Below are 100136 nucleotides of genomic sequence, written 5' to 3' on the forward strand. Positions count from 1 at the left end.
TTGGAACGGTAGGAGCTGGGTTCGTGCCCGATGATCTCGAGCGCCTCTTGGAAGGTCTCATGCGTAGCTGGGTCAAGCCCGAGATCATATTCGAGATAACGTGTGATCCGGCGCAGCGTGGCAGGATGGTCGCCGCAGGTCGCGGCTACCTGCAGCTTCGGATCGAGCGCTTTCGATTGATCGTTATTGGCCTCGGGATCCGTCACGTGTGTTTGTATGAGTTGCACGCACGCCATGACCTTATTCTCGTCGCCTATTTCGACACGGTTGGTTTTCGTCTCGATCTCGACGCGGGGCAAGAGACGGCGCACGGCGATAATTGGGGCGATCTGATCGTGAATACGACCAGCGGGCAGATCCCCGGCAAAGCGGGGCGCAGTGGAGCGCGGCAGTGGCTCGTATATGCAAGCGTCGTTCGTTTCGAGCCTGAGCGCGCGGTTTTCGTCGGCCGTATGCAACGCTAGCCGCATTCCCCGTTTGAACAGTCGCCAATCGAAGGTGTCGAGATAGACGAAGTGGTCATCCGAGGCTTGCTCGAGGCGGCTCGGAAACATCGACGCCAACGCGTTGAGCACATGCTCTCCTTCGGCTTGGGGCGCCAAGTTATAGCCGATGGGGCCGTGCGTGCTGTTAGGTGATCGTATTGCCAATGTCAATCCACTCGCACGGGGAACACGCCAAATTATTATTATGCAGCCGCGGCAGGTCTTTAAGTGCCCGCTGCCTTACTTACTCAGAGCCATGCCCGTGCCGGATGCAGGTGGCGACTCTCTCTGCAATCTAAAGCTTTATATTCTAATGAGTTGCGGGCGCGATTATTTTGGTGCGGAGAAGGTGTCGGCGGGAAATGCCAGCAACACGAGAAAATGCTCAGTCGATGTTGTCGGTTAGGTGCGTCTTTAGGCGATTTTGAGTGCCATTCCGGCCGCCTGGAGGTAAGTGTCCTCACGGGCAAGATCAGCTTCTGTTAGGGGGTGCCCGGCCAGCCAACCGCTGGGGAAAGAGAGGGAGAGCGTGTTAGGGCTGGCTGCCACCTCTAAACCGGCCAGGTCCATATCGTATCGACCCCGATGCAGGACAACGGCGAGGCGTAGCAGCACGGCCAGTCGATACAGGTGAGTGTGCCGGCCGCGCGGTAGGGTATCGAAGACCTGGGTGGCGAATTTGCGACGGTGCACGCGCACGAGCGCCGCGATTTCTGCTTGCTCCTGATTGGAAAACCCCGATAGATCGGCATTTTGCAGGATGTAGGCGCCGTGCTTGTGGTGCTGGCTGTGTGCGATATCCAAGCCGATCTCATGCAGCCGCGCGGCCCATTGTAGAAGCTGGGCGTGGCGCTTGCCGTTCAGATCCCAGGAGTCAGTGACCCGATCGAGGAGAAAGCCCGCTGTTTCGGCGACCCGCCGTGCTTGTTCCTGATCCACTCGGTAGCGTTGGCACAAATCATCGATGGTCGCGCCGCGAACATCCTTGTAATCCAACCGGCCGATGAGATCGTATAAGAGCCCTTCGCGTAACGCGCCGTCCGCGCAGGTCATGCGACGCAGCTTTAGACTCTCGAACACAGCCACGAGAATAGCGACGCCGCCGGCGAATACAGGAGCGCGCTCGGGCTGCAAGCCGCGCAATTTCAACTTATCGGCTCGTCCCGTCTCGATCAGGGCATCGCGCAGCTTACCGAGTCCCTTGACCGTGATCCCTTTCTGGCTCCAACCTTCATTTTGTATGACCTGCCAGACGTTTTGGATGGTGCCGGAAGAACCGATGACGGTATTCCAGCCGATGCGGCGATAGGGTTCTTCGATGTATTCGAGCTCTTGTCTGGCCGCGAGCACCGCCCGGCGCATGCCCCTCGCGTCGATTGCGCCATCGGCAAAGAACTCTCGACTCATAGCCACGCAGCCCATGTAGAGGCTTTCCATGCTGAGTGGTTCGAACCGTCGGCCGATGATCAGCTCGGTGCTGCCGCCGCCGATGTCGACCACCAGCTTCTTGCCCGGGCTCTGAGCCGTGCTTCGGGCGACGCCCAGATAGATGAGCCGTGCTTCCTCGCGCCCCGCGATGATTTCGATGGGATGACCTAGGGCGGTCTCGGATTCGCTCAGAAAGGTCGTGGCGCGATGCGCGCGGCGGAATGTATTCGTCCCGACCGCACGCACGTTATGGGACGGCACGTCGCGTAGCCGTTGCCCGAAGCGCTCCAGCGCGCCGAGCGCGCGCTCACGAGCCGCTTGGTCGAGCTCGTTGTGCTCGTTCAACCCGGCGGCGAGGCGCACGGGCTCGCGCATTCGGTCGATCATGGTGAGCTGGTTGCCCACGACCCGCGCCACCTTCATGTGAAAGCTGTTGGAGCCGAGGTCGACCGCTGCGATCACCTTGGTGGCATCGTCACTGACCGGGCCTCCAGGCCCGGCGGTTTCAAGGCGGTCCGTCTCGGCAACCATAAATGCTTGCAATAACCAAGATCCTGCGGAAGCTGTGGCAGCACATCCTCGATTGTAGTGCGATTCCGCTTTTCATTCCTGGAAAAACAATGCACCGGCAAATCCCTGCGATGGCTCGGCTATATTGTGCAGCGTCCGGAAAGCCACACAATCCACCACGGGCAATCCACCACGGGCGCGGCCTGCACCGCTACAATTACGCTGACATGCCGGTCTTCGACATGGTCTTCGGAACGTTTCGCAACCCGCAGGGCTATGAGATGGAGATCGGCTTTTACCATGGCGCCTCGGCACGGGTCATCGACATGCTGACCTTTAGAGACGTGGCAACGCCGGATGGTGCCGAATCAGCCCCGCTCAAGGAGGTCGCGTAAATGGCCGCTGCCGCGAGAACGCCGACCGAGAACCCGCATCGGCACCCGTTTCGGCATCCATATCGTGCAGCAACGCCTGCGGATGCCGAAGCCATGGCGGAACTGGTCAACTTCGCCGGCGAGGGATTGCCGCTGTATCTTTGGGCGAAAATGGCGGAGCCGGAGCAATTGCCCTGGGACGTTGGACGGCGGCGCGCGAGCCGGGACAGCGGAGCCTTTTCTTACCGCAATACCGTCGTCAGGGAAGACGGCGGCCGTGTGGTTGCGGCCCTGATCGGCTATCCGCTAGCGGATGAGCCGGACCCGTCCGTTTACGATGGCCTGCCGCCCATGTTCGTGCCTTTGCAACAGCTCGAAGACCTCGCGGCCGGAACCTGGTATGTCAATGTGCTGGCTGCGTATCCGGAGCACCGTGGTAAGGGGTACGGAGCCGAGTTGCTCCGGATCGCGGAGCGGCTAGCGGAATGCTCGCAGCGGAACGGGCTCAGCATCATCGTCTCGGACGCGAATACCGGCGCCCGCCGGCTGTACGAACGATGCGGTTATACGGAGCGTGCGAGGCGCGGCATGGTCAAGGATTCCTGGGACAATCCGGGTAAGAAATGGATCCTGCTTATGAAGCCTAGACATCATGCCTAGCACTGCAAGCGGATATTCCCCCCACATAGAGAGATCCATCTCGGCAACCATAAGCACTTGCAATGACCAAGATCCTGCGGGAGGCTAGCGGCGTACCCTCGATTCTCGTGCGATGCTGCTTGGAATCGAAACCGCCATGTCACGCGAGTTGCTTATACTTCGCCACGGCAAATCGGACTGGGACGGCAAGGTGGCCGGCGACTTCGATCGTCCGCTGGCCAAGCGCGGGCGCAAAGCCGTCAAGCGCATGGGCTGCTGGTTGTGCGAGCAGAAACTCTTGCCGGATCGCATTCTCAGCTCACCGGCGCTGCGTGCCGAGCAGACGGCTTTGGGTTTGTGTCGCAAAGCAGGGCTTTCTGAAGAGCTCATCTTTTGGCGAGAGGCCATTTACCAAGCCGATGTGGGCACTCTACTCAAAGTGCTTGCCGAGAGCGATCCCGGTGCTACGCGGGTGATGATCGTCGGTCACAATCCGGGCTGCGAAGAGTTGGTCGTGCACCTGACGGGACAACTCATCCCCGTTGAGCCGCAAGCCCCCGCCTTGCCAACCGCTGCGCTCGCGCATCTTGCGATGCCCGACGATTGGGCCCGCCTCGAGCGCGGTTGCGCAAGGTTGCTCACCCTCGTTCGCCCGCGTGAGCTTGAATAGCTCCGAGCCGGCTCGCTCCATTCCTTATCTTACCCACACGCCAGCGCGCCGGACTCTCTTAGGGGGGCCTCGAAAAACAGGCTCTTGTGACATGGTTTGAGCCAGTAAGGGATGACTGCAGCCAACAAAACCTTTTCAATACAAATGCCTAGGCAAATAAAGAAGAGGTCTGCACATGGCCGCAGTCACCCCTTCCTGGCTCACATCAGTGCAGAAGAGCCGCTGATTATTCGTCACGCATACTGTTTAGCCTCATTTCGGGTTGCCTTTCGAGCGCAGAGCAGCCGGGTCCGTTCACCCTCACGAAGGATGTGCCCTATAGTGAACGGGATAAGCCGCTATGATGCCCTCCGGGGCGCTTGTGCCGTCACCCGAGTTGAACGGCGAGCATCGAAATGGAGCCGCCGTCGAAGCCCTCTACCGGAAAGCTGACTGGCTCGTGCTCGTGGTGTTGGGCGAGCACGTAAAGCAGTGGCAGGTAGTGTTCCGGTGTCGGCGCGGACAGCATCGCATCCCGCCCCAGCGTTTCATAAGCCACCAGTGGCGCGAAATCCCTGACGAGGAGCAACTCGCGCGCCCTTGTTTCGAAGCGAACGGCCCAGTCGTAGGGCTCGACCCCGCGTCGGCCCCAGGCATAGGTGTGAAGATTATGGACGAGATTGCCGCTGCCGATGATGAGTATTCCTTCATCACGCAGCGCCGCGAGCTGTCGGGCGCTTCGATGGTGCCAATTCGCGTCCTTGGTCTCATCGATGCTCAGTTGAATTACCGGGATGTCGGCGTTGGGGTACATGTGCACGAGAATCGACCAGGTTCCATGATCTAATCCCCAGCCATGCTCGAGTTCCACCGGCACAGGGGCCAACAATTGTGCGACGCGCGCAGCCAATTCGGGTGCTCCCGGCGCGGGATATTGCATTTCGTGGAGCTCTCGCGGAAATCCGCCGAAGTCGTGGATGGTGCGTGGCTGCGCGTTGGCCGTGACCGCGGTTGCGGGCACGTACCAGTGCGCGGATATGGATAGCACCGCCCTGGGTTGCGGGAGCGCGGCGCCGAGCGCCGCCCAGCGGCGAGTGTAGGCGTTGTCACGAAGCGCATTCATTGGATTGCCGTGACCGAGAAAGATCGCAGGCATCCGAGTATCGTGTGGCATACGGTCAACCTCCTAGGCGGAGCAAAATTTGGCGTGCCAGCACAGGCTGGCCGTCCGACACAGTAGCAAATACCGGTCGCCAGCGACCGAGCGCCCATTACTCATCCAAGCGGTGTCGGCCGGGTCCGTCGGCGCGTTGCTTGGCTGGACCACGGGCACAGGCGAGGTTGTTGGCGGTATTAATGAGTGCGATGTGGGAAAAGGCCTGCGGAAAGTTGCCGAGCTGGCGGCCGATGCGCGGGTCGTACTCTTCGGCCAGCAGGCCGAGGTCGTTGCGCAGGCTGAGCAGGCGTTCGAATAAGGCGACCGCATCACCGTAGCGGCCCAACATGACGTAAGCATCGGCCAGCCAAAAGCTGCAGGCGAGGAAAACACCTTCGTCACCCGGCAGCCCGTCGGGGCTATCCTCGGCGCGGTAACGAAGTACCAAGCCATCGACGATGAGCTCTCGCTCGATGGCCTCGACGGTCGTCCGGAAGCGCTCGTCCTGGGGCGGCAAGAAGCCGACCTCAGCCATCAGCAGTATGGACGCATCCAGTGCCTCGCCGCCGTAATATTGGACGAAGGCGCGTTTGTCGGCGTTCCAGCCGTTGCGGCAGATATCAGTATGGATTTCCTCACGCACCGCACGCCAGCGCTCGACCGGGCCGGACAGGCCGAAATTTTCCACCGCCTTGACCGCGCGATCGAAGGCAGTCCAGCACATCAGTCGGGAGTGGGTGAAGTGGCGCTGGCCACCGCGCACTTCCCAAATTCCCTCGTCGGGTTGGTTCCAGTCCTGCTCCAGCTGCCGCAATATCGTTTTTTGCAGTCGCCAGCTGTGTTCGCTGTGCTCGAACTGGAGCTTGCGCCCGGCGTGTAGAACGTCCATCAACTCGCCGGGCACATCAAGCTGACGCTGCTTGAAGGCGGCATTGCCGATGCGCACGGGCCGGCTGTGCTCGTAGCCCGGCAGCCAGGGCAGCTCGACTTCGGTCAACCGGCGCTCGCCGCTCAGACCGTACATGATCTGCAATTGTTTGGGGTCACCGGCGGCCGCGCGCAGCAGCCACTCCCGCCACGCATAGGCCTCTTGGCGATAACCCGAGCTGACCAGAGCATAGAGTGTCAAGGTCGCATCCCGAATCCAGCAGAAACGGTAGTCCCAGTTGCGTGTGCCCCCCAAATGCTCGGGCAATGACGTGGTGGGTGCGGCGACGATGCCGCCGGTGGGGCTGAAAGTAAGAGTTTTGAGCGTGATCAGCGAGCGGGTGACCGCCTCATACCAAGGATGCTCTTCGGCACAGTCGAATTGGCACCGTCCGATCCAAGTGTGCCAGCGCGCGGTGGTTTCCTCGAGCCGGGTTTGGGCGTTCGCCGCGGGGCGTGCCGAGCGGTGCGAGAGATGATATGCCAACGTGAACGGAATAACGGCCTCGCCGCCGACGCTGAATTCCGCGACGGTGGTGAAGTTCTGGCCTTTGAGTTCGACCGGGGTGTGCAGTTGCAGGGCATCCGGTCCGGCGACGGCGCTCAGACCGTATTCCTGGCTGCGCACCCAAGGTACCACCTGGCCATAGCCAAGCCGTAGGCAGAGCTCCATGCGCATGCGCACGTGGCCTGCATCCCCGCGCACCAGGCGTATCACGTCGACGTAGTGCTCGTCGTCGGTGAACGGCATGAAGTCGATCAACGTGACTTTGCCCTCGGCGGTTTCAAAGCATGTTTCGAGAATCGCGGTCTGGGGCCGGTAACGGCGGGTGACGCATTTGAGAGCGTCGGCCGGCGCAATGCGCCAATAACCATGCTCGGGCCCGCCCAGCAGCGCTGCGCAGCAGGCATCGCTGTCAAAGCGCGGCAAGCACAGCCAATCGATGGCGCCGTCGCGCGCCACCAGCGCGCCGCTCACGGTATTGCCGATGAAGCCGTAGTCCTCGATTGCTTTGCTCATGCCTGATTTGCCCTCTCGTTCTTCATAGGCCAACGTAAGCGCGAAATAGCTGTACCTCTAAGTCGAATGGCATTCGAGTGTGGTTGTTTCTGGACAAGATCGGCGAAAGGTGTCGCCGGCTTCCCGAAGTATTTCAGAACTCCAACCGCGCGCCAGCGGTGAATGCGTAATACCGGGTATCCGAGCGGCCTTCAAACCACTCCGTGAAAAGGAACGCGGAGAGCCCGTGCGGAAAAACGGCGCTCGCGCCAAATCCGAGATTGAAGTAGTTGCGGTCCGGCTCGTCGGTGCGTACGGAAAAGTGTTGGCCCGTGGGGTCGTTGAGAAAGCGCGCGTCGATGAAGCGCTGATCGTTTAGAAACTCATGCGCCCAACCCACCCGAAAGGTCGGGGAGATCACACCGGTGCCCGTCGAGATGGCGTAGGTGAGCTGTGTCGCGAGCTCGGTAACCAGCGAGTCGATCGTCTGATTGCCGATCCGGAGCAGCGTGCCGGAACCAGGCGCCCCGGAATCCGAGGCCTTCTCTTTGTAGCCGTCGATGCCGGTGTTGAGGTAGGTTATCCGCCCTTGCAGCGCCACTGTCAGCGCCTGATAGGTGAGATCGTATCCGCCGTTGAGGTTTGCTCCGAACTGGTTGCCGTTGGTATCTCCGCGGGCGAGCTGGCGCGCGGCCCCGAGCGTTACATCGCGGGTGGAGTCGTACTGATTGTGGCTGTAGGTCAGCGCGCCGCTGACGTAATAGCGCTCGGGGAAATAGTATTTGCCATAGAGCGTCGTCGTGAGCGCTGTGGCATCAGATTCGCCGGCATTGCCATTCACATCGGCGGCGCTGTCGGCATAGCCCAATGCCCCGCCGAGCACGAGGTTATCCCAGAAGCGGTAGTCGGCACCGACGGTGATATCCCAAGCGTTCGACTCAAAACCTTGCTCGTTGCCGGTCCCGTCACGCTCAAGGATACTGAAATTGCCGGTGACAAAGGCGCTGAACCGGCCCAGGTCCAGGATATCGCCGGCGCCACCGCCAAGAAGGCGCTCGGCGGCCTGCTGCAGTACGCTGCCGGGCAGGTTCTGGCCGGCTACAGTGAGATTGATTCCGGAGATATCGACACCGCCGCCGTCACGCGGAAGCATGGTCAGGCGTCGGTAGATGCTTGTCTGGTGCTGATGAAGCAATCCGAGTGCCGTGCGGCCCTGTATTGCCACCTCCTCGGGGGCGAGCTGATCGAGGGCGGCACCGGGGTTGTCCGAGTTCTGTACGCTCGTACAGGAGGCGAGCAGATCTTCTTGTCCGGCCGACCGGCCATCTTCCGGGGTCGCTGCGATAGCTTCGCACGCCCCCTGCAGGGCGTTAGCGACGCTTGCCTGGTTGGGGTTGAGCCCTGAAATACCGGTTAGGTCGAGTTCAGTGCCTATTGTGACGGACACGGTGGACGCGTTGCCCCGTGCGTCCTCCAGGGTGATCTCGCCAGTAAAAGTCTCTCCGGTCTGCGCGTCGGCGGGTACGGTAAAGCGGAAGGTTACCTCGCCGCTTGAGGCGTTGACGGTTGTGGGGGCCACCTCGCCGATGTCGGTCGAGACCGTGATCGGGGGGCTGTCGTCTGTCACCGTAAAGGTACTCTCTACGGTCTGGGCCGGCTGTCCCTGCAGGGAGATGTCCGACGCCGTGGGTTCCGTCGTGTCGTCGTCATCGTCGATGGAAAGGGTCACCGCGTCACCGGCATCGAAGGTTCCGGGGCAGAAGCTGCTGGTATCGTCGTTAATCGTGCTTGCGGGCCCGGTATTCAGGTTTGTGAGCTCGAGCGTGATCTCCTCTGTCGGCTCGATCTCGGTGTCATCGTTGACGGTAATGGTCAGGGCCTGCGTAGCCGTGGCGCCACCGCTACTCTCACTCTGAGCGCTTGGGACGTCGATCGAGATGCTGGTCGGGCTGATGGAATAGTCGGTGCCTTGAGTGGCCGTCCCGCTTGTTGCGATATCCGCGGTAAACCGACAGTTGCTGGTGTTTTCCGTAAGCGTCAACTCCGCCGTAAGCTCGGTTGTGCCCGACCCTTCGGCTAGCGTCGTATTGCTCGGCGGGATGATGCGGAGGGTGGCCGCGGGCAGCACGCCCGGCAGCAGCAGCGCCATAAGGCCAATGGTTGCAATCAGTCGGAGGAAATGCGGGTGTGGGAGTGGGGATGGACGCAGGGTCCGGCAGACACGCCAATCCCAATCTGATCGGCTGCGAAGTGCAGGGGCCATTGTGGTCCCTACTACTAATACTAAACGCACTGCATCTGCTGAGCAGAAACCTTTCATTTTTTTGTTTCCCCCCGGTGGTTCCCTGGCGCAGGCTCTGTGCGGCACGGCGCAATACCGGCAAGGTGTCCCGGATTCTTATATTTAGTAGTCGAGTCGACCGGCTGTACTCCCCTCCTTGATGTGAGCATAGCAAAGAGGTCGAAAATGACAGCTGTCAGGAGAAAACAAGCTGATTTTGCGTGTTTTTTCCGTGCTGAACGAGCCGCGCCACAAGGCAGGTTGCTAGTGCGTGCAGACATGGGCTGGAACTTGCGCTAATCCCCCACTAGACTTCAACAGGGTTGTTAACCCAAGTTGAATACCCAAATTCGAACTATCCCTGTTATCAATAAATTATCATTTTTAAAAACGGCGAGTGGTGCTAGAACACCGCTGTTTTTATGTTTTTCGGAGCCGGCAAGGGGGCCTTGTGGAGATCCGCTACAGACAGAGTCAGCGACGCTAGCCGAGTCTGGCTTGCGGCGCAACCCCTAAACATAGCACCCCCCGATTATGGCGCGACATTCACCAGGCGGGGCCTTGCATTCGTTCAATCAAATGTTTACGGCTGGATCCACCCCGAAATCGGGTCAAAATCGGGGAGGGAGTGTTAAACTTGAGCTAAAGTGGCGGAGCAGGGGATTCCGCTGACATGTAGGGCTGAAAAGGGTGAACGGAGTGGCTCAGTCGGCCAGGGTTGTTTTGCAGGGTCGTCCGTGCTCGTGGACTTCCGGGCGGTGTTGCGGCCGGACCGGGGACGGATGACGGATTATGAGTATAACAGAAAGAATATTCTTCCAAGTCCAGCGCGAGATTTCGCTGGCGACGCCGTTGGGCGAGGATGTACTGGGTTTACGCCGGCTGGAGGCAAGCGAGGAACTGGGCCGCCCGTTCAGCTACGATCTCGACTTGCTTAGCCCGGATCCGGAGATCCGTCATCAGGATCTACTGGGCGAGAACGTAACCATCCGCCTGAAGCGCTCCGATGGCGGCAAGCGGTTCTTCAATGGCCATATCGCCCAGTTCATACTACTCGGCTACGAAGGTCAGTTCGCACACTATCGGGCAACCGTGGTTCCATGGCTTTGGTTCCTTGGCCGCGCATCCGACTGCCGGATTTTCCAAGAGAAGAGCATCCCCCAAATCGTCACCTCTGTATTCCGAGAGCATGGATTTACCGATTTCGAAGAGCCACTGACCGAGTCGTATGAGCCGCTCGATTACGTCGTTCAGTACCGCGAAACTGATTTGAACTTTGTCAGCCGCCTCTTGGAGCAAGAGGGGATCTACTATTTTTTCCGCCACGAGGACGGTAAACACACACTAGTACTATGCGACTCTTACAGCTGCCACGAGGCCAGCGCCGGCTACGAGCAGATCCCCTTCTATCCGCGTGGCGAGGGCGTAGTGCGTGAGCAGGAGAGCCTCTGGGACTGGCGGGTCTCACAAGAGGTTCAGCCAGGTGCCTGCGCATTGAATGATTTCGACTTCAAAGCCCCGCGGAAGAGCCTGCGCGCGGTGTGCAGCAAGCCGCAAGGGCACAACCTGGCCGATTTTGAGGTTTACGACTACCCGGGGGGCTATCTCGAGGCCGGAAATGGGGAGCGCTACGCGCGCATCCGCACGGAAGAGCGGCAGGCTGGATATGAGCTGATACGGGGCGAGGGCAACGTCCGCGGATTGAACGTGGGCGCACTTTTCGAGCTTGCCAACTACCCAAGAGCGGACCAGAACCGGGAATATCTGGTCGTCTCGGCAAGCTACGAGGTGGAATCGACCCCATTCGAGAGCGGGGCGGGCGTCAGTGCACCCGTGTATTGTTGCCGCTTCACCGCCACTGATGCCGGAACACCCTTCCGTCCACGTCGTGTCACCCCCAAACCCGTCGTGCAAGGGCCGCAGACGGCTATGGTCGTCGGCCAGGCAGGCGAAGAGATCTGGACCGATAAGCACGGCCGGGTAAAACTCCAGTTTCACTGGGATCGCTACGGCAAGGCGGACGAGAACAGCTCCTGCTGGGTGCGGGTGAGTCAACCTTGGGCCGGGAAAAACTGGGGAGCGGTTAACATTCCACGGATCGGCCAGGAGGTTATCGTCGAGTGCTTGGAAGGCGATCCGGACCGGCCGATCGTCACCGGGCGCGTCTATAACGGCGGTGCGATGGCGCCCTACGATTTACCGGGTCAGGCCATGGTCAGCGGCGTGAAGTCGAACTCCACGCCTGGCGGTGGGGGCTCGAACGAGCTCTCGATGGACGATTCCAAAGGCAAGGAGCGAGTGTATCTGCATGCGCAGAAGGACCAGGCCATCGCCGTGGAAAACGACGAGAGCCACACCGTTGGCCATGATCGCAGCAAGAACGTATCCAACGATGAGCAGACCTTTATCGGGAACGACCGGAGCGAAACGGTTGGCAGTAATGAGAACATCATAATTGGCGCTAACCGCACCGAGTCCGTAGGGGGCGATGAAACCGTGAATATTGCCGGCAGTCGGACGCGCATGGTCAGTCGTAACGAGACGGTGACGGTCGCGCTCGCGCGCACCCACTCCGTCGGCGTGAACGAGATGATCAACGTCGGTGGGGCGCAGGAGACCAACGTCGGCGGTGGGCGAACGGTGATCGTGGGCGGCGCTCAGAGCACCAACATCGGCGCCCACAGGGATGAGCGCGTTTTCGGCAACCACAGCGAGAGCGTGGGCGGTAGCCGCAGCAGCTCCGTCGGCGAGGATGACTCGCTCGCGGTGGACAAGGATCAGTCGATATCGGTGGGAAAGAATCTAACGATCGAGGCGGGTGAGCAGGTCGTCATCAAGACCGGCAAGGCCAGCATCACCATGCAAAAAGACGGCACGATAACCATTCAAGGCAAGGACATCACCGTTAAGGGATCCGGCGAGATCAACATCAAGGCCGGCAAGAACGTTGTCATCAAAGGCCAGAAGGTTTTACAGAACTAAACAAACAAAGACCTTGGGAGGCACGGCATGGGCGACGAAGGTCTCGAAGTCGTTGGCGAGCGCCAGGTGTCGGGGCAGAGCCGGCGGATCGACGGCGTGGTGATTGGTATGCTCGTCAGTTTTAGCGCCGACGGCGAGCCTGTGGTGGCCTTTCCGGGCAATGCGGCCGAGACCGGTGTTGGGGCGCGTACGGCGGTCAAGCTCAGCAACGACGATATCGGATGCGAGCTCGCGCTCATGTTTGAGCGTGGCGATCCGGCACGTCCGCTGGTCATGGGCCGGCTGTACCGTCCCGATGCGCTGTCGCAAGAGCTGCCCCGGATCACCGCGGAGGCCGACGGCGAGCGCCTGGAGCTGCGTGCGGGCCGGGAGATCGTGCTGCGTTGCGGCCGTGCCAGCATCACGCTGACGCGCGCCGGCAAGATCTTGCTTCGCGGCGCCTATCTGCTGAGCCGTTCTTCGGGTGTGAATCGCATCAAGGGCGGCTCGGTGCAGATCAACTGAGCCCGTTGCCGTGGAGCTGATCAACGCCACAAAGATGCAGGCCGGCTACACGCTCGGCATGGAGCCAAGCGGTCGGGAGCATCTGGTCGTGGTGGTCAAGGGGACGTTCGAATTGCCGCGCCGCAACGAGGCGCCGCGCCTGGCCGAAGATCAACTGGCGCTGGTCGATGCGGATACGTTCACCGGCGAGCCCGGTTTCTCGGCGCCGGTGCTCGAGGCCGACTATGCACCCTGGAAGCCGCGCTGCGACGTGTTGCTCACCGGCAGCGCCTATGCGCCGGGCGGGCGGCCCGTGACCCACGTTCCGGTGGGGTTGCAGGTCGGTAGTACGCAAAAGGCGTTCAATGTGGTCGGCGACCGCGTCTGGGAGGCTGGGTTGGTGGCCATCAGCCCGGGTCCGCCTCGGGAGTTCACCGTGATGCCGGTTAGTTATGACCGCGCCTTCGGCGGCTTGGACAACTTCCATCCGGATGAGAGCAAGCACTCGGCCTACATGGCCAACCCGGTCGGCCGGGGCTATCACCGCAAGCTCAAGGGCTCGCTCATCGACGGCACGCCCATGCCGAACACCGAGGAGTCGGGGCGCCGGGTGAAGATGCCGAACCTCGCCTACCGTCCCATGGCCTTCGGCCCGCTAGGGCGTGGTTGGGAGTCGCGGCTCGGCTACGCCGGCACCTACGACCAGCACTGGCTCGACAATATTTTTCCCTTCCTGCCTTCCGATTTCCGGGACGAATACTACCAGGCCGCGCCTGCCGATCAGCAGATCCCTTACCCGCAGGGCGGCGAGTCGGTGGCCCTGCTCAACCTGACCCCGGAAGGACGCACCGCCTTCCACCTGCCCGCGATCGAGGTGCCGGTGGTGTTCTTTCGCAAGCAGGGCGATCGGCACGAGACTCATGCGGTCGTCGACACTATCGCACTCGCCCCCGATGCCGGGCTTTTCACCATGACCTGGCGCGCCAGCATTCCCCTGCGGCGCAACATCTTCGAAGTCCCCCAAGTGTTGGCCGGCAAGATGTCCCGCGCCTGGTGGCGCGCACGTGAACTGGGCAAGACGTATTACCCGTCCTTAGCCGCATGGGTGCACGCCAAGCGATCGGGGGAAGAGGGTGACGAGTCATGAGCGTGCCGCCGCTGGCGATCCTCACCACGGGGATGGTCACCGGCGTGGGGCTGAGCGCGCCCGCATCCTGCGCGGCCATTCGCTGCGCCATCGACAATTTCCAGGAGACCCGCTTCATGGACTCGGGCGGCGAGTGGATTCTCGGCTGCGAGATCCCCCTGGAGCAGCCGTGGCGCGGCCGCACCAAGCTCGTGAAGATGCTTAGTCTGGCGTTGCAGGAATGCCTGGACAGTGTCCCACGCCTGCTGGACCCCGCCTCGATACCACTGATCCTCGGAGTCGCCGAATCGATGCGCCCAGGGCGCATCGAGGGGTTGGACGATGCCCTGCTGCTCGAGGTGGAAGCGGAGCTCGGCGTACGCTTTCACCAGAGCTCGGCCGTCATCGCCGGCGGGCGGGTATCCGCTGTGCACGGACTCAAGCGGGCGCGCGAGCTGCTCACGGCCCGCGAATCAGACAAGGTGATCGTGGCCGGGGTGGATGGGCTTTTGACGGCCCCCGCCTTAGCGGTCCTGGAAGCCAGGGACCGCCTTCTGACCAGCCAGAACTCGGACGGCTTCATCCCCGGTGAAGCGGCGGCGGCAGCGGTTGTCGAGCTGGCGCGGCCGAGCCAGGATCCGCAGCTGCTCTGTGTGGGCCTGGGCTTCGGGAACGAGCCGGCCAGCGTGGAGGCCGAAGACCAGCCCCTGCGGGCGGACGGTCTGGTGCAGGCCATCCGCGGCGCGCTGGCCGAGGTCGGGACCACCCTTGCTGCCACGGACTTCCGCATCACGGACGTCTCCGGCGAGCAGTACGGCTTCAAGGAGGCCGCGCTGTCGCTGAGCCGGATCTTGCGCGAGCGCAAGGAGGAATATGACCTTTGGCACCCGGCGGATTGCATTGGCGAGGTAGGTGCCGCCATTGGTCCGGCGATCCTGGGGGTCACTCACACCGCCACGGCGAAGGCCTATGCTCCGGGCAACAACGTGCTGACCCACTTCGGCAACGACGACGGCCGCCGGGCCGCTGCCATCCTGACCTACCAGCCGGTGAAGGCCGCGTAATGGCTAACGATGTATTTGCCAATGGCCGCGAGATTTCCTGCAAGGCGGCGGATGGCAAGTCGATTTGCGCGTTTCCGGATGTCTGCATGACACCGCCGGAGAATCCCGCAACACCACCTGGGGTGCCAGTGCCGTACCCGAACACCGGTATGGCAACGGACACGACTAGCGGCAGCAAAAACGTCAAGATTTCCCAAAAGGAATTGATGCTGAAGAACAAATCATACTTCAAAAAAAGCACGGGGGATGAGGCGGGGAGTGCAGCCAAGAAAGGTGTTGTTACCAGCGTGAATCGCGGGAAGGTGTACTTCACCAGTTGGTCGATGGATGTGAAGGTTGAAGGAGAGAATGTCGTCCGGCATCTGGACCTGACGACCCACAATCACGCGTCGTTCCCATCCAATACCACACCTTGGCCATATGCGGACTCGTTGGCGTTTACGTCAGGGCCCTGTGCTGGGCTGAGTGACAAGTTCAAGCTGGTTCCGTACAAAGAAGACTCCGAAACCTATTCTTGTCCGGGCGGTACAGGTCACCATCTGATTCCCGGGCGCTGCATGCGCACGCGTACCACAAGCCTGAGTGGCGAGTCCTTGGCGAATCCGGCTTATCCCGAAGGCTGCTCTCACGACAAGGCTCCTTGTGTGTGCGTCGACAACGAGAATCAATACAGCGGTACGCATCGGGACTGTCATGCTATTTTCGACCCAGTGGAGTTTGAATGCGCGGAATCCGGCAAGCCTTTCACGTACGGTAAGGCTCGGGATACTGCTGCGAAGTCAGCTGCCGGAATCAACAATGGAAAGGAGCCTTCCGAGAATCAGTTGGATTGTCTGAAGCTTCAATTGGATAACTACTACAAAAATTGCTTGAAGAACAAGGACGGCAGCGTCCGTAAGTCAGCAAATCTCAATGCACAGGAGAGTCGTGCTGGTCTTGTGCTCGACAAGCTCAATTCCACCGGCGGGCTGGGTTAACGACAAAGGAGAGCGTGTCAGATGGTGAGCACGCGTAAGAAGCCGGGCACCCTGTATTTCACCGATGTTGCGCGATTGAGCGTGGGCGCAGTGGTTCTCACGGGAAACTACTACAGCCTGGAAGACAATAGCGAAGAACGGATTGCGCTGCTGTCGCTAACCAGCGGTCGCTGGGGCGGTATGGACCTCTCTGGCATAGCCCACGCTGTACGGTGCCGGGGTAAGTTGGACGATTGCCAGCGAGAATACCTGATCCTGGAGCGCAACCGCGGGCTCTACACTGTTACGCCGCCGTCGAACGTTCAGTTCGAGCGAATCGACACACATCGCCGAGGGTTCCTGATGGACCTAAGGTACATTGGCGGCGCTTGGTATGCCGTGGGAGGAAACCACCAGATCTACCGTCAGGACGGCAGCGGCTGGCGGCCCTTTGACTACGGCGTCTACATTCCCGGCTCGGACGGCGAGGCCAAGATCCTGCTGAGCGTGGATGGCACCGCCAGTGACGACATCTACGCTGTGGGTATGAACGGTGTGGTGCTGCACTACGATGGCATTTCCTGGAAGCGTATCGACGCCCCGACGAACTGCGGACTGCAGCGGGTCCTTTGCGTCGACCGGAACGAAATCTACGTATGTGGTTATGGAAACTGCGTCTACCGTGTCGAGGGCGGGATCTGGCATAACCTCATCAATGAGCCGAGCGAGACCGTGTATTGGGACATGGCGCTCTTCCGGGGCAACATTTTCGTGTGCACCAAGGATACGTTGTTTCGCGTTCGGGGCGACGCACTGGAAGAGGTCAACATTCCGGTCGAGGGCCGGTTGAACTTCTATCGAATGGCGAGCGATGGCAACGAGCTTTGGACCTGTGGAGGTGAGTGCCTGCTACGATTCGATGGCAGCCAGTGGGAGCGATACCAGTTTCCGGACAATCTATAGTCACGCAACGCTAGGATGAAACGATATCGAGTGGTTGACGAGTAACTAAGAGATGGATCGCCCTGTTATTTGGCACATCGTCGAGCAGCACGGTGAGGAAGCGGCGTTTCTGTGGCTGCTGCGGGATGCTGCGGTGGGTGCTCCTCACTACTCCCTCGTTGAGCTCGCTAGCCTCGACAATCGAATCGAAGCCCATTTCGACGGGCTGCGCATTGCCGGCGAAGCGGGTTGGAAGACTTGCGCGGCTGCACTGGCGCAGGAGGAGCCGGGTGAGGTTTTCTGTGCGGCGGTGTTGGCGTTGGAGGGCGGGGATAGAGACAAGATTCAGTCTGTCTACAATACGGTCGAGCTGGCCCCAGAAACCAGCAGGGGGCTAGTGGCGGCGTTCGGCTGGGTCAACCGCGCCTGGTGGCGGGGGGAGGTGCGGGATCTCTTGCATTCTGATGAGCTTCACTGGCGCCGCATCGGCCTTGCGGCCGCGGCGACGCATCGAGTGGATCCCGGGGCCGTGCTCATAGAGTCCTTACAGGTGCAGGACGTGGAGCTGCGCGCGATGGCGCTGCGTGTGGCCGGAGTGCTGGGCCGCGTGGACTTCCTGCCCGCCATTGCGGCACAGGTACAAAGCACGGATCCCGAGGTGCGCTTTCAGGCTGCCTGCTCGGCGGCGTTGCTCGGGGATCGCGGTGCGGCTCCGCGTGAGGCGTTGACATTTGTCGGCATGCAGCAGCCACGCCTTGCGGACAGGGCGCTCAAGGTGGCGCTGCGTGCGTTGCCGCTCAATGCGGCGTTGCCATGGGTTAATCAGCTTGTCCGACAGCCCGAGGATCTGCGCCACGCGGTCTTGGCCTGTGGAATCATCGGTGAGCCTGGCTGCGTCCCATGGTTGCTCGAGCAGATGAGCGTACCGGAACTCGCCCGTGTGGCCGGCGAGTCTTTCGCCATGATCACGGGTGTTGATCTCGCCTATGAGGATCTCGAAGGGGAGTGGCCCAAGGGTTTCGAGGGAGGCCCGACAGAGGACGCCGAGGATGAGAACGTGACGCTGGATGCGGACGAGGATCTGCCGTGGCCGGAGCCGAGGCTCATTGCCGATTGGTGGTCCCGCAGCCACGGTAGCTTTCGTTCAGGCCAGCGGTATCTGGTGGGTAAGCCGATCGGCGTCGAGCATTTGGAATGGGTGCTGCGTTACGGAATGCAGCGCCAACGCGAGGCGGCGGCACTGGAGCTGAAGCTGTTGCACCCCGCTGAGCCGCTGTTCGAGACGCGTGCGCCGGGGTTCCGTCAGCAACAAATGCTGGGGTGATCCAGTGAGTGCCGGTTGGTAGTCGCTGCACGGCATCGTATTATTCGGAACCATTGTCTATACTCCAAACTTGAATTCGCCTTCATAGAAAGCAAGAATTTGCAAAGAAAGCTTCCGCTCCAAGCGGAGGGGGGATGGTGGGGCTGGAGCGTTTTCTCGGGGATCTACCCGGAAACTCCCCCGGCGGGGTGGATCTGGCGGAGTCCGGCGAGCTGTTGCAGCTCGACCAGCTCTCCCGATGGTCCAATCCGCTCGATTCGGAAGGTAACCCTGCATCTGTAGACTGGGTGGCGGTGCGCCAAATGGCCACCGACTCGCTGGAGCGGAGTCGTGACTTGCGCGCTGCCGTCTATCTTGCCGGTGCGTTGCTGAAGACCGAAGGCATCGTTGCCTTTTGCGAGGCCATCGGGCTGCTTGGCGCTCTGGTAGAGTCTCACTGGGACGAAGTCTTCCCCGCGCTTGATGGGAACGACGCCACCGAACGCGCCAATGCGCTGTTCAACCTCACGAACTTCCACAGAATCATTCAGCCGTTGCGGTATGCACCTCTGCTGGCAGACCCCGTAGCCGGGTCTTTCTCGCTACTCGATATCGAAATCACCGAGGGTAAGGCAGAGCTCCCTGCCGACTATCCGGGAGATCCTCCCACAAAAGCGGTTTTGTTGGGAGCGTTTCAGGCAATGGATCGGGCGAAGCTGCAAGCGCTCGATCAGGCGGTTGCGAGTGCGGTTGAAGACCTGGAGGGGATCGAGGGCTGCTTTCGTGAGCGGGTGGGCGTGACGGAGGCTCCCGACCTGACCCGCGTAAGACAGCCATTACAACAGATACAGGTCTTTGTCAGCGCGAGACTGCGCGCTGCTGACGATAACAGTGGCGCTGAGCAGGTACAATCAATCGAGGCCGAGGGGGGGGTGGAGTCCAGTATGCCATCGGTGACGACCGGTGCGTTCAACGGTGCAGTGCAATCTCGGCAGGACGCCGTTCGGGCGCTCGATGCAGTAATACGGTATTTCCGCACGCATGAGCCCTCGAGTCCAGTGCCGTTGTTGCTCGAACGTGCGAAACGCTTGGTCGACATGGATTTCGTGGCGATTCTCGAGGATATGGCGCCGGACGCACTCAATCAGGTGAGAACCATCAGCGGGCGCAGCGGCGAGACCGGCGATGAGTAGACAGTGCAGCGGTTCTCTGCGGTCTGCGGGCTGGATAATCTAGCGGGAGGTCAACCGTGGTAAAGCCAAGTTCACAAAAGTTCATCGGGAAAAATCGGGCGCCTCGGGTGCAGATCGAATATGACACCGAGCTTTACGGGTCGATGAAGAAGATCCAGCTACCCTTTGTTATGGGGGTTTTATCGGACCTTGCGGGGGACAACGATGAGTCCCTGCCCGCGGTGGGAGAGCGCAAGCTGCTCGAGATCGACGTAGACAACTTCGATGAACGCATGCAGGCCTTGCAGCCGAAGCTTCACTACGCCGTGGAAAACAAGCTGACCGGAGAGGGGAGGCTTGAAGTGGATGTGAGCTTAGAGAGTATGGACGACTTCTCGCCCGCCGCCGTGGCGCGCAAGGTCGAGCCCCTGCGCCGGTTGTTGGAGGCGCGCCAGCAGCTGGCCAATCTGGTTACCTATATGGATGGCAAGGCCGGAGCCGAGGAACTAATCGCCAAGGTGCTCAACGACTCGGCCCTCCTCAAGTCGTTGGCGGCCAAGCCCAACGATGAAGCGGAAGAGAAGAGCAGGGAAAACGCGCAAGAGAAGAGTGAGGACTAAGGCCGTGGCCGATACAGAAGAGCAGACCCAGCAGCAGCCGACGGCGCAGGAGGAGGCCTTCTCTGCTGATGACTTCACGCAACTGTTGCACAAGGAGTTCCGGCCAAGGTCGGACCGTGCCCGTGAAGAGGTTGAGACGGCGGTCAAGACGCTGGCCGAGCAGGCGTTACGCGAAACCACTGTTATCTCCGATGACGCGAGCAGCACGATTAACGCGATCATTGCCGAAATCGATCATAAGCTGACGGAACAGATCAACGAGATCATTCATCATGACAAGTTCCAGCAACTCGAAGGAGCATGGCGTGGACTCCATTATCTGGTGAGCAACACCGAGTCCGACGAGATGCTCAAGATCCGCTTCATGTCCATCTCCAAGAAGGAGCTGCATAAGACGCTGCGTAAGTTCAAGGGAACGGCTTGGGATCAGAGTCCTCTGTTCAAGCGTATCTACGAGGAGGAGTACGGACAGTTTGGCGGCGAGCCGCTCGGTTGTCTGGCCGGTGATTACCATTTCGATCATGGTCCACAGGACGTAGAGCTGCTCTCCAACATGGCCCAAATCGCGGCCGCGGCGCATGCGCCGTTTATCGCCGGTGCGGCACCGTCGTTAATGCAGATGGAGTCCTGGCAGGAGCTGGCCAATCCGCGGGATCTGACGAAGATCTTCTCTACACCGGAGTACGCAGCCTGGCGTTCGCTGCGTGAGGCCGAAGACTCCAGATATATCGGCCTTGCGATGCCGCGGTTTCTGGCCCGATTGCCGTACGGTGCCAAAACGGAGCCGGTAGAGGAGTTCGATTTCGAGGAGGATGTCACCGGTGCGGATCACAATAAATACACATGGGCCAATTCCGTCTACAGCATGGCCGTCAACATCAACCGATCCTTCAAGGAGTACGGCTGGTGTTCACGCATTCGCGGCGTGGAATCCGGCGGTGCGGTCGAAGGGCTGCCTGTGCACACCTTCCCGAGCACTGACGGCGGTGTGGACATGAAGTGCCCGACCGAGATCGCGATCAGCGACCGCCGCGAAGCGGAGCTTGCAAAGAGCGGCCTGATGCCCCTCCTGCATCGGAAGAATACGGATATCGCTGCGTTTATCGGTGCTCAATCACTGCACAAGCCAGCCGAGTACGACGACCCGGATGCCACGGCCAACGCCAAGCTTGGCGCGCGGCTACCGTATCTGTTTGCTACATGTCGGTTCGCTCACTATCTCAAGTGCATTGTCCGCGACAAAATCGGCTCCTTTAAGGAACGTGATGACATGCAGCGCTTCCTGCAGGACTGGATTATGCAATACGTCACGGGGGATCCGCAGAATGCGGGCGAGGAGACCAAGGCCAGGAAGCCGTTGGCCGCGGCGGAGGTGCGTGTAGAGGAGGATGAGGCCAATCCGGGCTACTACCGGTCGGTCTTCTATTTCAGACCGCACTATCAGCTCGAAGGGTTGAAGGTATCGTTGCGGCTGGTTTCCAAGCTACCCTCTGTAAAGGGTCAATAAGCTATCGGGCTCCATGGCCATGATCGCCGAGGCACCGCTGCGGTGTCGCAGAGGCCGGCTATGGTGGTAGCCAATGAGGCATCAAAATAAGGAGAACTCTGATGTTAGACTGCTTCCTGGTAATAGATGAGATCAAAGGCGAGTCCAAGGATTCCAAATATCCCGACGCGGTAGAGGTATTGGCCTGGTCATGGGGCGCGAGCCAGCAGGGTACCATGCACTTCGGTGGCGGTGGCGGCGCCGGTAAGGCGAGTTTTCAGGATATCTCCCTGACCAAGTACATCGACAAGTCTTCCACCGCCCTATGGAAGTTTCTGACCAACGGTAAGCACTTCGAGAAAGGCAAACTCGTCATACGCAAGGCTGGCGGTGAACAGCTCGAGTACCTCGTCCTCGAGATGTCGAAAATACTCGTCAGCAGCATCTCTACCGGCGGTAGCGGGGGCGAGGACCGGCTGACGGAAAATGTAAGCCTCAATTTTGCGGAATTCAAGATAACCTACACGCCCCAGAAGGACGATGGTGGCCCCGATGCGGCCACCGATTTCGGCTGGAGCATTGAGAAGAACGCCGCGAAGTAAGCGTTTTTTGCCGTATGGCGGAATTGATCACACAAGAGAGATTGCAGCCCGCCTTGCTCGACCGACTGACGGATGCAGCGCCCTTCAAGGAGCGCGTAGAGGTGACAATAGAAGCATCCGCCCTGAGACGGACCGGAATCGAGCGCGACGAACTGCGTCGGGTGTTTGAGTCGCATCACCTGCGCCTGATAGAGAAGCGCCCGGATGAGGCTGGTGAGCATGATGCCTCCGGTCTGATCGAGGTCTATGAGAGCGAGCACGGGAGTAACGGGCTGCAACGTCTTTTGGAGCATGAACTCGGTTCCGGCGGCGGATACCGAGCTTCCGTGGCGAGTGTGGTGAATATCGTCGATCGCAAGCGGCTGCCGAATACGGTCGAGTCTCGCCGCGGGCGGGTTATCTCCAACAAGCAGTTGAAGGAGTGCGTGCTGCGCGATCTGGCGTGGCTGCTCAACACCGCTAATCTCATGTCGGTTCAGGAGTTGCAGGCTTATCCGCATGCTCGAAGCTCGGTGCTCAATTACGGCGTACCCGATCTTACCGGCTCGACGGCCTCGGGTGCCGATGTCGAAGCAATCGCTGCGGGCATCCGGCGGGCGATTGAGGTCTTCGAGCCGCGTCTGCGGCGGGTGATGGTCACCCCAGCCCCGGCGGAGGACACTGCTGGTGGCGGCAATGTGCTGGCGTTTCGAATCGAGGCGGAGCTCTGGGGACAGCCGGCACCCGAACAGCTTTTGTTGCACACCGAGCTCGATTTGGAATCGGCCGACGCTACGATATACAGCGGTGAGCCGCGAGGCGGTTGATGGATACGCGCCTGCTTCGGTTCTACGAGGAAGAACTGCGGTTCATTCGGGAGATGGGCGGTGAGTTTGCCCGCGAGTATCCGAAGATTGCTGGCCGGTTGGGGCTTGACAGCTTTGAGTGCGCCGATCCGTACGTGGAACGTTTGCTCGAGGGTGTGGCCTTTTTGACCGCGCGCATCCAGCTTAAGCTGGATGCAGAGTTTCCGGATTTTACCCGCCATCTGCTGGAGATCGTCCACCCGCACCTCGTTTGCCCTGTACCGTCCATGGCGGTAGTAGAGTTCGAGCCGGACTTGGACGAGGGGGGGCTCTCGGAAGGGGTGCCGGTACCGCGCGGCAGCGTGCTGCGCAGCGTGCTGGCCAAGGGAGAGAAAACGGCATGCGAGTATCGTACGGCGCACCCGGTGATGCTTTGGCCGTTGCGGATTGTCGATGCGAAATATTTGTCCAACGCCGGCGCCATTGCCGCCGCCGGACTGCCGGTGAAGCGCAACGCCTGCGCCGCACTGCAGATATCCCTGGAGGTCACCGCGGGCCTGAGGCTGGCCGATCTGGCGCTGGGGTGTTTGCCTGTTTTCCTTCGGGGCAGCGACGAGACGCCGATGCGGCTCTACGAACAGATCCATGGCAACTGCATCGGTGTGTCACTGCGCTGCGAGGAGGGGGTACAGAAAGGCCCGATCTGCCTCCCACCCGGCACGGTACGGCAACCGGGGTTCGAGGTGGACGAGGCCTTGCTGCCGCCGACTCGGCGTTCCTTCGAGGGCTATCGGCTGTTGCAGGAATACTTCGCAATACCGCAGCGCTTCATGTTCTTCGAACTCGCCGGGCTTGCGCCTTATGTACCGAGACTCAGCGGGCAGTGCCTGGAGGTCACGCTGTTTTTCGACCGCGTCGACAACCGGCTGGAGCACACGGTGCAGTCGGATCGGTTTGCACTGTTTGCGACCCCGGCCATCAACCTGTTCCCCCTGACGGCGGACCGCATACACGTGAAGGGTAGTGATACCGAGTTTCACGTGGTTGCTGACCGCAACCGGCCGATGGACTTCGAGATCTATCGCATCGAAGGCGTGACCGGCTTCGGCAAAAACGGGGACGACAGGTTGGCGTTCCACCCTTTCTACCACCTTACCCATCACGACAACGGGCGCATCGGAGAGGGGGCGTTTTTCACCATCCAGCGGCGTCCGCGGGAGCGTCCGTCACGGCAGAGGTGGCAGGGGGCACGATCCAGCTATCTGGGCAGCGAGTGCTTCCTTAGTATCGTGGATGCCGAACACGCGCCGTTCGCGCCCGAGCTTAGGCAGCTCGAGGTGATCTGTCTATGCAGTAACCGTGATTTGCCATTGCAGATGGCTGTGGGTAAGGGCGTGACGGATTTTACACTGGATGCAGGCGCTCCGGTGCAGAGCATCCGCATTATCGCCGGACCCACCCCGCCGCGCGGCGCGTTCTACGCGGGCGACAACGTGTGGCGATTTATCAGTCAGCTCTCGCTGAACTACCTCTCGCTGGTGGAAGGACAGGACGGCGCGGGTGTGACGGCATTGCGCGAGTTGCTGGCACTCTATGTGGATGGCAGGGACGCGCTGGCGCGGCACGTGGAAGGTGTGCTTTCGGTGGAGTCCTGGCCGACGGTTCGGCGAATGCCCGTGCCCGGGCCGATCTGCTTCGGTAATGGTCTCGAAATTCACCTCGAGCTGCGCGAGGCGGCGTTCATTGGAACGGGAGCCTTCCTGCTCGGTGCTGTACTCGAGAGATTCTTTGCTAGGTATGTGTCGATCAACTCGTTTACCCAGACGATCGTGGAAACCGACGAACGCGGCGAGATCATGCGATGGCCGGTAAGAGCAGGCCGAAGACAAGTATTGTGAGCGCGACCGCGGAGCTGGAGCGAGCACCTTACCGGTTCAGTCTGTTCGCGGCGCTTCGCCTGCTGGAGGCAAAGCACCGCGATAGTCCGCGCCTGGGTGAGTCGCGCCGACCGGCCGATGATCCGGTTCGGGTTGCCCAGCGTCCCTCCTTGCGTTTTGCGCCCGGCGATGTGGCCGGGTTCGAACCCGGCACGCCAAACCGCTTGAGTTGCGACTCCTTCGGCCTGTTCGGTCCCGACGGAGCGCTGCCGGTGCACCTCACCGAATACGCCGACGAGCGGCAGCGCCAGCACCAGGACCCGACCTTCGCCGCATTCGTGAATATGCTGCAACACCGACTCGCGTGTCTGTTCTACCGCGCCTGGGCCAACGCCCAGCCGGCTGTGCAGCATGATCGCCCCGAGGCGGACCGCTTCGCCGTGTACATCGGTGCGCTGGTGGGAATCGGCTCGCCTGCGTTTCGTAATCGTGACCGGGTCGGGGATTCCGCGCGTCTTTGCCGGGCGGGCCGGTATGCGCCGGCGGCAAAGTCTGCCGAGGGTCTGGAGGACATTCTGGCGGATTTTTTCGGATCGCCATGCCGGGTTATACCGTTTCAGCCGAACTGGCTCGAGATGCCTGCGGACGAGCGTCTCGCGCTTGGCCGCGCCAGGGGCGGCGGGCTTGGCCGGGCCGCCAATCTGGGGCGCCGCTCCTGGCAGTGCCAGTCCAACTTTGCAATTGAGCTCGGGCCGCTGTGCCGATCAACGTTCGAGGCTTTCTTACCGGGCGGGCGGAGGTTGGGCGAGCTGAGGGATCTGGTGCGCGCTTATATAGGGGACGAGCTGCGCTGGGAGTTGATCCTGAGTTTGCGGCAGAAAGAGGCTCCGCCGCTGCGGCTGGCACGCGGGGCGCGGCTAGGCCGAACGAGCTGGGTCGGGCGGGTGGCTGGGGATGCCCGTGGCGTTCGGGTGCGGGGAAATCCGCTCGAAGCGCAGCCTGGGCCGGATATCCAGAAGATGGGCAGGCGGTATCGCGCGCCCGGGGGAGAGTGCCGTGACGGAAATCAGCCGTACCGCCTTGTTCGGGAAGCTCGGTAGCCTTGGCTATAAAGCGATCGAAAGCGCCACGGTGTTTTGCAAGATGCGGGGTAACCCGTATGTGGAGCTTGCACACTGGCTACACCAGATCCTGCAGCAGCAGGACTCGGACTTGCATCGCATCATCAATCATTTCGGGCTCGATCACGCGCGGTTAGCCGCAGATTTGACCCGCCGCCTAGATGAGTTGCCGCACGGCGCGAGCAGTATCTCCGATCTCTCTTCCCAGGTCGAAGAAGCCGTAGAGCGTGGTTGGGTGTGGTCGACACTGCGTTTCGGCGAGCCGCAGGTACGCACTGGCCATCTCGTGGTGGGGCTGATGAAAACCACAAACCTGCGCAATGCCCTACCGAGCGTATCGGGCGAATTCGCCAAAGTTCGGGTGGACCGTCTCATCGATGAGTGGGACGACATCACCGGGGGTTCGCCGGAGGTGAGGCTTGCCGCTAGCGCCGGCTCTCGCCTCGGCGAGTCGGCCGCGGCGCAGCAAGGCGATGCAGCTATACCCCTATCCCCGGCGGCGATGGGTAAGCAGGAGGCCTTGCAGCGCTTTACGGTCGATATGACCGAGTTGGCCCGCCAAGGCAGGATCGATCCGGTCGTCGGGCGGGACGAGGAAATCCGCCAGATGGTGGACATCCTAATGCGCCGGCGCCAAAACAATCCGATCCTGACCGGTGAGGCGGGCGTGGGTAAGACTGCCGTGGTGGAGGGGTTCGCTCAGCGTATCATCAGCGGTGATGTGCCGCCGCCGCTGAAAAATGTGGTGCTCCGCTCGCTCGATGTGGGTTTGCTTCAGGCAGGCGCGAGCATGAAGGGCGAGTTCGAGAGCCGATTGCGGCAGGTAATCGAGGAAGTGCAGGCCTCGGAGCGCCCCATCGTGTTGTTCATCGACGAGGCCCACACCCTCATCGGCGCCGGTGGCGCCGCGGGAACGGGCGATGCGGCCAATCTGCTCAAGCCGGCCCTGGCTCGGGGGGCGTTGCGAACCATCGGTGCCACGACCTGGGGTGAGTACAAAAAACACATCGAAAAGGATCCTGCGCTCACTCGGCGTTTCCAGCCGATTCAGGTCGGCGAGCCCAGTGAGGAGCGTGCTCTCGAGATGGTGCGGACCATGGCCGCTCCACTCGAGAAGCACCACCGAGTGCAGTTGCGCGACGAGGCCCTGAGCGCGGCTGTTCGGCTTTCGCACCGCTACATTCCGGCTCGGCAACTGCCGGACAAGGCAGTGACTCTGCTGGACACCGCCTGTGCGCGGGTTGCAATCAGCCAGCACGGCGTTCCGGCCGAGGTGGAGCATAACCGGCGCCGCCTCGAGGCGCTGGCAATGGAGTTGGAGATCATCGCTCGGGAGAAGGCGGTTGGTTTGCCGGTAGCGCAGCGGGAGAGCGAGATCCGTGCGGCTATGGAAACCGAAAGCGAGCGCCTAGCGGAGGTTGAGCGGGCTTGGCAGGATGAGAAACGGCTGGTGGAAGAGCTCCTGGAACTGCGCGCCGCGCTGCGCGCCCAGGCCGGCACGGGCGAGGCCGCACGTCCAGTTTCCGACCTGGAAGCGGCCGATAACAGCCGCGATGGCAGTTCCGATGCGGGCATTACGGCCGAGCGGGCATCGCGTGAGGACCTCTTGAGTCGTCTCGCGAAGATCCAGCAGCGGCTCGAGGAAATGCAAGGCGAGCAGCCGTTGATTCTGCCCAGTGTCGACGCCCAGGCTATTGCTTCGGTCGTTGCCGACTGGACCGGGATTCCAGTAGGGCGGATGGTTCGGGACGAGATCGAAGCCGTGCTGCACCTGGCCACTCGGCTCGCCGAACGGGTCAAAGGCCAGGATCATGCCCTGGAGATGATCGCGCGCCGCGTGCAGACGGCTCGGGCGAGTCTGGACAACCCGGGCAAGCCGATGGGCGTGTTCATGCTAGCTGGTCCGTCCGGTGTCGGTAAGACCGAAACTGCCCTTGCATTGGCGGAGACGCTCTACGGGGGCGAGCAAAACATGATTACCATCAACATGAGCGAATTCCAGGAGGCGCATACTGTGTCCACGCTCAAGGGCGCGCCGCCTGGGTACGTGGGATACGGGGAGGGCGGAGTCCTGACCGAAGCGGTTCGCCGCCGGCCGTACAGTGTAGTGTTGCTGGACGAGGTGGAAAAGGCCCACTCGGACGTGCACGAGATCTTCTTCCAGGTGTTCGACAAGGGCATGATGGAGGACGGTGAGGGACGGCTGATCGATTTCAAGAACACCTTGGTCATATTGACCACCAATGTAGGCACCGATTTGATCATGCAGGCGTGCAAGGAAGGCGCGGAAAGGCCGGCTGCCGCTGCCTTGACGCAGAAACTGCGCAGCCCGCTGCTGCAAGTGTTTCCCCCGGCGCTGCTAGGACGGCTGGTCACGATTCCATACTACCCGCTGAGCGACGCTATGCTCCGAAGCATCATCCATCTGCAACTCGGGCGCATCGAGCAGCGCATCCAGCGCAACCACCAGGTGTCGTTTACCTACGACGATGCCGTGGTAGACCTTGTTCTCGAGCGTTGCATCGAGCTTGAAAGCGGTGGCCGCATGGTGGATGCCATTCTTACGAATACGTTGCTGCCGGAGCTCAGTCGCGGCTTCCTGACCCGGCTGATGGAAGGTAAGGCCATCGGCGGGGTGCACGTGACCGTGCGAAACTCAGAGTTCACCTATGATTTCGCCTAACGGTCGCTGTCATTTGGCTGCACGGCCATTCCGAGCGGGTGGCAAGGGCTATCGGTTTGACGCTCGAGGGCGACTGAGCGAATCTTACTCAAAGCGTGAATACACATTCGTCATGCCGGAAGTGAGGTATCCTGTTAACGATATGGCGCGTGCCCGTATGGTCGAGGTGGACTACTACAGCTTTCGGCAGCTTTTCCGGGAGGCGGTGGCGTGCGGCGGCCGTGTCGAAAAACGTGATACGCAGCGCTGGAATGCGTACGTGAAACAGCACAAAATTAACGAAGTGGGTGCGACGACGATAGCGCGTACCCGGTTCGACGCGCCGACACCGGTGATCATCGATCTGGGGCGCGAGCGGGATGGCCTTTACTTCTACTCCGACTTGGAAGAGGGTTGTCTTCGGCTCGTTTTCGAGGATTAGTGAGGGGGCGTTGTTCGTAGTTCCGTGCTTCCGGCATGGCTGGAGGCGAGCAGCCGCCTATAGTTGTCTGCGACGGCGGAGCGCTGAAGGTCGGCCTATAGAACAACGCCGGAGCGCATCGACTATGGATGAGCTCCTCTATTTCGGAGTTCGAATGCATCGGCTGGCGCGATCGGGCTTGCTTCAAGGTTCTTGCGGGGCGGTCGGCGGTATCCCAGGTATCGAGAGCCCTATCACCGTCCACTTACCCACTGAAGCTCCGAGGGTTCATCGGCCGCTTACCAATGCCCGCTACGTCAGTGTACCGTTGTGGCGCCTGTTCCCATGGGTTCGGGAACAGGTTTTCTGGTGCCTCACTCCGGCTTCTCTTAGCCCGGTCGTCGCACCCGGTTTCCGCCATGAAAATCCGAGAGACTGCTATGCAATTGTCGTTGACGGTGATCGGTCCCGAGGCCGAGCGCCTGGGGCAGGACGCCACTAAGTCTTGGGTCGACGCCGGCGGTACCATCGGTCGGTCCGAGAACAACGATTGGATGCTTCCGGATCCTAAACAAGAGATATCGCGCTGTCATGCCCGGATCCGCTTTAGCGGAACCGTTTTCTACTTGGAGGACGCCAGCGCCAATGGTGTATTCCTGAACAATCGCGGCAACCGGCTTGATCCTTTCAGCGCGCACCGGCTTGAGGATGGCGAGCAGATATTCATTGGCGATTATCGGATTGCCGTGGCCATTCGCGATGAGTCGGCCGCCGTCGCGATGCCGGCTTTGGTGCGCACGGCGATTGACGATTCGGATGCGGCGCCGGACCCACTGGAACTGCTCGGCGGTGCCGTGCAGGGGGAGGGCTGCGACGGTGAGTATGCGGAGCCGGTATGCCGGGGTGACTCCTTCCTGCAAGATCATTTTGCACCGCCGGAAGTGCGTTGGGATGAGCTGTCGGCGCCCGAGCCACTTCCCTCCCAGGGCCAAGCGCCGGCGGTAGGACAGGACGCAGCGGGTATTCCGCCGGATTGGTGGAAACAACTGCCGGGCCAGGAGGAAGAAAGATTGCCCCCTGAAAGCGGGCGTGCATCGGCCCTTGGAGCAGCCCCTCCTCCAGAGTCCACTGAGCGGCCGATAGCACCCAGTACAGGCGAGGAGGTCGGCCGGTGTGAACACAACCGCAAAAGCGCACTGAATGCGCCCCCCCAGCCGCCGTATTCCGGGGCGATGCCGCCATCGCAACCGCTCGAGGCGGAGGAGGAAGACGCGCTGAAGGCGCTTCTTGCCGGTGCAGGCGTGGATTCGTCGCATATCACGCCGGAACTTGCCGAAACCCTTGGTCAGCTTCTCCGAATCACGGTTCATGGGTTGATGGATCTCCTGCGCGCACGGATGGAGATCAAGAACCAGTTTCGGATGCCCATGACTTTGATCGAGGCGCACGAGAACAACCCGTTGAAGTTCTCCACCAACGCCGAGGATGCCTTACACAATCTTCTGGTCAAGAAGAACCCCGATTATCTGGGTCCGGTGGCTGCGTTCCGGGCCAGCTTCGAAGATCTGCGTCACCATCAGATGGCCTTGCTTGCCGGTATGCGCAAGGCGTTTTTTGTCATGCTGGACCACTTCGATCCCGAGGAGTTGGAGCGCTTGTTCGACGAGAAACGAGACGGCCGCCCCATCATCGGTAAGATCATGCAGCGGCGAAACTGGGAACTGTACCGCGACCTGTTCGAGGACATCCATAAGGATACGGAGCGTTATTTCAATCGTTTGTTCGGCGACGCCTTCGTGACCGCCTACGAGAAACAGATGGAGGATCTCAAGATGGCTGCGCGTGGTAAGGCGCCGCACCGTCACGATTGAATCAACCACAATGAGAACAAGGCAGGAATAATCCGATGAAGTTGCGGTGCTCTCCCCAGGCGCTGGCGGGCATTTTCTTGGCCGCGGCGATGCTGGGTTGTGCCTCGCAGCCGGTGAGCGAGGCGGAGACCGACGAGGTCGATGGCCGGATTGTGGTTGGCCCGGATTTGAACCCTAATGCCGAGGGACGTCCGTCACCCGTCTTCATGCGAATCTATCAGCTCAGTGATAAAACGGGTTTTGTCGGCGCATCCTTCGCGGAGCTTGCCGACCGCGATCAAGAGGTGTTGGGGGCTGCGCTGCTCAGCCGGGATGAGCTCGAGCTCTGCCCAGTGGAGGCAGCAGAGCGACCGCGCTCGGGGCAAGCCAGTCGCTGCCAGGGGCCGGAGACCGGGATTACACTGAATATACGCGCAGATGCCCGCTACCTGGCTGTGTTGGCCGAGTTCTATCACCTGCACGATCCGTCGGGAAACTGGCGCTCCGTCGCTGAGATACCGGAGGAGGGTTTGCTGAGTTTTTTCGGATCCCGGGAGTTCGTCATTTCCCTGGAGGGATCCACCGTATCGGTCAGCTTCCGAGATTAGTCCATATAAGGATGCCCTATGTCGCGCAACAGTCGGATACTCTGGAGTGAGGGCCTGTTTCTCGAGCCGCAGCACTTCCAGCAGCACGACCGGTTTTTCGAGCGGTATGTCGAGGGCCGAGTGGCAGCGCTCATGCCGCACGCGTGGGGATTCCAGTCGCTGGAACTCGATGCAGATCTGCTCAGCATCGGCAAGCTGGGGCTGCGCTCGGCCCGCGGTGTATTCCCCGATGGGACTCCCTTTGCGGTCCCCGACGATGATCCGCTTCCCCCGCCTCTGGAGCTGGACGAGTCGATCCATGACCGGACAGTCTACCTGGTATTGCCGCTGCGCGCGGACGGCGCGGTGGAGGTTCAGCGCGGTACCGGCGGCAACGGGCTGTACCGCTACCGGGCCGAGGACGTGGAGGTTCGAGACAATGTCTTGGACAGCACCGCGTCCACTCTCGTCGAGGTAGGTTGGCTCAACACCCGTCTAGCCCTGGAAGGCGAAGCGCTCGACGAGTATGTGCGCATACCGCTGGCGCGAGTTATCGAGTGTCGAGCGGACAGGCAAGTGATTCTCGATGATGCGTTCATCCCCACCGTGACCCGGGCGGGTGCCGCGCGTCGCCTGCAGGGTTTCGTTACCGAGCTCCGAGGGTTGCTGTATCAACGTGCGGACTTCCTGGCGGAGCGGGTGACGGTGAGTGGTCATGGTGGAGCCGGGGAGATCACGGATTTCCTGATGCTCCAGGTGGTGAACCGTTATGCACCTGTCGTTAGTCACTTGGCGGAATTCCTTCACGTGCACCCGGAGCAGCTGTTCACCTTGATGCTGGCGATTGCCGGAGAGTTGGCCACTCTGACCACCGAATCCCGCCGGCCGCCTGAGTTCAAGGTCTACCGCCATGAGAACCTGGCCCACTCCTTCGAGCCCGTGTTCGATACGTTACGGGCGGAGTTTCGAACTGTGCGCGAGTCACCGGCCGTCTCCATTCCGCTCGAGGCTACCGGTCGGCACGGCATCTGCGTGGCCCGTGTCGAGGATCTTGCACTGTTCGAGTCAGCGAACTTCGTGCTTGCCGTCGGCGCGAGCGTGCCGACTGAGGAGCTGAGATCGCGTTTCCCGCTGCAGGTCAAGGCCGGACCGGTGGAGCGGATTGCCGAGCTGGTCAACAATAACTTGCCCGGTATCGAGCTCTTGCCGGTTCCAGTGGCGCCGAGGCAAATCCCCTTCTATACGAACTGTATCTACTTCGAGTTCAGCCGCCGCGGACCCCTGTGGCAGCAGCTGGCAACGTCTGGTGGCCTTGCAGTCCACGTTGCCGGGCAGTTCGCCGACCTCAAGATGGATCTGTGGGCAATCCGAGGTCAGAAGCGATGAGTGGCGATGGCCATCCGCCGAGCGGCGATCGCACCGTCATCCGCCCGAATCCAGGTGGCCGGCGGTTAGCACCTCGGCATCAGGAGCCATCGGCGCCGCCTTCCGCGGTTTCATCCGTTGGCGCGGAAGAGCTGGGGAGATTCGCCCAACTCGGGCTCAATCCGCTGGCGGAGGCGGCCACGCCGCTGCTTGTACTGGCGGCGAACTTGCGCGGCAGTGCACGGCATGCTGATGTAGCCAACCTACATACTCAAGTGACTCGCCAGCTCAACGAGTTCGAGAAGCAGGCGGAACAGGGGGGGATGCCGTTAGAGCAAGTATTGGCGGCGCGTTATGCGCTGTGCACGTTCATCGACGAAGCCGTGATGAACACTCCGTGGGGCAGCCAGAGCCTCTGGGCCGGCAAGCCTTTGCTGCTGTTGTTCCACAAAGACACGGGCGGCGGTGAGAAATTCTTCCAGATGGTAGAGCGCGTGCTCGTCGATCGTGAGCCGAAACGCGATCTCATCGAGCTCTTTTACGTCTGCCTGGCGTTGGGCTTCGAGGGCAAGTATCGCATATCCGATGGGGGACGGACTGCGCTGGCCGAGACTCGTGAACGCTTGTACGCGCGGATCCGTACCTGGCGCGAGACGCCCGCGTGTGAGCTCTCCCCTAGGTGGCGCGGCATTGAAGATAGGCGCTACCGTCTGGTACGGACGCTGCCGGCGTGGGTTTTCCTGTCGGTGGCCGGCGCCGTCTCGATTGGCGCGTTCCTCACCTTCCATACGCTGCTCAACGATGCCTCGGCGCCGATCATGGCGCAGCTCAACGAGATCAAGCAGGCTACGTTCGAATCGCCTATAGGGCCGAGCGTGGTTGGCGGACCGCAATTACCCGAGCTGCTTGCGGGCGCGTTTCCGGGAAGGCTTCAAGTGGAAACAAAGGAGGATGGAACCACTCAACTCACATTGCTAGGGGAGGTGTTCCGCTCCGGCAGCGCTGAGCTCAGCGCCGCTTACGCTCCGGTGCTGGATAAGGTGGCCGGCGCGTTGAAGCAGGTACCCGGCCGCGTACTGGTGGTCGGGCATACCGACGACGTGCCGATACGCTCATTGCGGTTCAAAGACAACTATGAACTCTCTCGGCAACGGGCTCTCAACGCCGCTGAGCGACTGAAGGAGCGGCTCGATGATCCGGGGCGGGTAAGTTACCTTGGGGTCGGACCCGATCAACCACGGTATCGGCCCGTGGATACGCCCGAAAACCGCGCCCGTAACCGCCGCATAGAGATCATCCACCGATCGGAGGAGGCACGGCCGTGAGGCGAGTGCTCGCAGTGTTCAGACAGGCTTGGTTGCTGAGCGTGATCGGGCTGATCGTGCTGTCTCTGCTGATCTGGTTTTTTGGTCCCTATCTTGCCTTTGCCGAACTCAGGCCGCTCGCCGGAGTGGTAGGTCGCAGCGTCGCCATCGTTCTCGTATTCGCGATCTGGGGATCGTTTACATTGCTCCGCTATCGGCGTGCCCGCCGGGCGAGCGCGAGCCTGCGCGCCGAGCTCGTAGGGCAGGCTGACTTCGACATGGATGCTGCTGCCGAAGAGCTGCGAAGGCGATTCGAGGAGGCGATCGCCTTTCTGCGCCGGTCCAAGGGTGCCGGAGACCTCTATCGGCTGCCTTGGTATGTGATCATAGGACCGCCGGGTTCCGGGAAAACCACTGCACTGGTCAACTCCGGCCTTAACTTTCCACTCGCTCAGAAGTTAGGCAAGGAGGCACTGCGTGGGGTGGGCGGTACCCGGAACTGCGACTGGTGGTTCACCGATGAGGCCGTGCTGCTGGATACGGCCGGCCGCTATGTGACTCAGGATACGGAACCGTCCGCAGACAACGCCGAGTGGAGCCAGTTTCTGCAGCTGCTTGCGCGCTACCGCAAGCGCCGACCCATCAACGGCGTGTTGGTAACGTTGAGCGCAACGGATCTGCTGCTCTTGTCGCCAGATGGACGTAAGGCACACGTCCTGGCAGTCCGCCGGCGGCTGGATGAGCTGCAGCGGCAGTTGCGGATCCGGTTCCCCGTCTACTTCGTGGTAACCAAGTGCGATCTCGTGGCGGGTTTCGTCGAGTTTTTCGATGATCTTGACTACGAGGGTCGCGCTCAGGTTTGGGGGATCACCTTTCCGGAGCCCGGCCGGAGCGCGGCCCCGGTGTCCGACCTGTTCGCCGTGGAATACGACGGGCTCGTGACTCGACTGAACGAGCGAGTATTGAGCCGCCTCGATCAGGAGCGTGAAGCGCAGCGTCGTACAGTGTTGTTCGGTTTCCCGCAGCGCATGGCCAGTTTGAAAGGGACTCTTAGCGAATTCATCGGGGAAACGTTCGAGGCTAGCGGCTTCGATCGCCCCGTCATGCTGCGTGGTGTGTATTTTACCAGTGGCACTCAGGAGGGGATCCCCATCGATCGCATGATGGGGACGCTGGCGAATACCTTTGGGATCGATGCCGCTATGGCGGTTCCGGCATCTCGCGGCCAGGGACGGAGCTACTTCTTGCAGCGTCTGCTCAAGAGCGTGATCTTTCCCGAGTCCGGACTTGCCGGCGTTAACTGGCGCTTGGAGGTCGGGCGCGCCATCGTACAGAACGTCTCCTACATCGCAGTTCTCGGTCTTGCCGCCTTACTGGTTGCCGGTTGGTTTACCAGCTACCGATACAATCGGGACTACCTCGACGACGTGCGCCAGACCTTGAAGGTGCATAAGGAGCAGGCCAGCCGACCTGTGCCGAGGAAGGCTGGCTCGGAGGACGTGCTGCTGCGGCTGGACGCGCTGAGCGAGGTGGCGGCGGAAGCGAACCGCTACCGTGATGAGCTTCCCTTGCTGATGGGCCTGGGTTTGTACCGTGGAGATACGGTGGGTGAGTCTGCGCTCGACGCCTACCATCAAGGCCTGCATGCGCTTTTGTTGCCGCGCGTGGTGCTGAATCTGAAAGAGCGCATCCGCGGTTCGACACGCAGCCCGAAACGCCTCTACGGCTATCTCAAGGCCTATCTCATGCTGGCCGACCCAGCGCACATGAATGAGCAAGAGCTCGGCGCGATTGTCCGGACGGACCTGATGCAGCTGTTCGATGACAGCCCGGCCTTGGGGGAGGCGCTGGCCGCGCATTTCGAGAGCCTGCTGGGGCAGGATGAACCCGTGCATATTGCCCAAGTGGATCAGCAGCTGGTCGCTCAGGCCCGAGCGGCGCTGAAGCAAGCCTCCATCCCGGGGTTGATGCTCGCTGTCTTAAAGACGCGCTATGGTGTGGATCACCCCAAGGCTCTGCGGTTGGATCTGAAGGCTGGTCTCGGCAGCGAGCAAATCTTTCGACGCGCCGGCGGCGTCCCCTGGTCCGACCCTGTACCCGCGCTCTATACCCATGGCGGTTTCGAAGAGATTACGGGCGGCGTAGACGAGCAGCTGGTCACGGGATTCTTGAGCGATGACTGGGTCCTCGGTGGGGGGGGGCTACCGAGCGGGCCAACAGCCCGGTTTCGCCTCGCCGCCGACTTTCTCCGCGAGTACGAGCAGGAATATATCGCCTACTGGGACTCCCTGCTCAAGGATCTGGAGATTGTGCCGCTGGTGAGCGTGCAGCAGGCCAAGGCGGTGCTGTCCACTATCAGCGGGCCGACTTCGCCTCTTAAGCAGCTGCTGCAGACCATCGATGCCCAAACCCATTTCCCGGAGCCGCAGCCGAAAAAGGCCGAGCAGGGGGGAAGGTTCAGTCGTTTGCTTGGAATGGCCGAGCAAGCCCGAGCGAGCGTGGCGCGCCCGCGTCCCGGCAAGCGAATATCACAGCACTTTCAGTCGTTGCATCGTCTAGTAGCCGTAGGTGACGGGGGCGCTCCGCCCATCGATCAGATCATTGGTGTCCTAGGCGAGCTGTATACCCAGTTGGACGCCATGGGGAGCGGTGTCGGTAATAAAGATCCGCTGGTCATACTCAGCCGTTCGGGAGGCCAGGATGCGCTGCGCCGGCTGCGAATGGAGGCGCAGCGCCAACCGGAGCCGTTGGGGCGTCTGCTCAGCCAGTTGGCGGGCAAAGGACAGCAGATGGCCCTGCATAGTCTGCGCAGCGAGCTTAATCAAGCGTACCGCAATAACGTGTTACCCGAGTGTCGTGAGCTTGTGGAGGAGCGGTATCCATTTGACGAGAGCAGTAGCGTGGATATTCCGCTCAGCGACTTCGGTCGTTTGTTTGGTCCCAGTGGTGTATTCGAGACGTTTTTTACCGAGCATCTTGCACCGTTGGTCGATACCTCCAGGCAACGGTGGCGGTGGCGCAATGGGGTCCGGCTCGGCATGCCTGACTCTGTATTAGTGCAATTCCGTCGGGCGCGCGAGATCCGCAATGTGTTCTTCGCCGCTGGCAAAGAGGCGCCTTCGCTGGGCTTCAGCCTGACACCGCAATACCTGGACGCGCGGGTACGTCGCTTCACACTGAATGTCGATGGCGCGTCGCTGGTCTACCGTCATGGTCCACCTCGCCCGCTGCGCGTTCAGTGGCCGGGTGAGAAGGAGGGCCGGGTGATCGCCGAGTTCGAGGACCGTAGCGGACATCGCCCCAGTGCGCTGTTCGAGGGGCCGTGGGCATGGTTCCGGGCCCTGCAGAGCGCGAGCGTTTCCCGGCAGTCGGATGTGAGCTATCTCGCCATGTTCGCTGCAGGGGGCTACGATGCCCGTCTGCGAGTTGAGTTCGAGAGCATGCGCAACCCGTTGCGCTTCCGGGACTGGGCGCGGTTCCACTGCCCGGGGAGTCTGTGAGGCATGGTTGGGGTAGGCGCGCTCGGTTTCTATGGCAAGCTCCCCAGCCATGGGGACTTTGTTCGTCGGCGCGTGCCGCATGAGTTCCTGACTGTGTGGGACGCTTGGTTGCAGCGGGTACTGCATGCCAGTCGCCAGCGCCTGAATGACCAATGGCTGGCAACTTACCTTACCAGTCCCATCTGGCGTTTCGCCATCGATCCTCCCGTGTGTGGCCGTTTGGCGTATACGGGCATTCTGATGCCCAGTGTCGATGCCATAGGCCGATATTTCCCCCTCTCTTTCGTAATGCCGTTACCTGTTGGGATGAGCCTGCCGAATCTGGCGGTAGAGAACGCAGACTGGTTTGCCCAGATGGAAAGACTGGCGTTGAGCGTCCTGGAGCAGGACGTCGAGTTCAGGCTCGATGACTTTGATCGGCAGGTTGCGGCGCTGGGGCGGGAGTTCATGCCGCGCACTCTCCTGCAGGACGAGTGGCAGCCGCCGCCTGGCAGAGGTGAGCCCCTGTGTTTCGATATTGGCGGTATGAGCGAGATGCCGTTCTCCATGCTCAGTGTGCTTCATGGGCAGCTGTCGCGCGAGCGCGGCGGCTACAGTCTTTGGTGGTCAGAGGGATCAGAGCGAATCGGCCCTTGCTGGTTTATCTATAGCGGTTTGCCGGATGGCGAGCGGTTCGTGGCTGCGTTGGACGGTGCGTGGGGTCAGCACGACTGGCGCAGGCAGAAAATTCGGTGGAATAACCTGGCTTCAGTACCGGAAGCAAGCCCGTCGCTGCAGCCTCTGTCCTACCGTTCCAGTGTGCGAACGCACCCAGGTAACGTGCGAACCGTCAATGAGGATGCCTTCTTGGAGCGAGCGGATTACGGAATCTGGGCGGTCGCCGACGGTGTAGGTGGTCAGGCGGCTGGAACGCAGGCCAGTCGCATGGTAGTCGATGGTCTTCGCGCCGTAGAAGGTGGCGGCGAGCTACAAGATCGGGTGAACGGAGTCCGGAAGAGCTTGCTCCGGGTCAATGAGCGCCTAGTGTATCTGGGCGAGCGACCTGTGGACTCCGTGCAGAGTGCGAGTACGGTGGCTGCACTGGTGACGGGGTTGGCCGGCTGTTGCTATGTATGGGCCGGCGATAGCCGGATTTATCGATTGCGGGGAGGTCGGCTTCTCCGCTGCACCCGCGACCATAGCTTGGTTCAGACCTTGGTGGACGAGGGCAGAGTGGCAGATGATGACGCCTTGAAGCACCCGCAGGCGAATGTGATAACGCGAGCGATCGGTGCGAGTGGCGATCTCGTGCTAGAAGTGGCGTATGCCGATCTGATGCCAGGCGACCGGTTTCTTCTCTGCTCGGATGGCGTGCATAGTAATGCCACCGACAGTGAGCTGGAGCAGTTGCTCTCGCGAGGCGACTGCGAAGGAGCCTGCGAGCGCGTTATGGCGCTGGTGTTGTCACGGGAGGCGAGGGATAACCTCACCGCCGTGGTGGTGGATGTAGATGAGGCGCTGCATGGCGGATGAGCGGAGGGCTGTGACTGATGATACGGGCGCCATCGAGGCGTTGCGCCGCGCGTTGCAGCGCTACGTTGGATGGGGCGACGGGTGGGAGGAGGTGTTCAGCTGCCTGGAAACGGCGGCGCGACGCCAGGGACGTTCGCCCGCCGCGATTCTAATCGGCTGGGATGGACCACCACGGCTCGACGAAGAGCAGCGCCGCTGGCTGCTGGAAGCGCTGTCCCGTTACGCTGCGGATGCCACTGTGGTCGAGGCGACGGCCGCACCACCGGCATCGGATACATCTGTTACCCGAATTGCGTCGAAATCCGCAGCGCATGCCGCCGCTGACCCGGACCGGACCCGCTCTTCCTCCAGCGAGATAACTTCCCGAAGCCTCCCGGTGGGCTCGACGCCCTCGCCTCCTGCACCGACCATGGGAGCGGGGACAGGTGGCGGCGAGCGCACTTGGGCCTATCCCGCAGACTGGCGGGATACGCGATCGGGCGAGCTCGGCCCGGGCTCGATGCTCAAGCAGCGCTTTGTGCTGGAGGAGCTGATCGGCCATGGTGGTATGGGTGCGGTCTATCGGGCGCGGGACCTGCGCAAGGTGGAGGCCGAGGATCGCGATCCTTTTGTGGCGCTCAAGCTGTTGAACGATGAGTTCCGGGATCATCCCGACGCTTTAGTTGCCCTGCAGCGGGAAGCCAAGAAAGCTCAAACGCTGGCGCACCCCAACATTAGCACCGTCTACGACTTTGATCGCGACGGCGCGACCGTTTTCCTCAGCATGGAATTCTTGCAGGGCGCGGCGCTGGACCGCGTTATCCGCGAACGCGCCGCGTTCGGCCTACCGCAGAAGGAGGCGCTGCGCCTGACCGACCGTATGGCACGCGGACTCGCTTACGCCCACCAGGAAGGATTCGTCCACTCGGATTTCAAGCCGGGCAATGTATTCCTCACTAAAGAGGGAAACATCAAGATCCTTGACTTTGGTATTGCTCGTGCGGCCAATGTGCCTTCGGGCGATGGGGATCAGACCCGTTTCGACCCGGCGACGATCGGTGCCATTACCCCAGCCTACGCCAGCCCGCAGATGCATGCCGGCGAGCCGCCGGAGCCGGCCGACGACGTCTATGCGCTGGCCTGTGTCGCCTATGAGCTTTTGACCGGCCGGCATCCGTTTCTGGATTCCTCCGGGCGCAAGATCTCGGCTGATGAGGCGATGCACCAAGGGCTGCAGCCGGCCCCGATCCGAGGCGTTTCCAAGCGCGTCAACCGGGCGATCGCCAGAGGGCTCGCCTTCGAGCGAGCCGCGCGCTTTGTCAATGCGGGGGCCTTTTTGGATGCCGTTAAGGAGCCGCGCAGACTTCGCCGCTTTATCGTGCCCGTTATAGGGCTGCTCGTGTTGCTGGTGGCCGTGTCGGGGTGGATCATCATCCACGAGAGCAGTGTGTTCCTATCGCTCAACGACTTGCCGCCGGCGCTTGGAGAATCTCGGGCGCTGATTCTCCAAGGCAACGAATACATGAAGCTTGGTGAGGTCGCTCAAGCGCATAAGGCCTACGCTCAGGCGTGGGATAGCGCGGATGTGCGCGACGATGTGAGTGCGCGAGCGCGCTCGCGACTCAAAGTCATCGTGGACCGTCGGGTGGACGAGGTGATCGGTTACTACCTTCAGCAGGCTCAGCGGGAGGATACAGACACGTTTACGCTTGAAGTGCTGCGTTTGGCCCTGGAGTCGCTGCAGCGTGGTGAGCTGGGCATGAGAAGGCAGGACATAGAACGCGCGCTACAGCAGATCAACGCCCGACTCGAATGAGCGCGAGGCGCAGCTCGGCCAGGATCTGCGGCCAAATTTGCTCCCAGCAGCACCGGTGATTGAACTCCGTGAAGACGCGAATCTCGGCGGCCGACTCTCTCCTAATGCCGGCCCGAGTAACCGCTGCGGGAACAATGTGATCGTGACCGCCGACTAGATGCCACTGCAGTATCGTCGATGGCAGCGGGAGCAGCGTTGTGGGGTCTAACGAGCGGGTAAGGGGAAGGTATTGGTGGTGGGCGGTCCACCGTCGATGGTCGAGGTTGGCTGCGATAGTGACCAAGGCAAGTACATCATCGCGACGCTGAGCCACGAGTCGGGCAAGGGTACCGCCGCCGCTGTAGCCGATAAGTACCAGCTTGTTTGCTCCAAGGCGGGTGCGGGCGGTGTCCAGCCCGCGGCTCATCGCCTCTACGACCTGATCGGAATAGCGGCCGTAGGTCCATAGCGCCGGATCGCATACCTCCGGCATGGTCTCGTGTCCGTAGCAAGGTCGGTTCAGTTGCAAGCTTGGCGCAGGATCGAGTGCCATCAGCCGCAAGGCCAGCGCGTGCCGTGGACTGGGATCGGCCGCCGGGTATCGGCCCTGCATCCATGGCGTTCCATCGCCGCTGAAGTAGACGTGAAGGGGTTGTTCGTCGGCATCGTGCCGGAGGGCGAGATAAACGATGAGCTTGTAACGGCCTGTATCGATGGCCGCAAGGGAAAACCCGTGAGCCTCAGCGGTCTCTGAGAGCCGAGCGCCTGGAGTGGCGCAGCCGGTTACCAGCATTATACTGAACCAAAAGAAGGCAAGATAGGATCCGCAGAGGCGGGGGTAGATCCCTGCAGGCTTGATAATGATTCGTGGCTCTGTGCGTCGCCGTCCTAGCATTTTGAACCGCTGTTGGGAGGTTCTTTTGCTAAAAAGATACTAGCTCAGCCGGAAGGAAACAGGCAGGCAGCCGTGAGACTATTTTCATTCATTTCTCCCAAGAGTCTGATTTGGCCCATGGCTCGTTCCGGAGGCTGGGGGAGTGCTCTGGCGCTGATCGTGCTGATCGGTGGTTGCGCCGCCGGTGGCCCCGATTGGAGGAGTGCTGGCGAGGCGGCACGAGAGGGATCCGCGTCGGTGGACGACCTCCAAATTGTCGACTGTCTGCTGCCGGGGCAAGTGCGTAAGCTGGGCAAGATGACCTACCTGACAGCCCGCCGGCCGGTGCGCACAACGGCGGTGGATTGCCGGATCCGTGGCGGCGAGTACGTTGCCTATGACCGAGCGGATTACCGCTCGGCGCTGAATGTTTGGCTGGAGCGTGCCGAGGCGGGCGAGGCTGAGGCGCAGAACTATGTTGGCGAGATCTTCGAAAAGGGTTTGGGACGTGAGTCTGACTACGTATCGGCGGCGCAGTGGTACCGCAAGGCGGCTGAGCAGGACTATACACGAGCCCAAATCAATTTGGGCTACCTCTATGAGAAAGGGCTTGGGGTCGAGCGAAAGATCGCCACTGCTCTGAATTGGTACCGGCGCGCCTCCGGACTCTCCGGCGACAAGCTTGTCTACAATTCAGAACTTGAGAAGGCAGTAGCGGAGCAGCGCAAGGAGCTCCAGGCAAAGATCGAAGAGGCACAACAGCAGGCAGAGGTGCTGAATAGACAGCTCCAACGCCTGACGGAGGACCGAATAGCACTGCAGCGACAAGGGGAGTCCGCAGCGGTCCAGTTGGCTGCCGCCCAGCAGCAGATTAAGACACTAAAGCAGCTCTATGCCCGTGCCCGCAGGGAGCGCCAAGACTCTGAGAAACAGCTTTCATCGTTCCCGAAGGCGCGCTCGAACGTCGTTCCCCGTCCGAGTCGGCAGCCCCGTGTGGAGCAGGATACGCGGATACTGCACGACATCAATTTCGGTCGCTACTACGCGCTGATCATTGGCAATCAGGACTATCTGTACCTTGAGGATCTGGACTCGCCCATGGCCGACGCAAGGCGTATGCAGCAGATCCTGGAGCAGCGCTACGGTTTTAGTACCTTTCTGCTGCCAAATGCGGACGAGAAGCAGATTCTCAATGCCCTCAACGACCTATACGACCAACTAGGGCCGCAGGACAATCTACTGATCTATTACGCGGGCCACGGTAATCTGAGCGAACGTGACGAAGGCCGTCGGCGCCGTGGCTACTGGCTGCCCGTAAACGCCCAACCCAACCGATTTGCGAACTGGATCAACAACTCCGTCGTCAGCGACCACCTTGATCGCATACGGGCTCGCTCGATCATCGTGGTGGCTGACTCATGCTACGCTGGGACCATGGCGTCCGAGCGCAGCCCCTTACTTCTCGGCAGTGCTCAGGCTCAGCTTTCCGAGGAGGGGATCAGGCAGGGTATAGCGCGTCGCTCCCGCATGGTGATTTCCTCCGGCGGCGTGCAACCGGTGCTCGATACTCTGGACGGGCAGCATTCCCTGTTCGCCCGGTCCTTGATCGGTGTGCTCAAGTCCAACGATCAGATTCTGCGGGACAATATGTTATTCGCTCGGGTGGCGGTCAACGTGCGGCGTCGAGCTCAGGCGAACGGCGTTGAGCAAACCCCGGAGATGCGCCCAATTCGGGCCGCCGGTCATGAAGGCGGTGACTTTTTTTTCGTTCCAGCGCGATAGCCGAGGTTACCGCCTGCTTTACTGCGTCGGTGCGCGGCTAGGCAAGATTCTTGATGCTACAGTTGCAAATAATCATCGTCGATATGTCCAAGCCCTTATTGGATTGAACCCTGCAGTTTGGCCGGTGCGTTGGCCTCAGGGGTGATCATCGGCGCATTTCTCGGCATGGAGCCAGTGTTCGCAAGGACAGCGGCTTTTCCAGTCTGGAAATAGCGCTGTTCATGGCGCTGACGCTCTCCGGCGGTTTTTTGTTGCAGTGGCCTATCGGTCTGCTCTCGGACCGCTATAGCCGGCACAGCGTGCTCCCGGTGATCGCGTTATGCGTCGCCGCGCTCAGTGTGTCCATTACCTTTATTACGGGCCGCAGCACCGGTGCGGTCATTGCATTGGCTGTGCTCTGGGGCGCGTTTTCATTCACGCTCTACCCGCTCTCGGTTGCCCTGGTCAATGATTACGTGGACTCCTCTCAGTTCGTGCAGGTCAGTGCCGGCCTACTATTGGCCAGTTCTCTGGGCATGATCGCCGGCAGCTTGGTGGCGCTTGGGCAGCTCATGGCAGTTATGGGTGCCGGCGGGCTGTTTTGGACCGTGGTTGCGACCTCTTTCGGCCTGGCTTATTTACCGGGCTACGTCGGCGTAGGCAAAGGCCAAGAGGGCCCGCTGAACCCTCGCCCTATCAGGTTCTGCCGCGCAACTCTCCCTATGCCTCGACTTTGGATCCGCGTGGCGATGCGGTGTACAACTGGAACTGGGTTTCGAAGACCCGTAAACGCCGGTGCCGAATTCCGACACGCAGGTGAGGCCGGCTCGGTCGAAAGTGGCGGCGTTGGAAAATAGAGCAAGCTCCGCGTGGTGCGCGCGGCTCGCTCGCACAGAGTGGCACACTGGGCTCGCCTGCGGGGGCTCGGCCTGGAGGCGACTTGGCGTTGGCCGGTATTCAGCTTAGGATGCCATGCACCAGAGGCCGCAAGCGGAGGAGAATCGGTGCGTGCATTGCGCTTTACGCGGTTTTGGCAGGCCACCGCATGGCTGCTGCTGGCGGCGGTGGTGCTCATGTCCTTGATTCCCGGGCCGCCTAGCCCGCCGGTTCTGACCTGGGATAAATCCCAGCACGCCTTCTCCTGGGGTTTGCTTGCCTGGTGGTTTCTGCAAGCCTGGGAGGGGCGCCGTCCTGTGGGTTGGTGCCTGTTCCTGCTCGCGGCGGCGGCATTGGTGGAGCTGCTGCAAGGGACAACCGGTTACCGAGTCGCCGACTCGCTCGATATGCTCGCCAATACCGTGGGTTTGGTGATTGGCTTGATGCTCTGGTACACGCCAATAGGCGGTACTTTTCACTGGATGGAGCACTGGGTATTCGGGCGGCCCTACCAATGAACCGGTCGCTACCTGCGGAACCGCCGCGCCTTACGGAGGCTCCATAAGCGCCAAATAGGGTGGCCCATCAAGCGGGCTCACGGTTTCGAGTCAGTCGGCTCCCTAGGAGGTGGCGGACCATAACCGCCACCCCCCGGCGTTTCGATGACCACCACGTCACCGGGGCCGACGGTTCGGCTGTCGGCCCCGGCCAGGGGCTCCAACCGACCATCGGCGTGTTCGAGCCATTGCCGGCCGCACGCACCGGGCTCGCCCCCGGCAAGTCCGGGTGGCCCCCGGCGGCGGTGATTTGCGAGCACAGCGGCCGTCATCGGCTCCAGAAAACGAATGCGGCGTACGACGCCGTCGCCGCCGGGCCAGCGCCCCTGACCGCCGGAGCCCCGTCGGATGGCGAACGCTTCGAGTCGGACCGGGAAGCGCCACTCCAGCACCTCGGGGTCGGTGAGCCGGCTGTTGGTCATGTGCGAGTGTACGGCACTGGCTCCGGCGAAGCCGGGCCCGGCGCCGGTGCCGCCGCACAAGGTCTCGTAGTATTGATAGCGCTCGTTGCCAAAGGTGAAATTGTTCATGGTGCCTTGCGAAGCCGCCTGCTGTCCCAGTGCGAGGTAGAGTGTGTTGGTGACCACTTGACTGGTCTCGACGTTACCGGCCACCACGGCGGCGGGGTAGCGTGGATTGAGCATCGAAGCCTCGGGTACGATGAGCTCGATCGGCTTTAGGCAGCCGTCGTTGAGCGGGATAACGTCATCGATCAGGGTGCGCAGCACGTAGAGCACGGCCGCGCGGGTGACCGCTTTGGGCGCGTTGAAGTTGCCCCCCTGCTCGGGACTGGTGCCGGTGAAATCGATCGTTGCGGTGCGCGCATCACGCTGTACCGTAATTTTCACGCGCACCTTGGCACCGTTATCGAGCACCTGCTCGTATTCCCCGTCGGTGAGCGTGTCGAGCACGCGGCGGACCTGTTCCTCGGCATTATCCTGCACGTGGCGCATATAGGCATGCACGACATCGAGACCGAACTGCTCGACCATGCGTCGCAGTTCCTGCACGCCCTTTTCATTGGCCGCGATCTGCGCCCTTAGATCACTTAAATTCTGCTCGAGGTTGCGCGTCGGGTAGGAGCCGGTCGTGAACAGCGCCCGGACCGCTTGCTCGCGCAACTCGCCGGCTGCCACCAGGTGGAAGTTGTCGATCAGCACCCCTTCTTGCTCGATGCGGGTGCTATGCGGCGGCATGGATCCCGGTGAGATGCCGCCCACATCGGCATGATGGGCCCGGCTGGCGATGTAAAATAGGATTTGCTCGCCGGTGGTCGCGAACACGGGGGTGACCACCGTGATATCGGGCAGGTGCGTGCCGCCGTGATACGGATCGTTGAGCATGAACACGTCGCCGCGGTGGACGGTGCCGGCCCGTCGTTCGACGATGGCGCGTACGCTCTCGCCCATGGAGCCCAAATGCACCGGCAGATGAGGGGCATTGGCGATGAGGTTCGCTGCCGGATCGAACAGTGCGCAGGAGAAATCGAGCCGCTCCTTGATGTTGGCCGAAGAGGCAGTCTTGCGCAGCATGACCCCCATCTGTTCGGCCACGGACATGAACAGATTATTGAACACCTCTAACATCACCGGGTCCACAGCCGTGGCGATGCCGGTATGGTTCGGCAGCGGAATGATGCGCTCCAGGATGAGGTGATTCTTACGAGTCACTCGGGCTTGCCAGCCTGGTTCGACCACGATGGTCGATACCGGGTCACGGATGATGGCCGCCCCGGTCAGGACGTCACCGGGACGCAGCTGCTCGCGATCGAACAGCGGGCTTTGTCGGTAGCGGCCCGCCTGCCAGAGATCAACCTCGGCAAGCGCTTGCGGCTTACTCACACTGCGCTCGGCGCGCTCCGGCTCATCACGGACGCTTTCACTGGCCGCGACGATCTCGACACTTGCGGCGGCCACGATCAGGGCCTTGTTCGGCAGCAGGAAGCCGAATTCGCGGCGGTGTTCGGCCGCGGCGCTGGCCGCGACGCACGCCGCATCGGCGAAGGGTACTTCGAGCGTAGTGTCGCTGCCTTCGTACTTGACCCGCAGCTTGCGGACCTCGCGCATGTGCATCCGCTGGCAGTCCTGGGCCTCGAGTTCACGCCGGGCGTTCTCGGCGAGTTCCTGCAGCGCTGGCTCGAGTCGGGCGATCAACTCGGCACTGAGAGCGGTATCCACCGGTTTTTCGCGTAGGCTGCTAAGGTCGGCTAGCCCCATACCGTAGGCGGAGAGCACGCCGGCCAAGGGATGGATGAGCACCCGTTCGATGCCAAGCGCATCCGCCACCAAGCAGGCGTGCTGCCCGCCTGCGCCACCGAAGCAGTTGAGTGTGTAACGCGTGACATCACGCCCGCGCTGCACCGTGATTTGCTTGATGGCATTGGCCATATTCTCCACCGCAATCTTCAGGAAGCCATCGGCCACTTCGGCGGGCGTGCGCGTATCGCCGGTGGCCTGGGTTATTTCCTCGGCGAGGGCCGTGAAGCGCGTGTGTACTACGGCGCCGTCCAGCGGCTCGTCGGCCTCGGGGCCGAACAAGTGGGGAAAGAACGCCGGCTGTAACTTGCCCAGCATCACGTTGCAATCGGTCACCGTGAGCGGGCCGTTACGGCGATAGCAGGCGGGGCCCGGGTTGGCTCCGGCCGAGTCGGGCCCCACCCGATAGCGGCTGCCGTCAAAGTGCAGGATGGAGCCTCCGCCCGCCGCCACCGTATGGATCAGCAGCATCGGCACGCGCAGGCGCACGCCGGCGATGAGGGCCTCATGGCTGCGTTCGAGCTCACCGGCGTAATGACAGACATCGGTGGAGGTGCCGCCCATGTCGAAGCCGATGATGCGCTCACAACCAGCCATCTGCCCGGTGCGGGCGCAGCCGACCACACCACCGGCGGGACCGGAGAAAATCGCGTCCTTGCCCGCGAAATGGCGGGCGCCGGTCAAGCCGCCATCGGATTTCATAAACAGCAGCTGGGCCTCGCCGAGCGCGGCGGCCATGCGTTCGGCATAACGGCGCAGGAGGGGGGAGAGGTAGGCGTCGACCACGGTGGTATCGCCGCGGCCTACCAGCTGCATCAGCGGGCTGACCCGATGCGAGATGGAGACTTGGGTGAAGCCGACCTCGCGAGCGATCTCCGCCACGTGCTGCTCGTGGTCCGGATAGCGGTAGCCGTGGACCAGACAGATCGCACAGGCGCGCAGGCCGGTCTCGAAGGCTGCGCGCAGATCCTGCCGCACGGCTTGCGGGTTCAACGTCTGCAGTACCTCGCCACTTGCCGAGAGTCGTTCGTCCACCTCGATTACCCGCTCATAGAGGGGCTGCGGTAGTTCGATGCGGCGGGCGAAGATATCGGGCCGGGTTTGATAGCCGATTTGCAAGGCATCGCGAAAGCCACGGGTGGTAACGAGCAGTGCGCGCTCGCCTTTACGCTCGAGCAGCGCATTGGTAGCCACCGTGGTGCCCATTTTGACGTGCTGCAGATGCTGAGCCGGTAGCCCCGCCTGCGGGGGCAGGCCGAGCACCACACGTATGCCCTGCAACGCGGCGTCCTGGTAGTGCTCGGGATTATCGGAGAGGAGTTTGTGCGTGACCAATGTGCCGTCGGGGCGTTGGGCGATGACATCGGTGAAGGTCCCGCCGCGGTCGATCCAAAATCGCCAGCGGCCAGGTTGCTCGTTCGTACCGTTCATTGGATGGCACCTTCTTGAGACATGTGCTCTGGGTGGGCGCTAAGCGGAGCTGAATTTCCCCTGAACCGATTGCTCGATATGATCGGCTAATATCCCGGAGCCGGCGAGGTTTGCCCAGGCTCGCCCTCGGCGTTTTCCACTCTAACGTGTCCTTGGCTGCGGCTGTGATCACGGGCGAATAGGGCATAGAAGGCCGGCAGTACGAACAGCGTGAACAGTGTCCCGATACCAAGGCCTGTGGCGACGGTCAGGCCGATGTTGAATCGGCTCACGGCGCCGGGGCCGCTTGCGGTGAGTAACGGCAGCATGGCCACCACCATGGACACGGTAGTCATGATGATGGGGCGCAAGCGGATAGCGGCCGCCTCTTCTACCGCGGCTCGCTTCGAGAGCCCTTGGGTTTGCTGCAGTTGGTTGGCGAATTCCACGATCAGAATGCCATTTTTCGATACCAAACCGATCAGAGTGATCAGTCCGACCTGAGTGTAAATGTTCACCGAGGCGAAACCCAGGGTGATAAAAATGAGCGCACCGGCGATCGACATGGGAACCGATACCAGGATAATGGCCGGGTCCCGCCAGCTCTCGAATTGGGCCGCGAGTACGAGGTAGATTATTAGCAGGGAGAGAAAGAAGGTGACGACCAGCGCGCTACCTTGCTGGGCATACTGGCGCGAGCTGCCCGTGTAATCGTAACTGAATCCCATAGGAAATTGCGTCTCGGCTTGACTCTGCAGGTAGCTCAAAGCATCACCGAGTGCCACACCCGGGGCCGTTACGCCCTCGACCGTCAGGGCATTGAGCTGCTGGAACTGAGTGCGTTTGCTCGGCTCGACGCTGCGTTGGAAGGTGACGATCGTAGAGAGGGGGACGAGATTCCCTGTGCCGGTTTGTAGATAATAGTTATCCAGCATTTGGGCATTCAGGCGGAAACGGCGCTGCACCTGCGGGATTACTTTGTAGCTGCGTCCCTCGAGGTTGAACCAATTGACATAGCCGCCGCCGAGCATGCGCGCGAGGTTTCGCCCGACATCGCTCATCGTGATGCCGAGATCTCCTGCCCGATCCCGGTCCACGGCCAACGTGATCATCGGCCGATCGAAGTCGATCGATTTGCGCAGGAACGTGAACTGGCCGCTTTGCATGGCGTTGTCGATGAGTTGATCGGCCACCCGGTCGAGCTGCTGATAGTTCGCATCCGTTGTGATGACGAATTGGATCGGTAGCCCGCCGCCGGCGCCGGGTAGGCTGGGGCGTGGGAAGATTGCGATCTGAAAGCCCGCCACGTCTTGCAATTTGCTCTGCAGCTCGGGTTGGATCTGCATCTGCGTGCGGGCGCGCTGGGGCTGGGGCGGCATTTTGAAGCCACCGAAGGTGGTATCGGACTCGCGTCCCAGGATATAGAAGCTCTCCTGGTACTCCGGAATGGTCTCGAAAATCTGTTGAATTTCATGCGAGTAGACCTCGAGATAGTCCAGCGTGGCCGTGCGGGGGGCTGTTGCCTGGAAGAATAAAATCGCTTGATCTTCGGTGGGGGCGAGTTCGTTTTGACTGGTGGTGTACATGAAGTAGATGCTCGCCAGTACCGCGAGGCCGAAAATCACGGTGATCGCTAGGGTGTCGAGCGAGCTGTGCAGCAGGCGTTGATAAGCCCGGGCGAGCCCGCCGAAGGAGCGCTCCACGGCCCGCTCGAAGCGCCCCGGCTGGCCGTGCGCCTTGAGCACCTTGGAGGAGAGCATGGGTGAGAGCGTCAATGCGACGACGCCCGAGATGAGTACGGCGCCGGCCAGGCTGAAGGCGAATTCGGTGAATAGGGTTCCTACCAGGCCGCCCATGAAGCCGATCGGAGCATAGACTGCTACCAAGGTCGTGGTCATCGCCAGGATCGGCAGCCCGAGTTCGCGAGCCCCTTCGATGGCCGCTTGAAACCGGGGTTTGCCCTGCTCGATGTGGCGGTGCACGTTTTCCACGACGATGATGGCATCGTCCACCACTAAGCCGATGGCGAGCACCATCGACAGCAACGTCAGCAAATTGAGCGAAAACCCCATCAGCAGCATCAGGAAGGCGCCGCCGATCAGCGAGAGCGGAACCGCGACTGCCGGGATCAGGGCGGCGCGTATCGAGCCCAAGGTGAGATAAATCACCAGCAGCACGATCAGCACGGCCTCGGCAATCGTGCGATAGACCTCGTTGATGGAGTCCTTGATGAAGGTGCTGGCGTCGTAGGGCAGGACTACATTGAGCCCTTCGGGCATCTGCGCGCGGATGCGCGGCAAAATGTCCTGGACGCGCTCGGCGACGCCGAGCGGGTTGGCGCCGGGCGCCTGTTCGACACCGATGAATACCGAGGGGCGGCCTTGATACCAGGTGGCGGAGTCGTAATCCTCGGCTCCGAGTTCGGTGCTGGTAACGTCGCGCAGGCGCACCAGCGTACCTTTGCCCTGGCGCACCACCAAGTTCTCGAAGCTGCGAGGCGCGCTGACATCGGTGGTCGCGGTCAGATTGATGGCGACGTATTTGCCTTTAGTCTGCCCCACTCCGGCGAGGTAGTTGTTCTCCCGCAGCACGTCGGCCACGTCCTCGGCGGTGATATCGAGAGCGGCCATACGCTGTGGGTTCAACCAGATGCGCATGGCGAAAGTCTTGTTGCCGATCAAGCGCGCCTTGGCGACCCCGGGCAGCGCCTGGAGCTGGGGCTGAGCGACCCGCAGCAGATAGTCCGTGATTTGCGGCAACGACATCGTGTCACTGTAAAAGGCGAGATACATCAGTGCCGTGGTATCGCCGGTAGTGGAGTCGATGACCGGATCCTCGGCGGCTTCCGGCAGCACATTGCGCTGGCTTGCGACCTTGGCTTGGATCTCGGCGACGGCGGCGTTGGCGTCGTAGTTTAGCTGCATATGCGCTTCGATCGTCGATTGTCCCAACGCGCTGTTGGAGAGCAGATAATCGATGCCTTGCGCCTCCGCTATGGCCTGCTGCAGTGGCTGGGTTACGAAGCCCTTGACCAGTTCGCTGCTCGCACCCGAGTAAGTGGTGGAGACGGTTACTACCGTGTTCTCGGTCTCGGGGTACTGACGCACTTCGAGCAGTCCCAGCGCGCGCAGCCCGACGATCAATATGAGCAGACTGACGACACTGGCCAATACCGGCCTATGGATGAAGAGATCGGTGAGTTTCACTCGTTGACGACCTTCCCGGCCTGGAGCGCGACGGAGTTGTCGATTCGAACCGGCTGGCCGTTGCGCAGTTTTTGTTGGCCGGCTTGGACCACCCATTGTCCTATTTTCAGGCCGTTGACGATCTCCACCCGGCCCTGTTGAATCGCGCCGGTGGTGATTTGGGTGCGATGGACGATTTGTTCACCGTTCTTGTCTTGCTGGATACGAAAGACGAAATCTCCGTATGGGTTATAGCTTACGGCGGTGCGCGGGATCGTCAGCACTTGCCGTGGCGCGCCTTGCTCGGTGGTGACCTCGGCGAACATTCCAGGTCTGAGCCGGCCATCCGGATTCTGCAGGGTGGCGCGAGTCTGAATTGAGCGCGTGGCCGGGTTTACCGCGGCGTCGACAGCCGTGATCCGGCCGACGAAGGTTTCGTTTGGATAAGCGCTCACTGTTACTTGTACCGTTTGGCCCTCTTGCAGCTGATTGAAATGCCGTTCCGGGAGCGTGTAGTCGACGAAGATGGGGGTCAGTTGCTGGATTTGGACGATTTTCGTGCCGGGTGAGAGATACTGGCCCAGGTTCACCTCGCGTATGCCCAGCAGACCGGCGAACGGCGCGCGTATGGTCTTTTTGTTGATCAACGCCTCTTGTGAGGCCACCTTGGCCTTGGCGCTCTCGTACCGTGTCTTGGTCTCATCGTAAGCCGATTGCGAGATGGCCCGCCTCGGCAGCAGCCGCGCATTGCGCTCGAGCTGCAACTGCGCCAAGCGCATATCGGCCTTGAGCCCGTCCAAATCGGCGCGATCCACGGCGGCGTCGAGCTGTACCAGAATGTTCCCCTTGGCAACCCGTTCGCCGGACTTGAACCGGATTTCTTCGACCTTGCCGGCCACTTCGGTGGTCACATCGGTGCCGTTGATGGCCACTAGGCTGCCTACGGCGCTCAGGGTCGGTTGCCAGTGCACGGCGGTCACCTCTGCAGAGGACACCGTGGTCGGCGGTGGCGGTTGGGACTGCAGCGCCTGGCTTTGCTGCCGCTGCAGGTACTTCCAGCCAAAGACCCCGCCGAACAGCAAGGCGAGCAGCAAGATGACGAGAACGAGGCGCTTGACCATGGCGGCGAGTCCTTATGATCGGACGATCGGCGAGTCGGCGGCCGGTTGATGAGCCGACTGGCCAGGAGCGGCTGCTGGTTTCGGCAGAGTGCTAAGCACGCAGTTGACCATCCTTTTCCCTACATCCCTTTTTCCCTAGGGGCCGCAATGGTCCGCTCGATTCCCTGCTCTTTCACCGACGAGGCCGGGTCGTCTCGTGGCAGTACGGCATTGCGCCGTACACAAGGGTAGGAGGTTTATAGCGAACCTCGGCGCTTCGACCGCTTGCGGCGCGAACCGTTTGGCCGCACTCGATCGTAACGTCCGCTCGCCACGAAGATAGGATAGCTATTGTTTGAGCACGGCGAGTTCCACGCGGGCCGTACGTTTTTCGTGATCGTGCAAGAGCGTGAGTTCGAGCGTGTCACCAGCATGCTTGGAGTAGACGATATTCTGCAACTGCTCGGCGCTCTCGATGGTTTTGCCGTTGACCTCGATGATGATGTCTCCGCCCACCGGCCAGCGTTGCCCACTACCGGTCACCGCGTATTGGGCCGGCTGTATGTCCGCCTTGTCCGCAGGACTGTCCTCGGCCACAGCCACCACCATGACGCCCTGATTCGGCAGATTGAGGAATTTGCGCACTTTCTCCGGATAGTCGGCCATACTCATGATTTGAATGCCGATCTGCGCTTTTTTGACCAAACCGCCGTGTTGCAGCTCGCCTAGGCGCGCCTGCACGAGATTGCTCGGGATGGCCAAGCCCACCCCGACGAAGGTACCGTTGGGGGCAAGAATCTCGTCGTTGACGCCGATGACCTCCCCCCGCGAGTTGAGCAGAGGCCCGCCGGAGTTGCCGGGGTTGATGGCGGCATCCGTTTGGATGAAGTCGATGGGGACGCCGCTGACCTGAGCGGCCTGGCGACGATTGACGGCGGAGACGATGCCCTCGGTTACCGTCGAATCCAGCGTGAACGGACTACCAATGGCGATGGCTTTCTCGCCTACCATTACTTTGTCCGAGTCGGCGAGGGGAATCGGTATGGCGTCAGCCGGGCGGTCCTTCGGGTTCTTCAACTGCAGCAGAGCGAGGTCATAGGATTGGTCGGCCCCCACCACTTTGACCGGCAGGTCCCTGTCCTGACCTCTGAAGTTGACGGTGATTCTCGCGCTCGGTTTGAGTTCCGTGGAACCGCTCTGCAGGGCCTGCGCCAAGACGTGGTAGTTGGTGACGATCTGGCCTTGGTCGTTGACCACGAAGCCGCTGCCGGCGGCACGCTCGATCACCCGCTCGGGTTGCGAGAAGGGGGTGTTTTGACCGAATTGCCGGAAAAACCGGCGCAACTCAGGCGGTAAATTCTCCAGCGGGTTGACCCGTTGCCCCTCGACCGTGACATTGATTGCTACCACGCTGGGGCTATACCGCTGCACGATATCGATCGTATTTTGCTCGTAGGCGAGGCGCTCCTGCCCACCAATAGTGGTGATAGCCGGTGCGGCCGAGGCCTTGCCGAGCGGATGAAGATCGGCCAGGCCAAAGTCGCCACCGATTGCAACGGCAACGCCAAGCAGGATCGCTGTCGACAGCGCTTGTCCTTCTCGCAACATTCCCAGCCCTCTCCAGTCATAAACGTGTTCCGAGTGTACCCCGGTGGTTGGCGGTGTGCCATGCTGTAAGCTCGCTCGGAGCGCAACCCCTTTATCCCCTGAGCGCTTGGATCACGGGAGCGGTCTGCGGTCGTATGCCCCGCCAGAGCAAGAACGATTCCGCGGCTTGCTCAACGAGCATGCCGAGTCCGTCCAGCGCGCGAGCGGCGCCCTGCTCGAGTGCCCAGCTACAAAATGCCGTGGGGGCCTTGCCATAGACCAGGTCGTATACGGTCGTACCACCGATCTTCAGACCCTTAGGCAGTGCCGGGAGTTCACCGTGCAGCTCGGCGGACGTGCCGTTTATGATCACATCGAAGTGCTCGCCGGCGAGCTCTGGAAGGCCGCAGGCCGTCACACAGCCGAGGTCGGCGAGCGAGGTGGCGATGGCATCGGCACGTGCCCGGGTCCTATTGGCGATGACGAGCTCGGTGGGCGTCTCGGCCAGCAACGCCGGCAGCACACCATGTACGGCCCCGCCCGCGCCCAGGATCAAAATGCGCCGTGCCTGTACTCTTACCCCGTGATTGCAGCACAGATCCCGAACCAGTCCGGTTCCGTCCGTGTTATCGCCCAGGCGGCCAGCGGCCGTTATGACGATGGTATTCACCGCGCTAGCACGCTCGGCACGTGCCGTGCGCCGGTCGACTTCCGCCCAGGCCTGCAACTTGAAAGGTACGGTGATATTGAGGCCGCGACCGCCACTCGCTTCGAACTCGGTTACCGCTGCGGCGAAGCCGCTGATTGGCACCAGGATGCGCTCATAAGTTACCGGCTCGCCGGTCTGGCGCGCGAACAGCGCGTGGATGCGCGGTGATTGGCTGTGGGCGATGGGATTGCCCATGACGGCGTAGCGCTCAGGCATGACTCACTCGGCTATGACTGCGGCTATCGGGCCGATCGCTTAGCTTTCGGCCCGTAGCCAACCCGCCGCCTGTTTGGCGAAGTACGTCAGGATGGCATCGGCGCCGGCGCGTTTGATGGCTATAAGCGCCTCCAGCGCGCAAGCTGGGCCGTCCAGCCAGCCCTTTTCGGCGGCGGCCTGTAACATGGCGTATTCACCGCTCACCTGATAGACGAAGGTGGGCACCCCAAACCGGCGTTTTACGCGCTGAACTACATCGAGATAAGGCAAGCCTGGTTTGACCATGACCATGTCCGCGCCTTCCTCGAGATCCAGCGCGACTTCCCGCAGGGCCTCGTCCGTGTTGGCCGGGTCCATCTGGTAGGTTTTCTTGTCGGCTTGGCCGAGGTTGGCGGCGGAGCCGAGCGCGTCGCGGAACGGCCCATAGTAGCTCGAGGCGTATTTGGCCGAATACGCCAAAATCCGCGTATGAATCGACCCTTGTGCATCCAGTGCCCGCCGTATGGCGCCGATGCGCCCATCCATCATGTCCGAGGGGGCTACAATGTCGACTCCGGCTGCTGCATGGCAGCAGGCTTGTTTGACCAAGACCTCGACCGTCTCGTCGTTGACGACATAGCCGCTGTCATCCAGCAAGCCGTCTTGGCCGTGGCTTGTGAACGGATCTAAGGCGATGTCGGTGATGACGCCAAGCTCCGGTACGGTGCGCTTGAGCGCGCGCACGGCCCGTGGCAGCAGCCCGTCGGCATTGTATGCCTCGCGGGCATCCAGACTCTTGCGCTCCGCCGGGGTGACCGGAAACAGCGCTACGCTGGGGATGCCAAGCTCGGCTATCGTCTCGATCTCGGCTAGCAGCAGATCGATCGAGAGACGCTCGATACCGGGCATCGACGGCACCGGCTCACGGCGGCGCTCGCCGTCGAGTACGAACAGCGGGAAGATAAGATCGTCGCGTGTGAGCACGGTCTCCCGCATCAGCCGCCGCGAGAAATCATCCCGGCGCATGCGACGCATGCGGGTCCCTGGAAAGCGCTCCCCGTTGTGTGAGATGTGAGTTGACAAGAGGTTTCCTCCGCTAGCCGTAGCTGGTGCGAGTAACGCGCCGGCTGCCTTCGAATTGACAAATTATGCCTGTTCCGAGATGCAAGCCCAAGGTGGTCTCGAATCCCGGTTACCCTCCGATGGGGGGAGGCTATAGAGAAGAAGCGACGCTAATCCTGCGATGCTTTAGAGGCATTCAGGCGGTGGCGGATCCAGCCGAGCACGCGGTGCACTCGGGGCGAGGTAAGGCGAAACGCCTCATCGAGCGTTACCCAGCGGTATTCATGGTGTTCGGCCCGACCAAGCTGCGGCGAGATGCCGAATGTGACTGCAGTTTCGGTGGTCTCGGCTAGATAATAGCGGGCGATTTTACCCTGAGCATAGGGACCGGTTTCGATGTAGCTGTGGCCCCAATGAAAGCGCAGCTCCGTGATGCCGGTCTCTTCCATGACCTCACGGCGAGCGGCCTGCAGCGGTTGCTCGTCGCGCTCCACTTGACCCTTTGGAAAGTCCCAATGCTGGAACGCCCGCAGCAGTAAAAAGCGCCACTGTCCGTCCACGCGCCGCAGCACCGCTACGCCGGCGGAGAATACCCGGACCTCGCGGTCTTGACGTCGGTCAGCGTAGTTTCTATCGGCCTCGTGCGCTGTCATGGATATGGTTACTAAACTCGTGTACAGCCTCGATCATGGCGGACACGTGATCCGGATCGACCTCGGGGTGAATACCATGGCCTAGGTTGAATACATGCCCTGGGTGCGGACCATAGGCTTCGAGCACGCGTTGCACCTCGCGTCGAATTACCGCCGGTGCAGCATAGAGCACACAGGGATCAAGATTGCCTTGCAGCGCCACCCGCTCGCCAACCCGTTGCCGTGCCGCTGCGATATCCACACTCCAGTCCAGGCCGATTGCATTGGCTCCGACCCCGGCTAGGGCTTCCAACCAAAGTCCGCCACCCTTGGTGAACACAATGACCGGTATCCGACCTTCCGAGGTGTTAAGACGCAGTGCTTCGAGAACGCGCCGCACCGGCTCGAGCGAGAACTCGAGATAGGCCTCGTGCGCCAGCACGCCACCCCAAGTATCGAAGATCATCAACGCCTGAGCGCCGGCTTCGACCTGGGCATTCAAATAGTCAGCGACGGCCTGCGCCACTTTTTCGAGCAGCTGATGCAGCGCCTGTGGGTGCTCATAGAGCAATGTTTTGATGCGATGGAACGTGCGGCTGCTGCCCCCTTCGACCATGTAGGTCGCAAGCGTCCAGGGACTGCCGGAGAAGCCGATCAGCGGTACCCGGCCGGCCAGCTCATGGCGGATCAGCCCGATGGCGTCCGTGACGTAGCGCAGCTCACTGGCGATGTCGGGGGAGCTCAGATCGGCGATCGCTCGCAGGCTGCGGACCGGACGCTCGAATCGGGGTCCCTCACCCTCCTCGAAATAGAGCCCGAGCCCCATGGCGTCGGGGACTGTGAGGATATCCGAGAACAGGATGGCGGCATCCAGCGGATAACGCTCCAGCGGCTGCAAGGTCACCTTGCAGGCAAGTTCCGGGTTGCGGCAGAGCGTCATGAAACTGCCGGCTTGTGCCCGCACCTGGCGGTATTCCGGTAAGTAGCGACCCGCTTGGCGCATGATCCACACGGGGGTTCTATCCACCGGCTCACGGCGTAATGCTCGCAGCAAACGGTCGTTGTGTAATTCGGTCACGATTGGTCTGCAGCCTTGCCAAGATGAATAGCCGGCAGTGTATCATGCGCCGTGCCCAGGTTTTGTAGTGTGCCGGGGCGGCGCTTGCAAGCGACCGGCAGCCCGCGCCTGCCGGTCGGGGGTCGGGCCGGAGCAGGGCGCTGGCGCCACCGGCGGCAATACGTGTGCCGATGGCGCCGGGTTTTAGATACCGAGGTAGGCCAGAATCCCTTTGGCCGCTTCGCGGCCTTCCCAGACCGCAGTGACCACCAGGTCGGAGCCGCGCACCATATCCCCGCCGGCGAATACCTTCGGATTGCCGGTTTGATAGCGCAGTGAACCGTTTTTGGCGATTACGACGCGGTCGCGTTCATCGACTCGTATTCGATGGGTTTCGAACCAATCCGCCGGGTTCGGGCGGAAGCCGAAGGCGATGAGGACGCGATCGGCGGCAATGACTTCCTCTGATCCTGGCACGGGCTCCGGACGTCGGCGGCCCCGTTCGTCCGGTGCGCCGAGGCGGGTTTGGATAACCTTGACGCCTTCCACTCGGCCATCACCGACGATTTCCACGGGCTGACGATTCCAGAGAAACTGCACGCCTTCTTCTTTAGCGTTGTAAACCTCGCGCCGGGAACCCGGCATGTTGACCTCGTCACGTCGGTAGGCACAGGTCACGCTGCGCGCCTCCTGTCGCAGAGCCGTGCGGTTGCAGTCCATGGCGGTATCGCCGCCACCCAAAACGACCACGTGTTTACCACGCATGTTAATGAACTCCGCGGCACTGCGCTCAAAGCCCATGAGGCGATTGATGTTGGCCACCAGATAGGGCAAGGCCTCGTAAACACCGGCCTTGTCCTCGCCCGGAAAGCCGCCGCGCATGGAAGTGTAAGTTCCCATGCCGAGAAAGACGGCATCGAAGTCGTTCAGCAGTGCCTCGAAGGTAATGTCGCGTCCCACGTCGATGCCGAGCTGAAAATTCACCCCCATGCCTTCCATGACGGCGCGGCGGGTGTGGATCACGCTTTTTTCCAGCTTGAAGGGGGGGATGCCGAAGGTAAGCAGTCCGCCGATCTCGGGGTAACGATCAAAAACGACCGGTTCCACGCCGTTGCGCACCAGAATGTCGGCGCAGCCGAGACCGGCCGGGCCGGCGCCGACAACAGCTACCCGTTTGCCTGATTTGACGATTCCGGACAAATCGGGCCGCCAGCCGCGTTTGAATGCCTCATCGGTGATGTATTTCTCTACCGAGCCGATAGTAACCGCGCCGAAACCATCGTTCAGCGTGCATGCGCCTTCGCAAAGACGGTCTTGTGGGCAGACGCGACCGCACACTTCGGGCAGAGAGTTGGTTTTATGGGCGAGTTCGGCGGCTTCGAATAGATTGCCTTCGGCCACCAGTTTGAGCCAGTTCGGAATATAGTTATGAACCGGACACTTCCACTCGCAGTAGGGATTGCCGCACTCCACGCAGCGATCGGCCTGGGCCGCCGCCATTTCGGGGTTGAAGGCGCGGTAGATCTCGGCAAAATTCTGGACCCGACTGGCGGCGGCCTCTTTCGGCGGATCTTGGCGCGGGACTTCAATGAACTGGAATTTGTTATTACCCATGGGGCTCCATCGTTCGATACCGGCGCAGGGTTTAGGCGGCCCGGCGCAGCGTGTCCAGGACTTCTTGGAGATCCGCTGCCTTGGGCTTCACCAGCCAAAACTTGCCGACGTAATCGCGGAAGTTCTCCAGGATCTCCCGGCCCCAAGGGCTGGCCGTCTCCTCGGTGAACTGTTCGATCAAACCGCGCAGGTAATGGCGATGAGCGTCCATCGGTTCTTGCAGGATGCGGTGGATGTCGATGAGTTCATGGTTGTAGCGATCCACGAAGCGATTATCGAGATCGAGCACGAACGCGGAGCCGCCGGTCATGCCGGCACCGAAATTTAGGCCGGTGGCACCGAGGACGCAAACGATTCCGCCCGTCATGTACTCGCAACCATGATCGCCCACGCCTTCGACCACGGCAGAGGCACCCGAGTTGCGCACGGCGAAGCGCTCCCCTGCAAGTCCGGCCGCGTACAATGTGCCGCCGGTGGCGCCATAGAGGCAAGTATTGCCGACTATAGGCGTCTCTCGACTCTGGAAAACGCTGCCCGTCGGCGGACGGATTACGAGTTTACCGCCAGCCATCCCCTTGCCTACGTAATCGTTGGCATCACCTTCCAGATACATATGCAAGCCGCCGGCGTTCCATACGCCGAAGCTTTGCCCTGCGGTGCCCGTGAGCTTCAGAATAATGGGTGTTTCCGCCATGCCGAGACTGCCGTGGTGCAGGGCGATCTCACCGGAGAGCCGGGCACCGATGGAGCGGTTGTTGTTGCGTACGGTGTAGTGGAATTCGCCCCCGGTTTTACCTTTGATGGTGGACAGCGCGTCGGCGACCATGCGCTCGGCGAGCTCGCCCTGGTCGAAAGGTCTGTTCCTGGGCAGGCTGCAATACAGCGGCTTGTCTTGCGCCACCCCGCCGTCGGATACCAGCGCGCTCAGATCCAAGCGGCGCTGGCGAGCGGTTTCCCCCGACAGAATTTCGAGCCGATCCAGCCGGCCGATGAGCTCTTCCAGGGAACGCACGCCGAGCTTTGCGAGCCACTCGCGTACTTCGGTCGCGACGAAAGTAAAATAATTGGCGATGCGCTCCGGCGTGCCGATGAAATGCTGCAGTCGTAGTACCTGCTGCTGGGTCGCCACGCCGGTCGGGCAGTTGTTGAGATGGCATATGCGCAAATATTTACAGCCCATCGCCACCATTGGCGCCGTGCCAAAGCCGAAGCTCTCAGCACCCAGGATGGCGGCTTTGACCACGTCCAGGCCGGTCTTCAGGCCGCCATCGGTCTGCAGGCGCACTCGGTCGCGCAGGTCATTGGCGCGCAAGGTTTGCTGAGCCTCCGCCAGGCCGAGCTCCCAGGGCGTGCCGGCATACTTCACCGAAGTAAGCGGGCTTGCTCCGGTTCCCCCGTCATGGCCGGCGATGGTGATCAGATCCGCATAGGCCTTCGCGACGCCGGCGGCGATCGTGCCGACACCGGGTCCGGCCACCAGCTTCACTGATACCAGTGCACGGGGGTTGACCTGCTTGAGATCGAAAATCAGCTGCGCCAGGTCTTCGATGGAGTAGATGTCGTGGTGCGGCGGCGGTGAAATCAGGGCGACCCCGGGCTTGGAGAAGCGCAGCTTGCCGATCAACTCGTTGACTTTATGGCCGGGTAGCTGACCGCCTTCCCCAGGTTTGGCGCCCTGAGCGATTTTGATTTGCAGGACCTCGGCGTTGACCAGGTAATGCGGTGTCACGCCAAAGCGCCCGGAGGCGACCTGCTTGATTTTGGACATGCGCTCGGTGCCGTAGCGGGCTGCATCCTCGCCCCCCTCGCCGGAGTTGGAGCGACCGCCCAGACGGTTCATGGCGATGGCCAGCGCCTCGTGGGCTTCCGGGGAGAGGGCCCCGAGGGACATGCCGGCGCTGTCGAAGCGCTTGAGAATCGCCGGCAGCGGCTCGACCTCGCTCAGCGGCAAAGGTTTTGCCGCCAGCTTGAGTTGCAATAGGTCGCGCAGTGCCGCCACAGGACGTTCGTTGACGGCCCGTGCGAACGCTTGATAGCGCTGATAATCGCCGGTGTAGGTGGCTTCCTGCAGAGCCCGTACCACCTCGGGGTTGAAGGCGTGATACTCGGCGGCGTGGACGTATTTCAATAATCCGCCTTGGCTTACCGGCTCGCTGATCTGCCAAGCGCGCCGGTGCAGTTCGTGGCGGTCCGCCTCCAGATCATCCAGGTTGGTGCCCTGGATGCGGCTTGCCGTGCCCGGGAAACACAAACTCACCACCTCGTCGTGCAGCCCGACGATCTCGAAGAGCTGTGCGCCGCGATAGCTGGTGATGGTGGAGATCCCCATCTTGGAGAGAATTTTATAGAGGCCCTTGTTGATGCCTTTGCGGTAAGACTCCAGCAGCTCCTGCAAGGGAGTACCCTTGATCTGGCCGGTGCGGACCATGTCCTGGATGATGTCGTAGGCCACATACGGGTACACGGCCGTAGCGCCATAGCCTATCAGCACGGCACACTCATGCGGGTTGCGCACGGTGCCGGTCGCCACGACTAGGTTGGCGTCACAGCGCAAGCCCTTGGCCACCAAATGATGATGCACAGCGCCGATGGCAAGCAATGCGTGCACGGGGACGCACTCGCGTGCCAACTCACGGTCGGAAAGGACGAGGATGGTTTTGCCGGCGAGTACCGCGCGTTCGGCTTGTTCGCAAATATCCGCCAAAGCGGTGCGCAGATCGCTGCTGAGCGGGGTGTTCAGCGAGATCAGCGCATGGGCGTAGTCTGGGTCAGTTTGGGCCAGCAGCGCCTGGAATTTCGTGTCGCAGAGCACCGGGGAGTCCACCACCAGACGCTTGGCGTGGGCCTCGGTTTCTTCGAACAGGTTCTTCTCGCGCCCAAAGCAGGTTTCCAGCGACATGACGATTTGCTCGCGCAGCGGGTCGATGGGCGGGTTGGTGACCTGCGCAAACTGTTGGCGGAAGTAATCGTAGAGGGGGCGCGTCTGTCGGGAGAGCACTGCGATGGGGGTGTCATCGCCCATGGAGCCGACGGCCTCCTGGCCGCTCTGCGCCAGGGTGCGTAAGACGATATCCCGCTCCTCAAAGCTGACATTGAACTGCTTCTGATAGACGGCCAGGCGCTGGGGATCGAGCCCCTTACGCACGCGTTCGCCGCGCTCGTCCGGACGCGCGTCCAGGGTTCGCGCATAAAGCGCCAGCCAATGTTTATAGGGCTTGCGGCGCTTGAGCCGGTTATCGATGTCTTCCGGCAACAGCAGTTCGCCCGTTTCGGTATCCGCCGCGAGCATTTCGCCGGGCTTGAGGCGTCCCTTGCGGAGTACGTCTGCGGGAGTGTAGTCGTAGACCCCGATCTCAGAGGCTAGAGTGATGTGACGATCGCGCGTAATCACCCAACGCGCCGGTCGTAGGCCATTGCGGTCCAGCGCGCAAGCCGCATAGCGCCCGTCGGTCAATACAATGCCGGCCGGACCGTCCCAGGGCTCGATGTGCTGCGAGTGGTATTCGTAGAAAGCCCGCAGGTCGGCATCCATGGTGTATACGTTCTGCCAAGCCGGCGGGAGCAGCAGCCGGAGCGCTCGGAACAGATCCAGGCCGCCGCTGATCAATACATCCACCATGTTGTCGAGGCTGCTGGAGTCCGATCCAGTGGGGTTTACCAGGGGCAAGGTCTCCCCGAGTTCCGGCAGCAATGGGGTCTGAAATCGATTGGCACGGGCAATGGCCCAGTTGCGGTTGCCCTGAATCGTGTTGATTTCACCATTGTGTGCCAGATAGCGAAAGGGCTGGGCGAGTCGCCACCGGGGCAGGGTGTTGGTGGAGAAACGTTGGTGGAAGACGCACAACGAGGTCTCCAGCCGCTCGTCCTCGAGATCCCGGTAGAATCGCCTCAGGTTGGCCGGCAACACCAGCCCTTTATAGGAAAGCGTTCGGCTAGACAGGCTGGGTATGTAAAAGTCTTCGTCGACTGGTTCCAGTTGCTTTTCAGCCTGACGCCGAGCGATAAACAAGCGCCGCTCAAAGAGCAGCCCATCGATATCCGCGGGCGCATTGACGAAGACTTGCTCGATCCTCGGCAGACTCACCAAGGCCTGCTCGCCGCAGGCTTCGGGGTTGACTGGAACCGTGCGCCAGCCTGCGCTTTGCAACCCTTGGGCTGCTAGCGTCCGCTCCAGAGTAATCCGAGCCTGTTGCGCTTTAATCGGATCACGCGCGAGAAAGACGCAACCCACCGCGAAACGCTCCGCTACCGTGATCCCGGCCTCGACGGCCACCGCGCGGAGGAAGGTGCTCGGGTGCTTCATGAGCAACCCGCAACCATCGCCGGTCTTGCCATCCGCGGCCACTGCGCCGCGGTGGGTCAAACGGGTCAGCGCGCGTACGGCAGTCTCGATTAACCAATGGCTGGCTTGGCCGTCCATATGGGCGATCAAACCGAACCCACAGTTATCCTTCTCGAGCTCTGAGAGTAAGTGTGGCTTGGGGCTGCTGGGAACACTCACGGGAGATTCGCCTCTGCGATACCTTCTTCTAGACGAGAGAATGGCGTTTTATGAAAAGCCCTGCAAACAGCGGGCCGCTCCGCTCGTGAATGCTGGGTCTGGCACTCACGATGAACGGCGCGATTGCAGCGCTCTGGCAGGCGCTCACCCCGCGCGCCGGACGAATGTTATTTTTGATGGTCGATGTTTGCGCGGGTGATCGAGAGCAACCGACCCTGCCAACGGGATGGGCAGTCCGCGGGCAGCAACGCTCGGCCGCAACGCGACTCGTTAAGCTCTGATTCCCGCTTTCCGGAATTTGAAACTCACCCTAAATTCCGGCTCTAAGGACTGATCAATATAGCGCCTAGCAAAGACAGGGTAAAGGGTTCGCCCGGCTGCGAGCCGGTTCAGCGCGGTCGGCGTGCCCGCTTGAGCCGGCGTAGGCCACGCTTGAATTCCCGCTTGAGCTGCGTGCTGCGCGTGGGGCTCAGATTTGCATCGGCGTAGGCCAGTTCACAGTAAATCCCCGTCAGGCGCTGCAACAGCGGCGCCCAGTGCGGTAACGCCTGGGCCGCGCGTTCGGCGAACGCTGCGGGTCCCTCCCCCGGATTCCGCACTACCCCCAGGCGCGATAGTCGGTCGCAGAAGGTCAGGTAGGTGTGGTCCAAGGGCGAGAGCGGATGCACCCGGCGGCGGGCCAGTAGCGAGCCTGCTACCGGCACCAGTACCAGGGCGCCACTGCCAAGCAGAATGAGCATTAATTTACTCGCATCCAATTGCCCGAACAGTTTCTGTAGCACACGGTACTGCCGTTCGCTGTTGAAGCCCACTACCCAGCTCTGCCATTGGTAGGTGAGCGCGTCGTAGCGCAGGCGCAGTGAATTGAGCCAGGAAATGCCGCGGTAGCGCAGCGGCGATAGCGGCGAGTCCGCCAGGAAACTGCCCTCCGTTGCCACCGCTTGCTCCAGCCCCAGCTCGATGCGCTCCGGCGCTACCGCAGCGGTGGGATCGACTCGCACCCAGCCGCGCCCGCGCAACCAAATTTCCGCCCAGGCGTGGGCGTCGAACTGATGCACGATCACCGTGCGATTGACCGGATTGACCTCGCCACCCTGGTACCCGGCCACCACTCGGGCCGGGACGCCGGCGGCGCGCATCATCACCACGAAGGCGTAGGCGTAGTGCTCGCAGAAACCGCGCCGGGTCTGGAATAGGAACCGGTCCATGGGATCGGTTCCCAGCCGCGGCGGCTGCAGAGTGTATACGAACGGTTGGTGGGTGAACATGGCGAGTACCGCGCCGACGAAGGCCGCGGCGCTGGCGCTGGCTGCTCGCATGTCAAGAGCCAGTTGCCGAGTGCGGGGATTGCCCCCTTTTGGGAGTTGTAACTCGGTGCGACGGCGCCAGTCCGATAGCTCTGGTTCCAGTACAGCGTCCGGCCAGCTGCGGGCATGGTAGCGGTACTGATCTTCCAGTTCCACCGGGGAGTAGAGCAGGTAGTCCGCCGTGGCCATGACCCCAGCCTGTCCGGATTCGGCGTAGCGCAGACTGTACAGCCAGTGCTGCTGGGTGGGATTGAGAATGACACTGTAACGCAGCGGCTCGCCGCCGGTCGTTACCGGCGCCGGACGGCGTTCGTTCGGCGCCACCTCATAGTTACGCAGCCGGCGCCAGGCCCCGTCCGCCAGGCGACTGAAGACCAGGCCGCGCCAGTACAACTGTGAGCGCGGCGGAATCTCGCCCTGGAACTGCGCCCGGAATGCCACTTCATCCGACTGGCTCAGGTGCGAGATATCCCCGGGTTGCATGACATCGCTGACCCCGGTCTTGGCGGTGTGACGTTTGATCGGCACGGACCACAGGGGCCCGATACGCGGAAACAGGAAGAACAATACCAGCATCAGCGGGAAGGCCTGGGCCAACATCACCGCTGCCAGGCGCAAGCTGCCATGGTTGAAACGGTGTTGGTCGGGCTGGTGCAGGGCCACCAGCGCGGTGGTGATCAGGGTGGTGTTGAGTACCGAGTACAGGACGATCAGCAGATCTTGGCTGAACAGGAATTCCGTAATGCAGATGAAATAGCCCAGGAACAACAGTACGTAGGCGTCCTTGCGCCCGGCGAGTTCGATCAATTTAAGGGCGAACGCGGTCAGCAGCAGCGCGACCGTAGGCTCCAGCCCCAGCATATTGCCGTAGCTGGCGTAGATGCCGCCGCAGGCACAGAGAATCAGCGCCAGTTTGACCAGGCGCCCGGGGAAGGACCAGCGGCCGCGGTACACCATGCTGCGCCACAATGCCGCAACCCCGTACACAGCCAGCACCCACACCGGCAGCCGGGTTACATGCGGGGCCGCCAGGGTGAACAGGCTGATGATCATCCATACCAGGGCGTTGCGCGGAATCTGCTGCTGAGCGTTCACCTTGGTGGACTCCCGTCTTGGTACAGGGCCAGCGCGGTCAACACCTGCTCCAGGTGTTGCTCCCCCGTCCCCGGTTCGATGCTCTGACCGGGCAGGCGCAAACCGTATTCGTACCGGCGCCGCTCGAAGGCCAGGACCCAGTAGCACAGGTGCGAGAGGCGCTGCTCCGTCTCCACTCCGGGGAACATGTCCCAGTCCAGCCACAGGTTGCGCTCGGCATAGGCTGTGTATTGTTTACTCTGCAGGGCTTGTCCTTTGGCCAAGCTTTTCCAGTGCAGTTGGCGCAGGGAATCGCCGGGGCGGTAGTTGCGCAGGCCGTAGAAGTCGTCATTGCCGTTGATCGGCAGCACGGCGCCGCCAGGCCGCTGCGTGGCAAGCCCTGCCAGGTCGGCCGATGGCAGTGGCTGGGGATAGACTAGGGCGTGCAGGTCCAGATCCACCCAGGTCCAGCAGCGCAACAGTCCCAACGGATAAGTGGTCTCCAGCAGCAGCCGGCCCGGGCTGTACCAGCCACGCCGGCCCACCGCCGTGAGTAGGCGGACCTCGATGCTGTCGGTCTGTACCAGGTTGACCACGCACTCGGTACTCTCGGGCCAGGCCAGGCGCAGCCCGTAGTGATCCCGCTGCCGGCTCCGTTCCAGGCGGATATCGAATTCCGATCGCTGCCCCGGAAATGTCGGCTTGGCCCGCACCGCGTGAATGGTCAGCCCCGAGAGGTTGGCGTAGGTGTGCAGTATCGCGATGACAAACAAGGTGGTCAGCAGAAACGTGAGCGCAAAGCTCATGTTGTTTTGGTAGTTGATCGCCGTAAGCAACATTACCAACAGGCAGAGAAAGAAGAGAAAACCCACCCGAGAGGGAAAGATGAAAATGCGCCGTTGATCCAAGGTCACCGAGCGCGCCGGGGGCAGGCGGCGTTTGACCCAGGCTTGGAAACGTTGCTGCAATCGGTGGCGCAGGCCGGTTTTCACATCGGATTTTTGCAGCACCTGCATCGCCGATCACTCAGGGCTTGATGACATCCACGTTGCGCTGCAGCAGGGTCACCAGGGCCTGACCGTCGCCGGCATAATCGCCATTGGGCACCAGGCGATGGGCCGCGACGGCGGGTAGCACCATCTGCAGATCTTCCGGCACCACGTGGCCGCGGCTGCCCATCACCGCCCAGGTGCGAGCGCAGTCCAGCAGCGCTAGTGCCCCGCGTGGCGATAGGCCCACCGCAAATTCCGGGGCCTGGCGCGAATAGGCCACCAGCCGCTGCAGGTAGTCCAGTAGGTTGTCCGAGGCATGCACAGTGGCGACCGCGGCGCGGATCATCTGTAATTGCTCGCGATCGATGCATTGCTGTAGCCCCAGCACCTGAGCGCTGGCGCCGGGCTGGCGTAAAAGCATCTCTCGCTCCGCCCGGGGGTGGGGGTAGCCTAGCTCCAGCCGCATCAGGAAGCGGTCCAGCTGCGACTCCGGCAACGGGTAAGTACCGGATTGGTGAATTGGGTTCTGGGTAGCGATCACGAAAAATGGTTTCGGCAGGCGACGGGTCTCGCCCTCCACCGTAACCTGGCCCTCCGCCATCGCCTCCAGTAACGCGCTCTGGGTGCGCGGGGTAGTACGGTTGATCTCGTCCGCCAGTAACACTTGGGTGAAAATTGGCCCCGGATGGAAACTGAAGCTGGCGTCGTTGCGATTGTAGACCGACACTCCGAGTATGTCCGCCGGCAGCAGGTCGCTGGTGAACTGCACCCGTTTGTAGGACAGGCCCAGCGCATCCGCCAGGGCGTGCGACAGGGTGGTCTTGCCCATGCCGGGCAGGTCTTCGATCAGCAGGTGACCACGAGCGAACAAACAGCATAGGGCCAGGCGGATCTGGGGTTCCTTACCCAGTAATACTCGGCCAACCTCGGCCACGGCATTGTCTATGACGTCCTGTAGTCTCATGCTCGCTATCCCTAGACTGGTTGGGGCTTCAGGCCGGTGCGTTCAAACTCCGTGTAAGGTAAGTCCGCTTTGCAGTCGGACCCTTTTGCAAGCCCCGCCGCGACCCGCCTCAGGCTCTCGCCGTTAGCCGCCTCGGCCGGTCCCAGTTACTCGGACGAGCGCGGACAGTGGCTGGGTACATGATGGTGCTTTGGGCGGCACCGGCCGCGACCGACAGGGGCGGAGGACTTCCGCTTCCTGCCAGTCCTGCCTAAAATTACTCTTGCAAAGAGTAACGCTCAGGAGGCTCGCGGTGCGGCGCAAACGAAGTCGATGGCAAGTACAACACGTGACATTGGCTTTTCTTGTCGTCTTTCTTGTCCCCTTGTTGATTGCACTGCTTTCTTGGGCAACCAGCCTACCGTCTTTGCCCTTGGTCATAATGCTCCTGTTGGCTCTTCTGGTGGCCGCAGCGGGCGTGTTCGGTATGCTCCGCAATTGGGGCCGGGTCGAGCGAAGGCCGCTGCGCACCCGCTGATCCCTCGGTCCGTTGCGCCTCTCCCGTCCAGATGGTTCGGTAGGGCTATTCGCGCGTCGAGAGGCGAGTGCGAGGGTTCTACTTAGCCGGCCACCTCGATTCGATTCTGGACATCGTGGACTCCCGGAATGTACCAGCAGTCCCAGCCGGCGATGCGCCGATTTTCTTCACTGTGGACCAGGCCGCGCAGGGACACCACGCGATCGTCCACGGCGACTTGTATTTGGGCGATATCGATCGCGGGTTCCTTTTCCAGCACCATTCGGATGGTGTCGGCGATCTCCTCGTCGCTGTCCCGTTCCGGTGGCTGGACGTGGAGACGGTTATCCACGTCGGCCGTTCCCGGTGTCCACCAACTCAAGACTTCGGCCAAACGCCGGTGGGACAAGCTGTCGATAACGCCTTCGAGCATGACCACGCCTTCGTGGGCGCTGACGCGAATCCAATCTTGATCCGCAGGTGGTTGCGCGTGTGTTTCTAGTACTTGCAGTTCGATAAACCCCGGTTCCTGCATCAGAGCGTGCGCCACGGCTTGGCGTAGCTCGTCATTCGGTCGTGATCGCGCAACCTCGAGCCGGAGTCGATCGTCGATGCCCGCGTTGCCCGCTATCCGGTGGGCAATCTGAATGGCGCGACGTTTGGCTTCGATGTCCGCTACTGTGCCTTCCAACCGCACGGCATCGCTTTGCTGTACGTGGATGGGGTAACGCTGCACATTGATGGCCGGGTCCTGCTTCAGGGCAGCCCGGATCTGGTTCTCGATGGAATCCCCGCTCATTTGATCTCCCCAGCCTGGTAGCCGCATCTCCTACATAATGATCATTGAGCCTTGCCCTCGGTCCGTCAAGCGTACCTGAGCTGATGGATATAGCGAGAAGGGGGTACCGCAAGCCGGTAGACGGTGGCGCAGGATCGATAGTTGGGACGTTCGGAGGGAATGTAATGTGAGGAGCTGCTATGGGCAACGCGGCTATTCGCTATTTGTTCTGGAACTAACGGGGCATTCGCTTGCCTAATAAGCGTTGTTTGCCTGACGGTGCGGCGTTTCAAGGAGCCTGCGGGCGGGGCACGGGTTGGTGCTGTGAATAGGATATAGGGTTGTAACCTGTTGAAATATATAGATTGACATTTTGCTGGGGGCGATCTAATATGTTGCATCGCAACATTTGTGAGATAAAAAATAGGGAGGCCACGAATAGCCTCCCGGATAATCATAATGCGCTCTTCTTATTGGGGTTTTGTGGTGTGTTTGAACTCTCAACGAGCTGGAGCGCTTTTTAATCAAGTCGAAGGCGTAACCACTTCGTAAACCACCCTTTCGGATGGTTCGCTACCTCCTCCTCCTCGATTCGCCCTCTCGCCAGAGAGGGCTTTTTTTAACCCTCTTTTATACGTGGAGCTGCGTGCCGGCAACTTATCGGGCATTGTAGATGGCCGAAGTTGCTTGGCAAGCATTTTCGTTGTTGCGTCGCAATATCGGCGATTTATCGCAGAACCGGCTCGCTACATTGGTGCAGCCATTCCACCAGCGTGGGGTAGAGACGGCGATGAGCGTGTCGGCTGATGAACAAGCCCAGGTGACCGCCGGGTAGTTCCGCTTCGCGGTAGGCGAGCGATCCGGTCAGATTTGCCAAGGCCTTTGCTGCCGCGGGTGGCACCAGGTGATCGGCCGTTGCATAGACGTTGAACAACGGGCCGGTAAAGCGGATCGGATTCACGTTTTCGCCGCAAAGCTGCAAGCTACCTGCGACTAAGCCATTGGCTTGGTAGAAATCACGGACAAACTGCACGAAAGCGACTCCCGCTTGGTCCGGGCTGTCGTACATCCATTGCTCGAGACGCAGGAATGCTTGTAACGCCTGGTCATCGGCGTCTAATTCTGCCAATGTCAGATAGCGCCGGCAGAGGAGCTGGAAAGGCTTGAGGCCGGTGAATAGGGCATTGAGCCCGATTGCAGGCACATTGCCCAGCGCCTGCGTCAGCCGCTCAATGTTCACGTGGCGGACGATTCGATAGAGCGTGTCTTGCGGGGTCTGGAAGTCCACTGGGGTGGCGAGGGTGATCAGGTTACGAACGCGCTCGGCGCGTAAGGCCGCGTAGCAGATAGCGAGCGTTCCGCCCTGGCAGACGCCCAGTATGGAAACGCGCTCGGTGGCATGTCGGGCAGTGATGCTGTCCACCGCGCAGTCGATTTCGTCCTCGATATAATCGTCGAGCCGCTGAAAGCGGTCCATCGGTCCTGGGTAGCCCCAATCGAGCAGATAGACGGTAATGCCGCCGCGCACGAGCGCCCCAATAACCGAGCGTTCACAACTCAGATCGAGAATATAGGGGCGATTTACCAATGAATAGATGATCAGCAGTGGCACGCCCTCTGCGGAGCCGTAACGATAGAGCGTGGCCGTGCCTGGGTGCGGTAAGTCTCGCGCGGGCGTACTGCCGACGCTCACCGGTTGGAGCTCGCGCGCCCGGCGCAGCGTCCTGGCAAGCTTGCTTTGCAGCTGGAGCGGATCGTTTAGAGGGATATCGTCGCTCATGAGCGATCGTCCTTGTCGGAGCGGGTCGTCGTCGGTGGGCCGGGAGCGGCGTCGCGTAGCGCGGCGAGTTCGTTGCGCAACGCCGTGACCTCGCGTTGCAGTCGCCTAGTATCCGCACGTTGCTGGCGCCGTAGTCGATCGAGGTGCCGCTGAGTATCTTCCAGTGCGCGCTGGGTCGGCAACCCCAGGTATGATAAAAGCTCATCCAGCGCTGGCTGCAGGGCGAGTCGCAGGTCAGTCCAGGCGTTCAGTAAGTCGCTGATGGCTTGCGGATATGTCTCAGAGCGCAGAAACCGTTCATAGGTTCGTTCCGCCACTTCAAGCCAGTGATCGTACAGTTCACGGGTGCTCCGAGCGGTTGATTCGGACGGCACGCCGTCGGCTAGCTCCTGTCGATATTCGCTCAGCACAGCCTCGAATAGCTCGCTGAGCTCCTGGGTATAACGCAAGGCGGCGGTTTGGTACCCATCGAGTGTACGCTGCAGTGCTTCCAGGTTGGCTTGCTGTTTTTGCAACGGGCCGAGGTTGGGATACAGATGCATCGGAAAGTGCGCGAAGTTTGCCGAGAAGGGTTGCGCTAACCGATCTATTGGAAGCGGCTGTCGAGCTAAGTCCAGCAGGAAGTTGACGAACTCGACGGACCGGGCGATCTCCTCGCGCAGTTGCGCCAGCACCTGGTTTAACTGCGCGTCCAAGACCGTGTTCGTTTCGCTGTCGCGAGCGGGGGCGGTGAGCACAGACCACCCGGCGGCCAACAGGATCGCCAGTGCTCTTTGCCCTGCGAGGAGATCATAAAGCAAGCCTTGGGTCCATTCTGGCCTCGAATGGTTTGCACTATCCTGTTGGATCATTGCACTGCTCGCCGGGCCGGCTGGGCGGATGACCCCGATCGGTAAAATAGGCTAACCCCTTGGGGCGTCGGTGTGATTCGTTACTCAACGATCTTTCGAGCGCTGTTTGAGCACCGCTTGCCACTGCGCGCGCAAGGCCGTAGCGCGAGACTTCTGATATTCATCGGCTTTGCTGCTCTCAAGAACGTGTTTGATTTGCTCCAAGGCGCTGGGGATATCGCCACGCAAATAGTAATAGTGTCCCATGGCCAACTGGGCTTGGACTTGTTGGCCGGCGCTATCGGCCGCACGGGCCACGAGTTGCCAGAGATTGGCGTCTTCCGGGTGATCGCTGACCACGGTCGTGGCGATACGCTGCGCTTGCTGCGCGTGCCCTTCATCCAGCAGCGTCTCCACATGGAGAACGCGCAAGGCGTAGTCGTCCGGGAATAACGACAATCCCTCACGCACGGCTGTTAAGGCTTGTTCGGGTTGTTTTGCAGCGCGGCTTACTTCGGCTAGACCGACGAAGTAAGGCGCGTATTCGCCATGCGTGCGCAGCAATCGCAGGAGAATCGTGCGAGCACGAGCATACTCGCCCGTATGTTGTAGAGCCAGAGCCAACCCATATTGGGCAGCCCACGGTTTGGCGCTACTGCGTTCGAGCTGGGCCTGGAACTCGTTTACGGCATCCTCGGGTAGGCGCGCGTTGAGCACTTCCAGGCGGGCCCGCATGAGATCGTACTTTGGGCTTTCGAATACCTTGCCGCTGGCGAGTTGGCGGACACGCGCTTGGGCATCGGCAATACGCCGCTCGGTGAGCGGATGGGTACTGAGAAAAGCGGGTGGCTCATCACGATAACGGCTCGCCTGCAGCAAGCGGCCGAAAAATCGGGGCATCCCCTCAGGATCGAAGTGAGCTTTGACCAAGGTTTGCATTCCGACCCGATCCGCCTCGCTCTCGTCGGCGCGGGAATAGGTGAGTTGCTGTTGAATCATGCCGGCCATGGCCGACATGGTGGCGGCACTGCCAGCTTGGGGGCTTTGTGTGCCGATCAGAATTCCGGCCAATATCAGCGCGGCCGTACGCCAGCCGCTACCGCGATCACGAAGTAGCTGCCGTGCCAGGTGGCGCTGGGTGACGTGAGCGATTTCGTGGGCGAGCACCGCTCCGAGTTCGCTCTCGGTCCGGGTGGCCTGTATGAGTCCGGTATTGATGCCGATATAGCCGCCCGGCATAGCAAAGGCGTTGATCTGCGGGCTATCCACGATGAAGAAGTGGTAGCTATAATCGGGAGCGTCGCCGTGGGAGGCGAGCCGCGCGCCCAAATCTTGGATATAGGCATTGATTTCGGGGTCATTGCCGAGGGGGAGTTGGCGGCGAACTTCCCCCATCATCTGCTGGCCGATCTGTTGCTCCTCGGTCGGCGTCATTACTTGGCTCGCGGGATCACCGATATCCGGCAGCGATAGATCCAAGCCCGCACGCGCGCTCAGGCAGACACAGATAAGTAGCGGTAGGGCGAGACGTTTCAAGGTGTTCTCGGCGATGATTCGGCTCATGTATGGCAAACAGGCCCTAGCCATAGCATGGGCGTTTCCGGTGCTAGCTCCCTGCTGCACTCGTCGATATAGTGGCCGGTTATAGGCATTTTCTGCAATCGAACCGTATGCAAGGTGCGCTTTATTACAACGCAGCCGCCTTACTCCCAGGAGGGATTGTTGGCTGTATCCGTTATCCGGCTCCATTGCTTAGCTTCTCGCCACCTGCTCTCGGTAAGCCTTTTTAATTTAATGGATTGGTCCGACCGAAATATGGCTGCATTGATTAGATAAACCCGCAATCGATTGGTCCACTATTGGCGAGGGTACATCGATGCGGTTAACGTTGCAGCGGTTCGGCCAAGAGCGAGCACGGCAGAATGGATTTCATTCGTACATGGTTCGAGCGCCATCTCAATGACCCCCAAGTGGTTGCTTTGGCGTTGGTGCTGCTCGGTGGACTCGGCATTATCCTGTTCATGGGGGATATGCTGGCACCGGTGATTGCTAGCTTGGTGATCGCCTATCTACTCGAGGATTTGGTTCAGTCTTTGGAGCGCTATCGAGTTCCCCGCCGTATGGGTGTGGTGCTGGTGTTTTTTCTCTTTATTGCTGTCGTGCTGCTGGTGTTCTTCGCGCTGATTCCGCTGATTAGCAGACAATTCGCTCAGTTGGTGGAGAACCTGCCGGACATACTCGATCATGGCCAAATGGCCATCCTGCGTCTGCCGGAGAAGTACCCGCAATTTTTCTCCGTCGATCAGGTCAAGACGCTCATGGAAGAGCTGCGCAGCGAATCACTGCAGATTGGTCGGAACGTGTTGGCCTCGATCTCGTTCCAGTCGGTGGTGATGCTCTTCATGGGCGCGATCTATTTGGTGCTGGTGCCTTTCATGGTGTTCTTTTTCCTGATGGACAAAGAACAAATCCAGGCCTGGCTCAGCCGTTTCCTCCCAGTACATCGGAGTTTGATCGCCACGATTTGGTGTGAGGTGGATGCTCAGATCGGCAGCTACGTACGCGGCAAACTCTTGGAGATCGTCATCGTCGGCGTGGTGACCTATGTGACCTTTGCTCTGCTCGGGCTGCAGTTTGCCGCCTTGCTGGCCGTAGCCACTGGGTTGTCGGTGATCATTCCATACGTGGGCGCTGCGGTCGTAACCGCGCCGGTTGCGGTTATTGGCTACTTTCAATTCGGCCCAAGCTCGGAGTTCGTTTGGGTGCTGATCGCCTATGGCATCATCCAGGCGCTTGATGGCAATGTTTTGGTGCCGTTGTTGTTCTCGGAGATCGTCAAGCTGCATCCGGTGGCGATCATTATTGCCATTCTGGTCTTCGGTGGTATCTGGGGATTCTGGGGCGTGTTCTTCGCCATCCCTTTGGCGACGTTGATCCGTGCCATTATTCTGGCCTGGCCGGGCTTCGCGGATGAGGCCGATAGCAAGGATGCGCATACCATTCAAGCTGAGCACGAAGTCGCCGACAAGCAGGCTCAGGGTTAGTTAGGGGACGCCTTCGCGCCCGGTAGGCGGGCGTCCCTGCACTTATAATGCCTCGCTGGCGAAGTCGGCAAGGCGTGAGCGCTCGCCGCGCTGCAATGTCACGTGGCCGGCGTGTGGCCAGTGCCGGAACCGGTCGACCACATAGGTCAATCCGGAGGTGGTTGCCGTGAGGTAGGGCGTATCAATCTGTGCCACGTTGCCGAGGCAGACGATTTTGGTGCCGGGTCCCGCCCGGGTAATGAGCGTCTTCAATTGCTTGGCAGCCAGATTTTGGGCTTCGTCCACAATGATGTAACGGTTGAGGAAGGTCCGCCCGCGCATGAAGTTGAGTGAGCGGATCTTGATCCGGCTGCGCAGCACATCTTGGGTGGCGGCTTGGCCCCAGCGGGTAGCGTCTTCGGGTTGACCCAGGACCTCCAGATTATCCATCAGCGCCCCCATCCAAGGGGTCATTTTTTCCTCTTCGGTGCCCGGGAGAAAGCCGATGTCCTCGCCAATGGGAACGGTAGCGCGTGTCATGACGATCTCCCGATAATGGTGCATCTCCAGGGTCTGGGCGAGGCCGGCGGCCAGCGCCAGCAATGTTTTGCCGGTGCCGGCGACGCCGAGCAGACTAAGGAAATCCACCTCCGGGTCGAGCAGCAGATTAAGTGCGAAGTTCTGCTCGGGATTGCGGGCCTGCACGCCCCACACGGCCTCGCCCTGCACGCGGTGGTCGGTCACCGCGCTGGCCAGCGCGCGCTGCGCATGGATTTCGCGCACGATGCCTTCGAAGCGGCCGTCCTCGGTGGCAACACACAGATTCGGATAGCACTCGTGCGGCTTGATGAGAAACTCCAGTGCCCGCTCGGTTTGGGCGACGATGCGGTCCGTTTTGACGAGCAGTGCTCCGGTGTAGAGCAGATCGACGTCATCAAGTACCTGGTCGCTGTGGTAGTCCTCAGCATTGAGCCCTAAGGCCATGGCCTGAATACGCAGGGTGATGTCTTTCGACACCAGAGTTACTGCGACATCGGGTCGGCTCTCCTGCAGCTGTAGGGCCGCGGTTAGGATGTCATCGTCTTTGGGTAGGGAACGGGGCTCGCTTTGGCGCAAAAAATACAGCCGACCAGCGGCCGTGCCGTGTAATGTTGTTTGGGCGAGGGCCAGGCCTGACTCGATCGCCTTCGGGCTTGCCTGTCCCAGTAATTGGTCCAGAAAGCGACTCACTTGACGTACATTGCGCGCCTCTTCCGAGAGCCCCTTTTTGCCGGTGTCGAGCGCGCGCAGCACGGCCATCGGCAGGAAAAGGTCGTGTTCTTGGAAGCGGAACAGCGCGCTGGGGTCATGCATCAGTACCGACGTATCGAGCACGAATACCCGTCGTGCAGCGCGGGATCTTGTAGGCATACAGCGTGTCGACTCAAGGGTCGATCATTCGGTCAGCTCTTTTGCGGCCTGCAGAACCTCGTCGGCATGACCGCGGACTTTGACACCGCGCCATTCTCGGCGCAGCACGCCGGAGGCGTCGAGTAGAAACGTGCTGCGCTCCACTCCGAGCGCCTTGCGACCGAAGTGGTTCTTTTCCTTGAGCACGGCAAAGCGTTCACAGAGCTCCTGCTGTGTGTCACAGAGCAGCTCGAATGGGAAACCATACTTGTCCTTGAAGTTCTGTTGTGCTTTCAAATTATCGCGCGAGACACCGAGGATAACGGTGTTGGCCGCTACGAAATCGGCGTATCGGTCGCGAAAATCCGCTCCCTCCTGAGTGCAGCCGGGGGTGTCTGCTTTTGGATAGAAATAGAGCAGCACGTTGCGACCGCGCAACTCGGATAGGCGCAGCGTTTTAGCGCCTGTGGCGGAGAGTTCGAAATCGGGTACGGTTGTGCCGAGGCGGATTTCGCTCATGGCGGGGACTCCTATGTTAAAGCCTGTTGACGATTACCCGCGACGCCGTGGGTGATCGTCAATAGACCCTCGTCCTCGCAAGAAACAGAACTGAAGGCGGCCATTTGCATGTGGTTGCCCCCACAGGTTTAACCTGGAAGTCCAAGGCTGCAGCGCGACCGTTGTTTCTTCGGGAACACCTGGCCTGCGTTTCTTCGGGAACACCTGGCCTGCGCGCGGGCTTGGGTTGCTTATAGACGAATGGGCAGCAGTTTGGCTATGCGCCGGCGACCGCCCCCGTCTCAGCCTTTAACCGGTTCGATGACGGCATCCAAATTGAGCTGATCGCAGAAATCCATGAACTCTTCGCGCAAGCGGGCGATATGGACCGCCGCCGGAACGTCCACGGTGATGTGTACGGAGAACATCGGGGTACCAGTATGTGCAGCGGCGTAAGTGGTGGTCGCCATGTCACGGATGCTGATCTCACGTGATGAGAAGAAGCTCGCGAGCTGATGGACGATGCCGGGATGATCGATGGCGACCACTTCGACGGAATAGGGCAGCAGATTTCCTTCGTGCCGGGCCGGCGTGGTGCGCTTGGAATTGACGGTCAACCCGAGCCGGCGGCCCAGACTGGGGAGCGCCGCCTCCAGCTTGGCCAGCTTGTTCCAGCGGCCCTCCGCGAGCAGGATGATCGCGAATTCACCGCCGAGCACGGTCATCCGGCTGTCTTCGATGTTGCAGCCGCTTTCGGCGATGATTCGGGAGAGTTCGTTGACGATGCCTGGGCGATCCTCGCCGAGGGCCGAGACCACCAGAAAATTATTATGCATGTCTTATCCGAGTGAATAGCCGCTGCAGCTACCCAAAAAACTAACCGTAGAGGAGTGTAGCACGATCGTGCCCCTGAGTCGGTGGCTCCGGTCGCGGCGACAAGATGACGCTGGTCGGGCGCGGATGCAACCGGTAATGTCGGTCGGGCGAGCGCAGGGCGGCCCTTGCCGCCGGCGGAGTTGTCAGCTCTCGGGTGGACAAGTACTATTCGGCTATCGGTTTGGCTCGGAGAAAAGTCTATGTTCCGTGGCAGCATGGTAGCGCTTATCACGCCGATGCACGACGACGGAAGCATAGACGAAAAGGCCCTGCAGCGCTTGGTCGAGTTCCATATCGAGCAAGGCAGCGACGCGATCGTAGCCGTCGGTACGACAGGCGAGTCGGCCACGTTGGATTATGATGAGCACTGCCATGTCATGCGTCGAGTCGTCGAGATGGCGCGTGGACGGATTCCGATCATTGGCGGCACCGGATCGAACTCCACTTGGGAGGCCATCAAGCTCACGCGCTGCGCCATGGAAGGCGGCTGTGACGCGGCTTTGCTCGTCACTCCGTACTATAACAAGCCGACTCAGGAAGGTCTGTTTCGGCACTTCGAAGCCGTGGCCGAGGCCGTGCCGATCCCGCAGATCCTGTACAATGTGCCCAGCCGTACGGCCTGTGACCTCTTGCCCGATACGGTTGCCCGGTTGGCCGATATTTCCAACATCGTGGGTATCAAGGAAGCTTCCGGCCGCGTTGAGCGGGTTCACGAGCTTTTGGAGCGTTGCGGTGGTCAGATCGATGTCTACTGTGGCGAGGATATAAAAGATTTGGCAGTCATTCTGGCCGGTGGCAAGGGCGCGATCTCCGTTACGGCCAATGTGGCACCGAGGCTGATGCACGAGATGTGCCGCGCTGCGCTCGCCGGCGAGTCTGCGGAGGCCGAGCGTATCGACGCTCGGTTGGCGGCATTGCACAAGACGTTATTTGTGGAAACCAATCCCATCCCCGTGAAATGGGGCGTATATCGGCTTGGCCTGGCCGGGCAGGGTATCCGCTTGCCAATGACGCCCTTATCCGAGCACCATCATGAAAGCGTCTTGCAAGCTATGAAACTTGCCGGTCTGCTCTGAACGGAAACTTACGTGTCGGTCATGTCGTGGCTCCTCCCCGTCGTGCTCGCTATAGTGAGCCTGCTTGCGCTCACCACGGGCTGCATGTCGGCAAAAGACTCCGTTTCTGATGAAGCCTTGAGCGGGTCGCTCACGCTTCCTCCGGATCTAAAGCCGGTGCAGAACTCTACGGCGATGGCCATTCCCGCCGAGCCGGCCGGTAGCACGGGCAATGACCAGCGGCGGGATAACGGCGAGCCGGTCTTGCCAAAGCCCGATTACGTCACGTTGCATTGGAATGGGCACGAGCGTTGGCTGGATGTGGCCGCTCCGCCCAGCCAGGTATGGCGTTGGCTAGGGCATTTCGTCAAGCGCCACGCGCTCGATCTCACGCGCAGTGATCCCCGGCTTGGCTTCATGGAGACCGCGTGGTTTTATAGCGCACCGCCCCTGACCCGCGGCCTTTTGGCACCCTCCGTGGTCGATCGAACGGCTGCCAGCGTGGCGGATCGGTACCTCATCCGTGTGGAGGAGGGTGATCAGCCCGACACGGCCGAGGTATTCGTCACCCAACGTCGCCTCGTCCGTGACGAACAGGGTAAGTGGCGGTTGGATGATGCAGATCGCTTCCTGGAGGCGGAATTCATGCGAGCGCTGTTGCTCGAACTCGGAGGGGGGGCCACAGCGGCGTCGGCCCCCTCATTAGTCCAAGCGAATCCCGATGCGGCGCAGCCCAAGGTGCAGCAGCTTGCTGATGGTACCTCGGCGTTGGTTTTGCACGACCAATTCTTCGAGGCCTGGCGGCGGATCGGTCTGGCCCTCGATCGGGCCGGTTTCACCGTGGTCGATCGGGATCGCAGCGCTCGGCATTATTTCGTTCGTTACGATACGCGCGCCGAGCAGGGACCTAAGGACAAGGGGTTATTGGATACCGTGGCCTTTTGGCGCGAGGAAATTCCGGACACGGTTGAGAAGTATCGGATCGATTTGACCGAAGTGAATGACGGCACTCAGGTGACGATACATCGTTTCGACGGCGCTCCGGCGACCGAGGGTGTTACCGGCAAGATACTCGGGTTAGTCGAAGAGCAGTTGCACTAAGGTTACGTGCCCGCCGACGGGCGCTACTCCTCTCCATCGATGCGGGCCACTGTAAGCCATGCTGAGTTTTACCGGTTGCTCCGCGTTATCATCCTTTCGGGCTGAGCAGTTAACCAACGACCTCAAGCGGGTGGTGGATCGGCTGTGCTCGATCAGCGCGCACTATATGTATTTCGTCGACTTCGAGATCCAGTTGAGCGCGCGCAAGCACGCCGTCTTGCAAGAACTGCTTGGTTGCGGGGCGGGGTGGGCCGCTGCCGAGCCGGCCGCGGCGTTGCTCCTGGTGGTGCCGCGTCTCGGTACCATCTCACCTTGGGCGAGCAAGGCGACCGATATCGCCCACCACTGCGGTCTCGACGAGGTGCGCCGTATCGAGCGGGGCATCGTTTATCACTTACAGGCTCGGGACGATGAGCCGATGAGTTGGCTCGAATGCCAGGCTGTGCTCGGTCTTATCCACGATCGTATGACCGAATCCGTGCTCACGGAAATCGATGCGGCAGAGTCGTTGTTTCATCTGAGCGAACCGGCCCCGCTGAAGTGCATCGATATTCTCGGTGGCGGGCAGGTTGCTCTCGAGCGCGCCGACCGCGACTTGGGATTGGCGCTGGCGCGCGACGAGATTGATTATCTGCTGGAGAGTTACCAGGAATTAGGGCGCAACCCGACCGACGTCGAGTTGATGATGTTTGCTCAAGCCAACTCAGAGCACTGTCGGCACAAGCTATTCAATGCCGATTGGATCATTGACGGCAAACCACGGCCGCATTCTTTGTTCCGGATGATCCGGCACAGCCATGAACGTTCTCCTCAAGGGGTGCTCTCGGCCTATCGAGACAACGCGGCGGTCATCCAAGGGCATCCGGCGCGGCGGTTCGTTGCCGATCCTGAAACGGGGGTCTATCGGCTCATCGAGGAGCCGGCGCACCTGGTGCTGAAGGTGGAAACCCATAACCATCCCACTGCCATCGCGCCGTTTGCCGGGGCCGCCACCGGAGTCGGCGGTGAGATTCGAGACGAAGCGGCCACCGGCCGCGGCGCCAAACCCAAGGCCGGGCTGGCCGGATTCTCGGTCTCGAATCTGCGCCTGCCGGACGCGCTGCAGCCTTGGGAGCAGGATTATGGGTATCCTGACCGTATCGCCAATGCGCTTAGCGTCATGTTGCAGGCGCCGATCGGCGCGGCCTCGTATGCCAACGAATTTGGGCGCCCCAGCCTGGGCGGTTATTTCCGCACCTTCGAAATGGCCGTGCCAGGGCCCGAAGGTGTTGCGGTGCGCGGCTACCATAAGCCGATCATGATCGCCGGCGGGGTGGGCAACATTCACCCGCAGCACGTCGGCAAGAAACCGATAACGGTGGGTGCGCCGTTGGTGGTGTTGGGCGGACCGGCGATGCTGATCGGTCTCGGTGGTGGCGCCGCTTCGTCTCTGGTCAGCGGTGAGAGTGCTGCCGCGCTGGATTTTGCCTCAGTTCAGCGCAGTAACCCTGAGATGGAGCGCCGTTGCCAGGAAGTAATCGACGGCTGCTGGCGGTTGGAGTTGGGCAACCCCATTTTGTCCATCCACGACGTGGGTGCGGGCGGCCTTGCCAACGCTTTGCCGGAGCTGCTCGATGAGTTCGCCCGGGGCGGTCGCATTGAGCTGCGCACGATCCCCAATGCCGATTTCCGCATGTCGCCGTTGGAGTTGTGGTGCAACGAATCCCAGGAACGCTACGTACTTGCGATCGAGCCGGAGCGTTTCGAATCCTTCCGCCGTATTTGTGAGCGGGAACGCTGCCCTTATGCGGTGGTCGGCGAGGCCACCGAGGAGCGTCGTCTGCTCGTCGGCGACGGGTATTTCGACAATACGCCGGTGGATTTGCCTATGGAGCTGCTGCTCGGTAAACCACCGAAGATGCTGCGCCACGCTCGGTACCGGCCGAGGCATAAGGCCAAACTCGAACTCTCGGGAATCGATCCGCTCGCGGCGGCACAGCGGATCCTGCGCCTGCCTTGCGTCGCCGCCAAGCATTTTCTGATCACCATCGGTGACCGCAGCGTCTCCGGCTTGGTCGCCCGTGATCAGATGGTGGGCCCCTGGCAAACCCCGGTCGCGGATGTGGCCGTGACCTTGGCTGACTATCTCGGTTACACCGGCGAGGCCATGGCCATGGGTGAGCGCACACCCGTTGCGCTGTTGCACGCGCCGGCGTCCGGACGTTTGGCAGTGGGGGAGGCGCTTACCAATATCGCAGCCGCGGCGGTCGGGGATATTCGCCAGGTGAGCTTGTCGGCCAATTGGATGGCGGCCGCTGGTTACCACGACGAAGACGCGCGCCTTTATGAGACGGTGCAAGCCGTGGCGATGGAGCTCTGCCCGAAGCTCGGTATTGCCATTCCGGTCGGCAAGGATTCGCTGGCCATGCGCACTGTCTGGGAGGAAGCCGGCGAGTCGAAGAGCGTGGCGGCTCCGTTGTCACTGATTGTCAGCGCCTTCGCGGCGGTCAACGACGTCCGCAAAACGCTTACCCCGCAGCTGCGAACCGACTGTGGCGAGACCGATCTCATCTTGATCGATTTGGGCAAAGGCCGCAATCGCTTGGGTGCCTCGGCCCTGGCGCAGGTGTACGGTCAGCTAGGCCATGAACCGGCGGATCTGAACGATCCAGAGGCCTTGGTACGGATGTTCGATACGGTCCAAGCGCTGCTCCGGGCCGAGCTGTTGTTAGCTTACCATGATCGCTCCGACGGCGGCCTCTTCGTCACCTTGGCGGAAATGGCGTTTGCCGGTCGTACGGGATTGGAGATCGACCTCGACGCGCTCGGCCCGGTTCCCCTCGCCGTGCTGTTCAGCGAAGAGTTGGGCGCCGTCGTGCAAATTCGGCGCACTTGCCGCGACCAGGTGTTGAGTGTACTGCACAAGGCTGGGTTGGGGCGGCATTGCCATGTCTTGGGCGGTTTGCGTGACGACGGGCGCCTGGTCTTCAGCCACGGCGGCGCGCCGGTGCTCGAGGCGCGGCGAGTTGATCTGCAACGAGCCTGGTCCGAGACGAGCTGGCGTATGCAAACCCTAAGGGACAATCCGCAGTGCGCGCGCGAAGAATACGATGCCCTGCTGGAGGAGTCGGATCCGGGGCTGCACGCCGTGCTCACCTTCGATCCGGAAGACGACGTCAGTGCGCCGTATATCGGCCGAGGCACGCGCCCGCGCGTTGCGGTGCTGCGTGAACAGGGAGTCAACGGCCACGTGGAGCTGGCGGCTGCCTTCGATCGCGCCGGTTTCACGGCGGTGGACGTGCACATGAGCGATGTGCTCACCGGCCGGTGCGACTTGCGCGCGTTCCAAGGCCTTGCCGCCGCCGGCGGGTTTTCCTTCGGTGATGTGTTGGGGGCCGGCGGCGGTTGGGCCAAGTCGATTCTCTATAATTCGCGCGCCCGCGAGGCGTTCGCCGCTTTCTGCGAGCGGCCCGATGTATTCGGTTTGGGCGTATGCAACGGTTGTCAGATGTTGGCCGAATTGCGGCAACTGATACCGGGCACCGATCTTTGGCCGCGTTTCGTTCGCAACCGCTCCGAGCAGTTCGAGGCCCGGTTGGCCATGGTGGAGATATTGGCCTCCCCCTCGATTTTCCTGGCGGGCATGGCCGGTTCGCGGCTGCCCATCGCGGTGGCGCACGGTGAGGGGCGGGCGTTGTTCGACACCGAGGATGCACCACAGCAGGCGCTCGTGGCCGGCGTCGGCGCCATGCGCTATGTGGATAATTTCGGTCGACCTACGCAGCGCTATCCAGCGAATCCGAACGGCTCGCCCCTTGGCTTGACCGGCTTCGCGAGCCGTGATGGTCGTTTCACGATTCTCATGCCCCACCCGGAACGGGTGTTCCGTACGATCCAGCTCGCCTGGCATCCCCGCGAGTGGGCTGAAGAGAGCCCCTGGCTGCGTTTGTTCCGCAATGCGCGCAAGGCTTTCGGCTAGGTCAGCGGCCGGCGGGTCGACGGTACGGTAGGCAGGAGTGGCACGCCGCAGCGCTAACCTGAATTTCCGCCAATTGGCGGAAATTCAGATGACCTGACCTCGGGGAGTTTACTTCGGTGCGCCGGGAGACCGGCAGGAGGTAAGTGGTGCAAGTCCACGGCAGTGAAGGGTTAGCGACCCACGCTGGCCCCGAGTCATGCGTCGATGTCCGCGAGGACATGGGCGAAGCGTTGACAGGGGAGCGTATAGGCCAGCCATTGAGCGGCGAAAAGTTTTTCTGGGGTGCCGATGCCCTCGAAGTGGCAGAAGGCAACACGGACCGGCGCGTGAACGCGAGTGTCGGCCCGACCCTGCGTCGTCTAAGACCCTGGCATGTACGTACGCCTCCTGCACGGGAACCGGGAGATCTGTGTCGCCCCCCGCCGTCGTTGGCGGGCCGTATCGGGAAGGCCGCAGGCCGAAGCCGATGAGGCACGGGGCACAGAAGTCTGACTCCGAGAGGTCCGGCCGAGAGGTCCGGCGAGGTCCGGGGTCGGACCAGAGCAACCCATTGAAAGTACGCAAATTGATGTTCCCACGCGCCCAGAATCGGTCTTAGCCCAAGTTTAACGTCCCCAAAAATAACTTCCCGATACTCAGAGAGTTAAGATCGGCCGCGGCGGCGAGTGGCACTACATTACGTTCATTTTATAAATCAGCGGGCTCACACGATTGTTTTCTGCACGCCGCCCGGGGCGGGATCGGCCCCGAGGGCCTGATAGATTCGCGCCTGATCGGGCTCGGCGCGGGTGGCCTTGCGCACGTGCAGGGTGCGGCCATCGCCGCGGTTGAACGTGGCGGTGACCCGGCACTGGCCCGCGAGGGTATCGCGTAGCGTGCTCCAACGCTCGCAGATGCCGTGGGCGGCGAGGCGGTGGCGGATGAGCTGGACGAACTGATAGGCGAGCACGGTGATGAACAGGTGCCCCTCGGCGCGCTCTTCCTTGTGATGGAAGATCGGGCGCAGGCCGAGCTCCGATTTCAGGCTTCGGAAGACCGCCTCAAGGTCGGTGAGCATGATGTAGGTGCGCCACATTGTCTTCTCGTCCCAGCCGGTCTCGTTGCTGCGCAGGCAATAGACGCCCGGCTCGGTGACCAGAGAGCCTTTCACGGGCAGGCGCTGCCAGTGGATCGCACGGGCGCGCTCGCCGCTGTCACCGGCGATCACTTCAATGTGGTAGTGCTGGCCGAGGCCGCGGCTTTTCTCCTTGAGCCGCCCGATGCGCTCCCAGAGCTTGTCGATGCGCTTGGTGGTGCTCCGCCGGCTGAGTCCGGTCGCAAGCTTGTCGAGCCCAGCCTTGAAGCGGTCCATCAGGCGCCCGGCGATCGCTTGCTCCTTGCGCACGCGGCCCTCGGAGCGACAATACAGGCGCACCTCCTGGCCATCGGCCAAGGGCACTTTGAGTAGCTCCACGGCCTGCCCGCCGGCGTTGTCGAGGGTGATGGCCTCTTTAAAATCGACCGCGCGGCGGCGCTCGCGGCTGACCACCAGATAGCGGTAGCCCTGCTCGGCCAGCCAGGCGAGGTTGGCCTCGGTGGCCACCCCGCGGTCCATGACCACAAGCGCGCCGGCGGGCGCCGCGAGGCCGGTGAGCATCCCCTGGAGGGTCTGCGCCTCGGCCGCATTGCCAGCGAAGACCCGCGAGCGGCGCACAAAGCCGCACGCATCGAGCACCAGCGCCAGGGTGAGCAGCGGGCAGTCGCTGCGCCGCTCCTTGGAGTGGCCGTGGCGCGCGGCCGGATTGACCGGGTGCCTCGCCCTCGAAGTAAGTGTTGGTCAGATCGTAGAGCGTGATTGTCGGACCGAGCGCGAACAGATCGCTCACCCGGGCGAACAGATGCCCTTCGAGGGCCGCGCGGTGGCGCAGCAGGATATCGGAGGTACGGTAGAGCTGCATCGGGCTCATCGCCTCGAAGTCCACCTCCAGCAGCTCGCCGAGGCCGCTGCGTCGGGCGAGCCACTGATACGTCGCCCGCTCCGAGCCCGGGGCGGCCATGCGGGCAACGATCAGCCCCAGCGCCGCCGCACGTTGCGGGCCGGTCAGCCCCAGCGCTTGGAGCTGCTCCTCCAAGCCCGCCTGGCGCAGCGCCCACAGGGCGAGCTGCTCGACGCCCATCGAGCGCGGGCGCACCAGTGAGAGCGAGTCCACGTCCACCGACTGCACGTCACCCCCACCGCCGGGTACACCGCCAGCATCGGCCGGTGCCGGCGTACCGCCCTGCTCGGCGAGCAGCCGCGCCGCAATACGCTCGGCCTGGCGCTCGACGGCGAGCGGGAGGCCCTTCCCCTCCTCGTCGAACAGCGTCGCCTGGCCGCTGAGCCGTTGCTCGATGCGCGCACACAACGCCGACCAGTGTGCCTGCGCCACTGGGAAGTGCCGCCCCAGGTTCAACAGGGTGCACTGGCGGACCTTACCGGCGCGCCGCTCGGAGCGCACCAGACGATACGTGACATACGACTCGCCGGTGGCCGTGCTGCGGGTCTGGGTGCGGCGGATGAACATGCCCGCGAGGCTAGCGTGGGCGGGCGCTCCGCACAAGGGATAACAGCAAATATTATGGCACTACATCCAGCGCGCCACCCTCGCCACTATACGAATCAATAACTTCTCTTCGCATACACGCCCAAATCAGCCCGAAATCAGGCAGAGAGCGTTAAAGATGGGTTAGCGGTGCAAATTTGACCCCAAGATTGAACGACTGAGCGCACCCTTCCGCCAGGGTCGGACCTGAACCGCCCATTTCGGGGTCGAAATTGGGGTTTTAAGGCTGGATTGACCTCGGAGAGGGGGTGTGTTTCCCAGGATTTCAATAAGTTGCGTTGGTCCGACCCCGAACTCTTGGTCCGACCCCGAACTCACGAACTCATTGCCATCGCTCTATTCGCACCTGACAGTCCACGTGGACCCGCCTTCTCCCCCGACGCTCACGACAACGGTCTTCAGCCAATGCCGCACGAGGGCGGTTTGAAGCCGGCCCCTCCAGGCAGACTCCGGAGGGTCGATCCCTCCATCACTTCAGCAGCTTCTCATGCTTCGCGGTCCGCCTCCTTGCCGACCACTCCGCATTGCTGCGGCACACGCATCTATCCTGACAGGGGGGAGGCTCCGTAATACTTTGGCCCGTTTTCTAATAGCGGGCGGGTAGTCGGGCAACCGCCTTCAGTCGCCAGGGGGCCGGCTTGATGGAGGATTCCAATTGTTCTTCCTGGGTGTCCTCTAGTTCATGGAAAAAATCAAAGCCAGTTCTCTTTTCCACTTTATCGACGCTGACCAGAAATTTATCTAAGCGCTCTTTACCCCGCACCTGCTGAGGGATAATAAAGGCAAGCGTTTTCTTGTCCGGGAGGGCAAAATAGATTTTGTAAAAAGCATCGGGTATTTCTACCCGGTATGAGGACTTAAGCCGCTCGATATTAGGATCGAAAACTGGACCGGTGAATACCCAAATCGTCTTGAACTGTTTAGTAAAATGATCGATTTCTACTTCTTCCAGGCGCTGCCACAATTTTTGATTTAAATTGGGTTTTTGAGGGGTGATATTTGTCATTAGGAAAGTATCCTGCTGAGCCGGTTCACCATAAAGCCGGCTAATCGCATAGTTGGGCGCCATATGGCCTCGATCGTAGCCACTGTGGCGGTAATCATCGTGGGTGATATGGGTTAGATTGCGCCAGTCGGCACTGAATCGCTGAGGGCGTTTATGGTAAGGCGCGTTATCGCGTATGGTTTCGAGCTTGTAACTGACCCATAGAGGGTTACCCCGCAGGTCCGAATAGCCCACCATAAAGCCATTATTACGGAAAATTCGGGTCCAGGTATTAGGCTGTTTCCAGTTTTGAGCTTTGGGAACTCCCATGTATACCATTCCGGGGCGGGCAATATACAGCTCATAGCCATACCAGAGTCCGCTTGCCAGCACCAGTAGTAGCAAAACAATGGGGTGTTGGCGCCCCAATTGCCAAACGGTAAGAAAAATTTTAAAAGAGTTTATTTTTTTTCGCCTTGCCATGGGGTGCCTCTATGTCAGGTCAGCGATTCCCGGTCAATCCTTCGTTAAATGATTGAAATATATGTGTTTTATGCTTCTAGGTTTGCAAAAAGCTCCAGAAAAATATGTTTCTAAATCAGTTTGTTAAGCGTTGACCGGGAATTGCTGATGTCAGGTCCTGGATGATCGCGTGGTGTCTAATTGAATAGATCGGGGCGTTTAGCGTACCAGCTTTTCATAGTTTTGACCGGAGTCTGGTGCCGGATGGTTTTCTGGGTAAGGTGATGATTGTAGAGCCAGACGTAGCGCTTCAGAGTCGTCTCTAGAGCGTGTTATGAACTTGCAGCGCGGCTAATATTCGAGCGGCCGCTGGCAGCATGAGCACGGCGAAGACCAGGAAATGCAGACCACTCAGAACCGTGGGCAAACGCTCGTAGTCTCTGGCGAGCCGGCGAAACCGCGCCAGCCATCCGAAGCGGCGGCGTGAGGTGGCGCGAGCTCGATTCAGGCGCTTTGGTGGAACTGTGGGAACTCGAACCGTGATGCAAAGGGAGTAGGTCAAGTGAAGGAAAGCGAGGCCGAGAGTACCGATGCACGGGTCGAGGACGGACCGATCTGTAGTAGCGTGGAAGCACCTGTAATGGGTGCCGAGCCAAGGGATCGGATTGCTGCAGTCGAGTCACCGGCCAACTCCCACGGGAGGATGAGCAGGTGATATCGGCGAAGCCCTTTGTGATTCCGAAACGCTTGGTGTGGGAGGTATACCAGCGTGTGAAGGCCAATCGGGGTGCGGCCGGGATCGATGATCAAACGATCCAGGACTTTGATCGTGAACAAAGCAGGAATCTCTACCGGATCTGGAATCGGATGTCGTCGGGGAGCTACTTTCCCCCGGCGGTCAAGGCCGTAGCGATTGCGAAGAAGTCCGGAGGAGAGCGGATACTCGGTGTGCCGACGGTCAGCGACAGGATCGCGCAGGCGGTCGTTACCCTGGTGCTGGAGCCGATCCTGGAACCGGTCTTTCATGACGACTCCTACGGCTACCGGCCCGGACGATCAGCGCACGACGCCCTTGCAGTAACGCGCAAGCGTTGCTGGGAGCGGAATTGGGTGCTGGAGTACGATATTCGCGGCTTGTTCGACAACATTGATCACGGCTTGCTCCTCAAAGCCCTTCGTCATCATTGCGACGAGCGCTGGGTACTGCTCTATGTGGAGCGCTGGCTAACCGCCCCGATGCACGGTAGCGACGGGACGCGCAAGGCAAGAGCCGTGGGTACGCCACAAGGTGGCCCGATCACGCCCTGAACGCAAAGGGTAACTTCGGCTTCGATCGGACAATCCCGCTCGACCGTTCCCGTTCTGTGCTTGATTTGCGTCTCAGGAGGTAATATACGTATGTCATATGTCGCGATCGACCGATACGCAGAAGGCGCAACGTCTCAATGCGGCCTATGGGTTGCTCGCGCGTGGGCTGAAGGTGGCGGAGGCTGCCGTGTTGTTGTCGCGCCAATTCACGCTGTCCCGACGTCAGGCCTATCGCTACATCGAGGCGGCCCAGGCAATCGGCCGGCCGGTGCCAGTGACCGAGCCAACGACGGCCGTGACGTTCAAGCTTCCGCCCAGTTTGGTCGACGCGATTCGAACGCGGGCTGCGGCCGAGGAGACGACGATCAGCGACATGGTCAGTCGGGCGCTGCGCGCGTTTCTCGACGAAGCCGGCGGCAATGGCTGACCGGCGCGGCGCTAGTGATCGCAGCGTCCGTCTCGAGCATGCGTTTGACCGTCTCCTCGCCGTCAAACTGGAACAGGTCTATGGGATTTTGGTACCGGAGCGGGTCCGTGTCGCCGGTGTGGGACCGTGCGTAAGGGAGGGGAGCGATGAAGATCGCCGCGATTTATGCCCGGGTATCCTCCGACCAACAGAAGGGAGCGAACACGATCGCCAGCCAAACCGCGGCATTGATCGAGTTCGCCCGCGAGCAGGGGTTCACCGTACCCGATGAATGGATAATCGAGGACGAAGGTTTCAGCGGCGCCAGCCTGCTGCGGCCCGGCTTGGAGCGGCTGCGCGACCTCGCGGCCGAGGGCCAAATCCAAGCAGTGCTCATCCACTCGCCGGATCGGCTGAGCAGAAAGTATGCCTATCAGGTTCTGCTGACCGAAGAGTTCGCCCGCCATGGTGTCGAAGCCATCTTCATCAAGGCGCCGCATTCCGCCACGCCCGAAGATCAGCTCATGCTGCAATTCCAAGGGATGATCGCCGAGTACGAACGCGCCCAGATTCTCGAACGCTCCCGCCGTGGCAAGCGTCACCGCGCCAAATCGGGCGAGATCTCTGTGCTTGGCGGGGCGCCCTACGGCTATCGCTACATTCGCAAGATGCCCGAAACGCCGGCGCGTTACGAGATCGATGCCGCCGAGGCGGCAGTCGTGCGGCTGGTGTTTGAGAAATACACCGTCGACGGCCTGAGCATCGGCGCCATCGCCCGGCTGTTGCGGGAGATGGGCCCTCCGACACGCCGGCGAGTGACCCGTTGGGAGCGTTCGGTCGTGTGGGGGATGTTGCGCAATCCCGCCTATAAGGGCACCGCCTGCTTCAACAAGACACAGGTCGGGCCGAGGCAAAAGGTGACCAAGCCATTCCGTCTGTCGGGTCGGTCGGTCCATGGTGAAAAGACCAGCGCACATGAGCGGCCGCGCGAGGAATGGATCGAAGTGCCGGTCCCCGCCCTTGTCAGCGAGGAAACCTTCGCTTTGGCGGCCGAGCGCTTGGCCGACAACAAGCGTTTCGCACCGCGCCGGACCATCGAGCCCAGCCTTGTGCAGGGCTTGGTCTCGTGCCGCAAATGCGGCTACGCGCTCTACCGCGCGTCGACCCGCACGAGTGCACGCAAAATCCACTATTACCGCTGCCTGGGTTCGGATGGCTGGCGTCATCTCGGCGGATCCGTGTGCGACAGTCGCCCGATCCGCCAGGACCTGCTCGACCACATCGTGTGGCAGGAGGTGATGCGGCTGATCGCCGATCCGGGGCTCATCAACGCCGAGCTTGACCGCCGCCTGGATGCGGCCCGTGCGAGTGAACCGACGAAGAAACGCCAGGACGCTGTCGAACGCGACCTCACGCGCCTGAGCAAAAGCATGGACCGCCTGGTGACCGCCTACCAGGAAGACCTCGTGTCTTTGGACGAACTGCGAGGCCGCATGCCCGAACTGCGGGCCCGCAAACAGGGATTGAAATCCGAGCTGCAGGCAATCTTCAGTCAGGCCGCCGACCGCATGTCGTTCCTGCGTTTGGCCGAAACATTGACCGCTTTCCTCCAGCGACTGCGGGAATCGGCAGAGACTTTGGAAATCAGTGACCGCCAGAGAATCGTCCGCTTGCTGGTTAAGGAGGTCTTGGTTGATGATGATACTATCACCATCCGCCACTCGATCCCGGCGCAACCGACTACGCCTTCGGCCAGCACCCAACCGCCACCCTCCAATGGCAATGCGACGATCCCCGAGCAAAGTTACCTTTTGCGTTCAGGGCGTGTTATCGCCGCTGCTGGCCAACATCCTGCTCGATGATCTGGACACCGAACTGCAGACCCGAGGTCACCGCTTCGTGCGGTAGGCCGACGATCTGCTGGTGCTGGTGAAAAGCGAGCGGGCCGGACAGCGTGTCAAAGCCAGCCTGACTCGATGGCTCGACCAGAAGCTGAAGCTTCCGGTCAACGAGCGCAAGAGCCGTGTGGCTAGGATCAGTGAGGTGGAGTTTCTCGGATTTACCTTCCGCGGAACCAAACTGCGCTGGTCCGAGGCCGCTCTCACCGACTTCAAACACCGCATCCGCCAACTCACCGGCCGGAGCTAGGGTGTGTCGATGGGCTATCGGCTGTACAAGCTCGGCGAGTATCTGAGGGGCTGGGCCGGTTATTTCGGCATCTCGCAGTATTACCGTCCGGTGCCCGGCATCGACAACTGGATTCGCCGGCGTATCCGCATGTGCTACTGGAAACAGTGGCGCTATGTGCGGACCAAGGTGCGACACCTGTTGGCGTTGGGCACCTACAAGCGTCAAGCGATCCTCACCGCCATCAGCAGCAAAAGTTACTGGCGGCTGTCCAAGACGCTGGCGACCCACAGCGGGATGAGCAACGACTGGTTGAAGCAACAGGGATTGATCAGCTTTCGCGACCTTTGGATGAAGGCGCAAGGCTACCTCTGATCTTCGTGGGCGTCTGTTTCCTGAACCGCCCGGTGCGGACCCGCATGCCGGGTGGTGTGGGGAGGGCTGATTAAGGAACGTCTGAACTATTCGAGCTGAAGTCAAACGCATTCGTCTCTGACGAGAGGAAGGGTAAAAATGCTCGGTTTCCCGCCGCCGAGTGCTGATTTACGGGGCCGTTTGGCGCCGCTGAACCCCTTTTCGGAGCAAGCAGGCGGAGTTTGCCTGTCAGCTCGTCATCAGTTGCCTCCTCACCAGATACAGATTCGTCAGGCCGATCAGCGTGAACACCTGGGCGGCGTTCTTGGCAAGCCCCTTGTAGCGCACCTTGGTGTAACCGAATTGGCGCTTGATCACCCGGAAAATGTGCTCCACCCGGGCACGGACCGAGGAGCGCTTGCGGTTGGTGCGCTTGTTCGCACCGGTGAGTTTGTGCTTGGAGCTTGCCTTCAAGGACACGCCCCAGTAGACACCCGCCCGGCGCGCCGCGCGCTTAAGGGTGTTATCGACGTAGCCCTTATCACCAAAGACCGCGCGGTCGTCCTCGCGCAGCAGGCGCGGCAATTGGCTGATGTCCGAGGCGTTGGCTGCAGTCACCGAAACCGTGTGAGCAAGGCCGCTGTTGACATCGGCCCCCACGTGGATCTTCATGCCGAAATACCACTGATTGCCCTTCCGCGTCTGGTGCATCTGCGGGTCGCGCCGGCGCGCCTTGTTCTTCGTCGAGGCCGGAGCGTGCACAATCGTGGCATCGACCATAGTGCCGCCCTTGAGCAGCGCCCCGCGCTCGGCGAGCACGTCGTGGATTACGTTCATCATCTGGGCAGCCAGGCCGTGGCGCTCCAGCAGGCGGCGAAACTTCAAAATCGTGGTCTCGTCGGGCAGCGCGTCGTCGATGAGCTCAAGCCCGGCGAAGCGGCGCATCGACTCGATCTCATAGAGCGCATCCTCCATCGCCGGGTCGGAGAGCGCGTACCACTGCTGCATGAAATAAATACGCAGCATCGACTCAAGCGGCATCGGCGGGCGGCCACGCCGGCCCGCCTTGGGGTAGTGCGGCTCAATGAGCGCCACCAGTTTTGCCCAAGGCACCACCTGCTCCATCTCGGCGAGAAACTTCTCCCGGCGCGTGCGCCGCTTCTTGGCCGCAAAACTCATCGAAGCAAAGGTGGTTTGTTTCATCGGTTCCGCCTGGGTCGGTGGCAATGCCGCAATTATACTGGCGTGGCCGGGAATAGTTCAGAGTCTCCTTAAATGTCAGCCTTTACCCGATTAGCCTCTACTCTGATAATGTAATTGTCGGTTGGGCTATCAACGTGGCAGTGAAAGAACGAGCGCCCGATGCGTCATATGGAGTAGCGACGCTGGAGGTTCGGCCGACTTGGATTCGCCGCCGCAATCTTATCGGTCACCGCCATCATAATGCGTCGCTCGTTACTGCGGCACCACTCACAGGGAACAGCTGCACTGATTGTGACATCCGCCAATTTCAACGGATCGAGGTATCCGTTCCGGTCAGGGCGACCGTACCAAATTGTCGTCATTCCGGTAATGCGCTCGCCGGTCGATGCTGCTAAGTCCAACGCGCGCGGCTCGGCACAGTCGCGTCGACCGAAGGCCGATGCCGTGTCAAGAACCAGGCTATTGGAAAGTCGATTCTCTTTGGTCGGTGGAACTAATCTGTCGGCAATCGGCGCATTGCCGGAAGCCCCGCGAATCGTCTGAGGGAGCGTCAGTCGTTCGTGTACCCTGTTCACCTTCGACGCTATTTCATTCCCCTTTAGTTCCTTGCGCGCATCCTCTACTTTCTGGACTTGATCTAGATCCGGATCCTTTAGGCGTTCGAAATGTCGGATAATCCTCTGGACGTTGTTCAACCGTGATTTACTTAGTTCGAGCGATGCTAATTCGCGTTGCCAGTTCGACTGCGACGCAACCTTCAGAAGCAAAGCACCATTTCCGCCGGAAGCTGCTACTGCTACTTGGCCGCCCGAGGTTGCGACTACGCATATCATGTAATTCTGGGGGGCACGATTACCATCGAGCGCCCGCTTGACTAAGAAGGCGCGCAGGTCACTTTCTATCGTTCGCTTCGGGAATTCATGCATTTGTGTCTCTCCTTCCATATTTCATCGCCATCTCCGTTCGGTGGCGCGAAGCGCCACCGAACGATAAAGCTCAGCCGCGCCGCTTTTTGGCGTCGGCTGCAGCGCCTTGTTGGGCGCTCTCACCCATATGAATGAGGTCCACAAAATCGGCCCCTGCGGCAGTGAAGTCACCTCGTTTTTTCAGCGATGAGACTACGTCCACAAGCCTGAGTATTCGTATTCCATGTCCCTTTATCAATGCTACTTCATCCTCTGACTTTACATTATTTATAACCAACTCTTTCGACCAGTTACCCCGCCAAAGCTTTTCCATAAGGCTAAGCTTTCTTGGATGTTTGTATTTTGTCGTGACCCATTCGGCCACTCCTTCTCTTAGTTCTTCGTCTGTTCGTTTGGAACTGTTCGCGGCCTTGCCTCGTCGTTGTGCAGCCTTTGGCACCCTAGAAATGTAACTCACCGGCCGCATCGATGCCTGCACCTCGATATGACGACACTCGACAGCGTCATCTTCTGTCTGACCTATCGCGAGGAGGTCTATTTCATGAACGCCTAACTTCATACCTCGGATCGTGAAATAGCCGTTCCGATTTAACCACTCTTCCACAATTTCTTCTGCAAGGAGAGCCACGGCAAATTACGCCTAACGGAGTTGGCGATGAGCGGTCCCCATGCGTCGGGGCTCAATGCCCCGGCGCATGGGGGGCTCGATCGCCAGTTCGGCGGCGCTTCGCGCCGGCACTGAATCGAACGAAGGGAGCGCGAGATTAGGTATCAAGCCCGTCCCTCCGCTTGTTGAGTGCCCCGGCCAGCCTTGGTGCCTAATCTCGCGCTTTCCGCGCTCATCGCCAACTCCGTTCGGTGGCGCTTCGCGCCACCGAACGCTCAAGCTCAGCCGCGGCGCAGCGCGCCGTCGGCTGCAGCGCTTTGTTGGGCTGCTGCGCCTCTCTCGAATCGGACCGGAACATCTATACCCCGCTTGTCGCTCTTGATCCCTTGTATGCTCCCGTCGTCCTGGAGTGTCATCCGAAACGCGTCGAGGTGATACCCGACAGCAGCGCCACGCTCCAGGAACCGGTACCCGCGTCCGATAAGGTCGACCTTGTCGGAACGGACGGAGACGACAATTTCCTGCTCGACGATGGTCGTCGTACCGGCCTTTGAATACTGGATGATCATACGCCCTTGCTCAGGCCGTGACGGCGAGACCTCCAGCCGAGCAAGACGATGCTGGCCTCTCCACTGCCACTGCCCATTCCATCTTCCGATGAGCCAGTTATCCTTGGACCTAGCCGCAACATCTGAAACGCCCAACCGGTCGGCCAGCTTCGAGAAAGCGAGAGCATAGCCAGACTCGTTTCGGAAATCGGCATAGAGCTTGTCAGTCAGAAACCCCGGCATCTGGCAATCCGCCAAGAGCAACGGGAGCACCTTGACTTTCTTGCTCTCAATCTCATTCGAGAGCGCCATTCGCAATTCCCGTTGAACCCATTCCGAACCCACGGAGTTGGGTGACAGAACAACTCCCAAGTAGTCCGATCCAAGGATGCCCTCTTCAACCTTGGACAGAAGGGAATCGCCAAGCTTGATCTCGGCCTCATCGAGCCAGACTGTGACGCCTGCAAGGGAGAGGTCTTCGGCAAGCCGCCGCACGAACGCCTTGTCCTGGACGTTGTGGCTCAGGAATATCGATTCGGGCATGTCCTCCCACCGTTCATTCTGTCAGCCCAACGGATCGGCGTTCAGCGGCCAGCAACAGCGCTGACCGGAATCGATCCTGCCAACCCAGTATGCCGCCAGCCGGCAATCAAGGCCAGTTGAGAAGAGCTGTTACTGGTCCGCTGCAACGCCTTGTTGGGCGACAGGCGCTACGGCAACGTGCTCTCTTCCAGGAGCTTCGTGGCAACCTCTTGGAGCCGGATGCTGGGGCCGTTCGGTGCACTAACCGAGAAGTCAAGAGTCCGCTCTTCGCGAACAAGGCCCACGCCGCGCGCATACCAAGCGTTGACGACGATTGATCCGCCTGTGACGGGAGCGCCGTTCAGGTATCCGGACACAGACCCAGTGGTCTCTGTGACGATGCAGTCCGGGAAGAGGCCGAGGGGAGATTCTGTCTTCGAGGGCGACTGCGACGAAAGCCGCGTCGTCAGGCGAAGCGAACTCTGCAATCCCTCCACGTTGGGACCCGGAACGGTTCGGAGCAACAGCGGCTGCGCTGGAGAGAGGGTCTGCACGCCTCGCCGCGGCAGCTCGATCGCGACAACAGAAATCGCATCCGGTCCGACGCGGACATGGATGACGGACTCGACGCGCACCTGGCCCATGGTGGCGTTCTGCTCGTTCACGACTCGACTTACGGCAACGCTTCCGTGTTCTGACGGGCCTCGCACCTTCTCAGCGACCTCGCTGCGCTTCTCGGACTTGCGGGATTCGGGTCCGGCGGTGAGCGTGGATTGCTTCACGGTCGAATAGCGCCACGTTCGGCCCGTTTCGCTGGGGAAGTACGCGGCAAGATCACTCGCAGAGCTCGCGGGGGCCACAAGCGTCACCGCGAGTAATCCCCTCCCTGTCAGGATAGATGTGTGTGCCGCAGCAATGCGGAGTGGTCGGCAAGGAGGCGGACCGCGAAGCATGAGAAGCTGCTGAAGTGATGGAGGGATCGACCCTCCGGAGTCTGCCTGCAGGGGCCGGCTTCAAACCGCCCTCGTGCGGCATTGGCTGAAGACCGTTGTCGTGAGCGTCGGGGGAGAAGGCGGGTTCACGTGGCCCGTCAGGTGCGAATCGAGAAGGCGAGCACAAGCGAACCATCGTCAAGGTGCCGATACTGATTACCCGACATCAAAACCGAGGGCCACAATTACTCTCGGGAGGAGCCCATCAGATACCTGCTTACTGGGTGGGTGGTGTCCGGCATAGAGATGGCGCGAGCTCGATTCAGGCGCTTTGGTGGAACTGCGGGAACTCGAACCGTGATGTGAAGGGAGTAGGTCAAGTGAAGGAAAGCGAGGCCGAGAGTACCGATGCACGGGTCGAGGACGGACCGATCTGTAGTAGCGTGGAAGCACCTGTAATGGGTGCCGAGCCAAGGGATCGGATTGCTGCAGTCGAGTCACCGGTCAACTCCCACGGGAGGATGAGCAGGTGATATCGGCGAAGCCCTTTGTGATTCCGAAACGCTTGGTGTGGGAGGCCTACCAGCGTGTGAAGGCCAATCGGGGTGCGGCCGGGATCGATGATCAAACGATCCAGGACTTTGATCGTGAACAAAGCAGGAATCTCTACCGGATCTGGAATCGGATGTCGTCGGGGAGCTACTTTCCCCCGGCGGTCAAGGCCGTAGCGATTGCGAAGAAGTCCGGAGGAGAGCGGATACTCGGTGTGCCGACGGTCAGCGACAGGATCGCGCAGACGGTCGTTACCCTGGTGCTGGAGCCGATCCTGGAACCGGTCTTTCATGACGACTCCTACGGCTACCGGCCCGGGCGATCAGCGCACGACGCCCTTGCAGTAACGCGCAAGCGTTGCTGGGAGCGGAATTGGGTGCTGGAGTACGATATTCGCGGCTTGTTCGACAACATTGATCACGACTTGCTCCTCAAAGCCCTTCGTCATCATTGCGACGAGCGCTGGGTACTGCTCTATGTGGAGCGCTGGCTAACCGCCCCGATGCACGGTAGCGACGGGACGCGCGATGGGCGGCGCAAAGCGCCGCCGAACGTTGGCGATGAGCCGCGCTTGACGGCGACCGACTGGAGCGGCAGCGAAAGGCGGGAGCGGTCAAGCGTCGGACTCCATCGCCTTGTTGGGTGACCACTGATTCCATGACGATTTTTCGTACGTTTTTGACTCGACGTTTACAAGCCAGATTTGCAACTCTGGAAACGCTTTTCCGATTCGGTTCCATGCCACACCGTATTGTCTAGCACGGGCAGGCAGCCCCCTTGCCGCAAGATGAGGCATCGCGATCACACACTGGCTTGCACCGTCATCCAGCCTCGACACCGCTCTAAAAAACACTTCATAAAAGTCTTTGGCTCGGGCCGGACCGCTCGACTTGTGCCCGATGACTTCGATGTGGAATTCTTTTCCGTCCTTACTCGCAATAATGTCTACGCCGGTCTCGCCGTATCCTCGATTCGGTGTCAGATCGTAGCTCTCCTCCTCAAGTATTTCTCGAAGGCAATTCTCTGTATCGTCGTTTCTGACAATCGACGGCATGGCTTACGTCACCCAACGGAGTTGGCGATGAGCGGTCCCCATGCGTCGGGGCTCAATGCCCCGGCGCATGGGGGGCTCCATTGCCAGTTCGGCGGCGTTTCGCGCCGGCACGGAATCGAACGAAGGGAGCGCGAGATTAGGCATCAAGCCCACCTCCGATTGTTGAATGTTCCCCGGTCGACCTTGGTGCCTAATCTCGCGCTTTCCGCGCTCATCGCCAACTCCGTTCGGGGGCGCGAAGCGCCGCCGAACGTCATGCTCAGCCGCCGCCCTGGAGCGTAGCGGAAGGTCGGTCGGCTGGAGCAACATGTTAGACGCTGACTAAGTGCAATTTTCAACTATGTTGTCATAACTTGAATGCCTGCGAAACTGGATCAGTAGGAAACCGACAATTCCTGCTATAAGTAAAAGCAATGTCGGGGGTTCAGGGACACCCACCGGTTCATTCCTAATGTTTCCGGTACCGTCTTTATAAGTGCCTCGAGTATTAGGAATTTCATTACCTGCCCCATCTGTTTGAAACCAAAATAGGTCAAAAGATCCGGTAGCTACTATGTCACTAAAACCTATTCTAATCGCATAATCACTAGAGCCGGTCCGGGTAAAGTCAGCTTTACCAGCAGCGGGCGTAAAGCTGGTGGAGACGGAGTTCCCCGCTCCAATAACCACTATCGCACTAAAATCTCCTCTCAACTCATCCGTTTTCCACTCTACATGGAAATCTGGACTATCTATATCTCTCCATGTGAGACGGAAACGGTCTTCTTCGTCAGGTAGTGCTGGCAACGGACCAACTTCAGCTATTATAGGCATAGCCATCACAGCGTTATGAAGTGAACACAAGACCGCTAATAATATAAAGTGAATTAATTTCATTTTTTATCTCCTTTTCGCCGGTAACTCGGGTGTCTAACGGAGATGGCGATGAGCGGTCCCCATGCGTCGGGGCTCAATGCCCCGGCGCATGGGGGGCTCGATCGCCAGTTCGGCGGCGCTTCGCGCCGGCACTGAATTGGACGAAGGGAGCGCGAGATTAGGCATCAAGCCCGCCTCCACTTGTGGATGCCCCCGACCAGCCTTGGTGCCTAATCTCGCGTTTTCCGCGCTCATCGCCAACTCCGTTCGGTGG

75 protein-coding genes and 2 pseudogenes (1 of these 77 cut by a window edge) are annotated in these 100136 nt (G+C 61.0%); 40 read left to right on the plus strand and 37 right to left on the minus strand.

Going from position 1 to position 100136, the window contains the following annotated elements; all coding sequences use genetic code 11:
• On the minus strand, window positions 1-650 hold the 5' portion of the coding sequence (locus tag NB231_RS16960) for a CYTH and CHAD domain-containing protein (protein ID WP_156776990.1). The gene continues 946 nt to the left of window position 1, outside the view; only the first 650 of its 1596 coding nucleotides appear in the window; its start codon is at window positions 648-650; the stop codon falls past the left edge of the window.
• 249 nt (window positions 651-899) lie between these two features.
• The gene (gene ppx / locus NB231_RS11355; RefSeq protein WP_005002883.1) at window positions 900-2444 is read right to left on the minus strand and encodes an exopolyphosphatase; all 1545 of its coding nucleotides are present in this window, start codon (window positions 2442-2444) and stop codon (window positions 900-902) included.
• 110 nt (window positions 2445-2554) lie between these two features.
• Here ppx and NB231_RS11360 point away from each other — a divergent pair, with 110 nt between their 5' ends.
• The 3 genes from NB231_RS11360 to NB231_RS11370 all read left to right on the plus strand — a co-directional run bounded on the left by NB231_RS11360 (window position 2555) and on the right by NB231_RS11370 (window position 4106).
• Window positions 2555-2818, plus strand: coding sequence for a hypothetical protein (locus NB231_RS11360; protein ID WP_156776991.1), 264 nt, complete (start codon window positions 2555-2557; stop codon window positions 2816-2818).
• Window positions 2819-3457, plus strand: a complete 639-nt coding sequence (locus NB231_RS11365; protein ID WP_005002889.1) for a GNAT family N-acetyltransferase — start codon at window positions 2819-2821, stop codon at window positions 3455-3457.
• 136 nt (window positions 3458-3593) lie between these two features.
• The gene (locus tag NB231_RS11370) at window positions 3594-4106 is read left to right on the plus strand and encodes a SixA phosphatase family protein (RefSeq protein WP_040663869.1); all 513 of its coding nucleotides are present in this window, start codon (window positions 3594-3596) and stop codon (window positions 4104-4106) included.
• A 367-nt stretch (window positions 4107-4473) separates the two neighbouring features.
• Here NB231_RS11370 and ygiD read toward each other — a convergent pair whose 3' ends face one another.
• From ygiD to NB231_RS11385, 3 genes are all read right to left on the minus strand, one after another.
• Window positions 4474-5259 (minus strand): 4,5-DOPA-extradiol-dioxygenase, encoded by a 786-nt coding sequence (gene ygiD / locus NB231_RS11375; protein WP_156776992.1) that lies wholly within the window; start codon window positions 5257-5259, stop codon window positions 4474-4476.
• A 97-nt stretch (window positions 5260-5356) separates the two neighbouring features.
• Window positions 5357-7189, minus strand: coding sequence for a glycoside hydrolase family 15 protein (locus NB231_RS11380; protein ID WP_005002894.1), 1833 nt, complete (start codon window positions 7187-7189; stop codon window positions 5357-5359).
• Between the two features lie 133 nt (window positions 7190-7322).
• Window positions 7323-9317, minus strand: a complete 1995-nt coding sequence (locus NB231_RS11385) for an autotransporter family protein (protein ID WP_005002896.1) — start codon at window positions 9315-9317, stop codon at window positions 7323-7325.
• 924 nt (window positions 9318-10241) lie between these two features.
• Here NB231_RS11385 and NB231_RS11390 point away from each other — a divergent pair.
• The 23 genes from NB231_RS11390 (at window position 10242) to NB231_RS16980 (ending at window position 40964) form a co-directional block, all read left to right on the plus strand.
• On the plus strand, window positions 10242-12431 hold the full coding sequence (locus NB231_RS11390) for a type VI secretion system Vgr family protein (protein WP_005002899.1): 2190 nt from the start codon (window positions 10242-10244) through the stop codon (window positions 12429-12431).
• A 27-nt stretch (window positions 12432-12458) separates the two neighbouring features.
• Window positions 12459-12935 carry a DUF6484 domain-containing protein gene (locus NB231_RS11395; RefSeq protein ID WP_005002900.1) on the plus strand — a complete coding sequence of 159 codons (477 nt, stop codon included), beginning with the start codon at window positions 12459-12461 and terminating at the stop codon, window positions 12933-12935.
• A gap of 10 nt (window positions 12936-12945) precedes the next feature.
• A complete protein-coding gene (locus NB231_RS11400; RefSeq protein WP_005002902.1) occupies window positions 12946-14061 on the plus strand; it encodes a DUF2169 family type VI secretion system accessory protein in 1116 nt (371 codons plus the stop codon).
• Window positions 14058-15104, plus strand: a complete 1047-nt coding sequence (locus NB231_RS11405; protein WP_005002909.1) for a 3-oxoacyl-ACP synthase — start codon at window positions 14058-14060, stop codon at window positions 15102-15104. Before NB231_RS11400 ends, NB231_RS11405 begins: the two co-directional genes overlap by 4 nt.
• On the plus strand, window positions 15104-16081 hold the full coding sequence (locus NB231_RS11410) for a PAAR-like domain-containing protein (RefSeq protein ID WP_005002912.1): 978 nt from the start codon (window positions 15104-15106) through the stop codon (window positions 16079-16081). The genes NB231_RS11405 and NB231_RS11410 overlap by 1 nt, the downstream gene beginning before the upstream one ends.
• 21 nt (window positions 16082-16102) lie before the next feature.
• Window positions 16103-17023: a beta propeller repeat protein gene (locus NB231_RS11415; RefSeq protein ID WP_005002914.1), complete on the plus strand. Its 921-nt coding sequence runs from the start codon at window positions 16103-16105 to the stop codon at window positions 17021-17023.
• Window positions 17024-17075: 52 nt separating this feature from the next.
• On the plus strand, window positions 17076-18326 hold the full coding sequence (locus NB231_RS11420) for a TIGR02270 family protein (protein WP_005002917.1): 1251 nt from the start codon (window positions 17076-17078) through the stop codon (window positions 18324-18326).
• Between the two features lie 134 nt (window positions 18327-18460).
• Complete coding sequence (tssA, locus tag NB231_RS11425; protein ID WP_005002919.1) at window positions 18461-19498, plus strand: type VI secretion system protein TssA; 1038 nt, start codon at window positions 18461-18463, stop codon at window positions 19496-19498.
• A gap of 56 nt (window positions 19499-19554) precedes the next feature.
• On the plus strand, window positions 19555-20097 hold the full coding sequence (gene tssB / locus NB231_RS11430) for a type VI secretion system contractile sheath small subunit (protein WP_040662262.1): 543 nt from the start codon (window positions 19555-19557) through the stop codon (window positions 20095-20097).
• Window positions 20098-20101: 4 nt separating this feature from the next.
• Window positions 20102-21604 carry a type VI secretion system contractile sheath large subunit gene (tssC, locus tag NB231_RS11435; protein WP_005002923.1) on the plus strand — a complete coding sequence of 501 codons (1503 nt, stop codon included), beginning with the start codon at window positions 20102-20104 and terminating at the stop codon, window positions 21602-21604.
• Window positions 21605-21705: 101 nt separating this feature from the next.
• Complete coding sequence (locus NB231_RS11440) at window positions 21706-22185, plus strand: Hcp family type VI secretion system effector (protein WP_005002925.1); 480 nt, start codon at window positions 21706-21708, stop codon at window positions 22183-22185.
• Window positions 22186-22199: 14 nt separating this feature from the next.
• On the plus strand, window positions 22200-22991 hold the full coding sequence (gene tssE / locus NB231_RS19175) for a type VI secretion system baseplate subunit TssE (RefSeq protein WP_005002927.1): 792 nt from the start codon (window positions 22200-22202) through the stop codon (window positions 22989-22991).
• On the plus strand, window positions 22991-24868 hold the full coding sequence (tssF, locus tag NB231_RS11450; protein WP_005002928.1) for a type VI secretion system baseplate subunit TssF: 1878 nt from the start codon (window positions 22991-22993) through the stop codon (window positions 24866-24868). The genes tssE and tssF overlap by 1 nt, the downstream gene beginning before the upstream one ends.
• Entirely contained in the window at window positions 24865-25947 is a 1083-nt protein-coding gene (tssG, locus tag NB231_RS11455; RefSeq protein WP_005002930.1) for a type VI secretion system baseplate subunit TssG, read from the plus strand. Before tssF ends, tssG begins: the two co-directional genes overlap by 4 nt.
• Window positions 25904-28651 (plus strand): type VI secretion system ATPase TssH, encoded by a 2748-nt coding sequence (tssH, locus tag NB231_RS11460; RefSeq protein WP_005002932.1) that lies wholly within the window; start codon window positions 25904-25906, stop codon window positions 28649-28651. The genes tssG and tssH overlap by 44 nt, the downstream gene beginning before the upstream one ends.
• Before the next feature lie 112 nt (window positions 28652-28763).
• Window positions 28764-29072 (plus strand): hypothetical protein, encoded by a 309-nt coding sequence (locus NB231_RS18650; RefSeq protein WP_232210458.1) that lies wholly within the window; start codon window positions 28764-28766, stop codon window positions 29070-29072.
• A gap of 398 nt (window positions 29073-29470) precedes the next feature.
• Window positions 29471-30922: a type VI secretion system-associated FHA domain protein TagH gene (tagH, locus tag NB231_RS11470; RefSeq protein WP_198007292.1), complete on the plus strand. Its 1452-nt coding sequence runs from the start codon at window positions 29471-29473 to the stop codon at window positions 30920-30922.
• Window positions 30923-30957: 35 nt separating this feature from the next.
• On the plus strand, window positions 30958-31509 hold the full coding sequence (tssJ, locus tag NB231_RS16970) for a type VI secretion system lipoprotein TssJ (protein WP_005002936.1): 552 nt from the start codon (window positions 30958-30960) through the stop codon (window positions 31507-31509).
• Between the two features lie 18 nt (window positions 31510-31527).
• Window positions 31528-32874: a type VI secretion system baseplate subunit TssK gene (tssK, locus tag NB231_RS11480; RefSeq protein ID WP_005002937.1), complete on the plus strand. Its 1347-nt coding sequence runs from the start codon at window positions 31528-31530 to the stop codon at window positions 32872-32874.
• Window positions 32871-34178, plus strand: coding sequence for a type IVB secretion system protein IcmH/DotU (icmH, locus tag NB231_RS11485; RefSeq protein ID WP_005002947.1), 1308 nt, complete (start codon window positions 32871-32873; stop codon window positions 34176-34178). The genes tssK and icmH overlap by 4 nt, the downstream gene beginning before the upstream one ends.
• Entirely contained in the window at window positions 34175-37657 is a 3483-nt protein-coding gene (tssM, locus tag NB231_RS11490; protein ID WP_050756098.1) for a type VI secretion system membrane subunit TssM, read from the plus strand. Before icmH ends, tssM begins: the two co-directional genes overlap by 4 nt.
• Before the next feature lie 3 nt (window positions 37658-37660).
• A complete protein-coding gene (gene tagF / locus NB231_RS16975; RefSeq protein WP_005002951.1) occupies window positions 37661-39169 on the plus strand; it encodes a type VI secretion system-associated protein TagF in 1509 nt (502 codons plus the stop codon).
• 10 nt (window positions 39170-39179) lie between these two features.
• Window positions 39180-40964 (plus strand): serine/threonine-protein kinase, encoded by a 1785-nt coding sequence (locus NB231_RS16980; RefSeq protein ID WP_198007293.1) that lies wholly within the window; start codon window positions 39180-39182, stop codon window positions 40962-40964.
• Here the strand turns inward: NB231_RS16980 and NB231_RS11505 are convergent.
• Window positions 40945-41736, minus strand: coding sequence for an alpha/beta hydrolase (locus tag NB231_RS11505; protein ID WP_005002956.1), 792 nt, complete (start codon window positions 41734-41736; stop codon window positions 40945-40947). The genes NB231_RS16980 and NB231_RS11505 overlap by 20 nt on opposite strands.
• Window positions 41737-41955: 219 nt before the next feature.
• Here NB231_RS11505 and NB231_RS19180 point away from each other — a divergent pair, with 219 nt between their 5' ends.
• The 3 genes from NB231_RS19180 to NB231_RS11520 all read left to right on the plus strand — a co-directional run bounded on the left by NB231_RS19180 (window position 41956) and on the right by NB231_RS11520 (window position 44972).
• Window positions 41956-43599 carry a caspase family protein gene (locus tag NB231_RS19180; RefSeq protein WP_005002961.1) on the plus strand — a complete coding sequence of 548 codons (1644 nt, stop codon included), beginning with the start codon at window positions 41956-41958 and terminating at the stop codon, window positions 43597-43599.
• A gap of 155 nt (window positions 43600-43754) precedes the next feature.
• On the plus strand, window positions 43755-44435 hold the full coding sequence (locus NB231_RS11515) for an MFS transporter (RefSeq protein ID WP_269593438.1): 681 nt from the start codon (window positions 43755-43757) through the stop codon (window positions 44433-44435).
• A gap of 147 nt (window positions 44436-44582) precedes the next feature.
• Window positions 44583-44972 carry a VanZ family protein gene (locus NB231_RS11520; RefSeq protein WP_005002965.1) on the plus strand — a complete coding sequence of 130 codons (390 nt, stop codon included), beginning with the start codon at window positions 44583-44585 and terminating at the stop codon, window positions 44970-44972.
• Window positions 44973-45049: 77 nt separating this feature from the next.
• Here NB231_RS11520 and NB231_RS11525 read toward each other — a convergent pair whose 3' ends face one another.
• The 10 genes from NB231_RS11525 to gltB all read right to left on the minus strand — a co-directional run bounded on the left by NB231_RS11525 (window position 45050) and on the right by gltB (window position 64318).
• Window positions 45050-48697 carry a hydantoinase B/oxoprolinase family protein gene (locus NB231_RS11525; RefSeq protein ID WP_005002967.1) on the minus strand — a complete coding sequence of 1216 codons (3648 nt, stop codon included), beginning with the start codon at window positions 48695-48697 and terminating at the stop codon, window positions 45050-45052.
• Window positions 48698-48783: 86 nt separating this feature from the next.
• The gene (locus tag NB231_RS11530) at window positions 48784-51882 is read right to left on the minus strand and encodes an efflux RND transporter permease subunit (protein ID WP_005002968.1); all 3099 of its coding nucleotides are present in this window, start codon (window positions 51880-51882) and stop codon (window positions 48784-48786) included.
• Window positions 51879-52982, minus strand: a complete 1104-nt coding sequence (locus NB231_RS11535; RefSeq protein ID WP_005002970.1) for an efflux RND transporter periplasmic adaptor subunit — start codon at window positions 52980-52982, stop codon at window positions 51879-51881. Before NB231_RS11535 ends, NB231_RS11530 begins: the two co-directional genes overlap by 4 nt.
• 327 nt (window positions 52983-53309) lie before the next feature.
• Entirely contained in the window at window positions 53310-54569 is a 1260-nt protein-coding gene (locus tag NB231_RS11540; RefSeq protein WP_005002972.1) for a S1C family serine protease, read from the minus strand.
• A gap of 91 nt (window positions 54570-54660) precedes the next feature.
• Complete coding sequence (aroE, locus tag NB231_RS11545; RefSeq protein ID WP_005002974.1) at window positions 54661-55473, minus strand: shikimate dehydrogenase; 813 nt, start codon at window positions 55471-55473, stop codon at window positions 54661-54663.
• Window positions 55474-55512: 39 nt separating this feature from the next.
• Complete coding sequence (hemB, locus tag NB231_RS11550; RefSeq protein ID WP_005002980.1) at window positions 55513-56487, minus strand: porphobilinogen synthase; 975 nt, start codon at window positions 56485-56487, stop codon at window positions 55513-55515.
• A gap of 197 nt (window positions 56488-56684) precedes the next feature.
• The gene (locus NB231_RS11555; protein ID WP_005002982.1) at window positions 56685-57167 is read right to left on the minus strand and encodes a bis(5'-nucleosyl)-tetraphosphatase; all 483 of its coding nucleotides are present in this window, start codon (window positions 57165-57167) and stop codon (window positions 56685-56687) included.
• The gene (hemE, locus tag NB231_RS11560; protein WP_198007365.1) at window positions 57145-58227 is read right to left on the minus strand and encodes a uroporphyrinogen decarboxylase; all 1083 of its coding nucleotides are present in this window, start codon (window positions 58225-58227) and stop codon (window positions 57145-57147) included. Before hemE ends, NB231_RS11555 begins: the two co-directional genes overlap by 23 nt.
• A gap of 180 nt (window positions 58228-58407) precedes the next feature.
• A complete protein-coding gene (locus tag NB231_RS11565; protein WP_005002987.1) occupies window positions 58408-59817 on the minus strand; it encodes an FAD-dependent oxidoreductase in 1410 nt (469 codons plus the stop codon).
• A 31-nt stretch (window positions 59818-59848) separates the two neighbouring features.
• Complete coding sequence (gene gltB / locus NB231_RS11570; RefSeq protein WP_040662276.1) at window positions 59849-64318, minus strand: glutamate synthase large subunit; 4470 nt, start codon at window positions 64316-64318, stop codon at window positions 59849-59851.
• A gap of 89 nt (window positions 64319-64407) precedes the next feature.
• Here gltB and NB231_RS19695 point away from each other — a divergent pair, with 89 nt between their 5' ends.
• On the plus strand, window positions 64408-64599 hold the full coding sequence (locus NB231_RS19695) for a hypothetical protein (protein WP_005002993.1): 192 nt from the start codon (window positions 64408-64410) through the stop codon (window positions 64597-64599).
• Between the two features lie 108 nt (window positions 64600-64707).
• On the opposite strand, the gene NB231_RS11580 is transcribed toward NB231_RS19695, so the two are convergent.
• The 7 genes from NB231_RS11580 to NB231_RS11615 all read right to left on the minus strand — a co-directional run bounded on the left by NB231_RS11580 (window position 64708) and on the right by NB231_RS11615 (window position 74102).
• Window positions 64708-66720 (minus strand): transglutaminase TgpA family protein, encoded by a 2013-nt coding sequence (locus NB231_RS11580; RefSeq protein ID WP_005002995.1) that lies wholly within the window; start codon window positions 66718-66720, stop codon window positions 64708-64710.
• Window positions 66717-67715, minus strand: coding sequence for a DUF58 domain-containing protein (locus NB231_RS11585; RefSeq protein WP_005002997.1), 999 nt, complete (start codon window positions 67713-67715; stop codon window positions 66717-66719). Before NB231_RS11585 ends, NB231_RS11580 begins: the two co-directional genes overlap by 4 nt.
• A 10-nt stretch (window positions 67716-67725) precedes the next feature.
• Window positions 67726-68655, minus strand: a complete 930-nt coding sequence (locus NB231_RS11590) for an AAA family ATPase (protein WP_005003000.1) — start codon at window positions 68653-68655, stop codon at window positions 67726-67728.
• A 599-nt stretch (window positions 68656-69254) separates the two neighbouring features.
• Window positions 69255-69950 carry a BON domain-containing protein gene (locus tag NB231_RS11600; RefSeq protein WP_005003003.1) on the minus strand — a complete coding sequence of 232 codons (696 nt, stop codon included), beginning with the start codon at window positions 69948-69950 and terminating at the stop codon, window positions 69255-69257.
• A 706-nt stretch (window positions 69951-70656) separates the two neighbouring features.
• Window positions 70657-71709, minus strand: a complete 1053-nt coding sequence (locus NB231_RS11605; protein ID WP_005003007.1) for an alpha/beta fold hydrolase — start codon at window positions 71707-71709, stop codon at window positions 70657-70659.
• Window positions 71706-72560, minus strand: a complete 855-nt coding sequence (locus NB231_RS11610; protein ID WP_005003010.1) for a poly(R)-hydroxyalkanoic acid synthase subunit PhaE — start codon at window positions 72558-72560, stop codon at window positions 71706-71708. Before NB231_RS11610 ends, NB231_RS11605 begins: the two co-directional genes overlap by 4 nt.
• A gap of 84 nt (window positions 72561-72644) precedes the next feature.
• Window positions 72645-74102, minus strand: coding sequence for a M48 family metalloprotease (locus NB231_RS11615; RefSeq protein WP_005003012.1), 1458 nt, complete (start codon window positions 74100-74102; stop codon window positions 72645-72647).
• Window positions 74103-74461: 359 nt separating this feature from the next.
• Between NB231_RS11615 and NB231_RS11620 the strand changes: the two genes are divergently transcribed.
• Window positions 74462-75583 (plus strand): AI-2E family transporter, encoded by a 1122-nt coding sequence (locus NB231_RS11620; RefSeq protein WP_005003014.1) that lies wholly within the window; start codon window positions 74462-74464, stop codon window positions 75581-75583.
• Between the two features lie 42 nt (window positions 75584-75625).
• Here the strand turns inward: NB231_RS11620 and NB231_RS11625 are convergent, their stop codons facing one another.
• From NB231_RS11625 to NB231_RS11635, 3 genes are all read right to left on the minus strand, one after another.
• Window positions 75626-76972, minus strand: a complete 1347-nt coding sequence (locus tag NB231_RS11625) for a PhoH family protein (protein WP_040662283.1) — start codon at window positions 76970-76972, stop codon at window positions 75626-75628.
• A 24-nt stretch (window positions 76973-76996) separates the two neighbouring features.
• Complete coding sequence (locus NB231_RS11630; RefSeq protein ID WP_005003020.1) at window positions 76997-77470, minus strand: peroxiredoxin; 474 nt, start codon at window positions 77468-77470, stop codon at window positions 76997-76999.
• 281 nt (window positions 77471-77751) lie between these two features.
• On the minus strand, window positions 77752-78285 hold the full coding sequence (locus NB231_RS11635) for a glycine cleavage system protein R (RefSeq protein WP_005003028.1): 534 nt from the start codon (window positions 78283-78285) through the stop codon (window positions 77752-77754).
• Between the two features lie 240 nt (window positions 78286-78525).
• Here NB231_RS11635 and dapA point away from each other — a divergent pair, with 240 nt between their 5' ends.
• The 3 genes from dapA to purL are packed head-to-tail and all read left to right on the plus strand — an operon-like array spanning window position 78526 to window position 84439.
• Window positions 78526-79401, plus strand: coding sequence for a 4-hydroxy-tetrahydrodipicolinate synthase (gene dapA, locus NB231_RS11640; protein ID WP_005003029.1), 876 nt, complete (start codon window positions 78526-78528; stop codon window positions 79399-79401).
• A gap of 21 nt (window positions 79402-79422) precedes the next feature.
• Window positions 79423-80481, plus strand: a complete 1059-nt coding sequence (bamC, locus tag NB231_RS11645; protein WP_005003032.1) for an outer membrane protein assembly factor BamC — start codon at window positions 79423-79425, stop codon at window positions 80479-80481.
• Between the two features lie 58 nt (window positions 80482-80539).
• Window positions 80540-84439: a phosphoribosylformylglycinamidine synthase gene (gene purL / locus NB231_RS11650; protein ID WP_005003034.1), complete on the plus strand. Its 3900-nt coding sequence runs from the start codon at window positions 80540-80542 to the stop codon at window positions 84437-84439.
• Between the two features lie 703 nt (window positions 84440-85142).
• Here purL and NB231_RS20455 read toward each other — a convergent pair.
• The 3 genes and pseudogenes from NB231_RS20455 to NB231_RS18660 all read right to left on the minus strand — a co-directional run.
• Window positions 85143-86982: pseudogene (locus NB231_RS20455) on the minus strand (IS1634 family transposase).
• Window positions 86983-87607: 625 nt separating this feature from the next.
• Window positions 87608-88489 carry a DNA/RNA non-specific endonuclease gene (locus NB231_RS11660; RefSeq protein ID WP_040662289.1) on the minus strand — a complete coding sequence of 294 codons (882 nt, stop codon included), beginning with the start codon at window positions 88487-88489 and terminating at the stop codon, window positions 87608-87610.
• Between the two features lie 301 nt (window positions 88490-88790).
• Window positions 88791-88949 (minus strand): annotated as a pseudogene (locus NB231_RS18660) (IS5/IS1182 family transposase); the annotation flags it as partial.
• 230 nt (window positions 88950-89179) lie between these two features.
• Between NB231_RS18660 and NB231_RS11665 the strand changes: the two are divergent.
• The 5 genes from NB231_RS11665 (at window position 89180) to NB231_RS19710 (ending at window position 92684) form a co-directional block, all read left to right on the plus strand.
• Window positions 89180-89776, plus strand: coding sequence for a reverse transcriptase domain-containing protein (locus NB231_RS11665; RefSeq protein ID WP_005003042.1), 597 nt, complete (start codon window positions 89180-89182; stop codon window positions 89774-89776).
• Between the two features lie 97 nt (window positions 89777-89873).
• Window positions 89874-90203 (plus strand): ribbon-helix-helix protein, CopG family, encoded by a 330-nt coding sequence (locus tag NB231_RS11670; RefSeq protein WP_005001121.1) that lies wholly within the window; start codon window positions 89874-89876, stop codon window positions 90201-90203.
• A 146-nt stretch (window positions 90204-90349) separates the two neighbouring features.
• Window positions 90350-92044, plus strand: coding sequence for a recombinase family protein (locus tag NB231_RS11675; RefSeq protein WP_005003043.1), 1695 nt, complete (start codon window positions 90350-90352; stop codon window positions 92042-92044).
• A gap of 61 nt (window positions 92045-92105) precedes the next feature.
• Entirely contained in the window at window positions 92106-92330 is a 225-nt protein-coding gene (locus tag NB231_RS19705; protein WP_005003046.1) for an RNA-dependent RNA polymerase family protein, read from the plus strand.
• A gap of 9 nt (window positions 92331-92339) precedes the next feature.
• Window positions 92340-92684 carry a group II intron maturase-specific domain-containing protein gene (locus NB231_RS19710; protein ID WP_005003048.1) on the plus strand — a complete coding sequence of 115 codons (345 nt, stop codon included), beginning with the start codon at window positions 92340-92342 and terminating at the stop codon, window positions 92682-92684.
• A gap of 228 nt (window positions 92685-92912) precedes the next feature.
• On the opposite strand, the gene NB231_RS11685 is transcribed toward NB231_RS19710, so the two are convergent.
• From NB231_RS11685 to NB231_RS11705, 5 genes are all read right to left on the minus strand, one after another.
• Window positions 92913-93866: an IS5-like element ISNmo4 family transposase gene (locus NB231_RS11685; protein ID WP_005003050.1), complete on the minus strand. Its 954-nt coding sequence runs from the start codon at window positions 93864-93866 to the stop codon at window positions 92913-92915.
• A 164-nt stretch (window positions 93867-94030) separates the two neighbouring features.
• Window positions 94031-94792 (minus strand): hypothetical protein, encoded by a 762-nt coding sequence (locus tag NB231_RS11690; protein ID WP_040662291.1) that lies wholly within the window; start codon window positions 94790-94792, stop codon window positions 94031-94033.
• 70 nt (window positions 94793-94862) lie between these two features.
• Window positions 94863-95420: a hypothetical protein gene (locus tag NB231_RS11695; RefSeq protein ID WP_005003054.1), complete on the minus strand. Its 558-nt coding sequence runs from the start codon at window positions 95418-95420 to the stop codon at window positions 94863-94865.
• 260 nt (window positions 95421-95680) lie between these two features.
• Window positions 95681-96490 carry a toll/interleukin-1 receptor domain-containing protein gene (locus tag NB231_RS16985; RefSeq protein WP_005003057.1) on the minus strand — a complete coding sequence of 270 codons (810 nt, stop codon included), beginning with the start codon at window positions 96488-96490 and terminating at the stop codon, window positions 95681-95683.
• A gap of 167 nt (window positions 96491-96657) precedes the next feature.
• The gene (locus NB231_RS11705) at window positions 96658-97134 is read right to left on the minus strand and encodes a hypothetical protein (RefSeq protein ID WP_232210459.1); all 477 of its coding nucleotides are present in this window, start codon (window positions 97132-97134) and stop codon (window positions 96658-96660) included.
• Window positions 97135-97930: 796 nt separating this feature from the next.
• Between NB231_RS11705 and NB231_RS11710 the strand changes: the two genes are divergently transcribed.
• Window positions 97931-98599 (plus strand): reverse transcriptase domain-containing protein, encoded by a 669-nt coding sequence (locus tag NB231_RS11710; RefSeq protein ID WP_005003059.1) that lies wholly within the window; start codon window positions 97931-97933, stop codon window positions 98597-98599.
• On the opposite strand, the gene NB231_RS18665 is transcribed toward NB231_RS11710, so the two are convergent.
• The 3 genes from NB231_RS18665 to NB231_RS19715 all read right to left on the minus strand — a co-directional run.
• Window positions 98567-99007 carry a hypothetical protein gene (locus tag NB231_RS18665; RefSeq protein WP_156776995.1) on the minus strand — a complete coding sequence of 147 codons (441 nt, stop codon included), beginning with the start codon at window positions 99005-99007 and terminating at the stop codon, window positions 98567-98569. The two genes, NB231_RS11710 and NB231_RS18665, sit on opposite strands and share 33 nt — an antisense overlap.
• A 321-nt stretch (window positions 99008-99328) precedes the next feature.
• Window positions 99329-99883, minus strand: a complete 555-nt coding sequence (locus NB231_RS17840) for a PEP-CTERM sorting domain-containing protein (RefSeq protein ID WP_084766322.1) — start codon at window positions 99881-99883, stop codon at window positions 99329-99331.
• Between the two features lie 33 nt (window positions 99884-99916).
• The coding region (locus NB231_RS19715; RefSeq protein WP_232210460.1) for a hypothetical protein at window positions 99917-100136 on the minus strand (220 nt) is incomplete at its 5' end.

Origin of the sequence: Nitrococcus mobilis Nb-231 (assembly GCF_000153205.1) — a bacterium.
In the GTDB taxonomy this organism is placed as follows: domain Bacteria; phylum Pseudomonadota; class Gammaproteobacteria; order Nitrococcales; family Nitrococcaceae; genus Nitrococcus; species Nitrococcus mobilis.

What these genes read in the sequence shown, in the direction of transcription:
- ppx (WP_005002883.1), bottom strand. Translation starts at nt 2,444, where the DNA reads ATGGTTGCCGAGACGGACCGCCTTGAAACCGCCGGGCCTGGAGGCCCG.
- NB231_RS11360 (WP_156776991.1), top strand. Translation starts at nt 2,555, where the DNA reads ATGGCTCGGCTATATTGTGCAGCGTCCGGAAAGCCACACAATCCACCA.
- NB231_RS11365 (WP_005002889.1), top strand. Translation starts at nt 2,819, where the DNA reads ATGGCCGCTGCCGCGAGAACGCCGACCGAGAACCCGCATCGGCACCCG.
- NB231_RS11370 (WP_040663869.1), top strand. Translation starts at nt 3,594, where the DNA reads ATGTCACGCGAGTTGCTTATACTTCGCCACGGCAAATCGGACTGGGAC.
- ygiD (WP_156776992.1), bottom strand. Translation starts at nt 5,259, where the DNA reads ATGCCACACGATACTCGGATGCCTGCGATCTTTCTCGGTCACGGCAAT.
- NB231_RS11380 (WP_005002894.1), bottom strand. Translation starts at nt 7,189, where the DNA reads ATGAGCAAAGCAATCGAGGACTACGGCTTCATCGGCAATACCGTGAGC.
- NB231_RS11385 (WP_005002896.1), bottom strand. Translation starts at nt 9,317, where the DNA reads ATGGCGCTGCTGCTGCCGGGCGTGCTGCCCGCGGCCACCCTCCGCATC.
- NB231_RS11390 (WP_005002899.1), top strand. Translation starts at nt 10,242, where the DNA reads ATGAGTATAACAGAAAGAATATTCTTCCAAGTCCAGCGCGAGATTTCG.
- NB231_RS11395 (WP_005002900.1), top strand. Translation starts at nt 12,459, where the DNA reads ATGGGCGACGAAGGTCTCGAAGTCGTTGGCGAGCGCCAGGTGTCGGGG.
- NB231_RS11405 (WP_005002909.1), top strand. Translation starts at nt 14,058, where the DNA reads ATGAGCGTGCCGCCGCTGGCGATCCTCACCACGGGGATGGTCACCGGC.
- NB231_RS11410 (WP_005002912.1), top strand. Translation starts at nt 15,104, where the DNA reads ATGGCTAACGATGTATTTGCCAATGGCCGCGAGATTTCCTGCAAGGCG.
- NB231_RS11415 (WP_005002914.1), top strand. Translation starts at nt 16,103, where the DNA reads ATGGTGAGCACGCGTAAGAAGCCGGGCACCCTGTATTTCACCGATGTT.
- NB231_RS11420 (WP_005002917.1), top strand. Translation starts at nt 17,076, where the DNA reads ATGGATCGCCCTGTTATTTGGCACATCGTCGAGCAGCACGGTGAGGAA.
- tssA (WP_005002919.1), top strand. Translation starts at nt 18,461, where the DNA reads ATGGTGGGGCTGGAGCGTTTTCTCGGGGATCTACCCGGAAACTCCCCC.
- NB231_RS11440 (WP_005002925.1), top strand. Translation starts at nt 21,706, where the DNA reads ATGTTAGACTGCTTCCTGGTAATAGATGAGATCAAAGGCGAGTCCAAG.
- tssE (WP_005002927.1), top strand. Translation starts at nt 22,200, where the DNA reads ATGGCGGAATTGATCACACAAGAGAGATTGCAGCCCGCCTTGCTCGAC.
- tssF (WP_005002928.1), top strand. Translation starts at nt 22,991, where the DNA reads ATGGATACGCGCCTGCTTCGGTTCTACGAGGAAGAACTGCGGTTCATT.
- NB231_RS18650 (WP_232210458.1), top strand. Translation starts at nt 28,764, where the DNA reads ATGCCGGAAGTGAGGTATCCTGTTAACGATATGGCGCGTGCCCGTATG.
- tagH (WP_198007292.1), top strand. Translation starts at nt 29,471, where the DNA reads ATGAAAATCCGAGAGACTGCTATGCAATTGTCGTTGACGGTGATCGGT.
- tssJ (WP_005002936.1), top strand. Translation starts at nt 30,958, where the DNA reads ATGAAGTTGCGGTGCTCTCCCCAGGCGCTGGCGGGCATTTTCTTGGCC.
- tssK (WP_005002937.1), top strand. Translation starts at nt 31,528, where the DNA reads ATGTCGCGCAACAGTCGGATACTCTGGAGTGAGGGCCTGTTTCTCGAG.
- icmH (WP_005002947.1), top strand. Translation starts at nt 32,871, where the DNA reads ATGAGTGGCGATGGCCATCCGCCGAGCGGCGATCGCACCGTCATCCGC.
- tagF (WP_005002951.1), top strand. Translation starts at nt 37,661, where the DNA reads ATGGTTGGGGTAGGCGCGCTCGGTTTCTATGGCAAGCTCCCCAGCCAT.
- NB231_RS11505 (WP_005002956.1), bottom strand. Translation starts at nt 41,736, where the DNA reads ATGCTGGTAACCGGCTGCGCCACTCCAGGCGCTCGGCTCTCAGAGACC.
- NB231_RS19180 (WP_005002961.1), top strand. Translation starts at nt 41,956, where the DNA reads ATGGCTCGTTCCGGAGGCTGGGGGAGTGCTCTGGCGCTGATCGTGCTG.
- NB231_RS11525 (WP_005002967.1), bottom strand. Translation starts at nt 48,697, where the DNA reads ATGAACGGTACGAACGAGCAACCTGGCCGCTGGCGATTTTGGATCGAC.
- NB231_RS11535 (WP_005002970.1), bottom strand. Translation starts at nt 52,982, where the DNA reads ATGGTCAAGCGCCTCGTTCTCGTCATCTTGCTGCTCGCCTTGCTGTTC.
- NB231_RS11540 (WP_005002972.1), bottom strand. Translation starts at nt 54,569, where the DNA reads ATGTTGCGAGAAGGACAAGCGCTGTCGACAGCGATCCTGCTTGGCGTT.
- aroE (WP_005002974.1), bottom strand. Translation starts at nt 55,473, where the DNA reads ATGCCTGAGCGCTACGCCGTCATGGGCAATCCCATCGCCCACAGCCAA.
- hemB (WP_005002980.1), bottom strand. Translation starts at nt 56,487, where the DNA reads ATGCGTCGCATGCGCCGGGATGATTTCTCGCGGCGGCTGATGCGGGAG.
- NB231_RS11555 (WP_005002982.1), bottom strand. Translation starts at nt 57,167, where the DNA reads ATGACAGCGCACGAGGCCGATAGAAACTACGCTGACCGACGTCAAGAC.
- NB231_RS11565 (WP_005002987.1), bottom strand. Translation starts at nt 59,817, where the DNA reads ATGGGTAATAACAAATTCCAGTTCATTGAAGTCCCGCGCCAAGATCCG.
- NB231_RS19695 (WP_005002993.1), top strand. Translation starts at nt 64,408, where the DNA reads ATGCTGGGTCTGGCACTCACGATGAACGGCGCGATTGCAGCGCTCTGG.
- NB231_RS11585 (WP_005002997.1), bottom strand. Translation starts at nt 67,715, where the DNA reads ATGCAGGTGCTGCAAAAATCCGATGTGAAAACCGGCCTGCGCCACCGA.
- NB231_RS11590 (WP_005003000.1), bottom strand. Translation starts at nt 68,655, where the DNA reads ATGAGACTACAGGACGTCATAGACAATGCCGTGGCCGAGGTTGGCCGA.
- NB231_RS11600 (WP_005003003.1), bottom strand. Translation starts at nt 69,950, where the DNA reads ATGAGCGGGGATTCCATCGAGAACCAGATCCGGGCTGCCCTGAAGCAG.
- NB231_RS11605 (WP_005003007.1), bottom strand. Translation starts at nt 71,709, where the DNA reads ATGAGCGACGATATCCCTCTAAACGATCCGCTCCAGCTGCAAAGCAAG.
- NB231_RS11610 (WP_005003010.1), bottom strand. Translation starts at nt 72,560, where the DNA reads ATGATCCAACAGGATAGTGCAAACCATTCGAGGCCAGAATGGACCCAA.
- NB231_RS11615 (WP_005003012.1), bottom strand. Translation starts at nt 74,102, where the DNA reads ATGAGCCGAATCATCGCCGAGAACACCTTGAAACGTCTCGCCCTACCG.
- NB231_RS11620 (WP_005003014.1), top strand. Translation starts at nt 74,462, where the DNA reads ATGGATTTCATTCGTACATGGTTCGAGCGCCATCTCAATGACCCCCAA.
- NB231_RS11625 (WP_040662283.1), bottom strand. Translation starts at nt 76,972, where the DNA reads ATGCCTACAAGATCCCGCGCTGCACGACGGGTATTCGTGCTCGATACG.
- NB231_RS11630 (WP_005003020.1), bottom strand. Translation starts at nt 77,470, where the DNA reads ATGAGCGAAATCCGCCTCGGCACAACCGTACCCGATTTCGAACTCTCC.
- NB231_RS11635 (WP_005003028.1), bottom strand. Translation starts at nt 78,285, where the DNA reads ATGCATAATAATTTTCTGGTGGTCTCGGCCCTCGGCGAGGATCGCCCA.
- dapA (WP_005003029.1), top strand. Translation starts at nt 78,526, where the DNA reads ATGTTCCGTGGCAGCATGGTAGCGCTTATCACGCCGATGCACGACGAC.
- bamC (WP_005003032.1), top strand. Translation starts at nt 79,423, where the DNA reads ATGTCGTGGCTCCTCCCCGTCGTGCTCGCTATAGTGAGCCTGCTTGCG.
- purL (WP_005003034.1), top strand. Translation starts at nt 80,540, where the DNA reads ATGCTGAGTTTTACCGGTTGCTCCGCGTTATCATCCTTTCGGGCTGAG.
- NB231_RS11660 (WP_040662289.1), bottom strand. Translation starts at nt 88,489, where the DNA reads ATGGCAAGGCGAAAAAAAATAAACTCTTTTAAAATTTTTCTTACCGTT.
- NB231_RS11670 (WP_005001121.1), top strand. Translation starts at nt 89,874, where the DNA reads ATGTCGCGATCGACCGATACGCAGAAGGCGCAACGTCTCAATGCGGCC.
- NB231_RS11675 (WP_005003043.1), top strand. Translation starts at nt 90,350, where the DNA reads ATGAAGATCGCCGCGATTTATGCCCGGGTATCCTCCGACCAACAGAAG.
- NB231_RS19710 (WP_005003048.1), top strand. Translation starts at nt 92,340, where the DNA reads ATGGGCTATCGGCTGTACAAGCTCGGCGAGTATCTGAGGGGCTGGGCC.
- NB231_RS11685 (WP_005003050.1), bottom strand. Translation starts at nt 93,866, where the DNA reads ATGAAACAAACCACCTTTGCTTCGATGAGTTTTGCGGCCAAGAAGCGG.
- NB231_RS11690 (WP_040662291.1), bottom strand. Translation starts at nt 94,792, where the DNA reads ATGCATGAATTCCCGAAGCGAACGATAGAAAGTGACCTGCGCGCCTTC.
- NB231_RS16985 (WP_005003057.1), bottom strand. Translation starts at nt 96,490, where the DNA reads ATGCCCGAATCGATATTCCTGAGCCACAACGTCCAGGACAAGGCGTTC.
- NB231_RS18665 (WP_156776995.1), bottom strand. Translation starts at nt 99,007, where the DNA reads ATGCCGTCGATTGTCAGAAACGACGATACAGAGAATTGCCTTCGAGAA.
- NB231_RS17840 (WP_084766322.1), bottom strand. Translation starts at nt 99,883, where the DNA reads ATGAAATTAATTCACTTTATATTATTAGCGGTCTTGTGTTCACTTCAT.